The 115,343-nt window shown below is 72.6% G+C and carries 88 protein-coding genes and 1 pseudogene (1 of these 89 running past the window's edge); 38 read left to right on the forward strand and 51 right to left on the reverse strand.

Annotated elements, in window-relative coordinates:
• Positions 1-49: 49 nt before the first annotated feature.
• Positions 50-1,078: a LacI family DNA-binding transcriptional regulator gene (locus G3I78_RS01450; protein WP_164420859.1), complete on the reverse strand. Its 1,029-nt coding sequence runs from the start codon at positions 1,076-1,078 to the stop codon at positions 50-52.
• Positions 1,075-3,432 (reverse strand): glycoside hydrolase family 2 protein, encoded by a 2,358-nt coding sequence (locus G3I78_RS01455; RefSeq protein ID WP_164420860.1) that lies wholly within the window; start codon positions 3,430-3,432, stop codon positions 1,075-1,077. Before G3I78_RS01455 ends, G3I78_RS01450 begins: the two co-directional genes overlap by 4 nt.
• A 152-nt stretch (positions 3,433-3,584) precedes the next feature.
• Between G3I78_RS01455 and G3I78_RS01460 the strand changes: the two genes are divergently transcribed.
• From G3I78_RS01460 to G3I78_RS01470, 3 genes are read left to right on the forward strand one after another with little or no spacing between them, the layout of a single operon-like run.
• Positions 3,585-4,898 carry an ABC transporter substrate-binding protein gene (locus G3I78_RS01460; protein WP_164420861.1) on the forward strand — a complete coding sequence of 438 codons (1,314 nt, stop codon included), beginning with the start codon at positions 3,585-3,587 and terminating at the stop codon, positions 4,896-4,898.
• Positions 4,898-5,839: a sugar ABC transporter permease gene (locus G3I78_RS01465; protein ID WP_164420862.1), complete on the forward strand. Its 942-nt coding sequence runs from the start codon at positions 4,898-4,900 to the stop codon at positions 5,837-5,839. The genes G3I78_RS01460 and G3I78_RS01465 overlap by 1 nt, the downstream gene beginning before the upstream one ends.
• Complete coding sequence (locus G3I78_RS01470; protein ID WP_164420863.1) at positions 5,836-6,666, forward strand: carbohydrate ABC transporter permease; 831 nt, start codon at positions 5,836-5,838, stop codon at positions 6,664-6,666. Before G3I78_RS01465 ends, G3I78_RS01470 begins: the two co-directional genes overlap by 4 nt.
• A gap of 28 nt (positions 6,667-6,694) precedes the next feature.
• Here the strand turns inward: G3I78_RS01470 and G3I78_RS01475 are convergent, their stop codons facing one another.
• The 3 genes from G3I78_RS01475 to G3I78_RS01485 all read right to left on the reverse strand — a co-directional run bounded on the left by G3I78_RS01475 (position 6,695) and on the right by G3I78_RS01485 (position 9,693).
• On the reverse strand, positions 6,695-7,975 hold the full coding sequence (locus tag G3I78_RS01475) for a ribonuclease D (protein ID WP_164420864.1): 1,281 nt from the start codon (positions 7,973-7,975) through the stop codon (positions 6,695-6,697).
• A 134-nt stretch (positions 7,976-8,109) separates the two neighbouring features.
• On the reverse strand, positions 8,110-8,772 hold the full coding sequence (locus tag G3I78_RS01480) for a response regulator transcription factor (RefSeq protein WP_053751649.1): 663 nt from the start codon (positions 8,770-8,772) through the stop codon (positions 8,110-8,112).
• A gap of 252 nt (positions 8,773-9,024) precedes the next feature.
• On the reverse strand, positions 9,025-9,693 hold the full coding sequence (locus G3I78_RS01485; RefSeq protein ID WP_164420865.1) for a DUF3000 domain-containing protein: 669 nt from the start codon (positions 9,691-9,693) through the stop codon (positions 9,025-9,027).
• A gap of 119 nt (positions 9,694-9,812) precedes the next feature.
• Here G3I78_RS01485 and hemE point away from each other — a divergent pair, with 119 nt between their 5' ends.
• Positions 9,813-10,868, forward strand: coding sequence for a uroporphyrinogen decarboxylase (hemE, locus tag G3I78_RS01490; RefSeq protein ID WP_164420866.1), 1,056 nt, complete (start codon positions 9,813-9,815; stop codon positions 10,866-10,868).
• A gap of 320 nt (positions 10,869-11,188) precedes the next feature.
• Positions 11,189-11,836: a response regulator transcription factor gene (locus G3I78_RS01495; protein ID WP_164420867.1), complete on the forward strand. Its 648-nt coding sequence runs from the start codon at positions 11,189-11,191 to the stop codon at positions 11,834-11,836.
• Here G3I78_RS01495 and G3I78_RS01500 read toward each other — a convergent pair.
• The 14 genes from G3I78_RS01500 to G3I78_RS01570 form a co-directional block, all read right to left on the reverse strand.
• The gene (locus tag G3I78_RS01500; RefSeq protein ID WP_164420868.1) at positions 11,826-12,638 is read right to left on the reverse strand and encodes a crotonase/enoyl-CoA hydratase family protein; all 813 of its coding nucleotides are present in this window, start codon (positions 12,636-12,638) and stop codon (positions 11,826-11,828) included. The two genes, G3I78_RS01495 and G3I78_RS01500, sit on opposite strands and share 11 nt — an antisense overlap.
• A 217-nt stretch (positions 12,639-12,855) precedes the next feature.
• Entirely contained in the window at positions 12,856-13,647 is a 792-nt protein-coding gene (locus G3I78_RS01505) for a class I SAM-dependent methyltransferase (protein ID WP_164420869.1), read from the reverse strand.
• A 63-nt stretch (positions 13,648-13,710) separates the two neighbouring features.
• A complete protein-coding gene (locus tag G3I78_RS01510) occupies positions 13,711-15,057 on the reverse strand; it encodes an aminotransferase class III-fold pyridoxal phosphate-dependent enzyme (protein WP_164420870.1) in 1,347 nt (448 codons plus the stop codon).
• Positions 15,058-15,109: 52 nt separating this feature from the next.
• Complete coding sequence (locus G3I78_RS51665) at positions 15,110-16,093, reverse strand: amidohydrolase family protein (protein WP_164420871.1); 984 nt, start codon at positions 16,091-16,093, stop codon at positions 15,110-15,112.
• The gene (locus tag G3I78_RS01520) at positions 16,077-17,741 is read right to left on the reverse strand and encodes an AMP-binding protein (protein ID WP_343243623.1); all 1,665 of its coding nucleotides are present in this window, start codon (positions 17,739-17,741) and stop codon (positions 16,077-16,079) included. The genes G3I78_RS51665 and G3I78_RS01520 overlap by 17 nt, the downstream gene beginning before the upstream one ends.
• Positions 17,738-18,565, reverse strand: a complete 828-nt coding sequence (locus G3I78_RS01525) for an SDR family oxidoreductase (protein WP_164420872.1) — start codon at positions 18,563-18,565, stop codon at positions 17,738-17,740. Before G3I78_RS01525 ends, G3I78_RS01520 begins: the two co-directional genes overlap by 4 nt.
• On the reverse strand, positions 18,562-20,079 hold the full coding sequence (locus tag G3I78_RS01530) for an SDR family oxidoreductase (RefSeq protein ID WP_164420873.1): 1,518 nt from the start codon (positions 20,077-20,079) through the stop codon (positions 18,562-18,564). Before G3I78_RS01530 ends, G3I78_RS01525 begins: the two co-directional genes overlap by 4 nt.
• Positions 20,072-21,361, reverse strand: coding sequence for a beta-ketoacyl synthase N-terminal-like domain-containing protein (locus tag G3I78_RS01535; protein WP_164420874.1), 1,290 nt, complete (start codon positions 21,359-21,361; stop codon positions 20,072-20,074). The genes G3I78_RS01530 and G3I78_RS01535 overlap by 8 nt, the downstream gene beginning before the upstream one ends.
• Before the next feature lie 21 nt (positions 21,362-21,382).
• The gene (locus G3I78_RS01540; protein ID WP_164420875.1) at positions 21,383-22,345 is read right to left on the reverse strand and encodes a ketoacyl-ACP synthase III; all 963 of its coding nucleotides are present in this window, start codon (positions 22,343-22,345) and stop codon (positions 21,383-21,385) included.
• Between the two features lie 81 nt (positions 22,346-22,426).
• Complete coding sequence (locus tag G3I78_RS01545) at positions 22,427-23,218, reverse strand: SDR family NAD(P)-dependent oxidoreductase (RefSeq protein ID WP_164420876.1); 792 nt, start codon at positions 23,216-23,218, stop codon at positions 22,427-22,429.
• Positions 23,219-23,259: 41 nt separating this feature from the next.
• Positions 23,260-24,294 carry a ketoacyl-ACP synthase III gene (locus tag G3I78_RS01550; RefSeq protein ID WP_164420877.1) on the reverse strand — a complete coding sequence of 345 codons (1,035 nt, stop codon included), beginning with the start codon at positions 24,292-24,294 and terminating at the stop codon, positions 23,260-23,262.
• A gap of 32 nt (positions 24,295-24,326) precedes the next feature.
• Complete coding sequence (locus G3I78_RS51670) at positions 24,327-25,286, reverse strand: ketoacyl-ACP synthase III (RefSeq protein WP_164420878.1); 960 nt, start codon at positions 25,284-25,286, stop codon at positions 24,327-24,329.
• A gap of 11 nt (positions 25,287-25,297) precedes the next feature.
• Entirely contained in the window at positions 25,298-27,268 is a 1,971-nt protein-coding gene (locus G3I78_RS51675; RefSeq protein WP_239157574.1) for a CoA-transferase, read from the reverse strand.
• A 44-nt stretch (positions 27,269-27,312) separates the two neighbouring features.
• Positions 27,313-28,689: a beta-ketoacyl synthase N-terminal-like domain-containing protein gene (locus G3I78_RS01570; RefSeq protein ID WP_164420879.1), complete on the reverse strand. Its 1,377-nt coding sequence runs from the start codon at positions 28,687-28,689 to the stop codon at positions 27,313-27,315.
• 258 nt (positions 28,690-28,947) lie between these two features.
• On the opposite strand from G3I78_RS01570, the gene G3I78_RS01575 reads away from it, so the two are divergent.
• Genes G3I78_RS01575 through G3I78_RS01585 form a run of 3 tightly spaced genes read left to right on the forward strand, consistent with a single transcriptional unit; the run spans position 28,948 to position 31,595 of the window.
• On the forward strand, positions 28,948-30,216 hold the full coding sequence (locus tag G3I78_RS01575; protein WP_164420880.1) for a beta-ketoacyl synthase N-terminal-like domain-containing protein: 1,269 nt from the start codon (positions 28,948-28,950) through the stop codon (positions 30,214-30,216).
• Positions 30,217-30,227: 11 nt separating this feature from the next.
• Positions 30,228-31,319, forward strand: coding sequence for a beta-ketoacyl-ACP synthase III (locus G3I78_RS01580; protein ID WP_164420881.1), 1,092 nt, complete (start codon positions 30,228-30,230; stop codon positions 31,317-31,319).
• 45 nt (positions 31,320-31,364) lie between these two features.
• The gene (locus G3I78_RS01585; RefSeq protein ID WP_164420882.1) at positions 31,365-31,595 is read left to right on the forward strand and encodes an acyl carrier protein; all 231 of its coding nucleotides are present in this window, start codon (positions 31,365-31,367) and stop codon (positions 31,593-31,595) included.
• A 130-nt stretch (positions 31,596-31,725) separates the two neighbouring features.
• Here the strand turns inward: G3I78_RS01585 and G3I78_RS01590 are convergent, their stop codons facing one another.
• Positions 31,726-33,363 (reverse strand): MFS transporter, encoded by a 1,638-nt coding sequence (locus G3I78_RS01590; protein WP_164420883.1) that lies wholly within the window; start codon positions 33,361-33,363, stop codon positions 31,726-31,728.
• Positions 33,364-33,453: 90 nt separating this feature from the next.
• Here G3I78_RS01590 and G3I78_RS01595 point away from each other — a divergent pair, with 90 nt between their 5' ends.
• A complete protein-coding gene (locus tag G3I78_RS01595) occupies positions 33,454-34,191 on the forward strand; it encodes a TetR/AcrR family transcriptional regulator (RefSeq protein ID WP_164420884.1) in 738 nt (245 codons plus the stop codon).
• Between the two features lie 27 nt (positions 34,192-34,218).
• On the opposite strand, the gene G3I78_RS01600 is transcribed toward G3I78_RS01595, so the two are convergent.
• Positions 34,219-35,046 carry a rhomboid family intramembrane serine protease gene (locus tag G3I78_RS01600; protein ID WP_164421336.1) on the reverse strand — a complete coding sequence of 276 codons (828 nt, stop codon included), beginning with the start codon at positions 35,044-35,046 and terminating at the stop codon, positions 34,219-34,221.
• A 137-nt stretch (positions 35,047-35,183) separates the two neighbouring features.
• Here G3I78_RS01600 and G3I78_RS01605 point away from each other — a divergent pair, with 137 nt between their 5' ends.
• Positions 35,184-35,504, forward strand: a complete 321-nt coding sequence (locus tag G3I78_RS01605; protein WP_164420885.1) for a hypothetical protein — start codon at positions 35,184-35,186, stop codon at positions 35,502-35,504.
• Between the two features lie 3 nt (positions 35,505-35,507).
• On the opposite strand, the gene G3I78_RS01610 is transcribed toward G3I78_RS01605, so the two are convergent.
• Both G3I78_RS01610 and G3I78_RS01615 read right to left on the reverse strand, forming a co-directional pair.
• Positions 35,508-36,902: an FAD-dependent oxidoreductase gene (locus tag G3I78_RS01610; protein WP_164420886.1), complete on the reverse strand. Its 1,395-nt coding sequence runs from the start codon at positions 36,900-36,902 to the stop codon at positions 35,508-35,510.
• Positions 36,903-36,929: 27 nt separating this feature from the next.
• Positions 36,930-37,919 carry a DUF4349 domain-containing protein gene (locus G3I78_RS01615; RefSeq protein ID WP_164420887.1) on the reverse strand — a complete coding sequence of 330 codons (990 nt, stop codon included), beginning with the start codon at positions 37,917-37,919 and terminating at the stop codon, positions 36,930-36,932.
• A 157-nt stretch (positions 37,920-38,076) separates the two neighbouring features.
• On the opposite strand from G3I78_RS01615, the gene hemG reads away from it, so the two are divergent.
• Together hemG and hemQ are read left to right on the forward strand one after the other, a co-directional pair.
• Positions 38,077-39,516: a protoporphyrinogen oxidase gene (gene hemG / locus G3I78_RS01620; protein ID WP_164420888.1), complete on the forward strand. Its 1,440-nt coding sequence runs from the start codon at positions 38,077-38,079 to the stop codon at positions 39,514-39,516.
• A gap of 5 nt (positions 39,517-39,521) precedes the next feature.
• A complete protein-coding gene (hemQ, locus tag G3I78_RS01625; protein WP_164420889.1) occupies positions 39,522-40,253 on the forward strand; it encodes a hydrogen peroxide-dependent heme synthase in 732 nt (243 codons plus the stop codon).
• Here hemQ and G3I78_RS01630 read toward each other — a convergent pair whose 3' ends face one another.
• The 13 genes from G3I78_RS01630 to zapE form a co-directional block, all read right to left on the reverse strand.
• Complete coding sequence (locus G3I78_RS01630) at positions 40,254-41,858, reverse strand: alpha/beta hydrolase (RefSeq protein ID WP_164420890.1); 1,605 nt, start codon at positions 41,856-41,858, stop codon at positions 40,254-40,256.
• 116 nt (positions 41,859-41,974) lie between these two features.
• Positions 41,975-42,817, reverse strand: coding sequence for a TIGR04222 domain-containing membrane protein (locus G3I78_RS01635; protein ID WP_164420891.1), 843 nt, complete (start codon positions 42,815-42,817; stop codon positions 41,975-41,977).
• 100 nt (positions 42,818-42,917) lie between these two features.
• Positions 42,918-43,712 carry a DUF4142 domain-containing protein gene (locus G3I78_RS01640; RefSeq protein WP_164420892.1) on the reverse strand — a complete coding sequence of 265 codons (795 nt, stop codon included), beginning with the start codon at positions 43,710-43,712 and terminating at the stop codon, positions 42,918-42,920.
• Between the two features lie 128 nt (positions 43,713-43,840).
• The gene (locus tag G3I78_RS01645; RefSeq protein WP_164420893.1) at positions 43,841-45,178 is read right to left on the reverse strand and encodes a DUF692 domain-containing protein; all 1,338 of its coding nucleotides are present in this window, start codon (positions 45,176-45,178) and stop codon (positions 43,841-43,843) included.
• Between the two features lie 150 nt (positions 45,179-45,328).
• On the reverse strand, positions 45,329-46,057 hold the full coding sequence (locus tag G3I78_RS01650; protein ID WP_164420894.1) for an aminoacyl-tRNA hydrolase: 729 nt from the start codon (positions 46,055-46,057) through the stop codon (positions 45,329-45,331).
• Positions 46,058-46,115: 58 nt separating this feature from the next.
• Positions 46,116-46,937 (reverse strand): polysaccharide deacetylase family protein, encoded by an 822-nt coding sequence (locus G3I78_RS01655; RefSeq protein WP_164420895.1) that lies wholly within the window; start codon positions 46,935-46,937, stop codon positions 46,116-46,118.
• 120 nt (positions 46,938-47,057) lie between these two features.
• Positions 47,058-47,927: a polyphosphate kinase 2 family protein gene (locus G3I78_RS01660; RefSeq protein WP_164420896.1), complete on the reverse strand. Its 870-nt coding sequence runs from the start codon at positions 47,925-47,927 to the stop codon at positions 47,058-47,060.
• 81 nt (positions 47,928-48,008) lie between these two features.
• Entirely contained in the window at positions 48,009-49,376 is a 1,368-nt protein-coding gene (locus tag G3I78_RS01665) for a PhoX family protein (protein ID WP_164420897.1), read from the reverse strand.
• 100 nt (positions 49,377-49,476) lie between these two features.
• Positions 49,477-50,253, reverse strand: coding sequence for a slipin family protein (locus G3I78_RS01670; RefSeq protein WP_164420898.1), 777 nt, complete (start codon positions 50,251-50,253; stop codon positions 49,477-49,479).
• 98 nt (positions 50,254-50,351) lie between these two features.
• Complete coding sequence (locus G3I78_RS01675; RefSeq protein ID WP_164420899.1) at positions 50,352-51,833, reverse strand: SulP family inorganic anion transporter; 1,482 nt, start codon at positions 51,831-51,833, stop codon at positions 50,352-50,354.
• Between the two features lie 5 nt (positions 51,834-51,838).
• Positions 51,839-52,417 carry a carbonic anhydrase gene (locus G3I78_RS01680; RefSeq protein WP_164420900.1) on the reverse strand — a complete coding sequence of 193 codons (579 nt, stop codon included), beginning with the start codon at positions 52,415-52,417 and terminating at the stop codon, positions 51,839-51,841.
• A gap of 113 nt (positions 52,418-52,530) precedes the next feature.
• Positions 52,531-52,899: a hypothetical protein gene (locus tag G3I78_RS01685; RefSeq protein WP_343243624.1), complete on the reverse strand. Its 369-nt coding sequence runs from the start codon at positions 52,897-52,899 to the stop codon at positions 52,531-52,533.
• Between the two features lie 212 nt (positions 52,900-53,111).
• The gene (gene zapE / locus G3I78_RS01690) at positions 53,112-54,215 is read right to left on the reverse strand and encodes a cell division protein ZapE (RefSeq protein WP_164420902.1); all 1,104 of its coding nucleotides are present in this window, start codon (positions 54,213-54,215) and stop codon (positions 53,112-53,114) included.
• A gap of 37 nt (positions 54,216-54,252) precedes the next feature.
• Here zapE and G3I78_RS01695 point away from each other — a divergent pair, with 37 nt between their 5' ends.
• The 7 genes from G3I78_RS01695 (at position 54,253) to G3I78_RS01725 (ending at position 68,749) form a co-directional block, all read left to right on the forward strand.
• On the forward strand, positions 54,253-55,074 hold the full coding sequence (locus G3I78_RS01695; RefSeq protein ID WP_164420903.1) for a pyrimidine reductase family protein: 822 nt from the start codon (positions 54,253-54,255) through the stop codon (positions 55,072-55,074).
• A 153-nt stretch (positions 55,075-55,227) separates the two neighbouring features.
• Positions 55,228-55,701, forward strand: a complete 474-nt coding sequence (locus tag G3I78_RS01700; RefSeq protein WP_343243625.1) for an indole-3-glycerol phosphate synthase — start codon at positions 55,228-55,230, stop codon at positions 55,699-55,701.
• A 44-nt stretch (positions 55,702-55,745) separates the two neighbouring features.
• Positions 55,746-57,137, forward strand: a complete 1,392-nt coding sequence (gene murC / locus G3I78_RS01705; protein WP_164420904.1) for a UDP-N-acetylmuramate--L-alanine ligase — start codon at positions 55,746-55,748, stop codon at positions 57,135-57,137.
• Between the two features lie 13 nt (positions 57,138-57,150).
• Entirely contained in the window at positions 57,151-57,558 is a 408-nt protein-coding gene (gene msrB, locus G3I78_RS01710; protein WP_164420905.1) for a peptide-methionine (R)-S-oxide reductase MsrB, read from the forward strand.
• Between the two features lie 201 nt (positions 57,559-57,759).
• Positions 57,760-65,601, forward strand: a complete 7,842-nt coding sequence (locus tag G3I78_RS01715; RefSeq protein WP_164420906.1) for a type I polyketide synthase — start codon at positions 57,760-57,762, stop codon at positions 65,599-65,601.
• Positions 65,602-65,666: 65 nt separating this feature from the next.
• Complete coding sequence (locus tag G3I78_RS01720) at positions 65,667-67,142, forward strand: tryptophan 7-halogenase (RefSeq protein ID WP_164420907.1); 1,476 nt, start codon at positions 65,667-65,669, stop codon at positions 67,140-67,142.
• Positions 67,143-67,270: 128 nt separating this feature from the next.
• Positions 67,271-68,749 carry a glycoside hydrolase family 3 N-terminal domain-containing protein gene (locus G3I78_RS01725; RefSeq protein ID WP_164420908.1) on the forward strand — a complete coding sequence of 493 codons (1,479 nt, stop codon included), beginning with the start codon at positions 67,271-67,273 and terminating at the stop codon, positions 68,747-68,749.
• An 87-nt stretch (positions 68,750-68,836) separates the two neighbouring features.
• On the opposite strand, the gene G3I78_RS01730 is transcribed toward G3I78_RS01725, so the two are convergent.
• Positions 68,837-70,141, reverse strand: coding sequence for a cellulase family glycosylhydrolase (locus tag G3I78_RS01730; RefSeq protein ID WP_164420909.1), 1,305 nt, complete (start codon positions 70,139-70,141; stop codon positions 68,837-68,839).
• 8 nt (positions 70,142-70,149) lie between these two features.
• On the opposite strand from G3I78_RS01730, the gene G3I78_RS01735 reads away from it, so the two are divergent.
• Together G3I78_RS01735 and G3I78_RS01740 are read left to right on the forward strand one after the other, a co-directional pair.
• The gene (locus tag G3I78_RS01735; RefSeq protein WP_164420910.1) at positions 70,150-71,205 is read left to right on the forward strand and encodes a BadF/BadG/BcrA/BcrD ATPase family protein; all 1,056 of its coding nucleotides are present in this window, start codon (positions 70,150-70,152) and stop codon (positions 71,203-71,205) included.
• The gene (locus tag G3I78_RS01740) at positions 71,202-73,424 is read left to right on the forward strand and encodes a glycoside hydrolase family 3 N-terminal domain-containing protein (RefSeq protein ID WP_164420911.1); all 2,223 of its coding nucleotides are present in this window, start codon (positions 71,202-71,204) and stop codon (positions 73,422-73,424) included. The genes G3I78_RS01735 and G3I78_RS01740 overlap by 4 nt, the downstream gene beginning before the upstream one ends.
• On the opposite strand, the gene G3I78_RS01745 is transcribed toward G3I78_RS01740, so the two are convergent.
• The 6 genes from G3I78_RS01745 to G3I78_RS01770 all read right to left on the reverse strand — a co-directional run bounded on the left by G3I78_RS01745 (position 73,414) and on the right by G3I78_RS01770 (position 82,701).
• Positions 73,414-74,295 carry a carbohydrate ABC transporter permease gene (locus G3I78_RS01745; RefSeq protein ID WP_164420912.1) on the reverse strand — a complete coding sequence of 294 codons (882 nt, stop codon included), beginning with the start codon at positions 74,293-74,295 and terminating at the stop codon, positions 73,414-73,416. The two genes, G3I78_RS01740 and G3I78_RS01745, sit on opposite strands and share 11 nt — an antisense overlap.
• Complete coding sequence (locus tag G3I78_RS01750; RefSeq protein WP_164420913.1) at positions 74,292-75,305, reverse strand: sugar ABC transporter permease; 1,014 nt, start codon at positions 75,303-75,305, stop codon at positions 74,292-74,294. The genes G3I78_RS01745 and G3I78_RS01750 overlap by 4 nt, the downstream gene beginning before the upstream one ends.
• 2 nt (positions 75,306-75,307) lie before the next feature.
• Positions 75,308-76,684: an extracellular solute-binding protein gene (locus G3I78_RS01755; protein WP_164420914.1), complete on the reverse strand. Its 1,377-nt coding sequence runs from the start codon at positions 76,682-76,684 to the stop codon at positions 75,308-75,310.
• Between the two features lie 117 nt (positions 76,685-76,801).
• The gene (locus G3I78_RS01760; RefSeq protein ID WP_164420915.1) at positions 76,802-77,491 is read right to left on the reverse strand and encodes a peptidyl-prolyl cis-trans isomerase; all 690 of its coding nucleotides are present in this window, start codon (positions 77,489-77,491) and stop codon (positions 76,802-76,804) included.
• Complete coding sequence (locus tag G3I78_RS01765; RefSeq protein ID WP_164420916.1) at positions 77,488-81,702, reverse strand: NEW3 domain-containing protein; 4,215 nt, start codon at positions 81,700-81,702, stop codon at positions 77,488-77,490. The genes G3I78_RS01760 and G3I78_RS01765 overlap by 4 nt, the downstream gene beginning before the upstream one ends.
• Before the next feature lie 114 nt (positions 81,703-81,816).
• Positions 81,817-82,701 carry a MurR/RpiR family transcriptional regulator gene (locus G3I78_RS01770; protein WP_164420917.1) on the reverse strand — a complete coding sequence of 295 codons (885 nt, stop codon included), beginning with the start codon at positions 82,699-82,701 and terminating at the stop codon, positions 81,817-81,819.
• A gap of 119 nt (positions 82,702-82,820) precedes the next feature.
• Here G3I78_RS01770 and G3I78_RS01775 point away from each other — a divergent pair, with 119 nt between their 5' ends.
• Positions 82,821-83,585 (forward strand): SIS domain-containing protein, encoded by a 765-nt coding sequence (locus G3I78_RS01775; protein ID WP_164420918.1) that lies wholly within the window; start codon positions 82,821-82,823, stop codon positions 83,583-83,585.
• An 87-nt stretch (positions 83,586-83,672) separates the two neighbouring features.
• On the opposite strand, the gene G3I78_RS01780 is transcribed toward G3I78_RS01775, so the two are convergent.
• From G3I78_RS01780 to G3I78_RS01795, 4 genes are all read right to left on the reverse strand, one after another.
• Positions 83,673-86,735 carry a beta-N-acetylglucosaminidase domain-containing protein gene (locus tag G3I78_RS01780; protein WP_164420919.1) on the reverse strand — a complete coding sequence of 1,021 codons (3,063 nt, stop codon included), beginning with the start codon at positions 86,733-86,735 and terminating at the stop codon, positions 83,673-83,675.
• Between the two features lie 47 nt (positions 86,736-86,782).
• Positions 86,783-87,823: a lysylphosphatidylglycerol synthase transmembrane domain-containing protein gene (locus G3I78_RS01785; protein ID WP_164420920.1), complete on the reverse strand. Its 1,041-nt coding sequence runs from the start codon at positions 87,821-87,823 to the stop codon at positions 86,783-86,785.
• Positions 87,824-88,048: 225 nt separating this feature from the next.
• Positions 88,049-88,507, reverse strand: a complete 459-nt coding sequence (locus tag G3I78_RS01790; RefSeq protein WP_164420921.1) for a peptidase inhibitor family I36 protein — start codon at positions 88,505-88,507, stop codon at positions 88,049-88,051.
• Between the two features lie 117 nt (positions 88,508-88,624).
• Positions 88,625-89,518 carry a hypothetical protein gene (locus G3I78_RS01795; protein ID WP_164420922.1) on the reverse strand — a complete coding sequence of 298 codons (894 nt, stop codon included), beginning with the start codon at positions 89,516-89,518 and terminating at the stop codon, positions 88,625-88,627.
• A gap of 385 nt (positions 89,519-89,903) precedes the next feature.
• Between G3I78_RS01795 and G3I78_RS01800 the strand changes: the two genes are divergently transcribed.
• Positions 89,904-93,140, forward strand: coding sequence for a BTAD domain-containing putative transcriptional regulator (locus G3I78_RS01800; RefSeq protein WP_164420923.1), 3,237 nt, complete (start codon positions 89,904-89,906; stop codon positions 93,138-93,140).
• 114 nt (positions 93,141-93,254) lie between these two features.
• On the opposite strand, the gene G3I78_RS01805 is transcribed toward G3I78_RS01800, so the two are convergent.
• Entirely contained in the window at positions 93,255-95,222 is a 1,968-nt protein-coding gene (locus G3I78_RS01805; protein ID WP_343243626.1) for a lamin tail domain-containing protein, read from the reverse strand.
• 186 nt (positions 95,223-95,408) lie between these two features.
• On the opposite strand from G3I78_RS01805, the gene G3I78_RS01810 reads away from it, so the two are divergent.
• The 3 genes from G3I78_RS01810 to G3I78_RS01820 all read left to right on the forward strand — a co-directional run bounded on the left by G3I78_RS01810 (position 95,409) and on the right by G3I78_RS01820 (position 97,943).
• Positions 95,409-96,074: a M15 family metallopeptidase gene (locus G3I78_RS01810; RefSeq protein WP_164420924.1), complete on the forward strand. Its 666-nt coding sequence runs from the start codon at positions 95,409-95,411 to the stop codon at positions 96,072-96,074.
• Between the two features lie 88 nt (positions 96,075-96,162).
• A complete protein-coding gene (locus G3I78_RS01815) occupies positions 96,163-96,696 on the forward strand; it encodes an RNA polymerase sigma factor (protein WP_164420925.1) in 534 nt (177 codons plus the stop codon).
• A 101-nt stretch (positions 96,697-96,797) separates the two neighbouring features.
• Positions 96,798-97,943 carry an NlpC/P60 family protein gene (locus tag G3I78_RS01820; RefSeq protein WP_164420926.1) on the forward strand — a complete coding sequence of 382 codons (1,146 nt, stop codon included), beginning with the start codon at positions 96,798-96,800 and terminating at the stop codon, positions 97,941-97,943.
• A 55-nt stretch (positions 97,944-97,998) separates the two neighbouring features.
• On the opposite strand, the gene G3I78_RS01825 is transcribed toward G3I78_RS01820, so the two are convergent.
• Positions 97,999-99,507, reverse strand: a complete 1,509-nt coding sequence (locus G3I78_RS01825; RefSeq protein WP_164420927.1) for an alpha/beta hydrolase — start codon at positions 99,505-99,507, stop codon at positions 97,999-98,001.
• A gap of 146 nt (positions 99,508-99,653) precedes the next feature.
• On the opposite strand from G3I78_RS01825, the gene G3I78_RS01830 reads away from it, so the two are divergent.
• The 11 genes and pseudogenes from G3I78_RS01830 (at position 99,654) to G3I78_RS01875 (ending at position 111,899) form a co-directional block, all read left to right on the forward strand.
• A complete protein-coding gene (locus G3I78_RS01830) occupies positions 99,654-100,904 on the forward strand; it encodes an ATP-grasp domain-containing protein (protein WP_343243627.1) in 1,251 nt (416 codons plus the stop codon).
• Positions 100,901-101,728 (forward strand): DUF364 domain-containing protein, encoded by an 828-nt coding sequence (locus G3I78_RS01835; protein WP_164420928.1) that lies wholly within the window; start codon positions 100,901-100,903, stop codon positions 101,726-101,728. Before G3I78_RS01830 ends, G3I78_RS01835 begins: the two co-directional genes overlap by 4 nt.
• A complete protein-coding gene (locus G3I78_RS01840; protein WP_164420929.1) occupies positions 101,725-102,798 on the forward strand; it encodes a PLP-dependent cysteine synthase family protein in 1,074 nt (357 codons plus the stop codon). Before G3I78_RS01835 ends, G3I78_RS01840 begins: the two co-directional genes overlap by 4 nt.
• Positions 102,795-103,850 carry a dipeptide epimerase gene (locus G3I78_RS01845; RefSeq protein ID WP_164420930.1) on the forward strand — a complete coding sequence of 352 codons (1,056 nt, stop codon included), beginning with the start codon at positions 102,795-102,797 and terminating at the stop codon, positions 103,848-103,850. The genes G3I78_RS01840 and G3I78_RS01845 overlap by 4 nt, the downstream gene beginning before the upstream one ends.
• The gene (locus G3I78_RS01850; protein ID WP_164420931.1) at positions 103,834-105,072 is read left to right on the forward strand and encodes an MFS transporter; all 1,239 of its coding nucleotides are present in this window, start codon (positions 103,834-103,836) and stop codon (positions 105,070-105,072) included. The genes G3I78_RS01845 and G3I78_RS01850 overlap by 17 nt, the downstream gene beginning before the upstream one ends.
• A gap of 107 nt (positions 105,073-105,179) precedes the next feature.
• Positions 105,180-105,983 (forward strand): class I SAM-dependent methyltransferase, encoded by an 804-nt coding sequence (locus G3I78_RS01855; protein ID WP_164420932.1) that lies wholly within the window; start codon positions 105,180-105,182, stop codon positions 105,981-105,983.
• Positions 105,984-105,998: 15 nt separating this feature from the next.
• Positions 105,999-107,564, forward strand: a complete 1,566-nt coding sequence (locus tag G3I78_RS01860) for an ABC transporter substrate-binding protein (RefSeq protein WP_164420933.1) — start codon at positions 105,999-106,001, stop codon at positions 107,562-107,564.
• Positions 107,561-108,514 (forward strand): ABC transporter permease, encoded by a 954-nt coding sequence (locus G3I78_RS01865; protein ID WP_164420934.1) that lies wholly within the window; start codon positions 107,561-107,563, stop codon positions 108,512-108,514. The genes G3I78_RS01860 and G3I78_RS01865 overlap by 4 nt, the downstream gene beginning before the upstream one ends.
• Positions 108,511-109,287, forward strand: a pseudogene (locus G3I78_RS52755) (ABC transporter permease); the annotation flags it as partial. The gene G3I78_RS01865 and the pseudogene G3I78_RS52755, both read left to right, overlap by 4 nt.
• An 87-nt stretch (positions 109,288-109,374) precedes the next feature.
• Complete coding sequence (locus G3I78_RS01870) at positions 109,375-110,853, forward strand: ATP-binding cassette domain-containing protein (RefSeq protein ID WP_239157609.1); 1,479 nt, start codon at positions 109,375-109,377, stop codon at positions 110,851-110,853.
• A 14-nt stretch (positions 110,854-110,867) separates the two neighbouring features.
• Entirely contained in the window at positions 110,868-111,899 is a 1,032-nt protein-coding gene (locus tag G3I78_RS01875) for an ABC transporter substrate-binding protein (RefSeq protein WP_164420935.1), read from the forward strand.
• 160 nt (positions 111,900-112,059) lie between these two features.
• Here the strand turns inward: G3I78_RS01875 and G3I78_RS01880 are convergent, their stop codons facing one another.
• Positions 112,060-113,508: a HAMP domain-containing sensor histidine kinase gene (locus tag G3I78_RS01880; RefSeq protein ID WP_164420936.1), complete on the reverse strand. Its 1,449-nt coding sequence runs from the start codon at positions 113,506-113,508 to the stop codon at positions 112,060-112,062.
• Entirely contained in the window at positions 113,505-114,194 is a 690-nt protein-coding gene (locus G3I78_RS01885; RefSeq protein WP_343243628.1) for a response regulator transcription factor, read from the reverse strand. The genes G3I78_RS01880 and G3I78_RS01885 overlap by 4 nt, the downstream gene beginning before the upstream one ends.
• Before the next feature lie 148 nt (positions 114,195-114,342).
• Between G3I78_RS01885 and G3I78_RS01890 the strand changes: the two genes are divergently transcribed.
• Positions 114,343-115,343: the 5' portion of a ferredoxin reductase family protein gene (locus G3I78_RS01890; RefSeq protein ID WP_164420937.1), read on the forward strand. Its footprint extends 340 nt past the window's final position; the window shows 1,001 of its 1,341 coding nt (coding positions 1-1,001); the start codon lies at positions 114,343-114,345; the stop codon falls past the right edge of the window.

Below are 115,343 nucleotides of genomic sequence, written 5' to 3' on the forward strand. Positions count from 1 at the left end.
ACTTATGAGTAACGTGACTGCACACCCCTGGAGGCGGGAGCGGCGAAGGTCACATCGCGGGAGGCGCCGTGGAACCCCTCGGAGTCAGTACCGGAGTCGGCACGGGGTGTGATCCGGGGCCCTCTCCGGTGATCGCCCCGAACAGCGTACGAGCCGCCTCCGCGCCGAATCCGTGCACGTCATGGCTCATCGCGGAGAGCGTGGGATGGGTGAGCCGGCACAGCTGGGAGTCGTCCCAGGCCAGCAGCGAGACGTCGTGCGGAACGCTCAGCCCCATCTCGGCCGCGACCGACAGCCCGGCGACCGCCATGATGTCGTTGTCGTACACGATCGCGGTCGGCCGGTCCGGCGGCGCCGCCGTCAGCAGGGACCGGGTGGCCCGTGCCCCGGCCTCCCCGGAGTAGTCGGTGGTGACCTGCCAGGCCCCCGCCAGCTCCAGGGCCCGCGCCGCCTCGTCGAACGCGGCGGTCCGCATCGCCGTGTGCCCGAGCGCCGCCGCGCCGCCCACCCGGGCGATCCGCCGGTGCCCGAGCGCCGCGAGATACCGCACGGCCTCCGTCACCGCGGTCGCGTCGTCCGTCCACACCGAGGTCAGCGCCCCCGTGAACGACGGATGCCCCACGGCCACCACCGGCATCCCGATCCGCTCCACGGCCGCCACCCGCGGATCGTCGGCCCGGAAGTCGACGAGGATCGACCCGCCGATCTGCCGCCCCCGCCACCACGCCTCCTGGAGGCCGACCTCCTCCTCCACGTTCCGCACGAGCCGCAGCAGCAGCGAGCAGTTCCGCTCGATCAGCACGCTCTCCACGCCCGACACGAACTCCATGTAGAAGGGTTCGAGCCCGAGCAGCCGGGCCGGGCGGCAGATCGCGAGCCCCACCACGTCCACCCGCGACCCGGCCAGCGTCCGCGCCGTCAGGTTCGGCTCCCAGCCCAGCTCCCGCGCGGCCCGGAAGATCCGGTCCCGGGTCGCCTCCGACAGCCCCGGCTTGTGGTTGAAGGCCAGCGACACGGCCCCCTTGGACACCCCGGCGCGCGCGGCGACGTCCTTGATGGTGACGCGGGTGGTGGTCATGAAGCGGGCTCCACGCAGTACAGGGCGGACCGGGCGGCATCCGGATCGGGACTCTCCCAGCCGCTGACCCCGATGGTCACCTCTTCACCGGGCAGCAGCGTCACGAGCCCCCGATCCGCACGCGCGTCCGGGTGCAGCCGGTCGGCCTGCAACAGCAGATCCCGTACGAGGGTACGGGCTGTCACCGTGACCGACCCCGGCGCGACCGACACGTCGAACTCCGGCCGGGGATAGGGGACTTCACGGTCGGGCGCGGGGAAGTACAGGGCCCGCAGCCCATCGGCGTCCACGACGAGGAACTCCTTCGGGCCGACCGGTTCCAGCTCCTCGGGCACGTCCACGAGCGCCACCGCACGCCGCTGGGCGGTGAACTCCGCCTCGGTCGAGCCGACGACCGTCCCCTCCACCGACATCCGCCGCAGCCGCAGGGCACCCGTCCATGCCTCGGCCGCCTGGTTGACGACGGCGACCACGCGTCCGCGCACCGTCAGCAACCGGTCCGCGTACAGCCTCCGCAGCTCGTGGTACAGCGGCTTCTCCCGTCCGTCCCCGTCGATCGCCGCCCAACTCGTCACCGGCCAGCAGTCGTTGAGCTGCCACACCACCGTCCCCGCGCACATCGGCCAGTGCGACCGCCAGTGCTCGATCCCGGCGGCCACCGCCCGCGCCTGGTTGACCTGGGTGAGGTAGTGCCACCGGTCGAAGTCCCCCTCGGGGAAGGCGAAATGCCGCTCAAGCCCTCGCCGGAGCTTTCCGTTCCCGTCGTCGGCCTTCTGGTGGTGCAGCATCCCAGGGGAGTCGGCGGCGAGCTCCTCCCCGGGCAGCGCCCGCGCGAGCGTGGCGTACGCGGGCGGCGCCTGCCACCCGAACTCGGCCACGAACCGCGGCACTTCACTGCGGTACTCGGAGTGGTCGAGCCGGTTCCACACCTCCCACGAGTGATGCGTCCCGTGCGCCGGGTCGTTCGGATGGTGCTCCCACGACCCCGACCAGGGACTGCCCGCCGTGTACGGCCGCGTCGGGTCCAACTCGGCCACCACCCGCGGCAGTACGCCCAGGTAATACCCCTCGCCCCAGGAGTCCCCGGCGAGCAGCGCCTCCCAGCCCCAGTCCCGGAACCCCCACAGGTTCTCGTTGTTGCCGTTCCACAGCACCAGCGAGGGGTGCGGCATCAGCCGTACTACGTTCTCCCGGGCCTCCGCCTCCACCTCGCCCCGCAGCGGCTGCTCCTCCGGATAGGCCGCGCAGGCGAACGGGAAGTCCTGCCAGACCAGCAGCCCCAGTTCGTCGCAGGCGTCGTAGAAGTCCTCGCTCTCGTAGATCCCGCCGCCCCAGACCCGCACCAGGTCCACCCCGGCGTCGGCGGCCTGCCGCAACCGGGACCGGTACCGCTCACGCGTGACCCGGGACGGGAACACGTCGTCCGGGATCCAGTTCACGCCGCGCGCGAAGAGCCGCTCGCCGTTCAGGACGAACGTGAACCCCGTGCCGTGCCCGTCGGCCGACCGGTCCAGCCCGACGGTCCTGAACCCCACCCGGCGCCGCCACACGTCCAGCGGGCGGTCCTCGTGCAGCAGCGTCAACTCGACGTCGTACAGCGGCTGTTCGCCGTACCCGCGCGGCCACCACAGCCGTACGCCGGGCACTTCGAGGCGTACGACCCCCTGTGTGCCGTCGACCGACGCGCGCACCCGCTCGCCGCCCACGGTCGCCTCAAGGGTCAGCGGCGCCTCGACCCGGGCGCGCTCCACGTCGACCGCCAACTCCACGACACCCAGGCCCTGTTCGACACGGACCAGCGGCCGTACCCGGGCGATCCTCGCCGTCGACCAGCGCTCCAGCCGCACCGGCCGCCAGATCCCGGCCGTCACCAGGGTCGGCCCCCAGTCCCAGCCGAAGGAGCAGGCCATCTTGCGCAGGTACTGATACGGCTCGGCGTACGCGGCCGGCCGCTCACCGACCTTCCCGCGCACCGCCTCGGCCTCGGCGTAGGCGGAGACGAACCGCACGGCGAGCCGCCCCGCCAGGCCGGTCACGTCGAAGCGGTGGGACCGGTGCATGTTCCTCGTCCGGCCCAGGAGCCGGCCGTCCAGCAGGATCTCGGCCACGGTGTCCAGGCCGTCGAAGACGAGGTCGGTCTGCTCATGGCCGTTCGTGGCCGCCAGGTCCCTCTCGTAGGTCCACTCCCGCCGCCCCACCCACGCGACCTCGGTCTCGGCGCGGCCGAGAAAGGGGTCCGGGATCACTCCCGCCGCCAGCAGATCGGTGTGCACGCACCCGGGCACGACGGCCGGCAGCGCCGTTCCCTCGTGCCTCAGGACCCATCCCTCGGTGAGCGGTGTGGCCTCCAGCATCCGCACTCCCTAAACCGATTCATCCCCGTGCTGGGAAGACTCTTGCCATCGTTGGCGAGATAGGGACTTTACCGGTTAAGAAAACGTTGTCAGAGTACCGAACCAGCCAACCCCGCAAGTGCTCGTCCGTGTCATGAACGGAGCTGATGCACATGAACCGCCGTCACATCCTCGCCATGGTCGTGGGAGCCGCCCTGCTGGTGCCGGGCTGCACCGGCACGGGAGGCTCGGCGAAGGGCGCCGACGCCAAGGCACCTGACGACCCGTCGAAGGTCACCGGCACCATCAAGGTCCTCACCGTCCGCACCGACCTCGTGCAGGACGGCACGCTGAAGAGGTACGCCGCCGCGTTCAACGAGGTCTATCCGAAGGTCAAGGTCGAGTTCGAGGGCATCACGGACTACGAGTCCGAGGTCAAGATCCGGATGAACACCGAGAACTACGGCGATGTCCTGCTGATCCCGGCCGTCATCAAGAAGAGCGACTACCCGAGGTTCTTCGCCTCGCTGGGCACCCGTCAGGAGCGCGCGAAGAAGTACCGGTTCACCGACTTCACCACGGTCGACGGCAAGGTCTACGGGCAGAGCCCGGTCGCCGTGAGCCCCGGATTCGTCTACAACAAACGGATCTGGAAGGAGGCCGGGATCAGCCAATGGCCCACCACCCCGGCCGAGTTCGTCGCGGACCTCAAGGCCGTCAAGGCGAAGACCGACGCGATCCCGTACTACACGAACTTCTCGGCCGGCTGGCCGCTGTCCTCCTGGACCTCCGTGGACGGCGCGGTGACCTGTGACCCCGAGGCCACCGACAAGCTCGCCTCGGGCGACCCCTGGGCCAAGGGCGCCGACCTGCGCGTAGGCGACCAACTCCTGTACGACATCGTCAAGTCGGGCCTGATCGAGAAGGACCCCACCACCAGCAACTGGGAGGAGTCCAAGCCCCGCACCGCCAAGGGCGAGATCGCCACCCAGTGGCTCGGCACCTGGGCGATCGTGCAGTTCCAGGACGCGGCCGAGAAGGCCGGCGTGAACCCGGACGACATCGGCTTCATGCCCTTCCCCGCCCAGACGGACGGCAAGTTCTGCGCGACCATCGGCCCCGACTACAACCAGGCCGTCAACGTCCACTCCCGGTACAAGGAGGCGGCCCGCGCCTGGATCGACTGGTTCACCGACAAGTCCGGCTACGTCGAGGACAACCTCGCCCTCTCCCCGCTCAAGGACGCGCCGCTGCCCTCGATCATGAAGCCGTACGAGGAGCAGGGCGTGAAGTTCATCGAGCTGGACGACGCCCAGGGCGCGAAGGTCAAGCAGATCGACAACGAGTCCGAGGTCGGCATCTACGCCCCCGAGTACCGCCAGAAGCTGGTCGATCTCGCCCGCGGTGTCGGCAAGGGCAGTCTCGACGACTTCCTCGCGGGTCTCGGCGAGCGCTGGACGGACGCCCAGAAGAACCTGGGGTCCTGATGACGGACACCACGCGGAAGGCGGCCGTGGAGGTGATCCCGGCCGCCCCCGTCCCGGCGCCGCCCTCGCGCCGGGCCCGGGTGCGGCGGCGCCTCACGCCCTGGCTGTTCCTGATCGCCCCGCTCGCCCTGCTGGCCACCTTCACCTACGCGCCGATCCTCAACATGATCGCGTACAGCTTCACCGACTGGGACGGCGTCAGCCCCGTACTGCACTACACGGGAGCCGAGAACTACCGGGAGATCTTCACCCGCCCCGAGCTCTTCGAGGTCTTCTGGGTCAGCGGCTACTACCTCGCCGCCTCCGTCGTCCAGATCGGCCTCGCGCTCTACTTCGCGACGGTCCTGAGCTTCGACGTCCGCTTCCGGAACTTCTTCAAGGGCGTGCTCTTCTTCCCGTATCTGGTCAACGGGGTCGCGATCGGCTTCGTGTTCCTCTACTTCTTCCAGGACGGCGGCACCCTCGACTCGGTGCTGAGCCTGTTCGGCGTGACGACCGACCGCGCCTGGCTCGGCACCCCGGTCTCCGCGAACACCTCACTGGCCGGTGTCTCGGTCTGGCGCTACCTCGGGCTGAACTTCGTCCTCTTCCTGGGCGCGATCCAGTCGATCCCGGGGGAGCTGTACGAGGCGGCCGAACTGGACGGCGCGAACCGCTGGCACCAGTTCCGGTACATCATCGCGCCCGGTATCAGGCCGATCCTGAGCCTGACGGTGATCCTCTCGATCTCCGGCTCGCTGTCGGTCTTCGAGATCCCGTACATCATGACCGGCGGGGCGACCGGCACCGAGACGTTCGTGATCCAGACGATCAACCTCGCCTTCCGCTTCAACAAGACGGGCCTGGCCTCGGCGGCCGCGATCGTCCTCCTGCTGATCATCCTGCTGGTGACCTGGGTGCAGCGGCGCCTGGTCCCCGACGACAAGGTGGACCTCGTATGACCCGCCGCGCGATCGCCCGCACCCTGGTCCACCTGTCCCTGGTCGCCGCGACCGTCGTCGTCCTGCTCCCGCTGCTGGTCGTCCTGCTCACCTCCCTCAAGTCGGAGAAGGAGATGGCGAACACCGGCGGCGCCCTAGAACTCCCCGGCGACCTGCTGAACTTCCACAACTACGTGACGGCGTTCCAGGACGGCGAGATGCTGTCCGCCTTCACCAACACGGCGATCATCCTGCTGGTCTCGATCGGCGGCACCGTCCTCATCGGCTCGATGACGGCCTACGCCATCGACCGCTTCACCTTCCGCTTCAAGAAGGTTGTGGTGGCGCTGTTCCTGGTGGCCGCCCTGGTCCCCGGTGTCACGACCCAGGTGGCGACCTTCCAGATCGTCAACAGCTTCGGCATGTTCGACACCCTCTGGGCCCCGATCGCCCTCTACATGGGCACCGACATCGTCTCGATCTACATCTTCCTGCAGTTCGTCCGCTCGATCCCGATCTCCCTGGACGAATCGGCCCGGCTGGACGGCGCCAACGCCTTCACGATCTACCGGAAGATCATCTTCCCGCTCCTGAAGCCGGCGACGGCGACGGTGGTGATCGTGAAGGGCATCACCGTCTACAACGACTTCTACATCCCCTTCCTCTACATGCCCTCGGAAGATCTTGGCGTGATATCGACGTCGCTGTTCCGCTTCAGGGGGCCCTACGCGGCCCACTGGGAGGTGATCTCGGCGGGAGCGGTGCTGGTGATCCTGCCCACCCTGATCGTCTTCCTGTCCTTGCAGCGCTTCATCTACAACGGCTTCATGCGAGGAGCGACCAGATGACCAGTCGTCCGACGAAGCCGTACGGCGGCTAGGCGGACAGCGCGGCCACCAGCACAGGAGTCACCTGCTCGACCTGCCAGGCCCGAGCCCCGAACCCCGCCAACGCGGCCCCCACGGACCCGGCGTCGACAGACGAGGGCGGCTCCCAGCAGACCCGCCGCACGGTGTCCGGAGTGATCAGGTTCTCCTGAGGCATGTTCAGACTCTCGGCCAGCGCCGACACCGCGGCCCGCGCCGCCGACAGCCGAGCCGCGGCGGCGGGGTCCTTGTCGGCCCAGGCGCGCGGCGGCGGCGGCCCCGTCACCGGCTGCCCCGGCTGCGGCAGCTGCACCTCGGCGAGGGCCCTGGCCCGGTCCACGGCGGCCTGCCACTGCTCCAGCTGGCGCCGCCCCATCCGGTGCCCGAATCCGTTCAGCGCGGCCAGCGCGTGCACGTTGACGGGAAGCGCGAGCGCCGCCTCGACGATCGCCGCGTCGGACAGCACCTTGCCCGGCGACACATCGCGCCGCTGGGCGATCCGGTCCCGGGCCTCCCACAGCTCCCGCACGACGGCCAGCTGCCGTCGCCGGCGCACCTTGTGCATCCCGGAGGTCCGCCGCCAGGGGTCCTTGCGGGGCTCGGCCGGCGGCGCCGACGCGATCGCGTCGAACTCCTGGAGGGCCCACTCCAGCTTGCCCTGCCGGTCCAGCTCCTTCTCCAGCGCGTCCCGCAGGTCGACGAGAAGCTCCACGTCGAGGGCGGCGTAGCGCAGCCAGGGCTCGGGCAGCGGGCGGGTCGACCAGTCGACGGCTGAGTGCCCCTTCTCCAGGACGAAGCCCAGCACACCCTCGACCATCGCGCCGAGCCCGACCCGGGGGAACCCGGCGAGCCGGCCGGCCAGTTCGGTGTCGAAGAGACGGGAGGGCATCATGCCTATCTCGCGCAGGCAGGGCAGATCCTGGGTGGCGGCGTGCAGCACCCACTCCACACCGGAGAGGGCCTCGCCCAGGCCCGAGAGATCGGGACAGGCCACGGGGTCGATCAACGCGGTGCCCGCGCCCTCGCGGCGCAGCTGCACCAGATAGGCGCGCTGTCCGTAGCGGTAGCCGGACGCCCGCTCGGCGTCGACGGCGACGGGTCCGGAGCCCGCGGCGAACGCGGCGATCACCTCGGCCAGCGCGTGATCGTCGGCGATCACGGGCGGAATGCCCTCGCGCGGCTCCAGCAGAGGGATCGGCGCCTCCGCTGCAGAAGATCCGCCGTCGTCCGGAGGGCCGCCTCCGGTGGTTCGCAGTGAAACGTCTGCTGCGGTCTCTTGGGCGTCGGTCACATGTCAAGGGTATCTGTGTATGGACAGCGCCTGCCGACGGAACGTTCCGTCGGCAGGCGCCTGAGGGTCGTAAACCAGTCAGCCCGGTGAAAGCTCTGGTTCACGTCCGTGAACAGTGAGGCTCCGGAAGAGCCTCAGTGGATGATGCCGGTGCGCAGGGCCACCGCCACCATGCCGGCCCGGTCGCCGGTGCCCAGCTTGCGGGCGATCCGGGCGAGGTGGCTCTTGACGGTCAGCGCGGACAGGCCCATCGAGACACCGATGGCCTTGTTCGACTGGCCCTCGGCCACCAGCCGCAGCACCTCGACCTCACGGCCGGAGAGCTCGCGGTAGCCGCCCGGGTGGCTCGGGGCACCCGGGGGGCGGCGGTGCATACGGGCGGCTGCGGCGCCGATGGGGGCGGCGCCGGGCCGGGTGGGGAGCCCGACGTTGGTGCGGGTGCCGGTGACGACGTAGCCCTTGACGCCGCCCGCGAGGGCGTTGCGCACGGCGCCGATGTCGTCGGCGGCGGAGAGGGCGAGGCCGTTGGGCCAGCCCGCGGCGCGCGTCTCGGACAGCAGCGTCAGGCCGGAGCCGTCGGGAAGGTGGACGTCGGCGACGCAGATGTCACGGGGGTTGCCGATACGGGGACGGGCCTCTGCCACGGACGAGGCCTCGATGACATCGCGCACACCGAGCGCCCAGAGGTGACGGGTGACGGTGGAGCGGACGCGCGGGTCGGCCACGACCACCATCGCGGTGGGCTTGTTCGGGCGGTAGGCGACCAGGCTTGCGGGCTGCTCGAGGAGAACGGACACCGGGCCTCCTGGGGTGCGGGACGGCTTGGAAGGTCACAGACGTCTTCGGCACCGAACCCGGCGTCCTTTAGAGAATGATCACGATCTAGTGAGTAACAATTGGTGCAATTCGGACGTGCGATCGATCGTTCGGTGAACGGATCGGTTCGTTCGAGGGTTCACTCCTGACTGAAAGTGGCCGTATCGACAAATTGATGGTCAGTGTGGGGTACCTGTCCGTGATCCGGTCGACGGGGGGAGACGGGGGAGGGGTCAGCGCGCCTGCGGGTCCCGGCGCTGGGGCAGCGTCACGACCGACGCGTCCCCGGGGCTGGCCGGCGGCAGGCCCGCGATCTGGGCCAGCAGATCGCACCAGGAGGCCAGGTGCCCCACCGCGTCCGGCACTCCGCCCAGGCCCTCGCGGGGCGTCCAGGAGGCCCGGATCTCGATCTGCGAGGTCGCGGGGCGCTCGGACAGCCCGCCGAAGTAGTGCGAGCTCGCGCGCGTGACGGTGCCGCTCGGTTCGCCGTACGACAGCCCGCGCGCCGCGAGCGCGCCGGTCAGCCAGGACCAGCACACCTCGGGCAGCAGCGGGTCGGCCGCCATCTCCGGCTCCAGCTCCGCGCGCACCAGCGTCACCAGGCGGAAGGTGCCCCGCCAGGCGTCGTGCCCGTCCGGGTCGTGCAGCAGCACGAGGCGGCCGTCGGCGAGATCCTGGTCGCCGTCGACGACGGTGGCCTCCAGGGCGTACGCGTGCGGGGCGAGCCGCTGCGGAGCCCGGGTCGGCTCGATCTCGATCTGCGGCCGCAGCCGACTGCCGCGCAGGGCCTGAACCGCGGCCTGGAAAGCCGGCGGAGCCGTACCGCTCCCATCCCGGTCCCCTTCCTTCGCGTCGTCCATCCCACCAGCGCCGTCCGACAGTCGTCCCTGAGCCGCAGCCATGCCGGAAGGTTAAAGGGAACGGGGCCGTGGTGCCGCCCTAGACACCCGGACTTGGCCCCACCTGGTCGTCGGCGGTACCGGTCACGAGGCACCCCCCGCCCCGTGCGAGACTTTCCGGCGTGAGTGCAAACGACACGCTGCCGTCAGCCACGTACGACTCCGCCTTCCTGAAGGCCTGCCGGCGCGAGCCCGTGCCGCACACGCCCGTCTGGTTCATGCGTCAGGCCGGCCGCTCGCTCCCGGAGTACCGCAAGGTCCGCGAGGGCGTCCCGATGCTGGAATCCTGCGAACGCCCCGAGCTGATCACCGAGATCACCCTCCAGCCGGTCCGCCGGCACGGCGTCGACGCGGCGATCTTCTTCAGCGACATCGTCGTCCCGCTCCGGGCCATCGGCATCGACCTCGACATCAAGCCCGGCGTCGGCCCGGTCATCGCGAAGCCGATCCGCACCCGCGCCGACCTGGCCCAGCTGCGCGACCTCACCCCCGAGGACGTCTCCTACGTCACCGAGGCCATCGGCCTGCTGACCCGCGAGCTGGGCCCGACCCCCCTCATCGGTTTCGCCGGGGCGCCTTTCACCCTCGCGAGCTACCTCGTCGAGGGCGGTCCGTCGCGCACGTACGAGAACGCCAAGTCGATGATGTACGGCGACCCCCAGCTCTGGGCCGACCTGCTGGACCGTCTCGCCGAGATCACCGCCGCCTTCCTGAAGGTCCAGATCGAGGCCGGCGCCTCCGCCGTCCAGCTCTTCGACTCGTGGGCCGGCGCCCTCGCCCCCGTCGACTACCGCCGCTCCGTGCTGCCCGCCTCCGCGAAGGTCTTCAAGGCGGTCGAGGGGTACGGCGTCCCCCGCATCCACTTCGGCGTCGGCACCGGTGAACTGCTGAAGCTGATGAGCGAGGCCGGTGCGGACGTCGTCGGCGTCGACTGGCGTGTCCCGCTCGACGAGGCCGCCCGCCGGGTCGGTCCCGGCAAGGCGTTCCAGGGCAACCTCGACCCGACGGTCCTGTTCGCCTCCACCGAGGCCGTCGAGGCCAAGACCCGTGAGGTACTGGACTCGGCCGCGGGCCTGGAGGGCCACATCTTCAATCTCGGCCACGGAGTCATGCCGTCCACCGACCCGGACGCGCTGACCCGGCTCGTGGAGTACGTGCACGTCAACACCGCACGCTGAGGCCGGCCCCCACGTCTTCGTCGAACTCTCGAACGCGGGGGCTCGCGGGTGATTGTCTTTCGCTGCGGTATGCGCCGATTTCCCGAAAGTCATACCTTCTGGTACTTGAAGTACCGTACGATTTCTCGTACAAGGTACGACCGGTGGCTCCCGAGAGCCACCGGTCCGTGACAGTCTCTAAGCCAGCCGTCTGTCATATGACCTGGCAGGGGAGGAGCGGCTGATTCCGGCCTCGGAAATGTCCTACGAGGCTTTCTTGAACCTGTGCGCATGATCGACTCGACCAGCGGCCGCTGCACTCACTGTGTGAGGAGTTCTCCATGCAAGCGTTAGGTGTTCTCGTCGTCGACCGACATCCGGTCGTCAGGCACGGACTCTCGTCACTGCTCGAGACGCGAGTCGCCTGGACGGCCGAGGCGGCGACGAGCAGCGAGGCATGGAACACGATCAAGACCTCCCGCCCGGGTGTCGTCGTCCTGGAACTCGAACTGGAGGACGGCGCGCGCGGGATCGATCTGTGTCAGCGGCTGAAGGCGATGGAGAACGCTCCCCGGGCCGTGGTGTTCACCGGCGACGCCTCGCCCGGAGCCGTCGTCGCCGCCATCTCGGCAGGTGCCGACAGCTTTCTGCACAAGAGCGTCGGCAGCGCGGAACTCGTCGACGCGGTCGAGCGCACCTACGACGGCCAGCGCATGTGGATGCTCGGCAAGGACGAGCGGGACGACATCGACATACGGAGCGTCACCTCCGACGTGTCACCGGGCGTCACCCGCAGAGAGGCGCAGGTGCTGAGCCTGGTCCTGCGCCGCTACACCAACGAGGAGATCGCCGGGGAGCTCTCCCTGGCGCCCCAGACCATAAAGAACCAGGTCAGCAGCGCCCTGCGGAAACTGGGCGTCAGCGGCCGGCGCGAGCTGTTCCGCAAGTACTCGGGCCAGGGCCGGATGACCACCGCGCTCAGGGGCTGACCCTCCCCCGGTCCTGACCGCCCTGGAGGAAGTCCCGTGCCCCGGCGCTCGCGTCGGGGGAGTCGAGGATCTCCGCCAGCTCCTGACGGTGCGCGCGGTACTCGTCGGCGAGTTCGCCGTCGCGCACCCGGCCCAGGACCCGCTTGGTGGCCAGCACGACCTGGGGGGCGTGCGCCGCCACCCGCTCGCCGAGTTCGCAGGCCGCCGCCAGCGCGGTACCGGGGGCCACGACCCGGTTGACGAGCCCGAGGGCGTGCGCCCGGGCCGCGTCGATCGGCTCGCCGGTCAGAGCCATCTCCATCGCCACCGCGGGCGGGATGGCGCGCGGCAGCCGCAGCAGTCCGCCGGCCGCCGCCACCAGGTCCCGGCGCACCTCGGGCAGCGCGAACCGCGCGTCGGCCGCCGCCACCACCAGATCGCAGGCCAGCACCATCTCGAAGCCGCCCCCGACCGCCGCGCCCTCCACGGCCGCGATCAGCGGCTTGGCCGGCGGCCGTGCCGTCAGACCGCCGAAGCCCCGGTCCGGCAGGGACGCCCGCTCGCCGCGGGCGAAGGCCGCCAGGTCCATGCCGGAGCAGAACGCGGGCGGCGTACCGGTGAGCACCCCGACCCGCAGCCGCGCGGTGGCGTCCAGGTGGGCGAAGGCCGCGGCCAGCCGCTCGGCCATGGCACGGGTCAGGGCGTTGCGCACCCGCGGCCGGTTCAGCCGGACCACCAGCAGCGGGCCGCGCTCCTCCACGACCACGTGCGGCTCCTCGCCGCCGCTCCCCGAGCCCTGCTCCTGCCCCCACGCACCGGCCACACGTCTGCCCACCCTGAATCGGCGTTCCACGGGATCGGAAGGGCCAGCGTATCGAGCACCCGCCCGGCGACCTACGCCCCGGAAGTACCGGACCTGACGCCGGTTGAGTACCGCGGATGCCTGTACGCGAGGCGCCACGCGCGCGTGGCACGACGGCGGGGCCGGGAACGGTCGTCCACCGTTCCCGGCCCCGCTCAGTACGGGTGTGCGACGGCCGTCACGCCCTGCGGTAGACGGAGACCGCGTCCCTGCTGTCGTAGTGGAAGGGCTCCTTGCGCCAGCCGCCCCAGCGGTCCTCCAGTTCGAGGCCGCCCAGACGGGCCATCAGGTCCTGCTCCGAGGGCCAGATGAAGCGCATGGTCGCCGCGATGACACGGTTGCCCTTCTCGCTCAGGATGACGTCCGTGCGCTTGATCAGCTGGGTCGTCGGGTCGACGTGGTTCATCTCGAACCAGGCCAGCCGGGGATGCCCGGCCAGCCGCCCGGAGAGCCGGAAGGGCTCGGTCATGCCGTAGTCGTTGTGCCGGCCCCGCTGGTAGTTCGTCAGGTCCGGCACGATGTTCTGCACGACCAGCCGCCCGCCGGGCTTGAGCCGCTTCGCGCTGTTGGCCAGGCAGCGCGCCTGCTCGCCCTGGTCGGGCAGGACGAACAGGGTGGCCAGCGCGATGAAGACGACGTCGTACTCCTCCTCGACGTCGACGTCCGCGAAGTTGCCCTCGAAGACCTGGACGCGGTCCCCGCCCGGCTTCTCCTTCAGCCTGCTCAGCATCTTCGGGGAGGCGTCGATACCGCTCACCCGCACCCCCCGCTCGGCCAGCGGGAGCGCCACCCGGCCGGTTCCGACGCCCAGTTCCAGGGCCGAGCCGCCCTTGGCGAGGTCGGCCAGGAAGTCCGCGGCCTCCTCGGCGTCGTCACGGTTGTCCTCAGGCGTCCAGCTGTCCCAGATGTCGGCGTAGCGGTCCCACTCGGCCTTCGCCTCTTCCTGCCACTGCCTGCTGGTCTTGGTCATGGTGTCGCTCGCCTTCCGTACGGTGGTGGGGAACGGTGGGACCACTGCGCTGCCGGGGCCGTGTCACCCCATGGCCCGGGCGAAGCCGGACTCGGGGACACGGCCCGCCTTGACGTCGGTGAGCGCGGCGTCGAGCGCGCCGGCGATCTCCGTGACGTCGTCCTCCGTGATGACCAGGGGCGGCATCAGCATCAGGTTCGGGACGACCCGGAGGCTGGAGCTGAGCACGCCGTGGCTCTCCAGCGCCATGCGCAGCTTGTTCACCCGGCCCGGCGTCCAGGGCTCGCCGCCCGGCTCGCCGAACTCCAGCCCGCAGAACAGGCCGAGGCAGCGCACCCCGGTCAGCTCCGGGTGCTGGGCCTGGACCTTGCCGAGCGCGCCGACCAGGTCCGTGGAGCGCTGCCGTACGTTCTCCAGGACGCCGTCCTCCTCCAGCACCCGGATGACCGCGAGCGCCGCCGCGGCGGCCACGGCGTGACCGTCGTTGGTGGAGCCGACGCTGAGCGCGGTCTCGGCGGTGGTGCGGTCGTGCAGCTGCTCGAAGAGGCGGTCGTGGACGGCCACGGCCGACATCGGGATGTACCCGGAGGTGATGCCCTTGCCCAGGGTGATGATGTCGGGCGTGACGTCGGGCAGTTGGCCGGCCCGGGTGAAGTCGCCGACCCGGCCCATGCCGGTGACGACCTCGTCGAAGACCAGGTGGATGTCGTGCCGGCGGCAGAACCGGGCGAGCGAGGCGAGGTAGTCGGGGGAGAGGATGTGGCCGCCCTCGCCGACGATCGGCTCCACGATCACCGCGGTCACCCGCTCGGGCCCGAACTCCGTGATGAGCCGCTCCATGTCGCTGACGCCCTCGACCGCGCCGTGCGAGAAGGGGCCCGGGGCGTGGTGCACCTGCGGGAGCATCGGGCCGGTCTGGTGGTGCAGATAGGGGACGCCGGTCACCATGCCGGCGCCCGGACCCTGCCCGTGGAAGCCGTCCCACATGGCGAACACCGCCATCCGCTCGGGCTGTCCCGCCCGCAGCCGCAGGAACCGGGAGAGCAGCAGCGCCATCTCCACCGCCTGGGCGCCGTTGCTGGCGAAGCGGACGTGGTTGATGCCGTCCGGCAGATGGCGCACCAGGGCCTCGGCGCAGTCCACGGTGACCTGCGCCGGACGGCCGTAGCCGTGGCTGTTGGCGAAGGGCAGCCGGTCCAGCTGCTGCTTCATGGCCTCCTTCACACGGGTGTTGCCGTAGCCGAGCGTGACGTTCCACAGCCCGGAGCGCGCGTCGAGGTACCGGCGGCCAGCGGCGTCGCGGACACGGACGCCGTCCGCCTCCGCGAGCAGGTCATCGGGGGACAGGGCCTTGAGGTAGGGACGGGGGACGCCGCTGTTCCACAGGGCGAATTCGGCGGGGTCGATCACGACAGGTTGCCTCTCTGTTGGGACTCTGCTGGGGTGAGCCCGGAGCCGGGGGTCAGCGCCGCTCCAGTTCCAGAAGCCGGGCCGCGTTGCCGTACAGCCAGCGGTCGGTGACCTCGTCGCCGAGGCCCAGGGCCGCCACCTGATCGGCCAGGACGGCGACCGGGTCGGCGTTGACCCAGGTCGCCGAGCCGAACAGGACCCGGTCGCGCAGTGCGGTGGCGCCGTACAGGAGAAGGGGCTCCCAGCCCGAACCGGGGCGGGACATCCAGGGCGGCCGGTGGGAGGAGAGGTCGAGGTAGACCTCGCGGTGGCGCTGGGCGATGGAGACCATCTCCAGCACCCACGGCCAGGCCGCGTGCCCGGCGACGATCGGCAGCCCGGGGTGCCGGCGGGCGATCCAGTCGACGTTGCGGGGATGGCACAGGTCGTGGGCGTGCCGCGCGAAGTGGTGCCCGGTGTGCAGCCACAGCGGCATGCCCAGCTCCCGGGCCCGCCCGAAGACCGGGTCGTACGCCGGGTCGCGCGGGTCGACGCCCTGCCAGAACGGGGTCACCGCGAACCCCCGCATCCCCAGGGCGTGGCAGCGCTCCAGCTCCGTCACCGCCCGGCGGGGATCGGTGAGGTCGATGCCGGCCCACGCCTGCATCCGGTCGGGCGCCTCGGCGGCGACGGCGGCCACCCGGGCGTTCACGTCGTCGCCGTCGGCGGTGGCGCCCCCGCAGCTCATCAGGACCTGGTGGACCACGCCGTTGTCGTCCATGTCCTTCAGCAGCGCTTCGGCGTCGGTGCGTTCGGGCCGGCCCGCGACCAGCAGGTCGATCGCCGCGGCCTGGTCGCCGGTGTCGAGCCGGGCCCGGAAGGAGGCGTGGTCGGCGCCGAAGACCGAGGTGGCGTGGCGGCCGAACGCCCGCAGATACGCCGGGGCGACCGCGGCCAGACCCCGGAAGTAGGTCCGCCAGCACTCGCGGTCCAGGGCCAGCACGCACACGTCGACGACCCGGCGCCGCCCCGCGCCCGGATCAGCCGACACGGTCACGGGTGACCTCGATCCCGGCGGCCGCCCGGTCCCAGGTGTCGGGGGTGACCCCCTGGGCGCGCAGCACCTCCTTGCGGACCTTCCCCGTCTCGGTCACGGGGAGTTCGGGCAGGACCCGGACATAGCGCGGCACCATGAAGTGGGCCATGCGCGGCCGCAGATGCCCGATCAGCTCCGCCGGGTCGAGCCGGGCGCCGGGGCGCAGCACCAGGGCGGCGAGGATCTCGTCCTCGGAGTGCTCGCTGGGCACCGCCACGGCCGCGGCCAGCTCCACCGCCGGATGACCCAGCAGCTCGCTCTCCACCTCCGCCGAGGACACGTTCTCGCCCCGGCGCCGGATCGCGTCCTTGACCCGGTCGACGAAGAAGTAGTCGCCGTCCGGCTCGCGCAGCACGGCGTCCCCGGTCCGGAACCAGCCGTGCCGCCACGCCGCCGCGGTCGCCTCCGGCATGCCGTGATAGCCGTGGAACATCGACCAGGGCCGGTCCGCGCGCAGCACCAGCTCACCCACGGTCCCGTCCGGTACGTCCACGCCGTGCTCGTCGACCACCCGGCACTGCACCCCCGGCCGGGGCCGGCCGCAGCTGCCGGGACGTTCAGGGTCCAGCGCGGACACGATCGGCGCCGGCGTCTCCGACATGTTGAAGCCCGTGTACACGCCCACGCCGAAACGCCGGCCGAAGTCGAGGGCCTGACGGTTCAGCGGGATCACGCACGCGGTGCGCAGCGGATGGTCCCGGTCGCCGGGCGCCGGGGCGACACCGAGCAGGAAGTCGGTCATCGCGCCCAGCAGGGTGCACATGGTCACCCTGTGACGGCGGACCACGTCCCAGAACTCGGCGGTGCGGAAGCTGTCGACGACCACCGCCGAACCGCCGAACAGGAGCATGCAGTACGCCACTTCGGTGCCGCCCCCGTGGCACAGCGGGAGGTTCAGCAGATAGCGGTCGTGCTCGGTGATGTCCTCGTCGAGCAGGGCCGTCACGGTGGAGTAGTGGTGGACGTAGGAGACCAGCACGCCCTTGGAGGGGCCGGTGGTGCCCGACGTGTAGATCACCGCCATGGTGTCCCACGGGGCGACCGGCCGCGGCGGCGGCACGAACTCCTCGGGCGCGGCCCGCAGCGCCTCCGGGCCCACGACCCGGGGGGAGCCGGGAAGGGCCTTTCCGGGGGCGCCGCCGAGGACGACGACCGTGTCGAGACGGCCGCCACCGGTGTGCTCCAGGCGCTCGGTGAGCGCCGCGTGCGCGATCAGCACCCGTGCGCCGGAGCCGTCCAGGACGTGCTCCAGCAGACCGCCGCGGTAGGCGGTGTTCACCGGCACGTGGACCGCGCCCAGGAGGTTGACGCCGAACCAGATCCGCAGCGCGTCCCGGCCGTTGGGCAGCCAGCACAGCACGGTGTCGTCCTGGCGCACACCGAGGCGGTGCAGCGCGGCGGCGGTGGCGCGCGCGTCGTCGTGGACCTCGCCGTACGTCCACTCGGTGCCGTCCTCGAAGACCGCGTACACCCGCTCGGGGTGCGCGCGGGCCCGGGCGGCGATCAGCTCGCCCGTCACACAGTCCTCGGCCCCCGGCACCCGGGGGTCCTCCGGCGCCAGGATCTCGACCACGGGGGTCCCGGCCGGGGCGGGCCGCGGGCCGGTCACTCGGGCATCCCGGTCGCGTCGAGCATGTGGCCGCCCACGGTGTCGTAGTGGCGTACGGACCGCAGGTACTGCTCCCAGTTGACGGCCGTCTGCGCGTTCCGGCTCACCGGCCGCACCGGGATCAGCGGGCCCACCCCGACCCGCGGCGGCAGGGTGACGGCCCACAGCACGACGTCCGCCACGTCCGAGGGGTCGAGCAGCCGGTCGACGTCCACCCCGAACTCCTCGGGGTCCTGCGCCAGATCGGTGCGCACCCAGCCGGGCAGCACCGCGACCGCCCGCACGCCCAGGTGCCGGTTCTCGATGTCCACCTGGGCGGTCAGCGCGTTCAGGGCGCGCTTGGTGATGGAGTACGGCGCCGACCAGTCCGCCTGGAGCAGGCTGCCCTCCGAGCTGATGTTGACGATCCAGCCGTGCCCGCGCGCCCGCATCCCCGGCAGCACGGCGCGGATCAGCAGGAACGGCACGTCCAGGTTGAGCCGGAACGCCTGACGCCAGTGCCGGGGCCGGGTGTCGTGGATGGGTCCGGTGCGGGCCAGGGCGGCGTTGTTCACCAGGATGTCGACGGGGCCCAGCGCCCGCTCGGCGGCGGTCACCGCGTCCTGGGGAGCGTCCTCGGCGGCCAGATCGGCGGTGAGCGCGATGACCGGCACCTCGTGCGCGGCCACCTCCCGCTCCACGGCGGCCAGTTCGCGTTCACGGCGGGCCACCAGCGCGACCGACGCACCGGCCGCGGCGAGCGTACGGGCGATGCCCGCGCCGATGCCCGACGAGGCACCCGCGACGAGTGCCACCTTGCCCTTGAGGGGCCTGTCCTCGGTCACTTGGGACTCCCTGGAGGTGTGCGGGGGGACACGGGCCGGGTCAGCGGCGGCAGTCCGGCCAGACAGTGGCCGCCGCCGTCGATCCGCAGGGCCGCGCCGGTCAGGCCGGCCGCCGCGGGGCTGATCAGGTAGCACACCAGCGCGGCTACCTCGTCCGGCTCGCTCATCCGGCCGGTGGGCACCAACTGGTTGGTGGCGGCGAGGAACTGAGGGTTCGTCACATCCGTCATCGGGGTGCGGACGAAGCCCGGCAGCACGCTGTTGGCCCGCACGCCGTGCCGGGCGGCCGTGGTGGCGAGGTGCTGGGTGAACAGGGTCGCGCCGGCCTTGCTCACGCCGTAGCTGGCCAGGTTCGCCACCGGCGCGCTCACCGCGGCGAGCGAGGAGACCACGGCCACGGCACCCTCCCGGCCGGTCGCCGACCAGCGGGTGAGCAGGGCCTCGCAGACACTCGCGTACGACAGGGTGTTCAGGGCGAGCAGCCTGGCCCGGCCGCTCGTGTTGTCCCCGGCGCCGTCGAAGGCGACCGCGCCCGCCGCGTAGGCGAGCGCGTCGACACCGCCGGTGCGCTCCCACGCCTCGCTCACCAGACCGGCGGCGTGGGCCGGTTCGGCCAGGTCGACGGGGAGCACCCAGCAACGCCCGCCCGCCTCCCGCAACTCGGCGGCCAGCTTCTCCAACTCGGGCCGCCGCCGCGCCGCGAGCACCACCCCGGCCCCGCGCGCGGCACACTCCCGCGCGACGCTCGCCCCGATGCCGCCGCTGGCGCCGGTGACCAGCACGGTGCGGCCGTCCAGGCGGAACGGGTCGGGGCCGGGCCCGGGTTCGGCGGGAGCGGGGTCGGGGTGTGCGGCGCGGGCCGAGGGCATGGGGACGACCGCGGCGTCCAGGCCGCCGTCCAGGGGGAGGGTCTCGCCCGCCAGGTTGCCGAGGCTCCGGGACGCCAACAGGCGCAGGGCCGCCGCGAGTTCCTCCGGCTGAAGGGCCCGGCGGGTGACCAGGTGCCGCAGCAGCTCGGCCTCCGCGCCCGGGGACAGCCGGTGGCCGAGGAACGGCGCGTAGCCGACGCGTACGGTGTTCACCGGCACGCCCCGGGCGGTGCAGCGCTTGGCCAGGTGCTGCCACCAGGCGTGGTCGGCCGCGCGGCCGGCGGCGGCCTCGGCACCGGCGTCGTCGTGCACCTGTGGCCCGCCGTCGGTGACCAGCACGGCGCGACCTCGGCCCCGGCGGGCCATCGCGGTGAGCACCCTGGCCACCTGGCCCCGGCGCAGCGGGACGCCGGCGCGCCCGCCGAGCGCCTCGTTGCCGACGGCCACCACGCAGTACACGTCCGGCAATTGGGCCGGCGTCAGGTCGTGCGCGGCCTCCACCCGGAAGCCGTAGCGCTCCCAGGCCGCCCGTACGGCCCGTGTGTGGGGCGCGCCAGGCTCCGACTCCAGGAGGACGAGCGGGCCGACCGGCGCCAGCGACGGCGTCGTCAGCAGGGCGGTGTCAGGACCGGTCGGCTCAGTCATCGTCGGCTCCCAGCAGGACGGCGCTCGCGACGGAACCGATCGTGTAGTTGAGACTCAGGGCGAGGTCGATCCGCGCGGCCCGGCCCCGCGTGCCCGGCACCGGGTCGAAGGTGCACACGTCGGCCGGTTTCTCGCAGTTGGCGGTCGGCGCGACCTGGCCGTGACGCATCATCTGGAGCGTCGCCGCGGCACCGATGACACCGAGCGGCGCCCCGCTGTGGCCGAACACGGCCTCCTGCACGGTGACGGGCAGGGTGGCCGCCCGCTCGCCGAAGATCGCCGGCATGATGTTGCCCTCCATCGTGTTGAAAGCCCGGTCCCCGGTGGCGGCCCCGTTGACGTAGTCGATCTCGTCCGGTGCCGCGAACCCGTCCAGACACCGGCGCGCGGCACGGGCGGCGCCGGCGCCGGTCAGGTCCAGGGCGAGGTTCGGCTGGGCGTTGCGTGCGGTGACCTGGGACAGCACCCGGCCGTAGGGCCGCACGCCCCGGCGGTCCGCGTGCTCACGGCTCTCAAGGATCAAAGTGGCTGCGCCGTTGCCGTAGTTGAGGCCCGCGGCGCGCTCGTCGTAGGGGCGCATCGGCTGGTGGACGAGGGTCGCGGTCTGCGGCTCGGTGCCGGTCACCGACCGCTCCTCCAGCTCCGCGTACTGGCGCAGCCTGCTCTCCCGCCAGTAGTCGGCGCCGGTGACGACCGCCACGTCCGTCTCGCCGGACGCGATCATGCGGGCCGCGTTGCCGAGGAGCACGGACGACGAGGCGCAGCCGCAGGACAGCGTGTAACTGGGGCCGGTGGCGCCCACCAGGCCCGCCTGGGTCGTCTCCACGTCGGACATCACCGCGCCCAGGACGTTGCGGAACAGCACGGAGCGGGCCTCGCGCGGACTGATGTGCCGGGTGTCGGCCAGCAGCACCGGCAGATAGGTGTCGACGATGGTGTCGGCGGTGGCGTTGCGGGCCGCGAGCACCGCAGCCTCCTGAAGTGCGCCTGCCCGCCAGTCCAGCTCCGCGTCCGCGCACGCCTCCAACAGGGCCAGCAGACCGTACAGATGGATGTCGGAGTACTTCTCCACGAAGCGCGCCGGGATCTCCGGCAGCCGCTCGGCCGCCGCCCCCGGGTCGAGGGGGACGCTCCCGAAGTACGTCCCGTCCGCCTGCTCCAGGAACGACTCCCCGTGCGAGACGGCCGCCCAGAACTGCTCGGGCGTCGCCGTCGGAGCGGTCCGCCCCGGCAGACAGAAGCCCATTCCGGTGACGAGGGCGTCCCGGGGACTCTTGGTCATGGTCACTGCCGCGCCCCTCGCTCAGATCCGGTACAGCAGGCCGCCCCAGCACCAGACCCCGCCGCCGATCGACGGGGACAGCACCAGGTCTCCGGGCGCGACCACCCCGCGCTCCAGCAGCTCCGACACGGTGGTCGGGATGGAGGCGCTGGAGACGTTGCCGCGATGGGAGAGGTTGGTCAGGACACGGGCCGGGTCGGCGCCGAGGCGGTGCTGGATGCCCTTGGCCAGCGGCTCGGTGCCCGAGTGCGGGATGAGCCAGTCGATGTCGTCCACGGTCAGCCCGTTGCGCGCGAGGAGGTCCTCCACGGCGTCCCGGACATGGGTGAGGGCCACGTCGTTGAGGTCGGGATGGCTGCGCACCCAGCCCTGGTCGCCGCCCGCCGCGGACATGTGGGCGAGGCTGCCGTCGGTGTGGAACACCGAGTCGATGAGCCCGTCGGCCCGGCCGGGCGCCGCCTCCAGCACACAGGCGCCCGCCCCGTCGGAGACGAGCATCGCCCCCTTGGACCCCGGCCGCACCCGCCGGGTGACCCGCTCGGTGGTGGCCACCAGGGCCCGGCGATGGCCGGCCGGCGAGGTGAGGAACGCCGCCGCGGTGTGCACCGCCTGGATGAATCCGGCGCAGGAACCGGCGATCTCGAACGCCATCGGCCCCTTGATGCCGAGCTCCGCCGCGGTGAGCGCCCCGACCTCGTGCACGTAGTCGCGGTCCGTCCAGTGGCTGACCACGACCAGGTCGATGTCACCGGCGTCGACACCGGCCTGCTTCAGGGCCTGCCGGGACGCCTGGGCGGCCATGTGGACGGGGGTCTCGGCGTCGGTCGCCCGATAGCGGGTGCGTACGCCGACACCGCCGATGACCCGGTCCTCCACGGAACTCGTCGTGGCGTTCTCGGCGCTCTCGTTGTGTATTTCCTCGGAACCGAAATAGTGGCCGAATCCGGTGAAACGGATTCCGGCACCTGCCCAGTTCGGTGGCATCTGGCCTCCAGTACTCGATGGCTGACCGTGGAGTCGCGCGAAGTGCCGGTCAGGGAAAGGGAATTCACCGCGGGCAGGTCGTCAGGGCACCCAGCCGGGCGGCCCGCCGCCGTCGACCCGGATCACCGAGCCCGTGACGTAGGGGTTCCGCGCGGCGAAGCACACCGCGTCGGCCACCTCCTCCTCCGCGCCCCAACGGCCCAGCGGCACGAAGCGCTTGAGGCCGTCCATGTAGCGGGCGTGCCGGGGCAGGGCGGTGCTCTTCTCCCGCAGCGCCTCGCCGTCCATCACACCCGGGGCGACGGCCACCACCCGGATCCCGTGGCCGCCGAGCTCGTAGGACCAGGTACGGGTCAGCGCCTCCACGCCGGCCTTCGCGGCGGTGTACGCGGACTGCCCGTAGGCCCCGGCCGCCAGGCCCGAGGAGACGTTCACGATGGTGCCCCCGACCCCGTGCCTGACCATGGCCGCGGCGGCCTCCCGGCCCACCAGGAACACCCCCGTCAGACACAGCCGCAGCGTCCGCTCCCACTCGTCCAGCGGGTGGGTCAGCAGCTCCCCGCCGTCCGCGCGCGGCGCCCGCAGCAGCAGCCGGGACAGGTTGCGGCCCGCGTTGTTCACACACAGGTGCAGCGGCCGGGACCCGGTCAGCTCGGCGAACACCGCGCGCACCGACTCCTCGGACGTCACGTCCGCCCGCACCGCGTGCAGCGGCAGCTCCTCGGCCGCGGCCATCGCCCGCACCTTGTCCAGCCGCCCCGGGTCGAGGCCGAGCACCGTGGTGTGCCAGCCCTCGGCCGCGAGCCGCCGCGCCACGGCCAGGCCGAGACCCCGGGTACCCCCGGTCACCAGCGCGTTCCTGGACTCGGACATGTCCGTCCCCCGCCCCTTCCTCGTCCCGTCCGGCACCGCGGTCACCGGTACCGGAAGACCATGGCGCCCCAGCTCAGACCGCGCCCGATGCTCACGCCCAGAAGCAGTTCGCCGGGTTTCACCGTGCCGTCGTGCACGAATTCGGAGAGCGCGCCCGGCATTCCGACGCTGGAGGTGTTGCCGCGCCTCGGGAGATTCAGGAGCATGCGCTCACGCGGAATTCCGATGCGGTCCGCCATCGGGTACAGGAGATTGGTGTTCGCCTGATGCGGAACGCACCAGGAAATCTGCTCAGGAGAGAGGCCGTTGCGCTTCAGGACGGTCTGCCCGGCCTCGACGAGCATGTCCGGCGTCACCTCGGAGAGCACCCCGCCGCGCATCACCATCTTGTCGTTCTCGTCGATGTCGAAGGCGTCGTAGTAACCGCCGTCGGCCCGCAGCACGACGTCGATCAGGCCGCCGCGCGCGGACAGCCCGTCGGCGCCGGCCCCGGTGGACTCGCCGCGCCGCCACACCGCGGCGGCGGCACCGGCGCCGAACAGCGCGGAGTTGCGGAAACCGAAGTTGAGGATGGCCCGCGGGCTCTCCGCGCACACCACCAGCACATTGCGCGCCCCGGTGGTGGCCAGCAGCCCGCGCGCCACCACGCTCGCGTACAGGAAGCCGGCACAGGCGACCGCGGTGACGTCGAAGCAGAACGCCTCGTGCGCGCCGAGCTGCCGCTGCAACGGGAGGGAGATGTCCATGTAGTTGTTGCCGAGCGAGGACGGGTTGGCCCGGGGGCGGGCGGTCGCGCTGGTGCCGACGATCACGTCCACGTCGGCGACGGAGAGCCCCGCGTCGTCGAGCGCGGCGCGGGCGGCCTTGACGCCCATCTCGGCGAACCGCTCGTCGGGACCGGCCCAGTGCCGGGCGCCGACCCCGGTGTGCTCACGGATCCAGGCGTCGTCGATGCCGAGTCCCGGCAGGTCCTCGAAGTAGTCGTTGGTGACCGGCTCACCCGGGAAGTAGTGGCCGACACCGCCGAGGACGACGGGCGGGCCGGTACCGTCGAGCGGCTGCTGGGGGCTGGACATGGGGACGTCCTTTCCTGTCTACGGTGGTCGCGTCAGAGCTGGTAGAGCAGCGCCCCCGAGTACCAGCCGGCGCCCGCCGCGGGCGACAGGATCACGTCGCCCTTGCGCAGCTCGCCGGACCCGACGTACTCGGACAGGGCGGTCGGGATCGTCGCGCTCGTGGTCTGGCCGCGGGTGCGCAGGTTCGTCAGGACCCGGGCCGGGTCCGCGCCGATGCGCTCCAGCAGCCGCTCCGCGATCCGTACCGAGCCGGGGTGCGGGACGATCCGGTCGACGTCGGCGACGGTCATGCCGTTGCGCCGCAGCACCACGTCCACGGCCTGGCCCGCGGTCTCCGCGGCCACGTCGGCGATGCTGGGCATGCTGACCGTCCAGTCGCCGCTGCCCCAGGTCTTGGAGACGCCCGCGTGCTCGCCGTAGCTGAGCAGCACCGAGTCCCGCAGCCCGGAGGAGTCCGGCGGCCCCACCTCCAGGACCGCCGCTCCGGCCCCGTCCCCGCCGACGTACGAACCCCTGCGCCCCGGCTTCAGGCGCTGGGAGAACTGGTCGGAGCAGATCACCAGCGCACGCCGCCACCGCTGGCTGGTGAGCATGGCCGCGGCCGTCTGCACCCCGTGCACGAAGCCCACGCAGGCGGCGCACACGTCGAAGGCCAGCGCCCGCTCCGCGCCGAGCCGCAGCGCGATACGGGGGCCGTCCTCCGGTGCGTACCGGCGCTGCGACCAGGAGGAGAACACCACCAGATCCAGGTCGGCCGCCTCCAGGCCCGCCTGCTCCAGGGCCCGCCGCCCCGCCTCCACGGCCATGTACGGCACGGTCTCCGTGTCGTCGGCCAAGTGCCGCCGGGTCACGCCGAGTTCGGGGCCGAGCACCGCGGCCTCCAGCTCGGGTGCCTCGGGAAGGTCGGCCGGTATCTCCTCGCAGTGGCGCGGGAAGTAGTGGCCGAAGCCCCGGAAGGACAGCCCGCGGCCCGCCCAGATTCCACCGCTCACAGTCGTGCTCCTCACCTGTAGAAACCCTGCGGATCGAGACCGCGCAGCCAGGCGATCTCGGCTTCGGTGATCTCCGGTTCGGGGGTGCAGTCCGCGGTGCTCGCGGACCAGCGGGTCAGTCGTGCCACGGCCTCCTGCGGGGTGGCCGGGCCGTCGTCGCCGGGTGGCAGCCAGGTGGCGAGGTGGAAGGGGCCGTCCGCGGCGGGCTCGCGCCGGAAGCGGCCGAAGTGGCTCACGACCTCGCGGACCCGGGTGCCGGGGCTGGTGACGTAGGCGACCCGCTCGACGAACTTGCGCGGCGAGGCCGTGGACAGCACCAGGCAGTCGGTGCTGGTGGCGATGTCGTTGGCGCCGCCGGAACCGGTCAGCCACCGGCCGTCGGCGAGCAGGCTGGTGTTGACGTCACCGCGCGCGTCCACCTCACCGGCTGCCAGGACGCCCAGGCAGCGGCCGTTGGCGGCGACCATCCCGCCGAGGATCTCCGTGATGCCCGCGAGCTGCTGGGACCGGGTGGCGTGCAACTGGCTGAACAGGAAGACGTCACCGGGCTCGGGATCCATGCCGTAGAACCCGAGTTCGGCGCAGACCGGCACCCGCACGCCCCGCTCGCGCAGCCGCGCGGCGGCCAGCCAGGCGGCCAGGTGGGAGACCCCGATGCCCGCGAGCAACGTGTTGTACCCGTCCTCGACGACCCGCTCGACGATCGCCCGCGCCCCGAGGACGATGGTCCGCTCCTGCCGGGTCACGGCTGGACGGGGGTGGGGGGCGGAGAGGGGGAGTTCTTCGGCCGGGGGGCGGTGCTCGGGTCGTGGGGCCGTGTCGGTCCGGGGGAGTGGTGCGGAGGGCGGGGTGCTGTCGGTCTGGGGGAGTGGTGCGGAGGGCGGGGTGCTGTCGGTCTGAGGGAGTGGCGCGGAGGGTGAGGCGATGTCGGTCTGGGGGAGCCCTCCGTCCGGCACCGCCGGGCGACGTACCGGTGCGACCGGCTCGCGTGGGGTGATCGGCCCGGCCGGCAGGCGTAGTCGGGCGTGTCGTGCGGCTCCCAGCTTGCGGAGGTATCCGGCGTGGTCGCCCGGTTCCTCGACCCACTCCCGGTACCACTCCTTGGCGCCGTCCTCGGTCGCCAGCCGGTCCACCAGCTCGGTGAGGAAGGCGTAGTCGTCGCGGTATCCGGCCACCTCCCCGGTCCGGTCGCCGACGGACAGGCCGCGCAGCGACTGCGGGTGCGCGCCGAGCGGGGCCTCGCACAGGGCGACGACCCGCTGGCCGGGGACGACGACCCGCTCCGGGTGCGCGTCGACGAACGCGTCCGGGACGATCCGCTCCACGGAGGCCAGCACCCCGCGCCGGGCGGCGTACGCGGCCCAGGCGCCCTCGCCCGCGGGCGGCACCAGGACGACGTTGCCCCGGCGGTCCGCGCACGCGCCGTGCACCAGCGTCAGATCCGGACGCAGCGGCTCCACCAGCCCGAACCGCCGGTCCCCGCCCGCCGGGTCGGCCACCCGCACGAACTTCGGGCACCGCCCGGGGACCGCGTCCGAGCCCGCGGCAAGCGCCCGCTCCAGGTCGCTGCCGACCAGGGAGGCCGTCACGCCGTACGGCAGGCCGGTCGCGCCCGCGATCAGCCGCTGCGTGAAACTCAGCAGCGACCACAGCTCGCAGCTGAACGGGACGCCCCGGGCCAGGTCCCGGTAGAGCGGGTTCGGGCGGGGCGTGGGATAGGTGTCGCCGAGGAAGCAGGTGACCAGATGCTCGACCGTGCCCGACATGGCGAGCGCGTGCATCGCGGTGTGCGTCGCCGACGTGCTCACGGTGAACCGGCCCCGGCCCGCGAACCGCCGGGCGAGCGCGTAGACCATGGCGTTGGGCCGGGCCATCGTCATGGCCAGATGCAGATGGTCGCCGGGGGAGACGTACTCGGACACCAGGGTGTCGACGTCGGGGACGACGACGGGGCGTCCGCCGGCGCGGCTGTGCGTGCTCATGGTCTCCTTCGCAGGCTCGGTCCGCGGGGATGCCGGTTCACCGGTCATACGGCGCCCAGCGCGAGCACCGAGGTCTGGCTGCCGATGGCGAAGGCGAGGGACACCGCGAGGTCGACGCGGCCGGGCCTGGCCCCCTCGCCGACGTGGTCGTGGTCGCACTCCGGATCGGGCTCGGCGTCCGCGTAGTTGGCGGTCGCGCACAGGCACTGGTGGTGCAGGGCCAGCGCGGTCGCCGCCGCGTTGACCAGCCCGGTGGCGCCCAGCAGATGGCCGTGGACGGGCTTGACGGAGCTGAGCGGCGGCCAGGCCGACCGGGGCAGGCCGGGGTAGAGCGCGCCGAGCATCCGGCTCTCGGCCACGTCGTTCTTGGGGGTGGCCGTGCCGTGGCCGCAGAACCAGTCGACGTCCGCCGGGGCGCGGCCCGCGTCGTCGAGGGCCTCGCGGACCGCCGACGCGGTGACCTCGCCGCTCATGTCCATCCCGAAGGGGTGGGTGGCTTCGTTGAGCGCCCGGTGGGCCAGCACGCGGGCGTAGCCGGTGGCGCCGCGGGCCCGCGCGTGGTCCTCGCGTTCCAGACACAGCGCGACCGCGCCCTCGCCGAAGGCGAAGCCCTCCCGGTCCCGGGTGTACGGGCGGATCGCGCGGCGGGGATCGGCGGACTCGGCCGACAGCACCCCGCTGCCCATGGCCGTGAAGGACTCGAACACCAGGGGCGTCAGCGGGAACTCGTACCCGAGCACCACCACCGCGTCCGCACTGCCCGCCCGGATCAGGTCGGCGCCGATGCCGATGGCGTGGTGCCCGCCGACACAGGCGCTGCTCAGCGTGGTGACGAGGCCGCGGATGTCGCCGTAGATGGCCGACAGGGTCGCGGGCGCGCCCGGCATGCCCCGCAGCATCGCGCCGCTGTCGCCGAAGTACCGTTCCTGCGCCCCGGCCGGGTCCGCGGCGAGCTCGTCCCGTACGGAGCGGTCCGCCGGTCCGACCCGTCCTGGTCCTACCCGTACGGAGCCGTCCGCCGCCCCGTCCCGCACGGAGTCGTCCGCAGGCCCTTCCCCGGCCGACAGGACCTCGCCGATCCAGGCCAGCGGGCCGCGCGAGGAGGAGGCGAGGAGGGAGAGCCGGCGCGGGTCGATCTCACCGGTGCCGAGCCCCGCGTCCCGGCGGGCCTCCTCGACGGCCGACATGGCGGCCAGCGCGTCACGGGTGTACCGGCTCGCGAACTTCTCGCTCAGCTCCGGCAGGAACTTGCGGTGGTCGAAGTCCCGCAGTTCGCCGGCCACCCGCACACCGGTCCGGCCGGGCGTACAGCGGGTCAGAAAGCCGAGCCGGGAATTGCCGTCGCGCACGTCCTGCCAGAATTCATTGACATGGGTCGCGCCGGGGAGCACGACTCCTATACCGGTGACAACTACAGCCATGCCCGAAAAATTATCCGTCGCTCAACATTCTGACATCGCTCTCCAGGTACCCGGGAGAGCACGCGGACGGTACCCGAAGTACCCCTTCCTCCTTTCGGTACCGGTGATACCGGAGAGCCGGGCAATCCGGTACCGGTGGCCGGTTACATCTGCCTCGTCGCGGACCTAGAGTCGTCAGCCGTCATCGGCACCACGCAGGCAGGGAGTCTTATGGCCGACCCGCAGAAAGACCCCGGGCGCGACACACTGATCACCGGAATGGGATTCGCTCTGCCAGGTCCTGATGGACTCTGCGCGACCACCTCGGAATTCTGGGAGACCGTATCCACAGGGGCCTGTCACGTGGAGCGCGACGGCCTGTTCTTCGGGCAGGTCCGAGCCGATGTGGAGGACGTCAAGGACCGAATTCCGGAGATGCCGAGAAAAGCCCTCGGACTGTATTCCGCGGTCCAGCTGCACGGCCTCGTTTCGCTCGCGGAGGCCTGCGCGGACGCGGACCTCGACTGGCGCTCCGGCGCTCTCGCGGAAGCGGCCGTGCTCGCGGCCCGCGACGGCGGCGACTGCTGGTCGGCGCAGTACGCCGACATCCTGCGGGTCGACCGCGCCACCGTCACCAGGGACGAGATCAACACCCTGGGCACCCGGCTCGCCCTCACCGGCATCCCGATGGACGTGGCCAACATCCAGATGTCGGTGCTGGCCGCCACCGGCCCCTGCTTCACCGTCTCCAACGGCTGCACCTCCTCCGCCATCCAGCTGGGCCTGGCCCACCGCATGATCGCCGCCGGTGAGCTGGAGGTCGCCGTGGTCACCGGGGCCGACGTGTTCGGCCTGGACTTCCTGCGCCACTACGCCGACCTGCTGGACCGCTACGCGGAGCTCGGCGAGGACGAGGGCACCGTCGACGCGATGGAGGACGCGGCCCTGTCGATGCACGCCCTGATGCGCCCCTACGACAAGAACTCACCCGGTTCCAACATGGGCAACGGCTCCATCACCCTGGTCCTGGAGAGCCGGGCCCACGCCGAGCGGCGCGGCGCGCGGCCCTACGCCCGGCTGCTGTCGCAGGCCACCCGGCGCTCGCCCCAGTACAGCGCCTTCGCCGTGGACCGCGCCGGCGCCGGCATGGTCCAGGCCTCCCGGGACGCCATGGCCGGCTTCGTCGAACCGGACCAGATCGACTACGTCAACGGCGGCGCCGAGGGCGACCGGGTCTTCCACGAGACGGAGTCGAACATCGTGCACGCCCTGTTCGGCGACCGCGCCTCGCGGCTGCCGGTCACCGTGCAGGAGGCCTGCTTCGGCCACAACGGCGGACCGCTCGGCAACCTCGGCGTGGCCGCCACGTCCCTGATGATCCGCGACGACGCGGTCTACCCGACAGCCGGCTGCGTCGACCCGGCGGACGAGTGCGACTTCGACCCCGTCCCCGGTACGACCGCCCGCCCCCGGCGCGTCGACCACGCGCTGTCCTTCAACTACACCGTCGGCATGATCAGCAGCGCGATCCTGCTGGGAAAGGCATGAGGGGAACGCCCATGGACGCCAGCGAACGCGCCCTCGACCGGGCCGCCCACAACGCCGGGCCCCGTCCGGCACCCGCCCCCGGCCGCCGGGCCGCCGTCCTGTCGGGCGTGGCCGGCTGGGTGCCGCCCGGCACCGTCGCCAACGCCGATCTCGCGGACCGGCTGGACACCACCGACGAGTGGATCCGCACCCGCACCGGCATCGCCCAGCGCCACACCGTGCCGCCCGGCACCGCCACCCGTGAAATGGCCGCGGAGGCCGGGCGGCTGGCCCTGAAGTCGGCCGGCCGGGACACCGTGGACGCGGTGGTGCTCGCCACGGTCACCCCGGACCGGCACTGTCCGGCCACCGCCCCCGAGGTCGCGACGGCACTCGGGCTCGGCCCGGTCGCCGCGCACGACGTGTCCGCGGTCTGCGCGGGCTTTCTCTACGCCCTGGCGTCGGCGGCCGGTTCCATCGCCGCGGGCTTCGCCGACCACGTCCTCGTCATCGGCGCCGAGACCTTCTCCGCGATCGTGGACCCGGACGACCGCAACACCGCCATCATCTTCGGGGACGCCGCCGGGGCCGTCGTACTGCGGGCCGGGGACCCGGACGAGCCCGGGGCCCTGGGACCGGTACGGCTCGGCAGCGACGGTGCCCACAGCGATCTGATCCAGATCCCGGCGGGCGGCGCACGGCAGCGCCTGGCGGGGACGGACCCGGCGCCGGGCGAGTACTGCCTGCGGATGCAGGGGCGCAAGGTCTACCGGCACGCCAAGGAGCGGATGAGCCAGGCGGCCCATGACGTCCTGGAGCGCTCCGGCTGGTCGATCGGCGACGTCGACCGGCTCGCCACCCACCAGGCCAACGCGCGGATCACCGAGGCCGTCGCCGACGAACTCGGTGTGCCGCGCGACCGGGTGCTGTCGAACATCGAGCACGTCGGCAACACCTCGGCCGCGTCCCTGCCCCTGCTGCTGGCCGACGCCGCCTCCTCGGGCCTGCTCCTGCCGCACCACCGGGTGCTGCTCGCCGCCTTCGGGGCCGGGCTCGTCTGGGGCGCGGCATCGCTGACCTGGCCGGACGTCACGGCCCTTTCCGTGCACACCTATCGCGGCTGACCGGCCCGCGCCCTCGCCCCACCGACACGCTCAACGGGAGGAACCGTGTACGAGAAGGTCAAGTCCCTGCTGACGGACGTCTTCAAGGTGCCGGAGGACCAGATCACCCCGGAGTCCACACTGGAGATGCTGGGCCTCGACTCGCTGGCCGCGGTCGAGTTCGCGCTCGCCCTGGAGAAGGACTTCGGCGTGGAGGTCTCCGACGACGAGGTCGTCGAACTGGAACGCCTGGACAAGATCGTGGACCTCGTCGAAAGCCGCGTACGAGCGGCCTGATCCGACGCCGGACACCGCGCACCGCGCACCACGCGCCGGAAAGCCGGGATCTCCAGGAGATCCCGGCTTTCCGGCGCGGGCCGACGGGGAGAGGGGTGGGTGCGGGCGCCCCCGTTCCCACCCTCCTCCCTCAGCTCCCCTCGCCCGCCCGGGACTCCTTGCTCACGCCGACGCCTTCCGCGCCGGCCGACCCCTTCCCGTCGCCCCCTTCCCCCGAGGGCACCTGGCGCCCCGCCGTACGCGGGATCAGCGCGGCCACCGCCACGGCGACCAGGAGCAGCAGGATGCCGGTGCACAGTGCCGTGACCCCGAAGGCGTCCGCGAAGGCCTCGTCGGCCCGGCGTTTGAGGTCCTCGCCCGCGGCGCCCGGCAGGGCGCGAGCCGTCACGATGGCCTCGGGGAGGCCCTCCCGGGCGGCGTCCATGGACCGCTCGTCCACGCCGGGCACGGGAGCGTCCATCTCGCCGCGGAACAGCGCGGCCGCGATGCTGCCCATGACGGCCACGCTCAGCCCGTTGCCCAGTTCGTAGCTTGTCTCCTCGATGCCTGCCGCGCCGCCCGCCGAGTCGGCCTCGGCGGTGGACATGATGGCGTCCGACGCGGCCGTCATCGCGCACCCGGCGCCGGCGCCGATCCCTGCGAGGGCGATGGCGAAGACCCAGTACTCGGTGTCCGGCCGCACGTTCACCAGCACGAAGAACGCGGCGCCGATCAGCCCGAGGCCGATCATCATGGCGTACCGCGTGCCGTACCTCGGCACGATGACCGACATCGCCGGTGCGCCGATCATGGTGGCCACGAGCAGCGGCAGCAGCCGCAGACCTGACTCCATCGGGGAGGCGCCCCCGATGAACTGCCAGTGCTGGGTGAGCAGCAGCATCAGCCCGCCCATGCCGAACATGGCCAGCACCACGGAACCGACGGCCACCGAGAAGGCGCGGTCACGGAAGAGCCGGGGGTCGAACAGCGGATCGGGCACCCGCAGCACCCGCACCACCAGGGCGCCGAGCATGACCAGCCCCAGTACGCCGGTGACCACCGTCTGGGTCTCCAGGCCCTCCGCGCCGCCGTGCTGGATGGCGTACACCAGGGCGATCAGACCGGCGACGGACAGCACCGCCCCGACGGTGTCCCAGCGCGGCGGATTCGGATGCCGGGACTCCGGCACCAGCAGCAGCGCGGCGACCAGGGCGACGACCATGATCGGGACGTTGATGAGGAACACCGAGCCCCACCAGAAGTGCTCGATCATCACGCCGCCGATGACGGGCCCCACGGCCGCTCCGGCCGCCGACATGGTGGCCCACACGGCGAGCGCGACCGTGCGCTCCCTGCGGTCCGTGAAGACGTTCCGGATGATCGACAGCGTGGACGGCATGATGATCGCCGCCCCGATGCCGAGCAGTGCGCGGGCCGCGATCAGCATCTCCGGACCGGACGCCCACGCGGCGACCGCCGACGCGGCGCCGAAGACGACGAACCCCAGGCAGAGGAAGCGTTTGCGGCCCAGCCGGTCACCTAATGTGCCGGCGCTGATCAGCAGTCCTGCGACGACCAGCGAATAAACGTCGACGATCCACAGCAACTGCACCGAGGACGGCTGGATCTCGGTGCTCAGCGTGGGCAGCGCGACGTTCAGCACCGTGAGATCCAGCGCCACGACCAGCAGGCTCAGCGACAGGACCGCCAGCACCAGCCATCGGTTGCGTGCCCCGGGAGGCGTGCCGTCCTCGCCTCCGCCGTGCGTGTCGCGAACCACGGATTCCATGGGTGGCCTCCTCAGGAGTTGCGGTGACTGCGTTCTCGTACGTCATACCGTCTATCGTACGATGTACGAGGCCGCGCTAGCATGGGTTCCGTGACTGACACTTCTGGACGAGACGCCGCACCGAACCGCCGACCGGGATCGATCTGGCTGCGCGAGACGAAAGGGCGCCCGGCGAAGCAGCCGCTGAGCCGTCAGCAGATCGTGCGTGCCGCGGTGCGCCTCCTGGACGAGGGCGGGGTGAGCAACCTGCGCATGCGCCAGCTCGCCGACTCCCTGGACTCCGCCCCCATGTCGCTCTACTGGCACGTGCCGACCAAGGGCGACCTGCTGGAGCTGGCCATCGACGAGGTGTTCCCGGACCCGCCGGCCCGCTCCGCCGGACGGGACTGGCGCGAGGACGTCACGGCGGGCGCCACCGGCCTGTTCGAGGTGCTGCTGCGGCACGCCTGGATGATCGAGCTGATGGGCAGTCACCCCCCGGTCGGACCCCGGGCCCTGGCACACACCGGCGCGGTGATCGGGATCCTGGAGGACGCGGGCTTCGCCGAACGCCGGCTCGACTCCGCGCTCTCGGCGATCTACTACTACACGGTGGGTGCCGCCCTGACGGAGGTCTCCTGGCAGAACATGGCCCAGCACACCGCCGAGAACGAGGAGGAGTGGGCGGAGCGCCTGGGCCCCTACGTGGAGGGGTCCGCCCAGGACCACGCCCCGTCGCTCTCCGCCTACGTCAAGCGCAGCGCCACCAGCAACCGGGACCAGCGCTTCCAGGACGGCCTGGAGTGCATGGTGCACGGCATGGAGCACATGCGCTCATCGCACGCCTGAGCGCCGCGTCCTACCGGGGCCCCGGACTCACCACGTGTGCCGGGGCCGCGCCCTCCTGCCGAACAGCAGACCGCGCGGTTCCGGCGGCGGGGGCGTGCCCGCCTTGAGCGGCCAGGCGAGCACCATGCCGACGAGGAAGCCGACCACGTGCGCCGCGTACGCCACCGTGCCCGCCGCCGAGACGCCCTCGCCGGAGGAGTACACCGCCTGGAGCACGAACCAGAACCCCAGCACCAGCCAGGCCGGCAGCCGCAGCGGCAGGAAGACCAGGAAGGGCACCAGCACCCACACCCTGGCCTTCGGGTACAGCACCAGATAGGCGCCCAGGACACCGGCGATGGCCCCCGAGGCGCCGATCAGAGGGTCGCCCGAGTCGTCGTTGAGGAGCGCGAAGCCGTACGACGCCGCGTAGCCGCAGACGACGTAGAACAGCGTGAAGCGCACATGCCCCATGCGGTCCTCGACGTTGTTGCCGAAGATCAGCAGGAACAGCATGTTGCCCAGCAGGTGCAGCCAGCCGCCGTGCAGGAACATCGCCGTCAGGACCGACAGCGCGGGCGACTTGTCGTAGTCCGGCGGGGCCACCACACAGCCCTGGGCGCCGTTCGCCCCGGTGCCGACCGCGCCCGTGGGGACCAGCTGCGGCATCTGGTGGTGGATCAACTCCTGCGGGACCGCGGCCCAGTGGTCCAGGAACGCCTGGAGATGGCACAGCTGCGACACACCGCTGTCGCCCGCCACGGAGCCGGCCAGGCCGGGCGTGTACAGGAAGACGAGGACGTTCGCGGCGATGAGCGCGTACGTCACCCAGGGGGTGCGGCGCACCGGGTTCACGTCATGGACGGGGATGACCACAAGGAAGTAGTGCCCGCGATGGGGCGCGCGAATCGGTGCCGCATCGGTGAACACCCGCACGCACGCGTGCGTATGACTCGTCAACCGCCCGCGGCACGGGGAAGGCGGGCCGCGGGGACTTACGTGAGGAACAGGCGATGAACGACCGTATTACTCCTCCGATGCACGCTCTTCCCGACGGCGAGGCCGAGATCTCCCTGGTGCTGCGGCTGCCGTGGGAGGACGTGGCCAGGCTCGGTCAGGAGGCCGGGCGGCTGGCCTCCCAGATGCAGCGGCCGGTGACCCTCGACGAGGCGGTGAGCAACCGGCTCAGGTCCACCCGGCCCGCCGCGCACGCGAAGCCGGCCGGCGAACAGCCCGCCGCGATGCCCACCAGCGCCTCCGTCTCGTCCCTGCCGCCCCGCCCACCGGCCGACCAGGCCCGCCAGGCCATCGAACGCATCAACGGAACCGCGTAGCCGTCAGGAGGCCCGCACCTTCGCGACCGCCTTCCTGGCGGCCACCAGCACCGGGTCCCAGACCGGGCTGAACGGCGGCGCGTAGCCCAGGTCCAGGGACGTCATGCACTCGACCGTCATCCCCGCCGTCAGGGCCACCGCCGCGATGTCCACCCGCTTGCCCGCGCCCTCTCTCCCGACGATCTGCACGCCGAGCAGCCGCCCCGTGCGGCGCTCGGCGAGCATCTTCACCGTCATGGGGGAGGCGCCCGGGTAGTACCCGGCCCGGCTGGTCGACTCGATCGTGACCGACACGAACTGCAGGCCCACGCGCCGGGCGTCCTTCTCGCGCAGCCCGGTGCGCGCGATCTCCAGGTCGCAGACCTTGCTGACCGCGGTGCCGACGACACCCGGGAAGGTCGCGTAGCCGCCACCGACGTTGGTGCCGATGATCTGCCCGTGCTTGTTGGCGTGCGTGCCCAGCGCGATGTGCCGCTCCTGCCCCGAGACCAGGTCCAGGACCTCCACGCAGTCACCGCCCGCCCAGATGTCCTCGTGGCCGCGCACCCGCATCGCGAGGTCGGTCAGCAGACCGCCGTACCGGCCCAGGGGCAGCCCCGCCGCCTTCGCGAGCGTCGTCTCCGGGCGTACGCCGATCCCCAGCACCACCACGTCCGCCGGGTACTCGGCGTCCTTCGTCGCCACCGCCCGCACCCGGCCGTCCTCACCGGTGAGCACCTCGGTGACCTCGGCGTCGTCGACCATGGTGATGCCGAGCCCCGCCATGGCCTCGTGCACCAGCCGCCCCATGTCCGGGTCGAGCGTGGACATGGGCTCGCTGCCCCGGTTGACGACCGTCACCTCGTAGCCGCGGTTGATGAGCGCCTCGGCCATCTCCACCCCGATGTAACCGGCCCCCACGACCACCGCGCGCCGGCCACGCGTGTGTGCCAGCGTGTCGATGAGCGCCTGACCGTCGTCGAGGGTCTGCACCCCGTGCACCCCGGGCGCGTCGACCCCCGGCATGTCCGGGCGGATCGGCCGGGCCCCGGTCGCGATCACGAGTTTGTCGTACGGCGTCCAGGACTCGGCCCCGGATTCGAGGTCACGCGCGCGTACCCGCTGTCCTGCCACGTCGATCTCCAGGACCTCGGTCCGCATGCGCAGATCGATGTCGCGGGCCCGGTGCTCCTCGGGCGTGCGGGCGATCAGCTGCTCCCGCCCGGTGACGTCGCCGCCCACCCAGTACGGGATGCCGCACGCCGAGTACGAGGTGAAGTGGCCCCTCTCGAACGCCACGATCTCCAGCTCGTCGGGGCCCCTCGACCGCCGGGCCTGCGACGCCGCGGACATCCCCGCGGCGTCGCCGCCGATCACGACCAGACGTTCCCTCGTGCCCCGCGTACGGCTCATGTTCATGCGAACACGCTACGAGGGCCGGGCATTTCAGTCCTGTTCGCCCCGCTCCCGCGCGCGTCCCGGGTCCGGGACCGGCCGCGCGGTGGGCAGCGGGCCCAGGGTGGTCGAGACGGGCACGGGCTCGGGCCGCCGCGGCAGCCGGGGCCGGACCAGCCGCAGCCACACCAGCACGAGCAGCGCGATCCCCGCGAGGAACGGCAGCACCGCCGCCAGCGCCACCACGATCCAGCGCAGCACGGTGACGAACGCGTCCCAGCCGCCCGCCAGCGCGTCCAGGACCCCCGGGTCGTCGTCCTCGTCCTTGGTGACCGGCGACTCGGACAGGTTCAGGGTGATGGTCGCCAGCGTCGTGCGGTCCTTCAGGGACGCCTGACGGGCCAGCAGCGACTCCAGATCGGCCTGGCGGCTGCTCAGTTCGCCCTCCAGCGTCACCACGTCGCTCAGCATGGTCGCCTTGTCCATCAGCTCCCTGATCCGCGCCACGCTCGCCCGCTGGGTCGTGATCCGGCTCTCCACGTCGACGACCTGGTCGGTGACGTCCTGCGCGTTCGCGGTGCGCTCCAGGAGCTTGCCCGCGCCCTCCAGACCGGCGAGGACCTCGTCGTACTTCCCGACGGGCACCCGCAGCACGAGCTCCGTCTGCTCCGCGCCCTCCTCGTCGCGGGAGGTGGTCTCCTTGCCGACGAACCCGCCCGCGTCCTCGGTGCTCGTCCGGGCCGCGGCCAGCGCCTTCGGTACGTCCTTGACCCGCACGGTCAGCGAGGCCGTACGGATGATGTGGCCGGCCGTGGGCTGCGGCGCGGCGGAGGCCTGCCTGCCGCCCCCGCCGTCCTCGGTACCGGCCGCGCCCTTCCCGTCGGCCTCGGCGGCGGCCCGGTCGTCCCTGGCGAGGCTGCTCTTGTCGCCGCCCGAGTCGTCCGCCCCGCTGCACCCGGCCAGGGCGAGGCCCGCGGCGAGCAGGAGTCCGGCGAGCGCGTGGACGGGCCGTACGGAGCTTCGTGAACGTGGTGTGCGCATGGGCGTCCCCCCGAGGGTCGTGAACGACTGACGCTCCTTCGACGCCGGGGCGGGCGCGGACGTTGGACTCCGGCGGTCCCGATGCGGTCACGGTCAGGACTCGTGAAGGACACCGGGTCGCCGGTGGACTGTCAGTGGGGTCTGAGAGGCTGGGGCCATGAGCGGATCACAGGTGGTCGTCGTCGGCGCCGGCATCGCGGGACTGGCCGCGGCCCACCGGCTGGCCCGGCGCGGCGCGCGCGTCACCGTGCTGGAGGCGTCGGAGCGGGTGGGCGGCAAGCTGCTGCCCGGCGAGATCGCGGGCGCGCGGGTGGACCTCGGCGCCGAGTCGATGCTCGCCCGCAGACCGGAGGCGGTGGCCCTCGCCCGCGAGGTGGGCCTCGACGAGCGTCTTCAACCCCCGGCCACCGCGACCGCCTCGATCTGGACCCGCGGCGCCCTGCGCCCCATGCCCAAGGGCCATGTCATGGGCGTCCCCGGCACCGCCGACGCCCTGGCCGGAGTCCTGTCCGACGAAGGACTCGCCCGCATCGGCCAGGACGCCGAACTGCCCCGCACCGAGGTCGGCGACGACGTGGCGGTCGGGGAGTACGTGGCGGCGCGCCTCGGCCGCGAGGTCGTCGACCGCCTCATCGAACCCCTCCTGGGAGGCGTGTACGCGGGCGACGCCTACCGCATCTCGATGCGCTCGGCGGTCCCGCAGCTCTTCCAGGTCGCGAAGACCCACACCTCGCTCACCGAGGGCGTCCGCGAGATCCAGGCGAGGATGGCCGCCAACCAGCAGACCGGGCCCGTCTTCATGGGCATCGAGGGCGGCGTGGGCACCCTCCCGCTCGCCGTCGCCGACGCGGTCCGCGCGGCGGGCGGCGAGATCGTCACCGGGTCCCCGGTGACCGAGCTGCGCCGCGAGGCGTCCGGCGGCTGGAAGGTCGTGGCCGGAGACCGGGTCCTGCACGCCGACGCGGTGATCGTCGCCGTCCCCGCCCCGGCCGCCGCCGGGCTCCTGCGCGCCGAGAGCCCGGAGGCCGCCGCCGAGCTCGACACCGTCGAGTACGCCTCGATGGCCCTGGTCACCCTCGCCTACCGCCGCTCCGACACCGCCCTGCCGGCGGGCAGCGGCTTCCTCGTCCCGCCGGTCGACGGCCGCACCATCAAGGCGTCCACCTTCGCCTCCCAGAAGTGGGGCTGGATCGCCGACGAGAACCCGGACACCGTGGTCCTGCGCACCTCCGTCGGCCGTCATGGCGAGACGGAGATCCTGGAGCGCGACGACACCGCCCTGGTCGACGTCTCCCGCCATGACCTGCGCGAGGCCACCGGCCTGGACGCCACCCCGATCGAGACCCGCGTCACCCGCTGGACCGACGGCCTGCCCCAGTACCCGGTCGGCCACCACGCGCGCGTGGCCCGTATCCGGGAGCACCTCGCCAAGGTCCCCGGCCTCGCGGTGTGCGGCGCGCAGTACGACGGCGTCGGCATCCCGGCCTGCATCGCGAGCGCCCACGCCGCGGTGGACCTGATCGAGGGCGACCTGACCGTCGTACCCGAGCTGACCGCCAACCCGGTGCAGAGCACGCGCGGCGGAGCGGGAGAATAGGACCCATGAGCAACGACGCCCCCACCCCCGAGTCCGGCAGGGTCCCGAACAAGGGCAAGCTGGCCAAGGACCTCAACGAGGTCATCCGCTACACGCTCTGGTCCGTCTTCAAGCTGAAGGACGTGCTCCCCGAGGACCGTTCCGGCTACGCCGACGAGGTCCAGGAGCTGTTCGACCAGCTCGCCGCCAAGGACGTCACGATCCGCGGCACCTACGACGTGTCCGGGCTGCGCGCCGACGCCGACCTCATGATCTGGTGGCACGCGGAGACCAGCGACCAGCTCCAGGAGGCGTACAACCTCTTCCGCCGCACCCGGCTGGGCCGCGCGCTGGAGCCGGTCTGGTCGAACATGGCGCTGCACCGCCCCGCCGAGTTCAACCGCTCGCACATCCCGGCGTTCCTGGCGGACGAGCACGCCCGTGACTACGTGAGCGTGTACCCCTTCGTCCGCTCCTACGACTGGTACCTCCTGGCCGACGAGGACCGCCGCCGCATGCTCGCCGACCACGGCAAGATGGCCCGCGGCTACCCGGACGTCCGCGCCAACACGGTCGCGTCCTTCTCGCTGGGCGACTACGAGTGGATCCTCGCCTTCGAGGCCGACGAGCTGTACCGGATCGTCGACCTCATGCGCCACCTGCGCGCGTCGGAGGCGCGGATGCACGTCCGCGAGGAGGTCCCGTTCTACACCGGCCGCCGCAAGGATATCGGCGAGCTCGTGTCGGGCCTCGCCTGATCAGCCGCCGCGCCTGGCGGTCGCCTTCCCGGAGGTGGCCTTCGGCTCCGGATGCGGTGCGCACGCGGCGCGCCGCACCGGAAGCCGCCCCTCCAGCAGGTAGGCGTCGAGGTACCCGTTGACGCAGCGGTTCGGGCCGCCGGCGATCCCGTGCGTCCCCGCGTCCCGCTCGGTCACCAGCACCGACCCGGACAGCCGCCGGTGCAGCTTCAGAGCCCCGTCGTACGGCGTCGCCGCGTCCCGCTCGGCCGCCAGGATCAGCGTCGCCGGCAACTCCCCGGGCCCGGTCCGCACATCGAGCGCCCGCTGCCGCGGCGCGGGCCAGTACGCGCAGGGCAGGTTCATCCACACGTTGTCCCAGGTCTCGAACGGCGCGACCCGGGCCAGCCGGGTGTTGTCCCGGTCCCACACCTTCCAGTCCGTGGGCCAGGAAGCGTCGTTGCACTCGACGGCCGTGTAGACCGCGTGGGAGTTCTCGGCCTCCTTCGCCGCCTCCTGGTGCGGCCCCGCCTGCTGGATCAGCGGCTTCGGGTCGCCCTTCAGATACGCCGACAGCGCCTGGGCGCGGTGCGGCCAGAAGTCGTCGTAGTACCCGGCCGACAGGAACGCCCCCTGGAGCTGCCCGGGCCCGACCTTCCCCCCGGCCGGCTCGGCGGCCAGCCGCGCCGCCGCCTTCTCGTAGCTGCGCTGCACCTGCTCGGCCGTGTCCCCGAGCCCGTACACGTCGTCGTGCCGGGCGACCCACTCCCGGAAGTCCGCCCAGCGCCCCTCGAACGCGGCCGACTGGTCGAGGTTGTTGCGGTACCAGATCTGGTCGGGGTCCGGGTTCACCGCCGAGTCGAACACCATCCGCCGCACGTGCGAGGGGAACAGCGTCGCGTACAGCGCCCCGAAGTAGGTGCCGTACGACGCGCCCATGAACGTCAGCCTCTGCTCGCCCAGCGCGGCCCGCAGGACGTCCAGGTCACGGGCGTTGTTCAGGGAGTTGTAGTGGGGCAGCGCGGCCCCCGCCCGCCTGGCGCACCCGCGCGCGTACGCCTTCGCCTCCGCGACGCGCTCCTTCTTGTACGACTCCGAGGGGTGCGTCGGCGCCTGGGTGGGCGCCTTGAAGAACTGCTTGGGGTCCTTGCAGGACAGCGGCGCGGAACGGCCCACTCCGCGCGGCGCGTACCCGACGAGGTCGTAGGCCGCCGCGAGCCGCTTCCACTCGGGCAGCACGCCGATCAGCGGGAAGTACATGCCGGAGGCGCCGGGACCGCCCGGGTTGTAGACCAGGGCGCCCTGCCGGGGCACCCGGCGCTTGCTGTTGTGCGGGTCCTTCTGGGTGGCCCGGACCCGGCTGACGGTCAGTCTGATCTGCTTGCCGTCGGGGTGCGCGTAGTCCAGCGGGACGGAGACCGTGCCGCACCGGACGTTGCCGGGCAGGTCCTCCGCCTCGGGGCAGGCGCCGAAGCGGATGCCGGCCGTCTCGGCGCGCGCGGCGGCCAGCGCGGTGCCGTGCACCTCCGCGACGCCGGGGGCGGCCGGAGCGCCCCCGGCCGGAGCGGCGGCGAGCGTGGTCAGGAGCAAGGACCCGGCGGCCGTGTAGAGGGCGGGAGCTCTCATCGCGTATCCCTTCGGTGCGCGGCAGCGACAAAAGGGATGTTTCGTTCGAGTGTCGGCGAAGGCAAGCACCGCCCCGCGGGTGTCGGCCCCAATGCCTCCGTACGCCCCCGGCGTGCTCAGTCCCGCCGGTGCGGCCCGCGGTGCTCCTCGCCGTGTCCGTCACGCCGCTCGTCGTGCCGCGCCTCGCGCCACACCTCGTACTGCTGCCCGCGGTGCGCGAAGGCGGCGCGCAGGTCGGGCTCGCCGACCGCGCTGATGCCGCGCACCGCGACGGAGGTGAGATACGTCCGCTCGTCGGTGCCGCCGGTGTGCCGGGTCAGGGCGCCGAGCAGCCGCTGACCAGCCGGTGAGGCCCAGCGCGAGTAGGGGTGGATCTCGACGCGCGCGATGGCGAGGCAGCTCAGGCTGAGGGCGAGCGGCAGCGCGAACCAGAGGGCGACCAGCTGGCGCGGCATCTCCGAAGGGGCGGGCACCAGCAGCGCGGTCGCGCCGAGCGCCAGGACGGCCAGCGCGGCCAGTTGCACCCGGCGCACCGCGGCCGCGATGCCGGTCCGGGCGCCGTCGGGCACGGCGAGACCGGCGTCCACGAGCCGGTCGGCGAGACTGCGCACCGCGTCCGCCGAGGCCGCGTCGGCACGCACCGGCGCGATCCGGGACTGCCCCTCGGGCCCGATGGCCCCGATGACCGTGCGCTCCATCTCGTCCCGCCCCCGCGGATCGACGACGGTGGCCCAGCCGGTGTGGGCCAGCAGCAGTCGTCTCTGCCGGGCCATCGAGACCAGCGTCAGATCGGCGACCCGCCTCGGCCCGCCGGACAGGAACGCGGCCTCGTACAGCGTCAGATCGTGTCCCCGGGCATCCGCGTCCGCGGCCGCCGCGTGTACGGCGGCCAGGCACAGCCGCGTACACGCGGTGCCGGCGGCGGCCCAGGCCAGCAGCAGAAGAAGAACCCAGAACATGCCGCGTTTCTATGCCAAAGGCTCCCGAAGGCGCCATGGGCTGTTCACGATCCGGACGGAGTGTTGTCGGTGTGTGACGTTCCGCTTGTCCGGAAGTGGCCTACGACGCGGCGGGGACCGGGGTCGACGGCGGGCCGGTCGCGGCCGGCGGCAGCGAGAAGGCGGTCGAGTACGGCGACGGAGTGAGCGGCACGACCTGACCCGGGTCGGTCGTCGGACCGGGCGGGGCGGGGGAGTTGACGAGCGGCGGGGCGCTGTCGCCGGCCAGCTCCTGGGCCAGGGCGCCGAAGTCGACGTACCCCGTGGCCTCCAGGATCTTGATGTGGTCCAGCACGGTCGTGTTGGCGTCGTCGGCCAGGGCGCGCACCAGGGAGTTCTGGGTGCTCGCGCGGACCTGGGCGACCACCGAGAACACCCGGCCGTGCGCGAGGCGCAGGATGTTGGCGAACTGGCGGTCGTAGTCGACGCCCTGGGCCTGGTTCAGGGTGGCGAGCCACTGCTTCTGCTGGTCGTTCGGCTCGTTGGGCAGGGCGAGCCCCAGCTTCGCCGCGACGTCGCGCACCCGTGCGTCCAGGAAGGTGTGCCCCTCCACGAGGTGCTGCCCCGCGGTCCGCACCGCCTGGGTCGTGCCCTTCAGCTCCGCCTGTTGGCCCGCGGGCAGTTCCCACAGCCCGGCCAGCCGCACCTTGGTGACGAAGTCCCGGTCCAGCGCGGAGAGCGGGCCGTACGGCGTCGTCACGGTCCCCGCCTTGAGCACGCTGAAGCCGGTGCCGGAACGGTCGGCGTACGACCACATCGGGATGAGCAACGCCACGAGGGTTGCCGCCAGTCCGGCGATGATGATGCCGGTGCCGGTGAAGACGCCTCGTCCCTTGACGGGCGGTCGCGATCGCATGGTGCCTCCTGTTGCGGCACCGCACGCTAGGGGGTCTCAGGTGCGGGACTGACATATTACTGCCGGGTCCGCGCGACCGTCCCCGGCGCCCGCCGGGCGGGGACCGGCCGCGCCCGCACCCCAACTGCTCAGCCCCGCAACGACATCCTCCGCGCGACCCGGGCCAGCCGGACCCCCGGCTTCCGCGACCGCGGCGCCGGACCCGACCGCTCCAGCCACCACTCCCGCAGCTCCCGCAGCGTCGCCGGGTCCGCCGACTGGTCGCTCAGCAGCAGGCGTTCGGCGAAGTCCAGCGCGTCCCGCCGGTACCCGCCCGTCATCGGACACCCGTGGGCGTACGCCAGGAAGGCCGGCCGGTAGCCCGCCCCGAGGATCACCGGCAGCTCCGGCGCGACCTTGGCCACGACGTCCGCCCGCTTGCCCGCGAGCGCCCGCGCCTGCACGCCCATCCGCGCCCGGTCGAACCCCTCCGGCACGGGTGTCCCGGCGACCAGCGCGGACAGCAGGGCGGTCTCGGCGAGGGCGAGGCGCTGCCGGGCGGGGCCGGTCGCCCCGGAGTCGCCCGGGTCGGAGCCCGCGTTCGGGCCAGGCGAGCCGATGTTCGGCCTTGTGCCGCTCTCCGGCTTCCCGCCGACCCCCGCGCCCCCCTTCGCCACCGCCTCCCGGACGGCCCCCAACTCCCGCTCCAGCTCGGCCGGTTCCGGAAAGTTCTCGTCGCGCTCCAGCAGCACCCCAGGAGGCGTGACCCGAGACGCGAGGTCGGTGAGGATGTCGAGGACCGGGCGCGGGACCGGGTGGGCGTGGCTGTCGTGCCACACACCGTCCCGCTCGAACCCGCCCGCGACATGGACGTACGCGAGGGCCTCCAGCGGAAGCTCGGCGAGCGCGGCGGCCGGGTCCTCACCCCGGTTGACGTGGTTGGTGTGCAGGTTGGCCACGTCGATCAGCAGCCGTACGCCGGTCCGGTCGGCGAGGTCGTACAGGAACTGCCCCTCGGTCATCTCCTCGCCGGGCCAGGAGATCAGCGCGGCGATGTTCTCCACGGCGAGCGGCACCGGCAGCGCGTCCTGCGCGATACGGACGTTCTCGCACAGCACGGCGAGGGCGTCCCGGGTGCGCGGGACGGGCAGCAGATGTCCGGCCTCCAGGCCCGGGGAGGCGGTGAGCGGGCCGCCCGCCCTCACGAACGCGATGTGCTCGGTGACCAGCGGCGCCCCCAGCACCCGCGCCCGCTCGGCCAGCGCCGTCAGCCGCCCGGCGTCGGGCCGGTCCGCGCCGCCCAGGCCCAGTGAGACACCGTGCGGCACCACGGTCACTCCGCGCTCGCGCAGCCGCCGCAGCGACTCGGGGAGATGCCCCGGGCAGACGTTCTCGGCCACGGCCTCGACCCAGTCGATGCCCGGCATGTTCTCCACGGCGTCCGCGATCTCCGGCCGCCATCCGATGCCCGTTCCCAGTCGCTCCATGCCCCGTCCCCTCCTCGGCCTCTCCCGCGTCGACGCCGGTCACCACCTGCTCGGTGTGACGGAGGTATGGCCCCCGGGACCGGTCCCGAACCGTGCCGGGGAGACGTTCAGAGCAACATTTGAGGTTCGGGTCCGGGGCGCCGGCTCAGCTCAGGCGCGGGGCCGGCGCAGTGCCGGATGGTCCGCCACGACCGTGCTGGAACCGGGTGCGATCTCCGTGAAACCGGCGTCGCGGACCAACGGCAGCCCGCTGGTGGTGAGTTCGCTCCAGCGGCCGGGCTCCGCGGTCCGCACCGCGAGCGGGAACCCGGCGTCACGCCAGGCGCCGCGCTCCTCGTCCGACAGCTCCCACCAGGCCAGCTGGGCGCCGTGACCGGCCTGGGCCATCGCCTTGCCCGCCGACATGCCGAGGTCCGGGTTGAGCCACAGCACCGGTGCCGCCGGGTCCGCCCCGACCGGCGGCTCGGGGTCGTCGAGATCCGTGCCGGACACCTGGAGCTTGGCCAGTTCCTTGGGCCACCCGTCGAGCGGCACCGGCGGGAACACCCGCACCTCCGCCGACTTCCCCGTCACGGTGATCCCGTCCAGCGCCTCGGCCCGCCGCCACTCGGCTCCCCGGGCCCGCCGCACCACCTTGCGGATCCGGGCGTCCTGCCAGTCCCGCACGGCCTCGGCCCACTCCCCGTCCCCGGTCGACCGCGCGTCGGCGAGCATCACGAGCACGGCCCGGGCGGCGGTCTCCAGGGCATCGGTACGAGCGGGCGGCGCGGCCTTCTCGATCCGCACGACCAGCGGCAGCACGAACTGCGGTGCCTCGTCGCGGGGAGTGGGCTCGGTACGAAAGGGACTGTCACCGGAGGACGAAGAATCATGGCTCACGTCGACCCAGCCTAGAGGCGCGGTGAAACCACGACGGACCGGAGCCGCCCTTACGGTCTCAAGCCCCGATCAGCTCGGACACCTTCACGAACCGGAACCCCTCCCGCCGCAGCACCGGCACCACCTCCCGCACCACCCGCTCCGTCGTCGGCGCGGCACTGCGCGTGCAGTGCATGACCACCACCGACCCCGGCCGCACCCCCTCCAGTACCTGCCGGGCCACCGCCTCCGCGTCCGTCGCGAACGCGTCCCCGCTCACCACGTCCCACTGGACCGCCGTCACCCCGGCCGGCGTCAGCTCCTTCAGCGCCCGCCGGTCGTAGCACCCGCCGGGAAACCGGAAGTACGGCATCGCGTCCCGCACCCCCGCCGCCCGGAACGCCGCGTACGCCCGCTCCACATCCGCCCGCATCCGGTCGCGGGACACCGTCGGCAGGCCGTAGCAGTCGTCGGTGAAGGCGTAGTGGCTGTACGAGTGGTTGGCGACCTCGAACAGCGGATCCCGTCCGATGGACCGCGCCTGCCCCGGATACTCCTCGGCCCACCGCCCGGTCATGAACACCGTGGCCGGCACCTTCAGCTCCCGCAGCGCCGAGATCAGCTCGGGATTGTCGAAGTGCTCCCCGCCCGCCGCCCGCGCCCCCTGATCCGCGGTCATGTCGGCGTCGAAGGTGAACGCCACCGTCTTGCCGTGAGCGCGGGAGCCGTTCTTGAAGACGGGGGTCACGCCACCGGGGCCGGGGGCCAGCGTGGGCGGCGCGACACTCGCGGAGGGGGCCGGGCGGGCCACCCGGGGCGGGGTCTCGGGGGTGGCGGCGCAGGCCGTGAGGGCGGCACCGAGGACACAGGCGGCGGCGACTCGTCGTACCAGAGTGATCACCGTACGAAAGTAGGATGAACCGCCTCATTCACCCGTCATCCCGGCCGTGGCGTCACCCGCTCAGATGTCCCGCCGCTCCAACGGCCGTGTCGCGTGTCGAAGCGGGAGCCGTGGCAGGGCTCACTGTTCCAGCAGCCGCCTGCGGGCCTCCGCCACGTCGAAGTCCGCCTCCGGATACCGCGGGTCCAGCTCCGCCAGGTGCTCCAGGAGCAGCCGGCTGACCGCCCAGTTGCGGTACCACTTGTGGTCGGCGGGGACCAGGTACCAGGGGGCGTGCGGGGTCGAGCAGCGCTCCAGGGCGATCTCGTACGCCTGCTGGTAGGCGGGCCACAGGGCACGCTCGTCGATGTCCGAGACGTTGAACTTCCAGTGCTTGTCCGGGCGGTCCAGGCGCTTGAGCAGCCGGTCGCGCTGGGCGTCGTACGAGAGGTGCAGGAAGCACTTGACCACGGTGACGCCGTCGTCGGCGAGGGACTTCTCGAAGGCGTTGATCTCGTCGTAGCGGCGCTCGATCTCGGCGGGCGGGGCAAGCGCGCGGACGCGGGCGATGAGGACGTCCTCGTAGTGCGACCGGTCGAAGATGCCCAGCTCACCGGCTTCCGGCAGGACCTTCCTGACACGCCAGAGGAAGGGGTGCTCCAGTTCCTCGGGGGTGGGGGCCTTGAAGGCGTGGATACGGCAGCCGGACGGGTTGAACAGGCCGATGACGTGCTTGACCGTGCCGCCCTTGCCGCTGGTGTCCATGCCCTGGAGCACCAGCAGGACCCGGCGCCGGTCACCCGCGGTGCTCGCCGCCCACAGACGTTCCTGGAGGTCGGCGAGCGGGGTGCCCAGAGCGGCCGTCGCGGTTTCACCGGCCCGTTTGCCGCCCGGACCGGCCGGGGTCTCCCGGGCGTCGTACGCGGCCAGGTCCACCGGCTTGCCGCCCGGCACGCGCAGCAGCTCGCGCAGGTCGGTCCCGGCGCGGGACTTCGAGCCCTTCTCGGCCATGGGGCACCCCTTCAGGTCCGGGTCCGGTCCCTCGATCCTGCGCCGGGGGACCGGAGCACGCCAGCCGTGCCGGAGGCGCGACTACCCGCGCCAGGGGCCCGTCACTGCGAACGTCGTCCCGGGCGTGTAGCAGTTGACGTACATCGTCCGTCCGTCGGGGGAGAAGGTGACGCCGGCGAACTCGCCCCACTCCGGTGCCTCGGGCGTCCCGATGTTCTGCCGGCCGCGGGCCATCGCGTAGACCTCGCCGTGCCGGGTGACGCCGAAGACGTGCTGGGCGCCGTTGCCGTCCTCGCACACCATCAGGCCGCCGCTCGGGGCGAGGCAGATGTTGTCCGGGGACTCGCCGGGCAGCTGGACGTCGGTGTCCGGGCCGAACACGATCACCAGGGTGAGCCGGCGCGCCGAGGGGTCGTAGCGCCAGATCTGCCCGAAGTGGTCGGCGGCCGAACCCTCGGCGCTGTGCGCGAAGGACGACACGAAGTAGACGGACTTCCCGCCCCAGTAGCAGCCCTCCAGCTTCTGGGCGTGCGTGATGCCCTTCGGGCCGAAGTCCTGGAGCCGGATGGGGGTTTCGGTGGCCAGCGGGTCCGGTACGTCGACCCACTCGACGCCCTCGAAGCAGGCCCCGGTCTCCTGGACCACCGACAGGTCGGGTACGCCGGGCACCCGCATCGCCTGGAGCCGGCCACCCGCGCGCAGCGAACCGAGGCCGCCCTCCGGCTTGTTGGGCAGGAAGCGGTAGAAGAGGCCGAAGGGCTTGAGGAAGGCGTCCTCGGTCTCGTAGACGATCCCGCGCCTCGGGTCGATCGCGATGGCCTCGTGCTGGAAGCGGCCCATCGCGGTCAGCGGTACGGCCCCGGAGCGGTGCGGGTCGGCCGGGTCGACCTCGAAGATGAAGCCGTGGTCCTTGGTGTAGCCGTTGGTGCCGGCCCTGTCCTCGGTCTCCTCGCAGGTCAGCCAGGTGCCCCAAGGCGTGGGCCCACCCGCGCAGTTGACGGCCGTACCGGCGATGGCGACCCGCTCCGACAGCACGTTGTTGCGGGAGTCGAGCGTGAGGGCCGTACAGCCGCCCTTGCCCGCCGGGTCGTAGGTGAGGCCCGCGACTGTCGGGACGGGGATCTTCGCGTCGACGCGGTTCTCGTGGTTGCGGACGAGGTGGACGCGGCCGTGTCTGCCGGGCAGGGCCGTCATGCCGTCGTGGTGGGAGGGGACCTTGCCCTCGCCGGAGCGGAGCTGGTCGCCCTCGCGGGAGAGGACCTTGTGGCGGAAGCCCTTGGGGAGGTCCAGCAGACCCTTGGGGTCGGGGACGAGGGGGCCGTAGCCGGTGTGGCCGAGGGGCTGGGCCGCGGCGGTGCCGGCGAAGAGTTCGGAGAGGGCACCGGTGAAGGCGATGCCCATGCCCAGGGCCCCGGAGCGGGCCAGGACCTGACGTCGTGTTGCGGACATGGCGAAGCAACCTTCCTGCTGGCGGACAGGACTGTGACGTCGCTGTGTCTATCACCTGGGTCGGGCTGCGGGAACCACGCGCGTAGCGTGTCCCCTTCCGTCACTGCCCGGTCGGATGCTCCTGCGCCCGCTCCAGGAACCGCAGCAGCTCCACCGGGAACGGCAGGACGAGTGTGGAGTTCTTCTCGGCGGCCACCGCGACGACCGTCTGGAGCAGTCTGAGCTGGAGCGCGGCGGGCTGCTCGGACATCTCCTTGGCGGCCTCGGCGAGCTTCTTGGACGCCTGGAGCTCGGCGTCCGCGTTGATGATCCGGGCCCGCCGCTCACGGTCGGCCTCGGCCTGGCGGGCCATCGAGCGCTTCATGGCGTCCGGCAGCGAGACGTCCTTGATCTCGACCCGGTCGACCTGCACGCCCCAGCCGACGGCCGGGCTGTCGATCATCAGCTCCAGGCCTTCGTTGAGCTTCTCGCGGCTGGACAGCAGGTCGTCCAGCTCGCTCTTGCCGATGATCGACCGGAGCGAGGTCTGGGCCATCTGCGAGACGGCGAACTTGTAGTCCTCGACCTTGACGAGGGCGTTCGCCGCGTCGACGACCCGGAAGTAGACGACCGCGTCCACCCGCACCGTCACGTTGTCCCGGGTGATGCCCTCCTGGGCCGGCACCGGCATCGTGACGATCTGGAGGTTCACCTTGTGCAGCCGGTCCACGAACGGCACGACCAGTGTGAATCCCGGCTCGCGCACCTGGCCCACGAGACGCCCGAGACGGAAGACGACCCCGCGCTCGTACTGCTTGACGACCCGGGCCGCCGCCGCGAGATACACGATCCCCGCGGAACCGGTCACCGCGGCCGCCGTCAACAGCTCTGGGAGCATGACGACCTCCTCGTAGAGGCCCCTTATGTCTGCTCCTGCAACGATATGCCCGGTGCCCGGTCCGGGGCCACGATCGGCCCCGGACCGGGCGGTGCGGGCTACGGGGCGGTAGCCCGCACCGGGTCCGGCTCGGTGACCCGGACCGGCTCGGTGCCGACCGAGCTGTGCCGCTCGGCCCAGTTCTCCAGCGCCGTACGGCAGGCGTGGTCCAGGTGGTGCAGACCGGAGAGGTCCAGCTCCACGGGACGGTCCTGGGGCAGCGCCTCCAGGCTGTCGAGGATCTTCGGCAGCCGCAGGAAGGTCGCGTTGCCCGACAGGTACGCCTGGACGGGGCCCGCGCCCTTGTCTATGACCTCAAGCTTGAGGTGCGAGGCCTCCCAGGCGGTCTTGGCGACGGACAGCGCCAGACCGATCAGCACGCCCTCGAACATGTTCACCGCGACGATCGAGACGGCCGTGACCACCAGGATCAGCGCCTCGCCGCGGTGGCCGCGCCACAGCGACACGATCCCGCGGAAGGGGATCAGCTTGAAGCCCGCGTGGACCAGGATGCCGGCGAGCGCGGGCAGCGGGATCAGCGCCAGCGTCGAGGGCAGCAGGGCGGCGAACAGCAGCAGCCACACGCCGTGCAGGACCCGGGACGCCTTGGTCTTCGCGCCCGCCTGGACGTTGGCGGAGCTGCGCACGATGACCGCGGTCATCGGCAGGGCGCCGAGCGCGCCGCACACCGCGTTGCCCGCGCCCTGGGCCATCAGTTCCTTGTCGTACTCGGTGCGCGGACCGTCGTGCAGCCGGTCCACCGCGGCGGCGCTGAACAGGCTCTCGGCGGAGGCGATCAGGGTGAACGCGAGGATGGTGCCGAAGATCGCCGGGTTGGCCAGCTCGCCGAACGCCTCGGTGCCGGGCGGCTGGATCGAGTCCAGCAGGCCGTTCACCTCGACGGTGGCGATCGACAGGCCGAAGACCTGGGTGACCAGGGTGGCGAGCAGGACCGCGGCGAGCGCGCCGGGCACGGTCTGCGCCTTCTTGGGCAGCTTCTTCCACAGCACGAGGACCGCGACGGTGCCCGCGCCGACGGCGAGCGAGGTGAGCGCGGTGGTGTTGCCGAGCGCGTCCACGGCGGCGCCGGGCAGCCCCAGGATCTTGTCGATGCCCGTGGTGGGCGCCTTCAGGCCGGCCGCGGAGTACAGCTGGCCGGCGATGAGCACGAGGCCGATGCCGGCCAGCATGCCCTCGACGACGGAGACGGATATCGCCCGGAACCAGCGCCCCAGCTTCAGGGCGCCCATGGCGAGCTGGATCAGCCCGGCGGACAGCACGATCACGCCGAGCGCGGGCAGCCCGAACTCATGGACCGCCTCGAAGACGAGGACGGTCAGACCGGCGGCCGGCCCGGAGACCTGGAGGCTGCTGCCCCGCAGGAATCCGGTGACCAGTCCGCCGACGATGCCGGTGACCAGGCCGAGTTCGGCCGGGACACCGGAGGCCACGGCCACGCCCACGCAGAGCGGGAGCGCGACCAGGAACACGACCAGGGAGGCGGCGAAGTCCTGCCGCAGGTGAGGGTATTTGGTCAGCATCCCGATCACAGGCCCTCGAACGCGTCGGTCTCGGTGCGGTGGACGCGCACCGCGCCCGTGTGCACCTCGTAGTACCAGGCGTGCAGGGTCAGTTGGTCCTCCGCGATCTTCTTGTCGATGAAGGGGTACGACCGCAGGCGCAGGACCTGGGCCAGGACGTGGCTCTGCACGCCCTCGGCGACCTCGGGGTCCTCGGTCGCGCCGGCCGGGCGCGGGGTGGCGTGGTTGAGCCAGTCCCGGACGGCCGGTACGGCGTCCAGGTCGTCGCCGCGCACGAGGGCGCCGACGGCTCCGCAGTGCGAGTGTCCGCAGACCACGATGTCGCGGACGCCCAGCACCTCCACGGCGTACTCGATGGTGGCCGCCTCGCTGGTGGGGTGCTCGGAGGCGTAGGGGGGAACGATGTTGCCCGCGGTGCGCAGCTCGAAGAGCTCGCCGGGACGGGCGCCCGTGATCAGGGCCGGGACGACCCTGGAGTCCGAGCAGGTGATGAACAGAACCTGGGGGGACTGGCCTTGGGCCAGCTTGGCGAACTCCTCAGGGCGCTGTCCGAACGTACGGGCGTTGTCGATGAGGGGCTGCATGTGGTGACTCCTCCTGGCGCGCCGTGGGGGCGCGTCGGGCTTACCAGGCGCGCCGAAGGGCGCGTCGGCTTACATGACAGTGGTTCAGATGAGGTGGGGGGACTGCTCCGCCGTCAGCAGCGGAAGACCTGAAGTGCCGCCGGAGCGTGGGCTGTCGAGGGTCTCGACAGCGGGAAACCGCCGGGTACGGGCTGGTTCCCGGGTGCGGTCGCCGACTCCTGGACCAGCTGGGGGCGTTCGGGCCCCTCGGGGGCGAAGTCGACGGCGCGGTGCCGGTCCCGGGCGCGCAGCGGACCGGTCGGGTCTCCGGCCGGGTTGCAGTGACGCTTCGAGGTGGCTTCGGCACGCAGCGCCTTGCCGGAGAGCGCGAATCCGGCAAGGGCTTTGGCCTCAACTTGACGGCCTGTATGCGCGGATGCGAAGCACTCGGTCGGCGCGAAGAACTGGAGGGAGAGCAGGAGGGCGGCGACGACCGCGATCACGGTTCGTACCGTCGCACCTCGGAACACAGCTCCCCCCTTCGGTAGTTCGCACTTCTAGTCCAGACCAACGCTTGGTCAATGGCTGGTCAAGAAACACCTTAGCCCGGCAAAGTTGTTTGCTGGGTTAACTTAACGTTTCCAGCTGAAGAGAGGCTGAAGCGTGCAGGGTAGTTGACGCGAACTGGCCCTTGACGTGCGATGTTTCGACGTGATTAGGCGACGAGACCCTTGGCGTCGCGGGCGAGCGCGGTGAGCCGGGATATCGCCCGGAAGTACTTCTTGCGGTAACCGCCGTTCAGCATCTCCTCGCTGAACAGCCGGTCGAAGGGCAGCCCGGAGGCCAGCACCGGCACCTCGCGGTCGTAGAGCCGGTCCGCGAGCACCACGAGCCTGAGCGCCGTCGACTGGTCGGGCACCGGCTGGACGTCGGTGAGGCACACCGCCTTGAGGCCGTCCGTCAGCGCGCCGTACCGGCTCGGGTGGACCCTGGCGAGGTGATCGAGGAGGCTCGGGAAGTCGTCCAGCGAGGCCCCCTCGGTCGCGTACGCCGCCTTGGTGACCTCCTCGTCCGCGAACGGCGCCGGTGCCTCGGGCAGCCCGCGGTGGCGGTAGTCCTCGCCGTCGATGCGCAGCGGGCGGAAGTGCGCCGCGAGGCCCTGGATCTCGCGCAGGAAGTCGACGGCCGCGAACCGGCCCTCGCCGAGCTTGCCCGGCAGGGTGTTGGAGGTGGCGGCGAGCGCCACGCCCGCGTCGACCAGCTTGCCCAGCAGGGTGGAGACCAGGACGGTGTCGCCCGGGTCGTCCAGCTCGAACTCGTCGATGCACAGCAGCCGGTGCCCGGAGAGCGTCTGGACCGTCTTCTGGAAGCCGAGCGCGCCGACCAGGTTGGTCAGCTCGACGAAGGTGCCGAAGGCCTTGAGCGAGGGCTCGGCCGGGGTGGCGTGCCAGAGGGAGGCCAGCAGATGGGTCTTGCCGACGCCGTAGCCGCCGTCGAGGTAGACACCGCGGGGGCCGGCCGGGGCCTTGGCCCTCCCGCGGGCCTTGCCGAAGCCGAGGAAGCCGCGCTTGCCGCCGCCCACCGCGTGGGCGCCGGACAGGCCCGCCGCGAAGCCCGCGAGGACCTGGACGGCCTCGGTCTGGCTGGGCTGGTTCGGGTCCGGGAGGTAGGTGTCGAAGCGCACCGAGTCGAACCGCGGCGGCGGCACCATCTCGGCGACCAGCCGGTCCGCGGGGACGTGCGGCTCACGGTCGCACAGGGACAGCGGGGCGGTGTCGGCTATCGGGCCGAACCCGGACGCGGCGGGGGAAGTAGACACGGTTCACCATGCTAAGGGCCGTGCCACACTGCACGACATGCGACGCCTGTTCCCTGTGACCGACCAGACAGCGATCCGGAGCCCGGGAGAGCCGGGGGAGCCAGGAGAGGGTGCCGGCCGTGAATGGAGCCTCGCCGAGCTGGCCGCGGCCTACGCCTACCCGGAACTGGGGCCCGGGACCGCCCCCGGTGCCCCCGAGGTCTGGCTGCGGGCCAACATGGTGTCCACCATGGACGGCGCCGCCCAGCACGACGGCCGTTCGCAGCCCATCTCCACCGCCACCGACATGCGGATCTTCGGGACGCTGAGGGCGCTGGCGGACGTGGTCGTCGTCGGTGCGGAAACGGTACGCCAGGAGGGGTACCGGCCCGCACGCGCGCGTGCGGAGTTCGCGGAGGCGCGGGAGGCGGCCGGGCAGGGCCCGGCGCCGGCGGTCGCGGTGATCAGCGCCAGTCTGGACCTGGACTTCTCGCTGCCGCTGTACACCTCGCCGCAGGTGCCCACGCTGATCCTCACCGGTGCCGCGGCGGCCCCGGACCGGATCTCCGCCGCCGAGAAGGCGGGCGCGCGGGTGGTGATCGCCGGGGACGGCGTCGGCGTGGACCCCGCGCGGGCCGTGCGTGCGCTCGCCGGGATCGGGTACACGCGGTTGCTGACCGAGGGCGGTCCCCGGCTGCTCGGGCAGTTCGTGGCCGCCGGGGTGCTCGACGAACTGTGTCTGACCCTGTCGCCGATGCTCACGGCGGGGGACGCGCAGCGGATCGCCGGGGGGCCGTCGGTCCCGGTCCCGGTGCGGTTCGTACTGGACTCCCTGCTGGAGGAGGACGGATTCCTCTTCGGCAGGTACCGCAGGCCGTGACCGCCCGGATACGGGTTCGATCGGTACCGCTGACGCCGACATCGCCGGAATCTGTCGTTCCGTTTGGCTTCCGGCGGGCACACTGAATCCGGCAGTACCCGTGCGATCACGGGGCAGGATGGTTTCCGCAGAGCGCAGAGAAGGGGACGCCTGGTGTTCACAAGCGTTTTGATGATCGAGAAGGCCCTGACGTCCGCCGACGTGGAGTTCGTCACCACCTTGCACGGGGACGAGCCGGTCGCGTTCCATGTGCTGCTCCAGCCGCGGGGGGATCAGGCGGACCGCCTGCTGCGGGCCATCGACGACGTGGCCCTCGGCGAGCTGGACGAGGCCGTACGGGAGCGGGAGACGCCCGAGGGCGAGGCCGCGAAGGGGGTCGGGGAGCAGGCCCTGGAGGTCTCCCTGCGGGCTCTGAGAGCGGCCGGCAGCGAGGCCGGGGGGCGGTTGATCGAGGACCATCCGCTGGACTCCCTGAAGTCCCTCGTCGAGGAGATCGGCGCGGACGAGGTGATCGTCCTGACGGATCCCCACTACGTGGAGGAGTTCTTCCACCGCGACTGGGCGTCCCGGGCCCGGCACAAGGTGGGCGTCCCGGTGCTGAAGCTGTTCTCGCACAGCAAGGCATAGGCTGGCCCCGCATCCGTACCGCACCACTTTGGGGAGACACACGCATGGCACCCGGCCTTCCTACCGCCATGGACCGACCGCACTTCATCGGGATCGGCGGGGCCGGGATGTCCGGGATCGCGAAGATCCTCGCGCAGCGCGGGGCCAAGGTGGCGGGCAGCGACGCCAAGGAGTCCGCGACCGCCGAGGCGCTGCGCGGGCTCGGGGCGACCGTGCACATCGGGCACGCGGCGGAGCACCTGGCGTCCGACGCCACCTGCGTGGTCGTCTCCTCGGCGATCCGGGCCGACAACCCCGAGCTGGCCCGCGCGGCCGAGCTGGGCATCCCGGTCGTGCACCGCTCGGACGCCCTCGCCTCCCTGATGGACGGCCTGCGCCCGATCGCGGTCGCGGGAACGCACGGCAAGACCACCACCACCTCGATGCTGGCGGTCTCCCTGTCCGAGCTGGGCCTGAACCCGTCGTACGCGATCGGCGGCGACCTCGACGCCCCCGGCTCGAACGCCCTGCACGGCGACGGCGAGATCTTCGTCGCCGAGGCCGACGAATCGGACCGCAGCTTCCACAAGTACGCCCCCGAGGTCGCGATCGTCCTCAACGTCGAGCTCGACCACCACGCCAACTACGCGTCGATGGAGGAGATCTACGAGTCCTTCGAGACCTTCGTCGGCCGGGTCGCCGAGGGCGGCACGCTGGTGATCAACGCGGACCACGAGGGCGCCCGGGAGCTGACCCGGCGGGTCGCCGCGAGCGGGGTGCGCGTGGTGACGTACGGCGACGCCGAGGACGCCGACGTGCGGGTGCTGTCGGTCGTGCCGCAGGGCCTGAGGAGCGAGGTCACCGTGGTCCTCGACGGCGCGCGGCTCACCTTCGCCGTCTCCGTCCCCGGCCGCCACTACGCGCACAATGCGGTCGCCGCGCTGGCCGCGGGCGCGGCCCTCGGCATCCCCGCCACCGAGCTGGCCCCGGCGCTGGCCGCCTACACCGGCGTCAAGCGGCGCCTCCAGCTCAAGGGCGAGGCCGCCGGGGTGCAGGTCATCGACTCCTACGCCCACCACCCCACCGAGATGACGGCGGACCTGGAGGCCATGCGCGCCGCCGCCGGTGACGCCCGCATCCTGGTCGTCTTCCAGCCCCATCTGTTCTCGCGGACGCAGGAGCTCGGCAAGGAGATGGGCGACGCGCTCGCGCTGGCCGACGCCTCGGTGGTCCTGGACATCTACCCGGCCCGCGAGGACCCGATCCCCGGGGTGACGAGCGAGCTGATCATCGAGGCGGCGCGGGCCGCGGGCGCGGACGTGACGCCGGTCCACGACATGGCGGACGTGCCGTCGGCGGTCGCGGGAATGGCGAAGCCCGGTGATCTCGTTCTCACCATGGGCGCGGGCGATGTCACCGACCTCGGCCCGCGCATTCTGGACCGTCTCGAGAAGTGAGGGGCTGAGCTGCATGGCGTACGACGTCGAGAAGCCGGACGAGGAGTGGCGCGCGGAGCTGAACCCGGCCGAGTACGCCGTCCTGCGGCAGGCCGGGACCGAACCCGCGTTCACCGGTGAGTACACCGACACCAAGACCAAGGGCGTCTACTCCTGTCGCGCCTGCGGTGCCGAACTCTTCACCTCTACCACGAAGTTCGAGTCGCACTGCGGCTGGCCCTCCTTCTACGACCCGAAGGACACCGACGCGGTCGAACTGATCGCGGACCGCAGCCACGGCATGGTGCGGACCGAGGTGCGGTGCGCCCGCTGCGGATCGCACCTCGGACACGTGTTCGAGGGTGAGGGGTATGCGACCCCAACCGATCAGCGGTACTGCATCAACAGCATCTCGCTGCGGCTGACGCCGGACGAGGGCTGACGCCGGGCGAGGGCTGAGGGCCGGCACAAGGGCCGGACCGTCGGACGGCCGCGCCGCGCCGGACGCGGTGCCGGTCGTCCGGGGCCCTGTGGATCTCCGGGACCGACCGATCAACTTCGGCCACGCGCGCCGCATTTGTGATGCGGCATCCCCCGCGTGGGCGGGATACGGTGCGGACTCGGTGATCCAGAGGGAGGCCCGATGTCCGTCGGGGGAGTGGCCGAGGTCCGGTCCGTGGTGGCGTCGCTGGTGGGGAACGCCGAGCGGTACGGGCACAAGCTCGCGTTCGCCGACGACCGGCGTGAGGTGAGCTGGGCCGAACTGGAGCTGCGGACCCGGCGGTTGGCGGTCGGGCTCGGGGTCGATCGGGGCGCCCGGGTGGCGTTCTGCCTCGACAACTGCGTGGAACTGGTCGAGGGACTCCTCGCCACCGTCCGGGCCGCCGCGATCGGGGTACCGCTCAGTCCGCGGGGCACCCACGCCGAACTGGCGGCGCTGCTCGCCGACTGCGATCCGGACGTACTGGTCGTCGACCGGCGGCAGTTGGCGCGGATCGCCAGCGTGGTGGGGGACCGGTCGCCGCGCCTCGTGGTGACCGGGGACGGGCCGGTGCCGGAGGGCGTCACGCACTTCGACGATCTGGTCGCCGACGAAGGCCCCCGTTCCCGCCCCGCGCCCCCTGACGACCTCGGCCTCGACGAGCCCGCCTGGCTGCTCCACACCTCCGGCACCTCGGGAACCTCCCGGGCCGCCGTGGCCAGCCAGCGCTCCGCGCTCTGGTCGCCGGTCGCCTGCTATGTGCCCCGGCTGGGGTTCTCCGCGGACGACCGGCTGCTGTGGCCGCTGCCGCTCGCGCACACCTACGCCCACTCGCTCTGCGTGCTCGGCACCGTCGTCGCGGGCGCGAGCGCCCGGATCACCGCCTCACGCGAACCGGCCGCGCTGGTACGGCTGATCGGCGGTTTCCGGCCGACCGTACTGGGCGGAGTGCCGCTCACCTACCAGCAGTTGCTCGACACCGGGCTCGGCGAGGTGCCCTCGCTGCGGCTGTGCGTCACCGCCGGGGCGCCGAGCGCGCCGGAGCTGCGGGAGCGGGTCGAGGAGCGGCTCGGGGCACCGCTGCTCGACGGGTACGGCAGCACCGAGACCTGCGGCAAGATCGCGATGGAGTCGCCCACCGGGCCACGGGTGCGGGGAAGCAGCGGGGCGGTGCTCCCCGGTATGGAGGTGCGGCTGGTCGACCCCGGCACCGGGGAGGAGACCGGTGGCACCGAGGGCGAGATCTGGGTGCGCGGGCCCGGTGTCATGCTCGGCTACCACGACGGGGGCGAGGCAGGCACCGACGGCTGGTACCGCACCGGTGACCTGGGACGGTTCGGCGCGCACGGGACGCTCACCGTCACCGGGCGCGCCAACGACCGTATCGTCCGCGGCGGCGAGAACGTCGACCCCGTCGAGGTCGAACAGGTGCTGCGCGCCCTCCCCGGGATCCTCGACGCGGCCGTCGTCGCGCGGCCGCATCCGCTGCTCGGCGAGGTCCCGGTCGCGTTCGTCGTGCCTCAGGAGCGGGGCCTCGACACCGGCGCCCTGCTGCGGGCCTGCGCCGAGGTGCTCTCCGCGCACAAGGTGCCCGACGACGTCCTGTTCACCCCGGCCATCCCCCGCACCGCCGCAGGCAAGCCACGCCGAGCCGTCCTGCGCGAGGTGCTCGCGGCCCGCCCGGCCGAGGAGGCGCTCGCGGGACTCGCGGACCGGACGCCGGGCGAACGGCTCGCGGTGCTCACGGAGTTGGTGTGCGCGGAGACGGGGGCGATTGGTGGGGGTGCGGGGGTTGGTGGGGCTTCGGATGTTGGCTGGGTGGCAGGTGTCCGTGGGGACGCCGTAGTCGCCCGGCCGTCGGTCGTCGACCCCCACACCGCCTTCGCCGACCTCGGGCTGACCTCGATGGGGGCCATGACCCTGTGGCACCGGCTCAGCCTCCGTACCGGGCTGCGGCTCCCGGCCACCCTGGTGTGGGACCACCCGACACCGGCCGCGGTCGCCGCCCACCTGGACGCGCGGCTGCACGGCGGTGCGCCCGCGCCCGCTGTCACGGCGGTTGCGCGGAGAGGGGCCGACGCCGAGCCGATCGCGATCGTGGCCGTCGGCTGCCGCTACCCGGGCGGGGTGCGCTCGCCGGAGGACCTGTGGCGGGTGGTGGCCGAAGGCGTGGACGCCACCGGGGAGTTCCCGGCCGACCGAGGGTGGGACGTCGACGCCCTGTACGACCCGGACCCCGAGCGGCTCGGGACGACGTACACCCGACGCGGCGGCTTCCTCACCGACGCCGCCGACTTCGACCCGCTGTTCTTCGGCATCTCGCCGCGCGAGGCCACGGCCACCGACCCGCAGCACCGGCTGCTCCTGGAGGTCGCCTGGGAGACGCTGGAGCGGGCCGGCATCCCCGCGCCCTCGCTGCGGGGCAGCGCGACCGGGGTCTACGTCGGTCTGATGCACGGCGGTTACGGCGCCGGGGCGTCCGCGCACGCGCTGGAGTCGCACATCGGCGTCGGCTCGGCGGGCAGCGTGGCCTCCGGGCGGATCTCCTATGTGCTGGGGCTGCGCGGCCCCGCCCTCACCGTCGACACGGCCTGTTCGTCCTCGCTGGTCGCGATGGACCTCGCGGCCACGGCGCTGCGGTCCGGCGAGTGCACGCTCGCGCTGGCCGGCGGGGTGACCGTGCTGGCCAGTCCGAAGCCGTTCGTGGTGTTCAGCCGACAGCGCGGGCTGTCCCCCGACGGCCGCTGCCGGTCCTTCTCGGACGGCGCGGACGGCACCGCGTGGGCCGAGGGCGTCGGCCTGGTGCTGCTGGAGAAGCTGTCCGACGCCCGGCGCAACGGCCACCCGGTACTGGCCGTGCTGCGTGGCTCCGCCGTCAACCAGGACGGCGCCTCCAACGGGCTGACCGCCCCCAACGGCGAGGCCCAACGGGAGCTGATCCGGCTGGCGTTGGCCGACGCCGGGCTCGGGACGGGGGACATCGACGTCGTCGAGGGCCACGGCACGGGGACCACGCTCGGCGACCCGATCGAGGCGGGCGCCCTGCTGGCCACCTACGGCCAGGACCGCGACCCCGGCGACCCGGTGTGGCTCGGCTCGGTGAAGTCGAACTTCGGGCACACGCAGGCCGCGGCCGGGGTGGCCGGGGTCATCAAGATGATCGAGGCCATGCGCCACCGCGAACTGCCCAGGTCCCTGTACGCCGAGCAGCCGTCCTCGCACGTCGACTGGTCCGACGGGGCGGTACGGCTGCTGGACCGGGCCCGGCCCTGGCCGGAGCGCGAGCGCCCGCGCCGGGCGGCGGTCTCCTCGTTCGGGATCGGCGGCACCAACGCACACGTGATCATCGAGGAGCCGGAGCGGGCCGGGGAGCCGGAGCGGGCCGAGGAGCGGCCCGAGGACGTCCGCTCCGGCCCGGTGCGGCCCGCCGGGAGCACCGCCTGGCTCGTCAGCGGCAGCGACGAGGCCGGACTCCGCGCCCACGCAAGGGAGTTGGCGGCGGCCCTGACCGACGTGCACGACGACACGGCCGCACTCGACGTCGCTTGCTCGCTCGCCACCACCAGGGCGGCACTGCCCCGCAGGGCCGCCGTCCTCGCCCCCGACGCCGACGGACTCCTCGCCGGACTGCGGGAGTTGGCTGAGGGCGCCGACAGCCCCGCACTGCGCAGGGGCGCGGCACGCGGCCTCCCCAAGGTGGCGCTGCTCTGCGCGGGCCAGGGCGCCCAGCGCACCGGAATGGGACGTGAACTGTCCGCCGCCCACCCAGTGTTCGACACGGTTCTCACCGAACTGTGCGACGCCTTCACCCCGTTGCTCGACCGACCGCTGCGCGAGGTGATCGACGACCCCGACAGCGACCTCCTCGACCGCACCGACTACGCCCAACCCGCCCTGTTCGCCCACGAGGTCGCCCTGCACGCCCTCCTCGCCGACTGCGGTGTGCGCCCCGACTTCCTGGTCGGCCACTCGATCGGCGAACTGGCCGCCGCCCACCTCGCTGGCGTGTTCTCCCGCGCCGACGCGGTCCGGCTGGTCGCCGCGCGCGGCCGGCTCATGGCCCGACTGCCCGCGGGCGGCGCGATGATCGCCGTACGGGCACCCCTGGCCGAGGTGCAGAAACACCTCGACGACACACCCGGTGCGCGGGTCGCCGTCGCGGCGGTCAACGGGCCCGAGTCCGTGGTGCTCTCCGGCGACGAGGAACCGGTGACCGCGCTGGCCGCCCGACTCGGCCGCAGGGCCACCCGGTTGCGGGTCAGCCACGCCTTCCACTCGCCGCGCCTCGACCCGATGCTGGAGGAGTTCCGGGCCGTCGCCGAGTCGGTGACCTACCACCGGCCCGCCGTACCGGTGGTGTCGACGCTCACCGGCCGCCCGGAGCCGGACGCCGTCCGGACCGCCGAGTACTGGGTGCGGCAGGCCCGCGAGACCGTCCGATTCGCCGACGCGGTGGGCTGGTTGGCGCGGGCGGGGGTGACGGCGTACGTCGAGGCCGGGCCCTCGGTGGCGCTCAGCACGGCGGCCGAGGAGTGCGTCGAGCCGGACTCCGGCGCGGTGTTCGTGTCCTGCGCCGACCCGGCCGCGGCGCTCGCCGAACTGCATGTGCACGGGGTGCCGGTGGACTGGCGGGCCGTGTACGCCGGTAGCGGCGCCCGGCGGCGGCCGTTGCCGACGTATCCCTTCCAGCGGCAGCGCTACTGGCTGGAGCCTCCGCGCCAGGTCGACGGCCGTCCCCTGGTGGGTGACGCGCAGCCCGACGCCGACGGCCCCGGCACCCGGTACAGCGGTGTGCTGTCCACCCCGCGTCAGCCGTGGCTCGCGGACCATGTGATCGGCGACCGGGTGCTGGTGCCGGCGACGGTCTTCGCGGAGCTTGCCCTCCGTACGGGGGAGGGCGGCCCGGTGCGGCTGGCCGAACTGGCCTTCCACGAGCCGCTGGTGCTGCCCGCGGCGGAGGCGGTGCCGATCCAGGTGGTCGCGGACGCGCCGGACCAGGAGGGAAACCGCCAGGTCTCCGTCTGGGGGCGGGCGTCTGGAACGTGGACTCGCCACGCGGGAGCGGTGGTTGGCCCAGCCGTACCCCTTGCCCGCGTCACCGCGTCCGACGAGCCCTGGCCGCCCGCCGGTGCCGAGGAGACCGGCGTCGACTACGACCGGCTCGCCGAGTACGGCCACCACTACGGCAGCGCGTTCCGCGCGGTCACCCGGCTCTGGCGGCGGGACACCGAGATCTACGCCGAGTTGGCGCTGCGGCCCGCCGAGGCCGCGGACGCCGGTTCGTACGCCCTGCACCCCGCCCTCCTCGACGCGGCCCTGCACTCCGCGCTGCTGGCCGAGGGGCCGGGCGAGGCACGTGTCCCGCTGGCCTGCACCGGGCTGACCGTGCACACGACCGGCGCCACCGCCGCGCGGGCGCGTCTCGAACGGCTCGGTCCCGACGAGGTCCGGGTGACGCTGAGCGGCACGGACGGGCAACCGCTCGCCACGGTGGAGTCCCTGGTCACCCGGGTCATGAAGGTCCGGCGCACCGAGCTGTACAAGGTGGCCTGGCGCCCGGTGCCGGAGTCAGGACAGGCCGGAACCGAGCACGAACTGCTCGACGTGGCACGGCTGTCGGACGACTCGGCCGCCGACATGCCGGGCCGCACCCGGAGTCTCGTCACGGCCGCACTCGCCCGGGTGCGCGACTGGGTCGCCGACAGCCGCCCGGGCCGGCTGCTGGTGCTCACCCACAACGCCACCGGGGACGACCCGGACCCGGCCGAGGCCGCGGTGGCCGGACTCGTGCGCAGCGCCCAGTCCGAGCACCCCGGCCGGATCGTGCAGCTCGACCTGCGCGGCGCCACCGTCGCCCCGGCGGCTCTCGACGCGGCCCGGCAAGCGGCCCTGCGCACCGGTGAGCCCCAACTCGCCCTGCACGAAGGTGAGATGCTGATGCCCAGGCTGGCCCCCGCACCGCCGCCGAACACCGAGCCGCCCGCCCTGGACCCCGACGGCACGGTGCTGATCACCGGCGGTACCGGCGCCCTCGGCGCGAGCCTCGCCCGGTATCTGGTCGCCGAACACGGGGCCCGTAACCTGCTGTTGGCCGGCCGCAGCGGTCGTACCCCCGACTGGGTGGCCGAACTGCCCGCCAAGGTCAGGGTGTCGGCCTGCGATGTGAGCGACCGTGCGGCCGTCGACGCGCTGGTCGCGTCCTGCGAGCCGCCGTTGACCGCCGTGTTCCACCTGGCCGGAGTGGTGGCCGACGGTGTCGTGGACGGGATGACACCCGAGCGCGTGGCGGAGGTACTGGCGCCCAAGGCGGACGCCGCCTGGCATCTGCACCGGGCGACCGAGGGTCTGGAGCTGTCCGCGTTCGTGCTGTACTCCTCCGCCTCCGGGGTGCTGGGCCGGCCGGGACAGTCCAACTACGCGGCCGCCAACGGCTTCCTGGACGCGCTGGCCCGGCACCGGGTCGCCCGGGGGCTGCCCGCGCGGTCCCTGGCCTGGGGCCCCTGGACCACCGCGGACGACGGCGGCATGGCGAGCCGGGTCACCCCGCGCCTCCTGGCGGACGACGGGGTGCCCGTGGTCGACGAACGCGAGGGCATCGAGCTGCTGGACTCCGCGCTGAGCACGGCGGAGGCGGTGCTGGTGCCCGTGCCGTTCGGACGGGCGGGGGCGCTGAGCGGGCCGGGGGTGGCGCGGGTGCCGCGGGTGCTGGCACCTGTTACCCAACCGGCCCTTGTCACCCAACCGGCCCTTGTCACCCCACCGGCCCCCGACACCCCACCGACCCCCCAGGCCCCCGGCGCCTGGCGGAAGCGACTCGCCGCCACGCCCGCCGCCGAACGAGAGCCCCTCCTCGCCCAGTTGCTGCGGGCCGAACTCGCCGCGGTGCTCGGCTTCCCGGACGCCGACGCGTTCCCGGACGACCGGGAGTTCGGGCAGCTCGGCTTCGACTCGCTGACGGCTCTTCAGTTCCGCAACCGGCTCAGCGCGTTCACACGGGTGCGGCTCGCGCCCACGGTCGTGCTCGAACACCCGACGGTGGCGGAGCTGACGGCGCATCTGTACGGCGCCCTGCGGGAGGCGGGGGCGCTTCCGGAGGAGACAGCGTCCACCCCGGACGCCGACCGTACGGATCAACTCCCTTCCTCCGCCTACCGGTTCACCACCCTCTACCACCGCGTCCTGCGCGAGCAGGGCCCGCTGGCGGCCATGTCCCTGCGCTACCTGTCCTCGTACGCGCTGCCCACCTTCACCGCGGCCGACAGCGCGGCGCACACCGTCGCGCCGGTCCGGCTGGCCCGGGGTGGCGGCACAGGCGGTGCCACGGCGCTGGTGTACATCCCCGACTACCTCGCCCCCTTCCACCGCGTCCCCACCGGACTGGCCCGGCAGTTCGACGGCGAACGGGACCTGTACCTGCTGGAACATCCCGGGTTCGGCGCCCGCAGGGCCGTACCGGACACGATGGAGACCCTGGCGCGGGCGCACGCCGACGCGGTGCGGGAGATCGCCCGGGACGGTCGTCCCGTCGTGCTCGTCGGGTACTGCGCCGGCGGCGTGATCGCGCACGAGGTGGCCCGCCTGCTGGCCGAGGACGGGGCGCCCCCGGCCGGTGTCGTCATGGTCGACTCCCACGCGGGGCTGCTCCGGCGCGGCGACGCGCGGGCGCTCGCGCTGATGGCCGCCGGGGCGGGGCTCCCGGACGAGGTGGTGGCGGAGTTCGACGACTCGCTGCTGCTCGTCGGGGGCGGGTACGCGCGCGTGCTGGAGGGCTGGGAGCCGAAGGAGGCCCCCGAGCCGTCACCCACCCCCGACCCGGCGACGCCCACCCTCCTGGTCCGAGGCCGCCCCACCGCCGAGATGCGCAGCGCCGACCCCGAGGCGGACTGGCTGCCGTACTGGCCGCTGCCTCACGACACGGCCGACGTCCCCGGCGACCACTACTCCGTCGTCCACCAGGACGCCGGGCCCACGGCCGCGGCGATCCGCGCCTGGCTGACCGAGTAGTCCGCCGCCACACGGTCCCCGCGCCCCCTGTCGGCCGAAACGCCCGATCGAGAACTGGAGTCCCGATGACCCCCGAGTACGACCTGATCGTCGTCGGCGGCGGCCCCGCAGGATCGACCGCCGCGGCCGCCGTCGCGCTGCGCGGGCACCGGGTGCTGCTGCTGGAGCGGGAGACCTTCCCGCGGTACCAGATCGGCGAGTCGCTGCTGCCCGCCACCGTGCACGGACTGTGCGGCATCCTCGGTGTCGCCGACGAGGTCGCGGAGGCCGGGTTCACCGTCAAGCGCGGCGGCACCATGCGCTGGGGCCGGGATCCCGAGCCCTGGCAGTTCTCCTTCGCCATGACGCCCCGGCTGCCCGAGCCCACGGCCACCGCGTTCCAGGTGGAGCGCTCCCGGTTCGACGAGATCCTGCTGCGCCACGCGGCCCGGGTGGGCGCCGAGGTGCGCGAGGGCAGCCAGGTGCGCCGGGTGGTCGCCGACGAGGAGCGGGTGCGCGGGGTTGAGTACACCGACGCGGACGGTAACGCCCGTACCGTGTACGGCCGTTACGTCATCGACGCCTCCGGCAACACCAGCCGGCTGCACTCCGGAGTGGGCGGGACGCGCGTCTACTCCGACTTCTTCCGCAACCTCGCCGTCTTCGGCTACTTCGCGGGCGGACGCCGGCTCCCCGAGCCCAACAGCGGCAACATCTTCTGCGCGGCCTTCGACGCCGGCTGGCTCTGGTACATCCCGCTCAGGGACGACCTGACCAGCGTCGGAGCCGTGATCTCGCCCGAGCACAACCCCGCCGTGCAGAGCGACCCCCGCGCCGCCTGGCGGGACCTGATCCGGGCCTGCCCCGAGGTCGCCGAGCTGCTCGACGGAGTGCCGGTCGCGACCGAGCCGCCGTACGACCAGGTGCGGGTGCGCAAGGACTGGTCGTACTGGAAGAAGTTCTTCTGGACGCCCGGTATGGCGCTGGTCGGCGACGCGGCCTGCTTCGTGGACCCGGTGCTGTCCTCCGGTGTCCATCTGGCCACGTACGGCGCCCTGTTGGCGGCCCGCGCGGTCAACTCGGCGCTCGACGGCAGCGTGCCGGAGGAGCGCGGGTTCGCCGAGTTCGAGGCGCGCTACCGGCGTGAGTACGGGGTGTTCTACGAGTTCCTCATCGCCTTCTACGACATGGAGCGCAACGAGGAGTCGTACTTCTGGTCGGCGAAGAAGGTCACGAAGGTGCAGAGCGCCGAGGCCGTCGCGTTCGCCGAGCTGGCCGGCGGGCTGGTCTCCGGTGACACGGCCGTGCTGCGTCCGGAGGGCCTCGGGGAACACTGGGGCGCCGCGGCCGCCGAGCTGGACGGCGCGGTGGAGCGGCTGGCGACCACCGACGACCGCGTGAACCCGCTGCTGTCCACGCGGGTCGTCGGCGACACCTTCCGCACCGGCAACGACCTCCAGGAGCAGGCACTCTACGGCGGTCCGCTGGACGCCGGCGCCCCGGCCGCCCCCGGTCAACTGGTCGCCTCCGCCGACGGGTTGGGGTGGGACCCGGCCCGCTAGAGCATCGGCGGCGGGTGGGGCAGCCTCGTCATGACCATGGTGAACGGGGGCTGACAGCGACGGGATCGGTGAATGACCGAACCACTGGTATGTTGACTTTCGGCTGATCGAGCCAGAGGATTCCGGGGGTGACCCACACCGAGCGCCCGCCTGCCCGCACCGTCCTCCCCGTCGACCTCGACGAGGCCGCCCACCGCTGTCTCGTCGCGGGGTTCGAAGGCACCACGGCCGTCCCCGACACGCTGAAGCGGCTCATCGACCGCGGACTCGGCGGGGTCATCCTGTTCACCCGCAACGTGCGCGACGCCGAGCAGGTCCGCCGGCTCACCGACACCCTGCGGGCCCTGCGCCCCGACCTGCTGGTCGCCATCGACAACGAGGGCGGCGGCATCGGTCACCTGGTCGCCGCGGACGCCCCGGAGGTCCCCGGCTCCTACGCCCTCGGCGTCGTCGACGACCCGGCCCTCACCGCCCGCTGCGCCGACGCGCTCGCCGGGCACCTGGCCACGCTGGGCATCACCGCGTCGTACGCCCCCGTCGCCGACGTCCAGCGGCAGGCCGACAACCCGATCGTGCGCACGCGTGCCTTCGGTGACCGGGCCGAGCTGGTCTCCCGGCATCTGGGCGCCTGGATCGCGGCCACCGAGGCACGCGGCATCGCCTCCTGCGCCAAGCACTTCCCCGGGCACGGCGGCACGCTCACCGACAGCCACCACGAACTCGCCGTCGACCCGCGGCCGTACGAGGAACTCGACCTCGAACCCTTCCGGGCCGCGATCGCCGCGGGGGTGCCGATGCTGATGAGCGCCCACGTCGTCTTCCCGGCACTGGACGCGAACCGGCCCGCCACGCTCAGCCGGCGCATCCTGCGTGACCTGCTGCGGCACGAGCTGGACTTCGAGGGGGTGCTGGTCAGCGACGCGCTGGAGATGAAGGCCATCGCGGACCGGTACGGGGAGGCGGCGGGCGCACGGATCGCGCTCGCGGCGGGGGCGGACCAGGTCATCGTCGCGGTGGCGGATCTGGCGGTCACGCTTGAGTGCCGGGACGCGGTGCTCGCCGCGCTCAGGGACGGGGTGCTGGGCGAGGAGCGGGTGCGGGAGGCCGCGGGGCGGGTGCAGCGGCTGGTCGAGCGGTACGCGACGCCGGCCGGCGAGGTCGCGCCCTGGGACGCGGAGGCCGGTCTTGAGGCGGCTCGGCGGGCTCTCGGGGGGCAGGTTCCCCTGGCCCCCGTCTCCGGGGCGCATGTCGTGGACTTGTTCCCGGCGCCGCATCCCGCGTTGAACTGGGGCGGGGAGGATCTGCTGACCCAGGTGCTGGCCGTTGATCCGACCGCCACGGGGACGGCGGTGGCCGGGGAGCCGGTTGATCTGGAGGGCGTGGCCGGGGAGGTCCTGGCCAAGGCCGGGGATGCGCCGCTGGTCGTGGCCACGTGTGACGCGGGGCTGTATCCCTGGCAGAAGCGGCTGAGGGATCTGCTGGTCGCCCGGCGCCCCGGGGCGGTTCAGGTCGCCACGGGGCTGCCGGACGGGAGTGCGGTCTGTTCCTACGGCCGCGGGAGGGTCAATCTGCGGGCGGTGGCTGAAGTTCTGGTGGGGACCCGGTGATCTCGCCTGCGGGCCGGTGGGGTTGGCCGCGCCCACGCGGCGGAGCCGCACAAGGATGCAGCCCCGCGCCCCCGAAGCAGCTCACCTTCACGGAACGCGTATGAGCTCCTTGATTCCCCGCGCCGCCAAGTAGTCCTCGTCCGCCGCTCGTTCCGCCAGTACCACCGCCGGCCGCACCCCCTGCTGACGCAGCCGCATCCACTCCTCGAAGTACGCCCCGCCCGGGCCCGACACCGATCGCGTGGACGGGGTGCAGTCCAGGACCAGGGCCGTGTCGCGGGGGAGGGCGGCCAGGGGGGCCGCGCGGAGTTCCGCAACCGTCGCCGCGACCGACTCGGCGATCGGCTTGGGCTTTCCGGACGCGTCGAACAGGCCCAGCGTGTACTCCAGTTCGGGGAAGTCCGCCAGCGCGCGGTCCACGTCGTGGGAGCACCACCAGGTCACGCCCCACAGGCCCGCGCAGCCGGACGCGTTGAGAATGGTCTCGCGGGCGAAGTGCGGGGCGTCGGCGGCCGGGATGTGGGGTTCGGGAGCGCCCGTCTCCTGGACCCAGACCGGGCGGGCGGGGTCCTCGGCGTAGGCCTTGGCGAGTTCGGTGCCGTACTCGGCGAGATGCAGGACCTGCGGCGAACGGGGGCCGTAGAGACGGGCGCAGCCGCCGGAGAAGACCCAGGGGTGGACCGTGGTGACGTCGCCCTTGCGGGCCGAGGCCTGAGGGGTGAAGGGGTGGTCGTCGCCGTACCAGGCCGCGTCGTACGCGGAGTGGGTGACCAGGCCCCCGTCCGCACCGAGGCCCTCGCGGGCGGCGGCCAGCAGGGAGTCGAGGTAGTGATCGACCTCGGTCACCGTCGCCGGGTTGTGCTCGATCAGGTTGTTGAGCTCGTTGCCCAGCTGGAGACCGATGAGGTTGGGGCGACCGGCGAGGGCCCGCCCCAGCGTGCGCAGCAGCTCCGCCTGAGCGTCGATGGCCTCCGGGTCGGTGAAGACGTTGCGGTGGTGCCAGCTGCGGGTCCACTCCGGGTAGAAGTCGAAGCTCGACAGATGGCCCTGCACGCCGTCCACCAGCACATCGAGGCCCGCGTCGGCGGCCAGGTCGACGAGGTGCGCCAGCTGGTCCACGGCGGTGGAGCGGATCATCGTGCGGTTGGGCTGGAGCAGCGGCCAGAGGTGGAAGACCCGCACATGGTCGAGGCCGAGCCCGGCGATCTGGGCGAGATCGTCGCGGGCGCGGGCCGGATCGAAGTCGTGCCAGGCGTGGAACCAGCCGTGGCGAGGCGTGTAGTTGACGCCGAAGCGGAGCGTGGGAATGGGATCCTCCTCGGGTTCGGCCCGGTCCGACTCCGGCCCGGCTCTTGTTCCGCTCTTGTCCTGGGCGAATGTATCAATCACCATAGTCGTCGATGGGTAATGATTTGAACCAAGAACTGGTCGTCGGCCTCGACGCCGGGGGCACCCGCACCCGTGCGGTCCTCGCCGCCGCCGACGGTCGTGTGCTGGGCGAGGGCGCGGGCGGCCCCGGCAACGCGATCACCGTGCCGCTCCCGCAGCTCACCGACCACCTCGCCGACGCGCTCGCCCGGGTGGTGCCGGAAGCCGCGCGCGCCCGGGTCGTGGCCGTGACCGGCGGTTTCGCGGGCGCCACAGCCGCCTCCGAGGACGACCCCGGCACGGCACGGGCCCGCACCGCCCTCACCGACGCCCTGCGCCGCCTCGGCATCCCGGCCGACCGGCTCGGCGTGTGCAGCGACATCGAGGCCGCCTTCGCCGCCGCCCCCGGCACCCCGTCCGACGGCCTCGCGCTGGTCGCGGGCACCGGCGCGGTCGCCATGCGCATCACCGGCCGTCACGCCACGACCACGGTCGACGGCGACGGCTGGCTCCTCGGCGACGAGGGCAGCGGCTTCTGGATCGGCCGCAGCGCGGTCCGCGCCGCCCTGCGCATGGCCGACGGCCGCGGCCGCCCGACGGTCCTCGCCGGCTGGGTCGGCCGCACCCTCGGCCTGCCCGTCGCCGTCCTCCCCACGGCAGGCATTCCGTCGTACGACAGAGGCGGCACCCCCCGCCCCACCGGCACGGGAGCCCACGACCCCGGAGTCCCCGGCTGGCAGCGCGCCCGGCGTGAGGACTACCGCAGGCTCCTGCTCCCCGCCGTCATGGCCGATCCGCCGATCCGGCTGGCCCGCTTCGCCCCGCTGGTCGCCGAGGCCGCCGCCGAGAAGGACGCCGTGGCCCAGGAGATCCTCGGCGAGGCGGCCGACCACCTCCTGGACACCGTACGAGCCCTGGAACCCGTGCCAGGCGAGCGGATCGTCGCCACCGGCGGCCTCCTCGGACCCGAGGGCCCGCTCACGACCCCGCTGACCGAACGCCTCCACGCCCACGGCCTGACCCTCGACTGGGTGGCCGACGGCTGCCCCGGCGCGGTCGCCCTCGCGAGACTGGCCCACCTGTCATGAGCGACGCCGTGTACCGCGACCCCACCGCCCCCCTCGACGCCCGCGTCGACGACCTCCTCGCCCGGATGACCCTGCGGGAGAAGGCCGGCCAGCTCAACCAGCGGATGTACGGCTGGGACGCCTACCGGCGCACCCCCGACGGCGGCTTCGCACTCACCGAGGCCCTGTACGCCGAGACCGACCGCTTCGAAGGGCTCGGCGCCCTCTACGGCCTCCAGCGCGCCGACGCCTGGTCCGGCGTCGACCACGCGAACGGGCCCGGCGCCGAGGACGGGGCCGCCCTCGCCGAGCTGGTGCAGCGGCACGTCGTGGCGCGGAGCAGGCTCGGCATCCCCGCGCTGTTCGTCGAGGAGGTCCCGCACGGCCTCATGGCCCTCGACGGCACGGTCCTCCCCGTCAACCTGGCGATCGGCGCCGGCTGGGACCCGGACCTGTACGAGCGCGCCGCCGCCCACGCCGCCGCCGAACTCCGCGCCCGGGGCGGCCACATCGCCCTCGTCTCGGCCCTGGACATCGCCCGCGACCCGCGCTGGGGCCGCACCGAGGAGTGCTTCGGGGAGGACCCGTACCTGGCCGCCCGGCTGACGGAGGCACTGGTGCGGGGCATGCAGGGTTCCCCAGGTGAGGGCGAGGACGTCTTCGCGCCCGACAAGGCCCCCGTCGTCCTCAAGCACTTCGCCGGTCAGGGCGCCACCGTCGGCGGCCGCAACTCCGCCGAGTCCGAGCTGGGTTGGCGCGAGCTGCACGAGATCCACCTCCCCGCCGCCCGGGCCGGGGTCCGCGCGGGCGCCGCTGCCGTGATGGCCGCGTACAACGAGGTCGACGGCATGCCCTGCTCCGGCAACCGGGCCCTGCTCACCGGGCTGTTGCGCGAGGAGTGGGGCTTCGACGGGCTCGTCATGGCGGACGGCCTCGCCGTCGACCGGCTGGCCCGGATCACCGGGGACAAGCTCTCCGCGGGCGCGCTCGCCCTCAACTCCGGTGTGGACCTGAGCCTTTGGGACGAGGGCTTCACCCATCTGGAGGAGGCGGTCGAGCGCGGTCTGGTGCGCGAGGAGACGCTCGACACCGCCGTCGCCCGCGTCCTGCGCCTGAAGTTCCGGCTGGGGCTGTTCGAGCGGCAGGACGCGACGGCCTCCGCTCCGGCCGGTGGCGCGGAACTCAGCAAGGAGGTCGCCCGGGCCGCCGTCACCCTCCTGCGCAACGACGGCGTGCTGCCCGTCGGCGCGGACGTCTCCCGGATCGCCGTGCTCGGCCCCCAAGCGGCCACCACCGCCCACCAGTCGGGCGACTACACCGCCCCGCAGCGCCCCGGCACCGGCAGCAGCGTCCTCGACGCCCTGCGCCGGCTCGCCCCGCCCCGCCTCGACATCCGCCACGCCCCCGGCTGCACCCTCACCGGCACGGACCTCTCCGGCATCCCGGCGGCGATCGCCGAGGCCGCCGCGTCCGACCTCGCCGTACTGGTGCTCGGCGGCAGCAGTGCCCGGACGCCCGACACCGAGTTCGACGCCAACGGGGCCGCGCTCAAGGCCGTGTCCGAGATGACCTGCGGGGAGGGCGTCGACCTCGCCGAACTGCGGCTGGGGGCGGCCCAGTACGCCCTGCTGGACGCCGTCGTGGCCACCGGCACCCCGACCGCGGTCGTCCTGGTCCAGGGGCGCCCGCACGTCGTGCCGGACACCGCGTCCGCCCTGCTCACCGCCTGGTACCCCGGGCCCTGGGGCGGCGAGGCGATCGCCGAGGTACTGCTCGGGCTCGCGGAACCGGCGGGCCGGCTGTCCGTCTCCGTCCCCCGCTCGGCGGCCCAACTCCCCGTCCACTACAACCACAAGGACACCGAGTACGGCGGATACGTGGACCGGAGCGCGGAGCCGCGGTACTCCTTCGGGCACGGGCTGTCGTACACGGGCTTCGCGTACGGCGAGCCCCGGACCGCCGACGGGACGGTGAGCGTGGAGGTCACCAACACCGGGTCGCGGTACGGGCGTTCGGTCGTCCAGGTCTATCTGCGCCGGCTGATCACCACCACCTGGCCGCGCACCCTCGAACTGTGCGGATTCGCGGGGGTCGGCCTGGCGCCGGGCGAGTGCCGTACGGTCGCGATACGACTCGGCGCCGACCAGCTGGCCGGCGCCGGAGTCGTCGAGGTCCGGGTCGCCGAGTCGGCACGGGCGGCCCTCACCGCCGTACCGCTGACCCTGGACCTCAGATCTTGACCGCTCCTGAGGACACACCCTTGTAGAACCAGCGCTGGGTGATCACGAACAGGATCAGTACCGGGACCACCGAGATCACCGAACCGGCCATGACCATCCGCTGGTCGTAGCCGAACGACGAGCTCTGGAGACGCGAGAGTCCCAGCGTGAGCGTCATGTTGCTCTCGGAGCGCAGCACGATCAGCGGCCACAGGAAGTCGTCCCAGGCGCTGATGAACGTGTTGATGACGACCACCATGATCGCGCCCCAGGCGGACGGCAGATACAGGTACTTGAAGCGCTGCCACTCGTTCGCGCCGTCCAGCATCGCCGAGTCCTCGATCTCGCGCGGGACCGCGAGGAACGCGCCGCGCATGAGGAGGACGTTGATCGCGCCGACGAACCCGGGCAGCCAGACGCCGGCCAGGCTGTCGACCAGGCCCAGGTCGCGGATGCTGATGAACAGCGAGACCATGATCGACTCGAAGGGGAACATCATCGAGGCGACCAGCACCACCCAGACCGCCTTGCGGCCCTTCCAGGCGGGCTTGGAGAGCATGTATCCGGCCGTGGTGGAGAAGACCAGCTGGCTGGTGACCGACAGGGCGACAACGATCAGGCTGTTCTTGATGTACGACCACACCGGCACCTGGTCGAAGACCGTGCGGTAGGCGCGCAGTGTCGGGTGGTGCGGCAGCAGGGTGGCGCCCGCGCCGAAGACGTCCTCGCTCGTGCCCTTCAGGGAGGCGAGCAGCTGCCACAGCAGCGGGCCCACGGTCAGGCCCAGCACCAGGAGCAACAGCAGGTAGCGGACGAGGAGTTCGCGCGGGCGGCCGTAGTCGCGCCAGCGGGGCATCAGACGACGGCGCTTGTCGACAGCGGCCGTGCTCATGACTCGTCCTCCTTGGTCAGACGCTGCGCCAGCAGGGTCAGCCCCAGCGTCAGCGCGAACAGGGCGACGCTGACGGCCGAGCCGTATCCCGCGTTGCCGGTGATCGGGTCCAGGCCGACGTCCCGGATGTAGAACGGCAGGGTGCGGTCGGCGCCGCCGGGCCCGCCGGTGGAGCTGCCGAGCATGTAGATCTCGGTGAAGACCCTGAGCGAGCCGATGCCGGTGAGGGTGCCGACGAGCATCATGGCCGTCCGGACGCCGGGGACCGTGATGTGCCAGAAGCGGCGGACGGCACCCGCGCCGTCCATCTGCGCGGCCTCGTGCAGTTCCTTGGGCACGTTCCCGAGGGCGGCCAGGTAGAAGACCATGTACCAGCCGAGGCCCTTCCACAGGGTCAGGCCCATCGCGGAGAGCAGGATCAGCCACGAGTCTGACAGGAACGGGATCGCCGACTGGATCAAGTGGGCTTTCTGGAGCCAGGTGTTGACCAGGCCGTCGTCCGCGAGCAGCCACTGCCAGCTCAGGCCCACGACCACGCTGGAGGCCAACACCGGTGTGTAGAACGCCGATCGGAAGAAGCCGATGCCCGGCAGGTTCTTCTCCACCAGGACGGCCAGCATCAGCGGCAGCAGCACCATCAGCGGGACGACGATCACCGCGTACAGGATGCTGTTGCGGGTGGCGAGCCAGAAGTCGTCGTCCTGGAGCATCCGCGTGTAGTTGTCGAGTCCGACGAAACCCGCGGCGCCGCCGAGCGGCTTGGCGTTGGTGAACGACAGCAGGACCGTGTTGAGGAACGGGAACACCCCGAACACCACCGCGCACACGATCGCGGGCGCGGTCCACAGCCACGGCAGCCACCAACGGCGGTACATGGCCGCTCCGTTGGCCCCGGGGGCGGGACCGGGCAGCGCGGCCTTGGCGATACGGCGGAGGCGGGACGGGGCCGGGACCGGCGCGGAGGTCAGGGGCTCCACGCCGGACACCGGGTTCGTGATCTGTGCCGTCACCGTCAGCTGCCCTGCTTCAGCAGCTCGTTCGCCTTTTCCTGGGCGTCCTTGACGGCGTCGGCGGCGCTCTTCTTGCCCTGCATGGCCAGCTGCACCTGGGCCACGATGGCGTTCTGCACGGCCGGAGAGAGGTTGGTCTGGTTGGTGGAGGCCGTCTTGAGCTGGTCGGCGACGAGCTTGCGGGCCTGGGAGAACGGGTCGGTGCCGGTGACGTTCTGGAAGAACGGGTCGCTCAGCGACTCGGTGGTGGTCGGGAAGATCACCACGGCCGGGTCCTTGCACCAGGCCGTCTGGTTCTCGGCGTTGGTGAGGAACTCCGCGAACGACAGCGCCACCGGGGCGTGCTTGCTGGTCGCGGCGACCGAGATGTACTGCGGGGCACCGGCGGAGGCGACGCCGAGCGCGTCGTAGGGCTGCTGGCCGACGGCCGTCTTGGCGTAGATCGACGGGCTGTTCTGCTTCACGAACCGCACGAAGCTCGGGTTCGTCGAACCGTAGGCGACCTTGCCCTGGCTGTAGAGCGTGGACGGGTCGTTGCTGGAGGACAGCGAGTCCTTCGGCATTGCGCCCGCCTTGTACAGCTTCGCCATCCACTCCACCCACTGGGTGGTGCGCGGGTCGTCGGCGAACACGGCGGACTTGCCGTCGGAGGAGAGGACCTTGATGTTCATCTGGTCGAAGTCGGCGGGGATGCGCCAGACCGGGTTGGCCATCGTCGCGAAGAACTTGCCGTCGGCGGCCTTGGCGACCTTCTCGTAGTCGGCGAAGAGCCCGAAGATGCTCGTCGGCGGCTTCGCCGGGTCGACGCCCGCCTTCGCCAGCAGATCCTTGTTGTACGTCAGCAGGACACCGCCCGTGTACCAGGGCAGCGTGGTGTGGATCGCCTTGCCGGAGGCGTTCGCGAAGGTGGCGGTCTTCCAGAACGACGGCACGAAGGGCTTGGACGCGTCCGGGTCCTTGGTGCCGATGTCGAGCAGGTAGCCGGCCTTGGTGAGGGCGGTCGCCGTCGGCGCGTTGACGTTGATGACGTCGGCCATCGTGCAGGCCTGGGCGTCGGCGACGGTCCGGCTGGTGAAGGTGTTGTCGCCCGGGTCGTCGATCCACTTGACCTTGGTGCCGGGGTGGGCCTTCTCGAAGTCCTTGATCACTCCGTTGAAGAAGTCCCCGAAGTCTTTCTTCAGGTTCGTCGTCTGGAAGGTGATGTCGCCCTTGACCTCGCCGGTGAGCTTCCCCGACCCGACGTTGCCCTTGTCGACCTTGCAGCCGCCGGCGGTGGAGTCACCGCTGTCCGAACCACCGCCGGAGAGGCCGCAGCCGGCGGCCGTGAGCGACAGAACGGCGATACAGGTCAGGGTGCGGGTCAGTCTCTTTGCGCGCATGTGATGCCCTCCACGGCTGGTTCAATGAACCAACTCCGACTCCGATTGATGAAAAGGTGGACCAGAATTCATCGGAGGTCAATGGTTTGCTGTGTTGCGTTTAGGTTCCGTAGGAGATCAGTGCCGGTGTTCATGGTCCGGATGGGACGGGTCACCAGGGTGTTCGTGCCCGTGGGAGTAGGTCACACCGGCGCGAGCCTGGTCCAGCCAGCCGAAGAACGCCTGGTGCCCCGCGGCCCTGCGCAGCTCGCGCGCGATGCCCTCGCGGGCCTCCTCGTACGGGCGTACGTCCTCCGGGGCCACCCCGTCGAAGGGGGTCACGCCTCGCCGTAGCGCCTCCGGGGTGAGGAAGCGGTCCTGGTTGCGGTCGTAGTAGTCGCGCACGGCGGCTTCCGGGACCGTCTGCTCGGACTCCAGGGCGGCGAGGAGGGTGCGGGCGGCGGGGGAGTGGGCCAGGGCCGCGGCGACGATGCTGCCGAGGTCTGCGACGTCGGATTCGGCCAGGGTGAGGGGCTTGGCCGGGGAGACTTCGGGTGGGGGTTCGAGGCCCCGGTCCGCGCAGGCCCTTCGGGCCAGTTCGTCAGTGACCACGACTTGAGTTGCCCAGCGGCGGCGTTGTCTCGCGACAGAGGGGGGTTCCGTCTGTCGTCTGGCGGGTGCGGGTTCGTGGGGGCTGGTCGCGCCCCGCGGCGGAGCCGCATGTCGATACAGCCCCGCGCCCCTGACGGGGCGCGTTTCCAGGAACGCGTTCACCCGTGCTGTCGGGAGCGGTTCGCCTTCTATCAGTGCCGCGTGTTCCGGCTTCACTCGGTCACCTCCAAGGGGATCGTCCTCGTGTACGCCACCTGGCCGTTCCACGCCGTCTTCGCCATCAGCCAGTACGAACCCGGCGGGATCGACGAGCCGTCCACCTCGATCACGGACTCGGCCCGTTCTCCTCCCGGCACGGTGAAGCCCTGGAGGCCCGGTGTCACGCCCTGCCAGGTGCCCCAGGACGAGACCGCCCAGAGTTGGCCGCCGACCGGGCCCCGTGTGGTGTTGTGCAGGCTCACCGGAACCTGAGCCCGCTCGCCCCTGCGCAGGGTGACGCGGTCGGCGGCCAGGTCGCAGCGCAGGCCCTGGCCCGCGGGGGGTGCGCCCGGGATGTCGAGGCCCACGACGTCCTCGTAGGTCTGGCCGCCGTACGAGAGCCGGGCCGTGAGCCAGTGGCGGCCGGGCTCGGCGTCCGGGGGCGGGGTCACGGTCACCTCGGACAGGGAGAAGCCGCCGGGGCCGAGGGCGTAGGGGAGTTCGGCGGGCTCGGCCGACCAGCCCGGCGGTACCTCGAAGAGCACCGTGCCCTTCGTCGAGGTGTCCGTGAGTTCCGAGCCGACCCGGACCGTCGCGGTGACCGGGCCGGTCGCGGTGAGCGTGGTGGGGGAGAGGTACACCGACACCGGCATGTTGCCGCGCGGGGCGGGGCCGGAGTTGTGCAGCCAGTAGCGGGTGTGGACCGGCTGGGCCGGTTCGTGGGCGGCCACGCCCGGCTCGGTCGCCGGCTCGGGGGCCTGGGGCGGTGTGGCCAGGACCGTGGCCACCTCGAAGCCGGTCAGGCTCGTCTCCAGGGTGCCCTCGCCGTCCGGTGTCAGCGGGTCGCCGGGCCTTTCCAGTACGTCCGCCCGGGCGCCCTCGGTCCACGCGACCGGCCCGCGCACCCGTGCCCGCGCCGGCCGTCCGTTCACCTCGTGCACCCGGACCACGACCCCGCGCCCCGGGTCGGCGGGGTCCGCGCTGCCCCGGGCCAGCGGGGAGCCGAGCGGCTTGAGGGCGTCCAGGAGCACCTCGCGCGCCGGTTCCACCTCCAGCAGGGAGGTCCTGCGGGGCAGGAGTGGGGTCTCGCCCTCGCCGCGCACCCTGGCCGTGAGCGGATGGTTGAACTCGTGTCCCCTGGCCGGGAGTTGAAGGTCCCGCCAGTCGCCCTCGCCCGCGACGACCGCGTACTCGAAGGTGTGCGACCAGCGCTGGAGCTGGAAGCCGGAGCCGTCGGGGGTGGTGCGGCGGGGCGGGTCGACCCAGATGCCGGACGGCCAGCCGGTGCAGGAGCGCATGAGTGACATGCAGAGGTCGCCGGAGCTGGTGATCACACAGCCGGGCGTGCCCCGGTTCAGGACCGCGAAGCCGCGCCCGTCCCAGGCGTCACCGGGCGGGAGCGCCTCGCCGCCGCCCGCCGCCGTGGCCGTGATCGTGAAGTCCTCCAGGTCCGCGATCAGGGCGTCGACCGCCTTCGCGTCGCCCTCCTCGGCGGGGCCCGCGATCACCAGCAGCGGCAGCCGCTCCAGGTCGCGCAGGTCGGCCCCGGGCACCCACTCCTCGCGCAGGGAGGCGCGCGGTGCGACCCAGACGGCGGCCACGCCCTGTTCGGCGACCTGGCGGCGCAGCTCGCGGTCGGCGGCCGGGTCCATCGCGAGGGCCTCGGCGACCAGGGAGTTGCGGTCGGGTCCGCCGACGGCGATCCGGATGTCCGGGAGGTTGGAGTCGACCTCCAGATCGCCGTAGCGGGGGCCGCCGGCGACGGTCGAGGTGGCGGTGACGCCGGCGCGGACCAGGGCCGCCGCGAGCGGGGCGCCCAGCTCACCGGCCTCGTCCCAGTCGGCGTACACCAACTCGGCCACCCCGATGGCCCGTTGGCCGAGTGCGGCACCGGAGCCGTCCAGGAGCGCGACCCGGGCCGTGGATCCCAGGGCGAACCAGGTGTTGGCCGGGTTGTCCAGCGTCCAGGGGAACTCCTCGCTGTTCACCTCCACGAACCCGAACCCGCGTCCGATCACCGCGTCGGCGACCTCGTGCACGGGCAGCCCGCCCCGCACGTCCGAGGGCCAGCGGACCCGGATCAGGCGGTCCTCGCCGTCGTAGCCGTCGATCGTCGTGGTGACGTCGAGACGGTCCACGCCGGTCCAGAGGGTCAGCTTCTGCGTGTACTCGAAGAGTCCGAGGTCGGCGCGGACGGTGATGCGGGACCCGGCCGGGGAGTGATCGACATCGATGTCGGCGGTGACGTCACCGCTGCGGGCGGCCGTCGTGCCGGTCGGGGTGAGATGCCAGGGGCCCTCGCCGAAGCGGGGGTGCCGGGAGAACTCCTCCTGGACGACCAGCTCGTTGCCGACGTCCCCGGAGGGCAGCAGCTCACGGCCGCCCTCCGTCAGCGAGCGCAGACTGCTGACGGCACCGCCGCGCGCGGGGTCGACCGTCAGCTCGTAGAACTCGTTGCGGATGGTCGTGCCCTCGCCGGAGGTCCACTCGGGGAGCGAACCGGCCGTCAGGGGAAGGGACTTGAGACCCATGCCGGGCACCTCGGGGACGACGACCCGCAGCGTGCCGTCCCCCTCGCGTACGGCGGGCAGCGGCTGGAAGTCGTCGCCGACGGGGACGAGTCCCGGGTCGTCGACGGTGAGGACGTCCTGGCGTTCCCAGGTCGTGGAGTTGAAGACCACCAGGTCGGGACCCGTGCCGGGCTCGACCCGGTCGGCCAGCGCCTGGGTCGCGTCGGCGTGCACGGTCTCCGCGAGGTCGGCCAACTCCCGCCAGCCGGTGAGGAGATCGATGTACACCTGGTCCGACTCGGAGCCGGTGATGGCGTCGTGGTGGGCGCCGTAGACGAGCTGTCGCCAAGCCTTGTCGAGGGCCGCGTCCGGGTAGGGGTGCCCGGTGACGAGGGAGGCGAGGGTCGCCCAGGCCTCTGCGTCGGCGAGCAGCGTCTCGCCGTACCGCTGGGCCTGCTTGGTGTCGATGTAGGAGACGTCCTTGCCGGTGTAGACCGGGTTCATGTCCCGGGTCTGCGGCGAGGCCTTGCGGCCCTCGGTCTCCAACTCGGCGCGTACGGCGGCGAAGAAGTCCCGGGGGATGCCGCTGACGAAGCGCGGCCAGACGTAACGCTCGTTCCAGTCGCGGTGGATGCCCATCACCCAGCGGCACGGCGGCGCGTAGTCACCGCCGACCGGGAGGAGGACGTTGCGGGTGAGCGCGACCTTCTTGAGCCCCTGGAACAGCTTGAGCGCCTCGGCCTCCGCCTCCGGCAGCGTGGGCGCGTTGTCGATCCGCCAGCCGGCGCCGTAGTGGTTGACCATGTACGCGGTGAGGATCCCGCGCCCCGAGGGGGCGATCCAGTCGAACTCGGCCGGGAACTGCATCCGCTTCGGGTCACGCGGTTCCTCACCGAACACGGAGAGCGTGGGACCCCACTGGTGGAAGGGCCCGCGCGCCCAGGAGCTGGACGTGACCCCCGCGTCCGCCATGATCCCCGGGAACTGCGGGTCGTGCCCGAACGCGTCCAGCTGCCAGGCCGTCTCCGGGGACGCCCCGAGGATGGCCCGTTGGTATCCGTCGCCGTACAGGGCGTTGCGTACGGTCGCCTCGGCGCCGGTGAGATTGGTGTTCGGCTCGTTGTAGGTGCCGCCCATGATCTCGACGCGGCCGGTGCGGATCAGCTCCCGCAGGAAGCCGCGCTCCTCGGGGAAGGCGTTCCAGTACGGCTTGAGGTAGTCGACCTCCGCGAGCACGAAGGTGTACGCCGGGTCGCGCCTGGCCAGGTCGGAGTGGGCCCGGACCAGGCTCATCCCGGACTGGCCGCGCGAGTCGAAGGTGCGGGCCGGGAGGCCGGTGGTGGCCGGGTCGTCGGCGACGTCCCAGGTCTCGGTGTAGGCGCCCTGGGTGTTCCACCAGACCGGGTCGTAGTGGAAGTGGCTGACCATGAACATGGTCCAGCCGGGCTCGGCGACCGTGAACTCACCGGTGCCGGTCGCGGTCTCGTCGCCGTCGGCCGCGGTGACCCGGATCGGTCCGCCGGTGCCGGTCACGGGTATCTCGGCGCGTACGGTGCCGCTCTCGCCGACGGTGACGACGGTCTCCCCGGTGCCGTGTCCCTCGACGGTGACGCGGACCTCCCGGCCCGGGACGTGCTCTATCCCGGCCGCCACCACCTGAAGCGGTTGCTCGGGGCTGCCGACGAACAGCTCGGTCGACTCGACAGAGGTGACACGCATGGGGCTCCTACGAGTACTCGTGCTCGGGGGAGCCCCATCCTGGCATCGGATGGATGATTCAAACAACCACCTTCGGGTATCTCAGGTGGTTCATCCATACATTCCGAGCCGTGATCACCTGGCCCGGCGGTTCTTCACCGCGTGCTGCGGGGTGATGTGGTCGGTGAGCGCCAGCGAGGCGCTGGCCCGCTGGTAGGCGACCTGGCCGACCCGGACGTAGAGGCAGTCGACGATCATCAGGACGGAGTGCCGGCCGCCGATGCTGCCGGTGCGGAAACTGGTCTCCGAGGTCGCCGAGATGAGCCGGATGTCGGCGGCCTTGGCCAGCGGGGAGCGCGGGTCGGTGGTGATGGCGACGGTCGTCGCGCCCCGCTCCTTGGCCATCTCGAAGGGTTCGAGGGTCTCGCGGGTGGCACCCGAGTGGGAGATGCCGATCGCCACGTCGGCCGGGGTGAGCAGGGCCGCGGAGGTGGCCGCGCCGTGCACCTCGGTCCAGCCGCGGACCTGGCAGCCGATGCGGAACAGCCGGGTCTCGGTCTCCTGCGCGACCGCGCCGCTGCCGCCGACGCCGTACACGTCGATGCGGCGGGCCTTGGCCAGCGCCTGGGACGCGCGCTCCAGGGCGTCGAGGTCGATGCGCTCGATGGTCTGCTGGATCGCCCGCAGATCCGCGCTGCCGACCACCTGGACGACCCGCTCCAGGCTGTCGTCGGGCGAGATGTCGGGGCCGATCTCGGCCGAGCCCCAGTCGGAGACCTCGCCGCGGCCGCGCTCCTGGGCCAGTTCGATCAGCAGATGCTGGTAGGAGTCGAGCCCGATGGCCCGGCAGAACCGGGTCACCGTGGCCTGCGAGGTTCCGGTGCGGCGGCCCAGCTCGGCCGCCGAGCAGTGGGTGACGGCGGCCGGATCCTCCAGGATCAGCTCGCCGACCTTCCGCAGGGAACCGGCCAGCCGGGGCAGCTCGGTGCGGATCAAGGTGGTGACGTCGGTCGGAGGCATGGAAAGAAGGTATCAGCCACCCTTTGGGCCGCTGATTGAATACCAGGACCGTCCTGTGATTTATTGATTCACCGATGGGTGATTGAATGGTGGTTCAATCCATCAGTGGGGAGTGTCGCGTGTCCGTCGAGTCAGTGAGCGCCCAGGGCTTCGCCGAACAGAGCCTGGACGTCCTCCGTCACATCACCGAGTCCGCCCGCGAGGACGTGCGCCGCGCCGCCGGGCTGATCGCGGACTGCATCCGCGCCGACGGCGTCGTCCAGGCCTTCGGCACCGGGCACTCCCAGGCGATGGTCCTGGAGGTCGCGGGCCGCGCGGGCGGGCTCGTGCCCACGAACCGGCTCCAGATGTCCGACCTCGTCGTCTACGGCGGTGACGCGCCGGGCGTCCTCGACGATCCGCTGCTGGAGCGCGAGCCGGGAGTGGCGGTGCGGCTGTACGAACTCGCCGCTCCCCAGGTCCAGGATCTCTTCGTCATCATCTCCAACTCCGGTGTCAACAACGTCATCGTGGAGATGGCCCTGCACGCGAAGGCCCAGGGCCACAAGCTCCTCGCCATCACGTCCCTGACACACACGGGGGCGGTCCCCGCGGGGCACTCCAGCGGGAAGAAGCTGGTGGATCTCGCGGATGTGGTGCTGGACAACGCGGCGCCGGTCGGGGACGCGATGTTGTCCTTGCCGGGGGGTGGGGCGGTGGGGGCGCTGTCCACGCTGACCGGGGTGATGCTGGTGCAGATGGCTGTGGCCGAGGCGTCCGGCTTGTTGCTCGCGGCGGGGGAGCGTCCGCCGGTCTACGTGTCGGCCAACGTGCCTGGTGGGTTCGAGGGGAATCTGGAGTTGGAGAAGCGGTATGCGGGGCGGGTTCGGCGTACGGCTACCTGAGGTTCGGGGTTTCTGGGGTATCGCGGGGAACTTGCGGCCGGTGGGGGCTGGTCGCGCAGTTCCCCGCGCCCCTATGTCGACTGACCCTTACTTCACGGGTACGGGAGTCAGAGCAACCGCCAGTGGATAGGCGCCGGTTGTGTAGGGCTTGCCGGTGCTGCCTGTGCTTGTGTTCACCGGTACCAGGGAGTTGCCGTCCGCCGTGGTGACGTAGGCCGTGGTGCCGTTCCAGTCGAGGGACACGTCGAAGGCCGACTTGCCGACCTTGACCGTGGTGCCGGGGGCGCCGGTGACCGTGTTCACCGGGGTGATCGTGTCGCCGTTGCTCGGGCTGACCCAGAGGGTGCGGCCGTCCGGGGAGAGACCGAGGCCGTAGGCCTGGCCGGTGACCAGGAGGGTCGGTTCCGTGTCGTTCGTGGCCGTGTCGATCGGGGTCACCGTCGAGCCGCCCGAGTTGGAGACGTAGACCGTCTTTCCGTCCGGCGCCGCCACCACGTTGAAGGGGCTCGGGCCCACCGGGATCGGCTTGCCCGCCTCGGCGGTGGTGAGGTCCACGGGCGTGACCGTGTTGTCGTGGATGTTGGCCACGTACAGGGTGCCGCCGTCGGGGGTGATCGCCATGTTCTCGGGCCCTGAGCCGACTTGGACCGGCGTACCCGCGGTCAGCGTGCCGGTGTCGATCGGCTGGACCGTGCCGTCCGTGTAGTTGGCGACCCAGAGCGTGCCGCCGTCCGGGGTGAGCGCGAGGCCGGCCGGGACCTTGCCGACGGCCACCGTGGCGGTGACCTTGCCGGTCGGTACGTCGATCACGCTGACCGTGTCGGAGCCCTGGTTCGCCGCGTACGCCGTACGGCCGTCCGCGCTCACCACGACCTCGCCTGGGTTGGCGCCGACGGCGATGTTCGTCGTCGTCCCGGAAGTGAGGTCGATCGAACTCACCGACGCGCCGCTGAAGTTCGCCGTCAGGGCTCGGGGCGTGCCGGTGCCGTCCGTGACCTGGACCGGGAGTGCGCGGTCGAGGATGCCGGTGCCTTCGACGACGATCGCGTGCACGCCCTCCGTCCTGCCCGTGATGGTGATGGTGGCCTTGGTGTCCGTGCCTGCCGAGGGCGTGGCGGTGACGCCGTCGGGTACGTCGAGCTTCCAACTGACCGGCTTGTCCTGGGCGTCGGAGAGGTCGAGCGTGACCGTCGCGGAGGCTCCCGGCTTCAGGGAGAGGGACGCGGGGGAGAAAGAGGCGTCCACACCGGGGTCGGGGGCGTTCTCCAGCATCGTGGTGTAGAGGAACTGGTCCATGACGCCCGGCGAGACCTGCTGCGGGACCGTGTCCAACTCCTTGCGGTCCTGCTGGAGTTGGGCCCAGTACGTCGAGACCGCGTCCGTGTCACCGGCCTTGTGGGCCAGCAGCAGGTCCACGGCCGTCCCGCCCGCGCCGCCGTAGCCGCCGAGTTTGTCGAGCCAGGCGGAGATCTCGTCGAGGAACCCGGGGTTGTCGAGCCGGGCGCGCAACTGGGCCGGGGTGGCGGCCATGTCGGCGAAGTAGGACTTCAGCCGGGCCGCCGCCCGGTCGAGGCCGCTGTTCTGCTCGTACGCCTTGCGGAAGGCGGCGATCAGCTTCGTCAAGGTGGGGGACTCGGCGGGGTCGAGCTGGGAGGAGCGGTTGTTCTCGGCGAAGATCCGGAGCCACTTGGCGGCCTTGGGCCCGGCGAGATCCTTCACCGAGGCGAGGAACGCCCTGTCCGGGTCGTAGGAGTTCGGGTTCCAGAGGTAGGCGGCCGAGGTGAACAGGGCGATCCGGCTCGCCTCGCCCTGGACCATCGGGTTGGCGGTCACACCGGTCGCCGCCGAGGCGACTCCGGGTTCGCGGCCGGTGTAGGGGCCGAGGAGGAGACGGCTGGTGACGTAGTCGTTGACCGGGTAGTTGTCCCAGACCAGGATCGGGTGGCCGTAGACCTCGCGGGCCTGCCCCACCTGCTCGGCCGTGATGGTGGGCGCGATGACGCCGACACCGGTCCACTCGACGACCACGGACGGGTCCAGCTGCTCCCGCAGGGCCTTCTTGTACGGGGAGTCGGCGAGGTCGGAGTACTCGGTGGGGACCATCTCCAGCGGTTCGAGACCGGTGTGGTCCGCGGTGAACCGCTTCCAGACCGTGTTCAGCAGATGCGCCTGCGCGGCACCGGCCGCACCGCCGCCCGTCCCGAACTCCCGCTCGTCCTCGGGGCAGTTCCACTTGGTGTAGCTGATGTCGTCCAGCGGGATCGCGAAGGAACGGACACCGATGGCGTACAGCGAGTCGAACTTCGCGGTCAGCGCCTTGACGTCCGCGTCGGAGGAGTAGCAGACCGACAGGCCGGGGGAGAGGGCGTAGGTGAAGCGGACGTGGTTCGCGGCGGCGCGGTCCACCAGCTCCTTGAGCTGGGCGAGTTCGGCGGGCGGGTACTCGTCGCGCCAGCGGGCCCGCAGATAGTCGTCGTCCTTGGGGGAGTAGACGTAGACGTTCTGCTTCGTCCGGCCGTAGAAGTCGAGCTGGCTCAGCCGCTCGGCATGTGTCCACGGGGTGCCGTAGAAGCCCTCGATCACCCCGCGCAGGGCCGCGGTGGGCCAGTCGCGGATCGTGGCCTCGGGCAACTCATGCTTGCCGGCGAGGAGTTGGCGCAGGGTCTGGGCCGCGTAGAAGGTGCCGGTGGTGTCGGTGCCGGACAGGGCGAGCAGCGCCCGGCCCTGGCTGCGGCCGGCGGCCAGGACATAGCCGCCGGAGGGGAGGCCGGCCGGGGAACCGGCCTTCAGCCGCTTCAGTGCCTGGGCGGTGGCGCTGTTCTCGCCGGGGCCGCCGAGGTAGACGGTGAGGGCGGACGGGGGCGGCCGGTCGCCGGCGTGGACCGTGGTGATGCGGTCGGCCCCGGCGGCCTTGAGTCCCGCCTCGACCACCCGGCGGGCCGAGGGGTCGGTGCCGGGGCCGACGACCTCCACCACCCGTTCGGGGACGGGCAGTTGGCCGCGTGCCACGCTCATGCTCTGCGGAGTCGGCCAGACCTGGGGCGCGGACTGCCGGGGCTCGGCGGCGGCGGGTGCCGCCGGGGCCGCGAGGCCGAGGGCCAGGAGCAGAGCGGCGGCGGCCGTACGTCTGAAGTTGATGAATGAATCCACCCTGGAAGGCTAGAGATGTTGAATGAAGCATTCAATGGGGCGAACGTTCAAAGAACCTTCCGGTGGACGAGGGCCGACATGCAGAGCACACCCGGCAGCAGCGGGAGCCAGACCGTCAGGACCCGGTAGCCGATGAGGGCCGCGGTGCCGACGCTCACCGGGACGCCGTAGACGGCGAGGGTGAACACCATGGCCGCGTCGATCGGGCCGATACCGCCCGGCGCGGGCACGGAGCCGACCGCGGTGCTCGCGGCGAGGTACGCGAAGGCGACCTGGGCCCAGGACAGGGTCATGCCGAGCGACGCGCCGACCGCGTGGATCACGCTCGCCTGGAGAAGGGGCGCGGCGGCCGCGCCGCCCCAGAGGGCGAGGACGCGGCTCGGCATGGTGTGCAGACGGCGGGCGTCGGTCAGGGCGGTGCGCACGAAGGTGACCGCCGGGCGGCGCAGCGGGCAGACCAGGATCAGCAGCAGGAGCGTGCCGCCGAGTCCGAGGCCCGCGGCCACCAGGGGCAGGAACAGCATGCGCCGGTCCGGGACCAGGTCACCGATGCGCAGCAGACCGGGCAGCGTGATCAGGAAGCCCAGCAGCACCAGCGTCTTCGCGATCGGCCTGACCAGCGCGTACAGGGCGAGCGAGGCGGTGGCCCGGGCCAGCGCGATGCCCTGCCCCTGGAGGAAGCGCAGGGTGACCGCGTGGGCGCCGAGGCTCGCCGGCAGGACGTGGTTGGCGGCACCGGCGGCGAACTGCGAGGCCACCAGCAGGCCGGGCGGCAGCCGCTCGGGCAGCGCGCCCTGGCGGACGACGGAGTTGGAGATCCAGCCCAGGCAGGTGTAGAAGAGCCCGATCAGCAGCCAGCCCGGGTCGGCCGAGGCGAGCCGCGCGGTGCCCTCGTACAGGGCACGCCAGTCCAGCACCGCCCATACGCCGATGAGCAGCAGGGGGAGCAGGGTGAGCGCGCGGCGGGCGAGGCGCGGCAGGGAGCGGCGGGAACCGGTCGCGGCGGGGGCGCCGACCGGGAGCGGGGCCGGGGCCGGAGCGGGGGCGGGGAGCGGACCCGGGGGACCTTCGAGCGGAAGCAGGGACACGGCGCACGTCGTCCTTTCGCGTCATGCCCCGTGCGAGGCACGGGGCATGACGGAGGCAAGGCGATGCAGAGGGGACGAGGGAAACGTTCCCGCTCGGTGTGACGTTCAAATGTCCGGCAGCCGAAGGAGCGCGGGCGGGTGGGCGACACGGGGTGGGGCGGCGGTGACGGAAAGGGGTCCGCCCCGGCACCCGTGACCGGGTGCCGGGGCGGGGCCGCGGGTGGGTCAGCCCTGGCTGCAGTAGTCGACCCAGCGGTGCGAGGAGATGTTGTTGTTGACGCTCTTGCCGAACTGCTCCAGGCCGGCGCCGTAGGTGAAGCGGTAGTTGCCGGTCGTCGTGTCGTTCCAGCGGTCGCCCTGGCTGATGCAGGCGTGCGCGCCACCGCCGTTGAGGGCCGTGTACAGGTCGACGGCGTCGTTGCCGCCCGCGTAGCCGTTGTTCCAGATGTCGGAGGTCAGGTTGCGGCAGGAACCCCAGTCGTTGGAGTTGCCGGCCCACTTGCACTCACGGCCGCCGCCGTTGGGCTGGGTGTACACGTGGAGGTAGCCGTCCGCGGAGGCCAGCTGGACGGACTTCGTTCCCTGCGAGCCCGACTCGGCGGCGCTGGCGCCGGTGACCGGGGCGAAGAGGACGGCGACGGCCGCGGCGGAGGCGGCGACGGTGAGGACACGCTTGATGGACATGGTGATTCCTTCGCTTGGTGACGCCTGATCAGCAGTGAGTGATCGGTGGTGGGTGTGGGGAAGGGGTGGTGCGACCACGGCCGTGCCGTGGTGGTCGGTGGGGCGGTCCGCCGGGGCTCAGCCGCCGGTGATGACGGACCTCGCCCGGGGCAGCGCCTCGCGCTTGAGGCGGTCGAGATCGGCCGTCGGGCCGGGATAGCGGGAACGCAGTTCGGCCCGGTACTCGGTGTCCAGGGACCTGGCCACGGACGCGAGCCCCGTGGACCCGGCGCAGTCGGCCTCGGCCGAGGCCAGCCGCACCTCCTTCGCGTGCGGCCACGGCCGGTCCGGCCTGGTGGCCGCGGCACGGGCCTCGGCCGGGCCCGGATAGGAGTAGCCCTCGGCCTTCATGCAGCGCGCCCAGGACTTCGCGGCCGCCCGGTACCGCTTGTCGCCGAGGACCATGCCGACCCGCATGCCGCCCAGGCTGTCGGTGATCCGGGTGGCCCGGAACCAGGCGGGCAGGTCCTCGTACAGCGTCCGCTGCGCCTCGGAGGCACAACCCTGGTCGCTGTGGGTGACCTTCATGCCGCCCGGCAGCCGGGCGGAGAGTCCGGTCGGCCGGGCCCCGTTGAGCGCGCTCACCAGGGCGGGCGCCCGGTCGGCCGGCATGGACCGGAAGTACCGCTGGTTGGGGTCGCGCCGGACCTCCTGCTGCCGCGCCCGGTACAGGTCGGTGCCGTAGCCGTGCCGGGCGGCCCAGGCCGGGTCGTCGACGACGTACGGGAACCTGCTCACCCCGTCCTTCGACGGCTGCTCCTCGACCCAGTACTTGTATCCCTGCTTCTCCATGCACTTCTTGATCAGGAGCTGCTCGGCGAGGTGCAGGGCCTGCTCCGGGTCGGCCGGGACACGCCGGTCGGCGGCGGCGGTGCCCCGGGCGGTGGCCGGTGACGACGTACCGTCCGCGCACCCTGCGAGCGTCGCCGTCAGGAGGGCGGCGGTCAGGAGGAGCAAGGTCCGGCGTGGCATCGGGCGACTCCCTGGGCGCGATGGAAACGGCTTGTGCTTTCAGGCCGTTGACGCCTCTCGCGGCCCGTCCGTATGACATCCGCGCACAAGAAATATCGGTCCCGGGAGACTTCGCCGGCGACTCATACGAACGCCCGTGTACAGCTGTCCCTCAGCTGAGGGACAGCTGTACACGGACATCGAATTCCAGCCAACTGCCCCCGAGGGGAAATCCGCACGCTTTCCCCGCCGACACCCGGCACCAAGCCCCATCAGCGCCCTGACCTCGGGTGACGGACCGGCCGGAACCGGCCACGACGGATCGCCGCTCACCCTTCTCCGGCACCTCCCGTCGATATCGTCGAACACGCATCCGTGGGGCGGGCGGTACGGCGATCGGGGAACGATGCTCCATATACGTCTGCTCGGTCCTGTGGAGGTGTGGGAGGGCAGCCGAAGGGCCCCGCTCGGCGGGGTCAGACCCCTGGCGGTGCTGTCCGCACTCGTCGTCCACCTGGGCGAGGTGCTCTCCACCGAGCGGCTCGTGGACTGCGTCTGGGACGAACAGGCCCCCGCGACCGCCAGCGCCCTCGTCGCCACCCATGTCTCCGCCGTACGCCGTGCGCTGGCCCGCGTCGGCGAGGCCGAGGTGATCAGGACCAGACCGCCGGGCTACGTCGCCGATCTCGACCCCGGCCAGGTCGACGCCCGCCGCTTCGAGGAACTCCTCACCTCCGGCCGGGCCGCGGTCGCCGGGGGCCGGCCGGGCGAGGCCGCCGAACTGCTGGCCGAGGCGCTCGGACTGTGGCGGGGCCAGGAGGCCCTGGAAGGGCTCGGCCAGTCCTTCGCCCGGATCGAGGCGGCCCGGCTGGCCGAACTGCGGCTGGTCGCCCAGGAGGAGTCCTTCGGCCTGCACCTGGAGCTCGGCCGCGCGGACCGGACCATCGCCCCCCTGCTCGCCCACGTCGCCGCCCACCCGCTCCGCGAACGCCCGCGCGGCCAGCTGATGACCGCCCTGTTCCGCACCGGACGCGTCTCCGACGCCCTGCGCACCTACCAGGAGGGCCGGGAGGCGCTGCGCGAGGAACTGGGCATCGACGCCGGTCCTGAACTGCGGGCCCTGCACAAGGCGGTGCTCACCAACGACCCCGCGCTGCTCGGCACCGACCATCGGCCGGGCGGCCCCGCACCGCTCGGCACCGGCACCGGCCCGCCGGTCCCCGAGAGGGACCCGCACCCGGACCACCGGCAGCGGGCCACGAGCCGTACGACGACCATGGCGGTCGGGGCGGCCGGAGGCACCGCGCTCTCCGGCACCCCGCTCTCCGGTGCCGGGCCCGGCGGTGTGCCGGGTGATGCCGGCACGCGGCCCGGGAGGCCCGCCCCCTCCCATCTCCCCCCGGACATAGCCGACTTCGTCGGCCGGGCGGAGCAGGTCGACTGGGCCGTCTCGCTGTTGGGCGGGGTCGACGACCCGGGCCGTACCGCCCCGCCGATCGGGGTGATCTCCGGCCGCTCCGGCACGGGCAAGACCGCGCTCGCCGTGCACGTCGGCCACCGCGCCGCCGAACTCTTCCCGGACGGCCGCCTGTTCGTCGACCTGCGGGCCGCCGACACCGCCCCGCTGCAACCCGCCGCCGCCCTCGCCCGGCTGCTGCGCGCCATGGGCGCCGAACCGGAGAGCCTGCCCAGCTCGGTCGAGGAGCTGACCGGCCTCTACCGCACCCACACCGGGCACCGGCGCATCCTGCTGATCCTCGACAACGCCGCCGGTGAGGCGCATGTACGGCCCCTGCTGCCGCCCGGCCCCGGCTCCGCGGTCCTCGTCACCAGCAGGCGCCGGCTGGTCGCGCTGGAGGGCGCCGCGCACCTCGACCTGACCGTCCCGGACCAGGAGGAGGCCCTCGAACTCCTGCGCAGGGTGGCCGGCGAGGACCGCACCCGCGCCGAGCCCGAGCAGACCGCCGAGATCGTCTCCCTGTGCGGGCGGCTGCCGCTCGCCGTCCGTATCGCCGGGGCACGGCTCGCCGCCCGCCCGCACTGGGTGCCCGGCCGGCTCGCCGCCCGGCTGCGGGACGAGCGGCTGCGGCTCAACGAACTGCGCGCCGGGGACCTGGAGTTGCGCACCAGCCTCCAGCTCGGCTACGCCGACCTCGACCCGCAGGAGCAGCGCGCCCTGCGCCGCCTGGCCCTGCTCGACCTGCCCGACTTCGCCGCCTGGATCGCCGCGCCCCTGCTGGACATCGGCACGGAGGAGGCCGAGGAGGCCGTCGAGCGGCTGGTGGACTGCCACTTCATCGACGTGATCGGCGTGGACGACACCGGGCGCGGCCGCTACCGCATCCACGACCTGGCCCGCGAACACGCCCGTGAGCGCTGTCTGTCGGAGGAGAGCACCGAGGACCGGACGGCGGCCGTGCTGCGGCTCGTGGAGTGCTGGCTGGGGCTCGCCCAGAAGGCCGCCGCGCAGGGCCCCGGCGGCGCGACGCGCTACTTCCCCGAACCGGCCGCCGTACGGCCCGTCGACCCGCTCGACCCGTGCGCCGAGGAGGACCTGCTCACCCGGCCCGCCGCCTGGTTCGACGCCGAACAGGCCGGGCTGCTGGCCGCCGTGGAGTACTGCGCCGACCACGGCATGGACCGCGCCGCCCGCGACCTCGCCGGGGCGCTCATCGCCAGCTCGGTCGCGCTGTACAACCAGTTCGACGCCTGGTCCCGCTCGCACACCGCGGCGATGGCGGCGGTCCGGCGCAGCGGGGACCGGGAGGGCGAGGCGTGGCTGCTCGCCGGGCTCGGCCAACTCCGCTACGAACAGGACCAGTTCGAGGAGTCGTACGCCTACTTCCGGGACGCCCTGCGGCTGTTCGAGACGCGGGACGGCGGGGCGCAGGGCGCGACCCAGGCCCTCGTCGGCATGGCCACGGCCCGGCGTGAACAGGCCTGCTTCCCCGAGGCGTTGGAACTCCTGGAGGACGCCCTCGCGCGGTACGGCGAGGTCGACGACCCCGGCGCCCGGGCCCAGGTGCTGTACGGCATCGGCTGTGTGCACCGGGAACAGGGCAACGGCCCCGCGGCCCGTGAGGCGCTGTCCCGGGCCATGGAGTTCTACCACGGCGACGGCGACCGGCACGGTGAGGCGCTGAGCCTGCGGTCGCTGGCCCTGTGCCATCGGGCGGAGGGCGCTCTGGCCGACGCAGAGCGGCTGCTGCGGGACGCGCTGCGGGCCTTCACCGACCTCGACGACACCTTCGGCGTGATGTACACCGAGCAGTCGCTCGCCAAGGTGGAGCTGCGGCAGGGCCGGCTGTCCGAGGCGCGGGAACGGCTCGGGCGGTGCCTGGAGGTGGCCCGCGACCGGCAGGACCGGTTCGGGGAGGCGCTGGTGCTGCGGACCCTGGGCGAGTGGCACCTGGCGAGCGGGGACACCGAGGGCGCGCGGGAGCCGTTGGAGCGGGCGGTCGCCGCGTGGGCGGCGCTGCGGCTGCCGCTGTGGCGGGCACGGACGCTCTGGGACCTGGCGGAGGTGCGGGAGGCCGACGGCGAGGCGGAGGTGGCCTCCGCCGCGCGGGCCGAAGCGATGGGTGTGTTCCGGGAGTTGGGGGCGAGGGAGGCACGGGAGCGCGGGGATTTCTCGGAGGGCTGAGGCAGCTCTGGCCGAGAGGACGCGCACGCCCCTGTCCGCTCTCGCCGTCCGCCGTGCGGGGCGCCTCACCTGGGAGTCGCCCTGCACGGCTGCCGTCTTCCGCGCCGCGCGGAATCAGCAGGGGAAGGTGCCGCTGTAGAGGGCGTGGCCGTAGGAGGAGCTGCCGGAGCCGAAGCCGTAGACGCCGTCGTCGGACCAGACCGCCTCGCGGAAGCCGTTGACGCAGGTCGACGCCGGCGCGAGGGCGAAGCCCTCCAGGTTGTCGGCCGGCATGACGGCCGGGTTGGTGTACGTCACGTCCGGAACGATCGCGCCGGCCGTGCCGACCTTCAGGAAGGTGTGCGTCTCACCGCAGGTGTTGTCGCAGGTCGCGACGAGACGCTGAGTCCCGGCGTCGAACGTCACGTCCATCACCGAGGCCTTGCCGGTGGCGACGGTGCCGAACGTGGTGAACGTACCGTCGGAGTTGAGGCCGTACACGTGCAGCGAGCCGTCCCACTCCAGGCCGGCGAAGAACAGACCCGAGCCGTGCAGCGGGTAGTTCGCCGGGTTGTAGGCGGCGCCGGTGCGCGGGTCGACCCAGCCGTTCGCGGTCAGCCAGCTGTCCGGGACGTAACCGACGCCCTCGAAGCCCAGGTTGGCGTCGTCCTTGTCGCCGGTGTCGAGCTGCGGGAACTGCGCGGTCATGTCCCACTGGTGGACCGGCGTGAGGGTCGAGCCGGTCGCGGCCGGGTCGAACTCCATGACCGTGTCCTTGGGGACCGTGTTGTCGGCGTTGTCCCGCTCGGAGGTCACGTAGACATGGCCGTTCGCGCCGACCGTCAGGCCCTCGGAGTCCGGCTCGCCGGAGCCGCCCGCGAAGCGGATCTGCTTGCCGGTCGCGCTCCAGGACGCGTCCGGGACCCACTTGCCGTTGCTCTTGACCAGCTTGAACAGCCAGTTCTTGTTCTTCGCGGCCCACAGCACCGACGGGTTCGCCGGGTCGAACGCCAGACCGCTGAGGTCGCGGCCCTCGGGCCCGGTGGTTGTGGTGAACGCGCACACGTTGTCGGCGATCGTCACGTCCAGGCCGCCCGGCCACGCCAGGGTGCCCGCAGGCGTGGCGCCCGTGCCGGAAGGTGCCTCGGGGGCGCAGCCGCTGGTGAGCGAGCCGCCACCGCCCAGCAGTTGGCCGGTCTGACCGCCGCCACCGCCGCTGCCCGAGCAGGAGTTCGCGCTGCCGAGGGTCGCGGTCGTGGCGGTGCGGAACCAGCCGGTGCCGTTGGCGCAGCGCTCGTCCGACGGCTTGGCGCCGTCGGCCGCCCAGGTCACCGAGTCGACGGTGTCGCCGCTGCCGTCGAGGAGGAAGAGTGAGTCGTTGTCGCCCAGTCCCAGCGAGGAGTCGAAGGTGACGTAGCCGCCCGCGGGAATGCTGGTCGCGCTCGGCGAGGACGACGACACCGAGACCGGCGAGTGGCCGGTGTCGCCGTCGGTGTACTTCCACGAGCCGACGCTCACCGCGCTCGTGCCGCCGTTGTACAGCTCCACGGTGTCCGAGCCGTTCGAGGTGACCTCGTTGATCCGCACCCGGCTCGCGGCCGGGACCGACGCCGGGCAGCCGCCGGAGTTCGCGGCGCCGAACGTGGCCGTCGTCGTGGTCACCCACGCCCCGGTGCCGTCGCCGCCGCAGCGCGCCATCGCCGGCTTCGCCTTGTCGCCGGCCCAGTCGACGCGGTCGACCACCGTGCCGCCGGACGTGTAGACCACCAGCTTGTCCGAGTCGCCCAGACCCTTGGGCGAGTCGAAGGTGACGAAGCCGCCCGCCGGGATGCTGGAGGCCGACGGGCTGAACGACTGCGCCGAGAAGCTGTCGTCCGACATCTTCCAGCCGCTGACGCTCACCGCGGCCGAGCCGGAGTTGTACAGCTCCACCGTGTCACTGTTCGACGAGGTGACCTCGTTGATCCGAACGTTCTGGTAGCCGGACGGGTCCGCGGCGGCCGCGGGCTGCGCGACGACCACCCCCGTGACGAGCAGTCCTGAAAGCGTCATGGCCGCGGCGCCCAGGGAGGCGACGCCGGTACGCGAGAGTGAGGTAGGCACGAGGCGGAACTCTGGCCAAACGGTGTTGAAACAGCGTGTACTCCAGCCGAACTCCACCTGCTGGCCACCGGAACGCCAAGCGCGCCACACCGTGGACGGCGTGCTGCAACAGCCCTGCAGGACCCTGGTCCGGCGCTTGCAGGCGATCTGCAGAGCAATTGCATCCGGGTCCGAGACGCTCTTCCCGTGACAGACATCATCACGCTCGCCGATCCCCGGGTCGCCGCGGTCGCGCAGGACGAGTGCGGGGAGCCGCTCGTCGACCTGCGGGAGGACGGGCAGCTGCTGCTCGACTCCCGGCAGGCCGACGACGAGGGCAGCTACGCGTATCTGCGGGCCGGCGCGCTGCAACGGCTCGTCAGGGCGCAGCGGCTGCTGCCCACGGGGATCCGGCTGCTGGTGGTGGAGGGGTGGCGGCCGCCGGCGCTGCAACGCCGCTACTTCGAGGAGTACGCGGCCACCCTGCGGCGGGCCCACCCGGACGCGGGTCCGGAGCGGATCCGGGAGCTGGCGAGCGCGTACATCTCCCCGCCGGAGGTCGCTCCGCACGTCAGCGGCGGGGCGGTCGACCTGACCCTGTGCGACCACACGGGCCGGGAACTGCCGCTCGGCACCGAGGTCAACGCCACCCCGGAGGAGAGCGAGGGCGCCTGCCGCACCCACGCGCCCGGTATCGGCGCCGAGGCGCGCGAGTACCGGGCCCTGCTGGGCCGGGCGCTCACCGCGACCGGATTCGTCAACTACCCGACCGAGTGGTGGCACTGGTCGTACGGCGACCGGTACTGGGCCCTGCTGCGCCGCGTACCCGCCGCCCGCTACGGCCCCGCGGACCCACCCCGCCCGCCGGACTGACCACCGGCGCGGGACGCCGTACCCACAGGCTGCCGTGCGAGGCACCGCGGGGCTCACCACGACACCGCATCACCGCAAGGGGGAACGAATGGACCAGAGTCACACCACCTGTCCACCACCGCGCCAGACCGACCACCGGATGAGCCCGGGAGACTTCGACGAGTCGTTCACGGCCGACATGCCCCGGCTGCGAAGACGGCTCCTGGCCATGACGGGGAACCCGCACGACGCCGACGACCTGCTCCAGGAGACCTATCTGCGGCTCTCCCGGCGGGCCCGCTCCCAGAGTCTGACGCGGCAGCAGCATCCGTACGCCTACACCTGTGCCGTCGCCCTCAACCTGCTCCGCGACTCCTGGCAGCATCCCTCCCGGCGCGAACGCACCACGGACCAGCTGCCGGAAGCCGGCTGGGACGGCGGACTCGCCTCCTACGAGGCCTCCGCCACGGCGCTCGCCCTGCTGAGCATGCTCTCCGAGAAGGAGGCGGCCGCGGTGATCCTCGTGGACCTGGAGGGACTCACCCACGACACGGCCGGGGAACGCCTCGGCGCCCACCGCGGCACGGTCCAGCGCAACCGCCTGCGCGGCCTGGCCAAGATGCGGGCAGCGCTTCCCCATTAGCCGGGTGGCACACCCTCACGGGGGTGGGGTGTGCCACCGCCGTACGTCTCCCTCGTACGTCTCCCTGTGTCTTTTCACCACGTCGACGAAGGAAGAGTCCCTTGCAGACCAACAGCACGCGCCGCCGGACCAGCGGCGCGATCCTGGGCGCCTCGGCCCTGGCCCTCACCGCCTTCTTCTCCGCCCCGGCACAGGCCGCCCCGGCCGCCGCCGACGCCACCTGCGGTGTCCTCGCGTCCGGTGCCTCGGCCACCGCGCAGGCCGCCGTGGACGCGGCCTGTTCGCAGATCGGCGTCTGGTACAGCTGGGGCGGCGGCCACGCGGCCACGCCCGGCGCCAGCTACGGCTACTACGACGGCTCCGACCCGGACAGCCTCCACGACAACGAGCGCAAGGGCTTCGACTGCTCGGGCCTGATGCGGTACGCCTACTACCGGGCGACCGGCAAGGACCTGCTCAACGGCACGGCCGACGACCAGTACCACACCTCGCAGGCCTCGGCCCGGTTCTCCGCCGGCCAGGGCACCGCCCCGCTGCTGCCGGGCGACCTGATGTTCTGGGGCAGCGGGCACATCCACCACGTGGCCATGTACCTGGGCAACGGCCAGATGGTCGAGGCCTACGAGTCGGGCACCCACATCAGGGTCGCGCCCGTGCGCACCGGCGGCGACTACGCGGGCGCCGTGCGCATCAACGGCTCCGGCACCCCGATCCCGCCGCCCGCCAACGGCGGCACGGTCTTCGAGACCTGGGGCACCGCAGTGCGCACCCACCGCTCCCCGAGCGTGGGCTCCGCGACCGTGGACACCTTCCCCGGACCGACCCAGGTGTCGGTGCAGTGCCAGCAGCACGCGGAGACCGTGACCGCCGAGGGCTACACCAACGACGCCTGGGCCAAGCTCGCCGACGGTTCGTGGATGACCGTCATCTACATCAAGGGCCCGGCCTGGCTGCCCGGCATCCCGGACTGCGGCGGCAGCAGCACCCCGCCCCCGTCCGGCGGCAGCAAGGCGTTCCAGACCTGGGGCACCGGGGTGCGCACCCACAGCGAGCCCAACGTCAACGCCGGTGTGGTCGACTACTTCGCGCAGCCGACCACGGTCAACGTCGTCTGCCAGGCGCACGCCCAGACGGTGACGGCCGAGGGCTACACCAACGACGCCTGGGCGAAGCTGACCGACGGTTCGTGGATGACCGTCATCTACATCAAGGGCCCGGAGTGGCTGCCCGGCGTGGCCACCTGCTGACCCGGCTCCCCGGCCTCCCCCGGCGCACCGCGCGCCGGGGGAGGCCGTCGTGCGCTCAGGACACCGCGGGCAGCCCCGGCCCCGCACACCGCACGTCCGCCGCCGGGACGGTCCCGTCGAGGAGGTACGCGGCCACCGTCCCGTCCACGCATCCGTTGCCGCGACTGGCGAACACCCCGTGCGAGTAGTCGTCGTCGAGGGTCACCAGCCTTGAACCGGGCAGCAGTTCACGCAGTGCGCGGGCCCCCTCGACCGGGGTGACGGGATCGTGCGCGGAGGCGACCAGCAGCACGGGCGGGGTGTCCGGGCCGCCGGGCCGGGTGCGCCGGGCCGGGCGGTGGTGCCAGTAGGCGCAGGCGGCGGCCTCCATGCCGGTCAGGACGGGCTGCGCGTCGACACGGCGGGTGCGGCGCAGGTCGGCCACGATCTCCCCGGCGCCCGGCCCGGGCCCGTCCGCGCACTTCACGATGCGGTTGGCCGCCTCGTAGTTGCGGGAGTCGGCGCTGTCGAAGGCGGAACCGGGCCGCAGTCCGGCCACGGAGCCGTCGGCCAGATAGCCGCGCAGCCCGTCGGCCAGCCCGGCCCAGCGCTCGGTACGGCCCAGGGCCCGGTACACGGCACGGTCGAACTCCGCGGGCCCGAATCCGCCGGGTCCGGCCACCGGCTGCGCGGCCAGCCCCTCGCGCACCTGCAGATACGACTCCCGTACGGCGCCCGCGCTCCCGCCGAGCCCGAAGCGCTCCGGGTGCCCGGCCGCCCAGCCGAAGAAGGTGTCCCGGGCCCGCAGCAGCGCCCGGCTCTGGAGCACGTCGAAGTCGTACCAGCTCCAGGGTCCGACCACGCTGTCGAGCACCAAGTGCCCGGTGCGCCCCGGGAATCGCGCCGCGTAGGCCGCGCCGAGATAACTGCCGTACGACACCCCGAGGAAGTTCGTGCGCCGCTCGCCCAGCGCGGCCCGGAGCGCGTCCATGTCGTACGCCGTCTGCTCGGTCGAGAGATACGGCAGCACCCTGGCCGAGGCCGCCGCGCAGTCGTCGGCCAGGTCCCGGAGAGAGGCGAGGTAGGCGTGCTCGGCCGTCGCGCCCACCGGGACCGGATCGGCGCCGGGGCTGTCGAACAGGCCGCCCATCGCCCCGCAGTCGGCCGGTGTGCTCCGCCCGACGCCCCGGGGGTCGAAGCCGATGACGTCGTAGGCCCGTCTGACGGACTCCGGCAGCTTGGCGCGCTTGGTCACCGCGTACGGCAGCCCGGAGCCGCCCGGGCCGCCCGGGTTCACCAGCAGGATCCCGCGCCGCTCGGCGGGTGTGCCGGAGGCGGGGACGCGGGAGACGGCCATGTCGATACGGGGTCCCGCGGGGCGGTGCCAGTCGAGCGGGACCGACATCCGCCCGCACTCGACGCGGTCGGGGGCGGCCGGCGACGGGACGGAGGCGGGGCAGGCGCCGAAGCGGAGGGGAGCCGGGGTCGAGGACGGGACCGGGGCCGGGAGCGGGGGTGCTTCGGGCAGGGGCAGCAGGGCGGTCGCGGTCACGAGGGCCCCCAGCAGGGCGGTGGGGCGGAACAAGTGTCTCTCCGATCCGTGTTCGGTAAGGGGGTGGTAAATGAAAATGATTATCGATAACGTTCTGGTGCGCAATGCCCGGCCCCTCCCGCCCGAGGGTCTGTCCGGGCTGCCCTGACGCCTGAACCAACCGCACGAAAAGGGGAGTTGTGGCTCATCTGCTGATGGTCGAGAGCTGGGTCGGATCGATGAGCAGGCTGCTGCCACGGGCGGTCCGGGAGGGCGGACACGAGTTCACCTTCCTCACCCGCGACCTGCACCACTACCTCCGCTCGGCGCCCGAGGGAGCGGCCCACCCGCTGCTCGGCGCCCGCAACGTGATCACCGCCGACACCAACGACACCGAGTCCCTGCTGCCGCGGGTGGAGCGGCTGCACTCGGTGCTGCGCTTCGACGGCGTGCTCACCTCCTGCGACTACTACCTGCCGACGGTGGCCCGGATCGCCGGACACCTCGGCCTGCCGGGACCGGGCCCCGAGGCCGTCGAGAACGCCTGCCGCAAGGACGCCACCCGCCGCGTCCTCGCCGACGCCGGACTGCCCGGACCGCGATTCGCCCTGCACCGGGAGTGGCCCGAACTCGCCCGCGCGGCACGGGAGATCGGCTACCCGCTCGTCGTCAAGCCCGTCGACCTGTGCGCCGGGATGTATGTGCGGCGCGTCGACGACGAGGGCCAACTCGCGGACGCGGTCCAGGCCCTGGCCGCCTTCCCGGTCAACGCCCGCGGCCAGCGCCGCGAACCCGTCGTCCTGCTCGAAGAGCTCCTGGACGGCCCCGAGGTGAGCGTGGAGACCGTGTCGCACGCCGGGGCGGTGCACGTGGTCGGCGTGACCGACAAGAGCATCGGCGGGGCGCCCGCCTTCATCGAGACCGGCCACATGTTCCCGGCCGCCCTCACCACTGCCGACACCGAGGCCGCCGAACAGACCGCCCTGGGCGCGCTCAAGGCCCTCGGCCTGACCGAAGGGGTGGTCGCGCACACCGAGATCAAGCTGACCTCCGCGGGCCCCCGCGTGGTCGAGGTCAACCCCCGCCCCGCCGGAAACCGCATCACCGAACTCGTCCGCCACGTCACCGGCGTCGACCTCGCCGCCGCCTTCGTCGACGTCACCCTCGGCCACGCCCCCGACCTGCGCCGCACCGACACCGGCCTGCGCAGCGCCGCCATCGGCTTCCTGGTGCCGGAGTACCCGGGCACCCTCGAAGCGCAGGGGCAACTCCAGGACGGCGAGGGCGTGTTGGAACTCCAGCTCACCGAACCCGGCAAGACGGTCAAGGCCGCCGGCAGCAACAACGAGTACCTGGGCCACGTCATGGCGGGCGACCCCGAAGGGCTCGGCGCCCGCGACCGCGTGGAGGCCCTGCTGGGCGAACTGCGGTCGGGGCTGGTCGTCCGATGACCACATCCGTCTTCCCGGCCTACGACGACCCCCTCGACCGGGCCCGCACGGGCGCCCTCGGCCCCGACCCGGCGGCGCTCCGGATCTCCGTCGCCTTCACCACCCGCCAGGCCGTGCGCCACGAAGGACGCGGGACCGGCTACCGCAACGAGGTGCTCAGTCTGCGGCTCGGCGCGGCCGTCGGCTCGTGCGCGGTCGAGCCCGGAGAGCTGCCGGACAGCGCGGTCGAGGACTGCGCGGGCGCCGACCTGGCCCGGCTCCTGGAGCATCCGTCGGCGCCGGTGCGGGTGGCCGCGCTCGACGCGTACCTGGCCCACGTCACCCCGCACACCCCGGACCACGGCGCGGAGCCGGTCCCGCTGGCCGCCGGTTCCTCCCTGGAGAAGTCACGGGCCCGCGCGAAGGCCGTCGTCGAACTGCTCGACCTGCCCGCCGGGGCCACGGTCCTCGTGGTCGGAGTCGTCAACTCCCTTCTGGAAGAGCTGCGTTCACGCGGGCTCGGCTATGTCCCCTGCGATCTCAAGGGCGGCACGACCGAGTGGGGTGAGCCCGTCGCCGCCGACGCGCTCACCGCCGCCGAACACTGCGACGCACTGCTCGTCTCCGGCATGACCCTCGGCAACGGCACCTTCGAACCGCTGCGCCTGCACGCACAACGCCACGGCAAGCAGCTCGTGATGTTCGCCCAGACCGGCAGCGCCGTCCTGCCCCGCTTCCTCGGACACGGAGTGAGCGCGGTGTGCGCGGAGCCGTACCCCTTCTTCTGGCTCGACGGCGGCCCCGGGACCCTCCACCGCTACCGCCACCGAGGAGACGGCCGATGACCACGACCGCCGTACGTCCCCCGGCCGCCCGCCCGGAACTCCTCGCCCTGCTCGGCGGCACCCCGCTCGTCCGGGTCACCGCCGACCTGCCCGGCGCCCACCCCGGCTTCTGGGCCAAGCTCGAAGGGCTCGCGGCCGGCGGCATGAAGGCCCGGGCGGCCGTGTCCATGCTGCTCGGCGCCCGCGAGCGCGGCCAACTGCTGCCCGGCGCCCCCGTGGTGGAGTCCACCTCGGGCACCCTCGGCATCGGCCTCGCCTTCGCCGGCCAGGCGCTCGGTCATCCGATCGTGCTGGTCGGCGACAGCGAACTGGAGCCGTCTGTACGGCAGTTGCTGCGCGCCCACGGAGCCCGCCTGGAACTCGTCGACCGCCCCGCCCTCCAGGGCGGCTGGCAGGCGGCCCGCCTCGCCCGGCTCACGGACCTGCTCGCCGAACTGCCCGGCGCCTACTGGCCCGACCAGTACAACAACCCCGACAACACCGCCGGATACGCCTCCCTCGCCGCCGAACTCACCACCCAGCTCGACCACTTGGACATCCTGGTGTGCAGCGTCGGCACCGGCGGCCACAGCGCGGGCGTCATCGGCCCGCTGCGCCGCCACTGGCCCGCCCTGCGGCTCATCGGCGTCGACGCCACCGGCTCCACCATCTTCGGCCAGCCCGCCCGACCCCGGGTGATGCGCGGCCTCGGCAGCAGCATCCATCCGCGCAACGTGGCCTACGACGCCTTCGACGAGGTCCACTGGGTCGGCCCCGCCGAGGCCGTCGACAGCTGCCGGGGCCTGGCCCGCGGCTCCTTCGTCAGCGGCGGCTGGAGCACCGGGGCCGCCGCCCGGGTCGCCGCCTGGGCCGCCCGGGTCCACCCCGGCGCGGTCGTCGCCACCGTCTTCCCCGACGGCCCCCACCGCTACCTCGGCACCGTCTACGACGACGACTTCACCACCGCCCACGGCCTCGACCCGCACACCGCGGCGACCCGGCCCGTCGAGATACCGCACCCCTACGCGGCCGAGGCCACCGGCTGGGTGCGCTGCACGAGGGTCACCGATCCCCTGAGAGGCGCCCAGTGAAGACCCGTCTGCGCACCGTACGGCTCGACCTCGCCGAGCCGCTGCGCATCTCCCGCTCCACCATGACCGCCCGCGAGGCCGTCTGGCTGACCGTCGAACACCAGGGCCTGTCCGGCCACGGCGAGGCCGTCAGCAGCGTGTACTACGGCCTCGACGCGGACACCCTCGTACGGCTCCTGTCAGCCGTGGACCTCGGCCGGTACGGCGACCCGGAGAGCGCTCTGGAAGCCCTGGGAGAAGGGCGGTTGGCGCCCGCGAAGTCCGTACCGCCCGCCGTCACCGCCGCCGTGGAGTCCGCGCTCCTCGACCTCGCCGGCAAGCGCGCCGGCCTCCCCGTCCACCGCCTCCTCGGCATCCCCGAACCGCCGGTCGCCGAGACCGCCCGCACCATCGGCATCACCTCGCCGTCGCACGCAGCAGCCGAGGCCCGGCGTCTCGTCGCAAGCGGCTTCCGGGTCATCAAGGTCAAGGCGGGCACCCCCGACCCCGAGGACGACGTGGAGCGGGTGCGTGTCGTCCGCGACGCCGCCCCCGGCGCCCGGCTGCTCCTCGACCCCAACGGGGCCTGGACCGTACGGCAGGCCGAGGCGCTGCTGCCCCGGTTCGCCGACCTAGGTGTCGAGGCCGTCGAACAGCCCCTCGCCCCCGGCGACCTGGAAGCCCTCGGCGCCCTCGCCGAGCGCTCGCCCCTGCCCGTCATCGCCGACGAGGACGCGGTGAGCCCCGACGACGTCCGCCGCCTGGCCGGACGGGTGCACGGCGTCAACGTCAAGCTCGCCAAGTGCGGCGGGGTCCGGGCCGCCCTGCGCATCGCCGAGTCGATCGACGGCAGCGGCACCGAGCTGATGCTCGGCTGCCTCACCGCCAGCACCCTCGGGCTCGCCCCCGCCGTCCACCTCGCCGGCCGCGCCCGCTGGACCGACCTCGACGGACATCTGCTGCTCGCCCGCGACCCGTGGTCCGGCATCGGCGGCGCCGACGGTGTCGTACGCCCAAGTGGCCTGCCCGGACTCGGTGTCGAGGAGGTGGTGGCGCGTGCGGACGTGGCGTGAGATGCGGCGCTTCCCGGTCGCCGTGCGGCTGCTGCTGGTCAACCAGCTCGGTGTGAACACCGGTTTCTATCTCCTCGTCCCCTATCTCGCCGTCCATCTCACCGACAACCTGGGCATGTCGGCGGCCGTCGTCGGGATCGTCCTCGGGGTGCGCAACCTCAGCCAGCAGGGGCTGTTCATCATCGGCGGGTCCGCCTCCGACCGGCTCGGGGCGCGGGGCGTCATCATCGCCGGATGCGCCCTGCGGACCGTCGGCTTCGGGCTGTTCGCGCTCGGCGACGGGCTGGCCGTGCTGCTCGCCGCGTCGGTGCTCAGCGGGCTCGCGGGGGCCCTGTTCAACCCGGCCGTGCGGGCCTATCTCGCGCAGGAGGCGGGGGAGCGCAGGGCGGAGGCGTTCGCGCTGTTCAACGTCTTCGCGACCACCGGCGCGCTGATCGGGCCGCTGCTGGGCAGCGCCCTGCTCCTCGTCGACTTCCGCACGTCCGCGCTCACCGCCGCCGGTATCTTCGCGGTCCTCACCGTGGCGCAGGCCCTGGTGCTGCCGGCGCGGAAGGTCGAGCCGAGCAAGGGGTCCGTCCTCGCGGACTGGCGGGAGGTCGTCGGCAACCGGGCCTTCGTGGCGTTCGCCCTCGCCATGGTCGGCATGTTCACCCTGGAGAACCAGCTCTACCTGCTCCTGCCCGACGGGGCCCGGCGGGCCACCGGGTGGGAGGGGGCGGCCGGACTGGTCTTCGTCGTCGGCACGCTCACCAACCTGGCCTTCCAGCTGCGGATCACGCGGGCACTCAAGTCCGTGGGCAGCAGGGCGCGTTGGATCGCGGCCGGGCTCGCCCTGATGGGCCTCGCCTTTCTGCCGCCGATGCTCGTCGCCGGGACCGGCGGACCGCTCGCCGTCGTCGCCGTACTGCTCGGCACGCTCCTGCTCTACCTCGGGGTCATGGTCGCCTCGCCCTTCGTCATGGAGCTGATCCCCGGGTTCGGCCGCCCCGAGCTGACCGGCACGTACTTCGGGATCTTCTACGTCGTCTCCGGCATCGCGGCCGCGGCGGGCAACACCGTCGTCGGCTGGGCCATGGACACGGGGGACCGACTGCCCTGGCTGTGCTGCGCCCTGTTCGGACTGGCCTCAGCGGGCGGCGTGACCTGGCTGCACCGGCGCGGGGTGCTGCCGGGGAGCACGGAGTCCGGCGCGGTTCCGGCCCGGGAGAGGAGCACGGCGTGAGGTTCCCTGCGATCGACGGTGAGCTTGGGGCGGGGGGTTCGGGTGGTGCGGGGCTCGGTGTGGGCGTGTCCGCGGGCGATGCCGGTCCGCGCGGAGAGGCGCATGGCATGAGCGTCCCCGCCGTCCCCGCCCGTAACCTCCTCACCGACAACCCCGCCCTCTACGAAGCCCGCTTCCCCGACCCCGGGCGGCTCGCCGGGCGCTGGGTCGAGGACTGTCTGTGTCGGCACGGTGCCGGGGTGCGGGTGCTCGACATGGGGTGTGGTACCGGGCGCGACGCCGCTCACCTGCACCGGGCCGGCCGTACCGTCACCGGGGCCGATCTGTCCGAGGCGATGCTCGCGCACGCCCGGTCGCACCACCCCGGGCCCCTGTACGTCCACGCCGACCTGCACGGCTTCGACTTCGGCCGTGCCGCGTTCGACGCGGTCGTCTGCCTGGACAGCGCCCTGCTGTACTGCCACACCAACGCCCAGCTCGACGCCTTCCTGGCCTCCTGCCGCCGCGCCCTCGTCCCGGGCGGGCTGCTGGTCGCGGAGATGCGCAACGGCGCGTACTTCCTGGGCCGCACCGACCTCCTCGACACCGAGACCGTCAACAGGTTCGTGTGGCAGGGCGTCGAGCACCGCTCCACGACCCTGCTGTACGTCGACCGCGCGGCCCAACTCCTGCGCCGTACCCGCGTATGGACCTCCGACGACGGATCGCCGCCCGTCGAACAGCGGTCCGCCTGGCGGCTGTTGTTCCCGCAGGAGCTGCGGCACCTGCTCGCCGCCCACGGCTTCGAGGTGCTCGAACTCCACGACGGGCCCGGCCCGCGCACCGAACCGGCCTGGAGCGAGGGCGACTTGCCCGCCGCGACGGCCGACGGTGACCGCCTCCACCTCGTCGCCCGCCCGCTCACCCACTGACTCGAAGGACCAGCCATGCACGACGAACGCTTCTCCGGCCTGCGCCGGCGCGGATTCCTCGCCGCCACCTCGGGCGCCGCCGCGCTCGCCCTCGTGGGCTGCGGCGGCACCGACGACGACCGGGCGTCCGCCGGGGACGGCACCCCGAAGCGGGGCGGACGACTGCGTGCCGCGTTCGCCGGAGGCGGGGCCAGTGAGACCCTGGACCCGCACCTCGCGAACCTGTTCGCCGACGTCGCCCGCGCCAAGGCCCTCTACGACAAGCTCGCCGACTACGGCGCCGACCTGTCCGCCCGGCCCCGGCTCGCCGCCGAGTGGGAGCCCAACAGGACCCTCGACCGCTGGCAGGTCACCCTGCGCGAGGCCGTCTTCCACGACGGCAGCCCGGTCACCGCCGCCGACGTCCTGCACAGCTACCGCCGGATCACCGACCCGGACCAGGCGTTCCGCGCCAAGGCGTCCCTGGACCCCATCGACCTCGACGCCAGCCGGGCCACCGGACAGCGGACCGTAGAGTTCGTCCTCAAGCGGCCCACCGCCGAATTCCCCAACGTCCTGGCCGCGTTCGGGGCGTACATCGTCCCCGAGGGCGCCAAGGACTTCGACCGGAACCCGATCGGCTCCGGGCCCTTCCGGCTCGTCTCCTTCGCCCCCGGCCGCTCCGCCGTCTTCCGCCGCTTCGACGACCACTGGGACGGCGCCCCGCACCTCGACGAGCTCGAACTCCTCGTCGCCAACGAGGAGTCGGCCCGCGTCAACGCCCTGCTCGGCGGCCAGATCGAGTACGCCCACGAGCTGGGCCCCACCACCGCCCGCGCCCACGAGGGCAAGGGCCAGATCGAGATCGTCCGGCTGCGCGGCAGCGCCATGCAGGCGTTCTGCATGAAGACCGACCGCGCCCCCTTCGACGACAAGCGGGTGCGCGAGGCGTTCTTCCTCATCGCCGACCGGCAGGAACTCGTCGACGGCGCCCTGTCCGGCGCGGGCGTGGTCGGCAACGACCTCTTCGGCAAGGGCTACGAGTACTACGCCGACAGCCTCCCGCAGCGCACCCAGGACCTCGACAGGGCCCGCGCCCTGCTCAAGCAGGCAGGTGCCGAGAACCTCAGGGTCACCCTGGACACCTCGGCCGTCGCCGCCGGATTCACCGAGGCCGCCGGCATCTTCCGCGACCAGGCGGCCGAGGCGGGCGTCACGATCGACGTCAAGATGGGCAGCAAGGACTCCTACTGGAGCGACATCCTCGACAACGGCACCCTGTGCTGCTACCGCTCCGGCGCCATGCCCATCGAGGCGCACTTCTCCCAGCGCCTGCTCACGGACTCCACCACCAACGCCACCAAATGGCGGCACAAGGACTTCGACGCCCTGTACCAGCAGGCCCAGTCCACCCGCGACAAGACCGAACGGGCCGCCGTCTACGAGCGGATGCAGCGCCGTCTGTACGCCGAGGGCGGCTTCGTCGTCTGGGGGTTCGCCGACTGGATCATCGGAACGTCCCGCGATGTGAGGGGAGTTGAGACCGAGGCGCCCGCCAACACCCTCGACTGGGCCCGCTTCGACAAGGTCTGGCTCGCGTGAGCGGACTCCGTGGCTTCGTCGTCCGGCGGCTGGTCCTCGGTGCCGTGCAGACCGCGGCCGTGGTGCTGCTGGTCTTCGCGCTCACCGAGGCGCTGCCGGGCGACGCGGCGGTGGCCCTCGCGGGCGACCAGCCCGACCCGGCGCGCATCGCCGCGATCCGGGCGGCCATGCACCTGGACCGGCCGGCGTACGAGCGGCTCGCCGACTGGGCCTTCGGCCTGGCGCACGGCGACTTCGGCACCTCCCTGACCTCCGGGCGGCCCGTCGGCGACTACATCACCGACGGCTTCGGCCCGACCCTGCTGCTGGCCGCGCTCACTCTGACCCTGCTGATCCCGCTCGGCCTCGGCCTCGGCGTCCTCGCCGCCCGCCACGAGGGACGGCTCGTCGACCGGCTGGTCAGCTCGGTGACGCTCGCCGTGTACGCGGTACCCGAATTCGCCCTCGGCGTCCTGCTGGTGACGGTGTTCGCGCTGAGGCTGGCCTGGCTGCCACCGACCGCCGTGGGCTACGGCACCGACCTGCTCGGCCACCCGGCCGCACTCGTCCTCCCCGTGCTCGTCCTCCTCTGCCGTCCGGTGTGCTCCCTGTCCCGCCTGGTCCGCGCGGGCATGGGCGACGCCCTCGCCGCCCCCTGCACGGCCCACGCCCGCCGCTACGGCGTCCCCGGCGCCCGGGTCCGCTACGCCCACGCCCTGCCCAACGCGCTCGCCCCTGCGGTGCAGCAACTCGCCCGTACCGTCGACTGGTTGCTGTGCGGGGTCATCGTCGTGGAGGCGCTCTTCGTGATCCCGGGCCTCGGCACGGTCCTGCTCGACGCGGTCGCCGAACGGGACGTCCCGGTGGTGCAGGGGCTGGCCGTGGTGTTCGGCGCGCTGACCGTCGTACTGAATCTGGGGGCCGACGTGGTGGCGTACCGGCTGACGCCTCGGGCGGGGGTGGCGGCATGACCGGGTCCGTACGGTCCCTTCGGCCAGGTCGCCGGTTCGGCTGGGGCCTCGTGATCATCGTCGTCCCGCTGCTCCTCGCCCTCCTCGGCCCCTTCTTCGCCGGTGAACCCGGGCCCCGTGGCGTCTCGTTCACGCTCGGCGGCGGGCATCCGCTCGGTACCGACTTCGTGGGCCGGGACGTGTGGCGGCAGGTGCTGCTCGGCGGCCGTACCGTCGTCGTGACCGCGCTCGCCGCGACCGCCCTCGCCTATCTGGTCGCGGTGCCGGTCGGGCTCGTCGCCGCGCTGACGTCGGTGCGGCGGCTGGAGGACGTGCTGATGCGGCCGCTGGACGTGCTGCTCGCCGTGCCGTCGCTGCTGCTGATCCTGCTCGTGGCGTCCGTGTTCTCGCCGGGGGCGGTGGGGGTCGCACTGCTGGTGGCGCTGGTGAACGTGCCGGACGCGGCGCGGATCGTGCGGGCGGCCGCGGGGGAGGTGGCGGCGCGGCCCGCCGTGGAGGCGCTGCGGATGCAGGGGGAGTCGTGGTGGTGGATCGGGGGCGGGTATGTGCTGCGGTCGACTGTGCGGACGGTGGGGGCGGACGCGGGGGTGCGGTTGACGGGGGTGCTGTATCTGGTGTCCACGGCCGCGTTCCTGGGGGTGGGGGTTTCGCCCGACGCGGCGGACTGGGCCGTGATGGTGGACCGGAACCGGACGGGGTTGGCGGTGCAGCCCTGGGCTGTGGTGGTGCCCGCGGTGCTGATCGTGGGGTTGACCACGGGGGTGAATCTGCTCTTCGACTCCTTGAGTGCGCCCAAGGAGGCGCCGGGGAGGGGCGTGGGGCGGGTGCGTCGTGGCTTGTCGCGCCCCGCGGCGGAGCCGCTGACGGATGCGGTCCCGCGCCCCCGAGAGGGCGCTGTTGCCGAACTTCTCGGGCTGCGGGTCGAGATCGGTGGCCGTGCCGTCGTCGACGGGGTGGATCTGCGGGTGCGGCCCGGGAAGGTGACCGCGCTCATCGGGGCCTCCGGCAGCGGGAAGACCACCACCGGGCTCGCGCTGCTCGGGGAGTTCCCGGCCGGCGCAGACGTCAGCGGCGACCTGCGGCTGCCTGCCGGCGGGCTCGTCGGGTACGTCCCGCAGCACCCCGGCGCCGTGCTCAACCCCGCCCGCAGGATCAGCGCCCTTCTCCACGACATCGCCCGGCCCCAGGTCCGTCACCTGTCCCGCGCCCAGCGGCGTACGGCCGCTCGCGCCCGTGTTCTCGACGCGCTCGCGCAGGCCCAACTCCCCGATGCCGAAGCCCTCTTGCGGCGCTATCCGCATCAGCTCTCCGGCGGTCAGCAGCAGCGGGTCGTGCTCGCTCAGGCACTGCTCCTCGGGGCCCGTGTCGTCGTCGCCGACGAACCGACCACCGGGCAGGACCCGGAGACGAAGGAGCGGATCGTCGAGCAGTTGGCGGCGGTCGCGGCGCGCGGGATCGCCGTCGTACTGCTCAGCCATGATCTCGACGTGGTGCGGGCGCTCGCCGACGACGTTCTGGTCATGCGGGCGGGGCGGGTGGTGGAGTCCGGGCCGCCGGAGCGGCTGTGGCGGGCGCCCCGGCACGAGTGGACCCGGCGCCTGCTGGACGAACAGGGGGCGGTCGCACCGGGCGAAGGACGGGGTCGACCTCTGCTGGAGGCAAGGGAGTTGAACGCCGTGCACGGCCGGGTCACCGTGCTGCGGGCGGCCCGTCTCACCCTCAACTCCGGTGAGTGCCTGGCCGTGGTGGGACGGTCCGGCAGCGGCAAGACCACCCTCGCCCGCTGTCTCGCCGGGCTCCACCGGCATCACGACGGTGCCGTCCTTCTCGACGGCACGCCGCTGCCCCGCAGTGTGCGGGACCGCGACCGGGCCCAACTCGCCGCCGTGCAGTACGTGTTCCAGGACGCCCGGGCCGCCTTCGACGAGCACCGGGCCGTACTGGACCAGGTGGCCCGTACCGCCGTACGGCTGCGTGGGATCGGTGCGCCGGCCGCCAGGGAGGAGGCGTCGGACGTGCTCGCCCGGCTCGGGCTGCCGGACGATCTGGCGCGCCGGGTGCCCGGGGCGCTCTCCGGCGGTGAGCTCCAACGGGCCGCGCTCGCCCGTGCCCTGCTCGCCCACCCGCGCGTCCTGATCTGCGACGAGATCACCTCGGGCCTCGACACCGTCACCCGGCGCGACCTCCTCGACCTGCTGGCCGGACTGCTCGGCGAGCGCGGCGGGCTGTCGCTCGTGCTGGTCACGCACGATCCCGGCACCGCGCGGCTCGCGCACCGCACCGTGGTCGTGGCGGACGGGGAACTTGTCGGAGAAGGAGTTGACGTTCGGGTTACTTAGGTTAGGCTACCCTTATGTCTGTGTCGGTTCCCGTCAGTCCGTCCGGACTCTCCCGTCGGCGTCTGTTCGCCGCGGGCGGCGCCCTCGCCTTCGGCGGTCTGCTGTCGGCGTGTTCCGAAGGCGAGGGCGGTTCGGGAAAGAGCGGTGGCGGCGCCTGGTCCTTCCAGGACGACCGCGGGCGCACGGTCACCGCCGACCGCAGGCCCGAGCGGCTCGTCGCGTTCGTCAGCACCGCCGCCGCGCTGCACGACTACGGCGTGGAATGCGTCGGAGTCTTCGGCCCCAGCGAGCCGATCGAGGGCAGGCGCAACCCGCAGGCCGGCGATCTGGACGTCACGAAGCTGACCAGTCTGGGCACCGACTGGGGCCAGTTCAACATCGAGAAGTACGCGGCCCTCAAGCCCGACCTGCTGATCAGCAACATGTTCCCGGCCCCCGACCTCTGGTACGTCCCCGAGCGGAGCGTCGAGAAGATCGAGGCCCTCGCGCCCACCGCCGGCATCAGCGTCGCCCACGCCTCCCTCCTCGCACCGCTCCGGCGCACCGCCGCACTCGCCCGGTCCCTCGGCGCCGATCTCGGGACCGCGAAGGTCACCGAGGCCAAGGCCCGCTTCGACAGGGCGGTCGCCACCCTGCGTACGGCCGCCCGCGCCCACCAGGGCCTCAAGGTGATGGCGATGTCCGGGGACGCCGACAACATGTACGTCGGCGTCCCCGGCTCCTACTGCGACCTCGCCTTCTTCAAGGACCTAGGCATCGACTTCGTCGAGGGGCGCAAGAGCGACGAGTGGGGGTTCTGGGAGACCCTCGGCTGGGAGAACGCCGACAAGTACCACGCCGATCTCATCCTGGTCGACAACCGCTCCAACGCGATGACCGCGGACCAGCTCGCCGAGAAGTCCACCTGGAACCGGCTGCCCGCCGTCGAGGCCGGACAGACCGCACCCTGGTCGATGGAGGAGCGCTACAGCTACGCCGGGTACGCGCCCGTCCTGGAGCGACTCGCCGCCGCCGTACGGAAGTCGAGGCGGCTCGGCGGGGCGTAGGGCCTGGTGCGAATGCCGCGTCCGCCGGCGTCACGAGGTGGTGCCGCCCGCAGCCGCTTCCTGAGGCGGACAGCACCACCGATCCGGTGCCCCACGCCCCCAGACGGTACTCCCCGGTGACCATGGCCCACGGGCGATCGCCCGCATCGGACCGCTCACCTCACGGCCGCGTCAGACTCAGCGGCAGCGACACCGTGAACTCCGTCGAGCCGGGCTCGCTGGTCAGCTCGATCGTGCCGCCGTGCGCCCGGACCAGCGACACCGCCACCGCGAGGCCGAGACCACTGCCGCCCCGGTCCCGGCTGCGGGCCTTGTCGACGCGGTAGAAGCGGTCGAAGACCCGCTCCTGGTCGGCGGCCGGGATACCGGGCCCCGCGTCCGCGATCCGCACCTGCGCCCGGCCGTCCCGGATCCGGACCGCGGCCGAGACCTCGGTGCCGGGCGGGGTGTGCATGGCCGCGTTGGTGAGGAGGTTGTCCAGGACCTGGCGGACGCGCTGCGGGTCGAGGCGCAGCTTCAGGGCCTGCGGACCGGGTGCCACCGTCAGCGGATGGTCCGGGTGGCTCGCCCGGAACGCGTCGGCCGCGTGCTCCACCAGCTCGACCAGGTCCACCTCGACGGGGCGCAGCGGTGCCTCCACCTCCGCCGCGTCCAGGCGGGCGAGCAGCAGCAGGTCGTCCAGCAGGAAGCCCATCCGGGCGGCCTCGGCGCGCAGCCGGGCCAGGTGCTTGTCGCGCTCCTCGGGGGCGTTGGCGGCGGCGTACTGGAAGAGGTCCGCGTAGCCCCGTACCGACATCAGGGGCGTGCGCAGCTCGTGCGAGGCGTCCGCGACGAACCGGCGCAACCGCTGCTCGGCCTCCGCGCGGACCGCGAGCGAGTGGTCGATGTGCTCCAGCATGGTGTTGAACGCCGTCCGCAGCTCCTCGACCTCGGGCCCGCCGCCCCGCTTGTCGGCGCGCAGCGGCAGCCGGGCCGCCGACTCGGTCAGGTCGTGCGAGGCGATGCCGTGCGCGGTGTGCGCCATGTCGCTCAGCGGCTGGAGCCCGCGCCGCAGGAGCTTCCGGCCGACCAGCACGAGCGCCAGCAGGGCCAGCCCGAACGCGATCACCTGGACCGTGATCAGCCGCCGTACGGTGTCGTCCATGTCGTCCATCGGGGCGGCGCTGACCAGGACCACCCCCGGCTCGACCTCGCAGGCCCGCAGCCGGTAGTCGCCGACGCCCTTCAGATGCTCGGTGCGCAGCAGTTCCGTGTGCGCGGCGGTCTGTGCCCCGGCCAGCGTGGTGAAGTCGTCGACGTCCGCCGGGAGGTCGGCCGGGTCCTCGGGCTTGCGCAGCTGCGGGGTGCCGTCCGAGACGTCGTACACGGCGTAGAACCAGCTGTAGTACTTCTTGCCCGAGAGCGTGCCGTAGTCCGCGATGCTCTTGGACTGGGCGATCTGGGCCTGCGCCAGCTGGGTGTCGAGCTGGGCCGACAGATAGTCGCGCATGTACGTGGTCAGCGCGGTGCCCACCACCGCGAACACCACCAGGGCGAGCGCCCCGAGCCCCAGCGCCATCCGGGTCCCGAGCCGCATCCGCTTGTACGCCGACCGCACGCGCCGGATCATTCGGCCGCCTGCCGGATGACGTACCCGAAGCCCCGCACGGTGTGGATCAGCGGCTCGCCCGTGTCGTCCAGCTTGCGGCGCAGCCGGCTGACGACCAGCTCGACTACGTTGGAGCGGCCGCCGAAGCCGTACTCCCACACGTGGTCGAGGATCTGCGCCTTGGTGAGCACGGTCGGCGACCTGCGCATCAGATAGCGCAGCACCTCGTACTCGGTCGGGGTGAGGGTGAGCAGCTTCTCGCCGCGGCGCACCTCGCGGGTGTCCTCGTCCATGGTGAGGTCCGCGACCCTGAGCACCGAGCGCTGGAAGCCGGGCCCGGCGCTGCGCCGCAGCACGGTCCGCAGCCGGGCCATCAGCTCCTCCACCGCGAACGGCTTGACCAGGTAGTCGTCGCCGCCCCGGGTCAGCCCGGCCACCCGGTCGGCGACCGCGTCCCGGGCGGTGAGGAACACCACCGGCACCATCGTGCCCGAGCGGCGCAGCCGGTCCAGGACGCCGAAGCCGTCGATGTCGGGCAGCATCAGGTCGAGCACCACGATGTCCGGGTGGAACTCGGCGGCGCGGCTCAGCGCCTCCTCGCCGGAGTTCGCGGTGACCGCCTCCCAGCCCTCGTAGCGGGCGACCGTCGCCACGAGATCGGCGATCGGCGGGTCGTCGTCCACGACGAGGAGTCGAACTTTTTCCACCTGCTCATAGTGCTTCACGGCAGGCCGAAAGCGGTCGCGGGGTGAGCCCTCAGGACACATCGATAAGCTCTTGAAAGTTGTACGACAGTAAAACGACAGCTCCCGCCGGAGAAGCTCGTAGCCCAGGCCCCGATCAAGGAGCTAGTCCGTGACGACCGTCCAATCGCCCCCTGCGCCCCCCACGGCGATAAAACGCCCCAGGGTGGTGGCCCGCACCGGGCTGTACGCCGTGCTGGCCGCCAACGCGGCCGTGGTCGCCTTCTTCTTCGCCCAGGCGGGATTCGCCTCCAACGCGCTCATCGTGCTCGGCCGCCTCACCGGCCTGTACGCCGCGCTCGTGATGGCCTTCCAGCTGGTCCTGGTGGCCCGCCTGCCCTGGCTCGACCGCCGGATCGGCATGGACCGGCTGACGTCCTGGCACCGCTGGACCGGCTTCGCCCTGCTGTGGACGCTGCTCGGGCACGCCGTCTTCATCGCCTTCGGCTACGCCGAGGGCACCGACGTCGGCCCGGTCGGCGAGATCGTCGACCTCGCCGAGACCACCGAGGGCGTGCTCCGCGCGGTCGTCGCGTTCTTCCTGATCCTCCTGGTCGGCGCGGTCTCCGCGCGCTACGCCCGGCGCCGCCTCGCGTACGAGACCTGGCACTTCATCCACCTGTACACGTACGTCGCCGTGGTGCTGGCCTTCACCCACCAGGTCGCCGTCGGCACCACCTTCGCCTCCTCGTCCGTCGCCACCGCCTACTGGTACTGCCTCTGGGGCGTCGCGCTCGGCTCGGTCGTCCTGGGCCGCGCGGTGCTCCCGCTGTGGCGCAACTGGCGCCACCAGTTCCGGGTCACCGCCGTCGTCCCCGAGAGCGACAACGTGGTGTCGATCTACATCAGCGGCAAGGACCTCGACCAACTCCCTGCCCGCGCGGGCCAGTTCTTCCTGTGGCGGTTCCTGACCGCCGACCGCTGGTGGCAGGCCAACCCCTTCTCCCTCTCCGCCGCCCCCGACGGCAGGACGCTGCGGCTGACCGCCAAGGCGGCAGGCGAGGGCAGCGCGGCCCTGCGGCACGTCAAGGTCGGCACCCGCGTCTTCGCCGAGGGCCCCTACGGCGCCTTCACCGCCCTGCACCGCACCCGCGCCGAGTCCGTCCTCATCGC

The sequence above is a fragment of the Streptomyces sp. SID13726 genome (assembly GCF_010548375.1).
In the GTDB taxonomy this organism is placed as follows: Bacteria; Actinomycetota; Actinomycetes; order Streptomycetales; family Streptomycetaceae; genus Streptomyces.

Bases quoted from the DNA above. Each gene is read 5' to 3' on its own strand.
- G3I78_RS01450 (WP_164420859.1), bottom strand. From the start codon at position 1,078: ATGACCACCACCCGCGTCACCATCAAGGACGTCGCCGCGCGCGCCGGG.
- G3I78_RS01455 (WP_164420860.1), bottom strand. From the start codon at position 3,432: ATGCTGGAGGCCACACCGCTCACCGAGGGATGGGTCCTGAGGCACGAG.
- G3I78_RS01460 (WP_164420861.1), top strand. From the start codon at position 3,585: ATGAACCGCCGTCACATCCTCGCCATGGTCGTGGGAGCCGCCCTGCTG.
- G3I78_RS01465 (WP_164420862.1), top strand. From the start codon at position 4,898: ATGACGGACACCACGCGGAAGGCGGCCGTGGAGGTGATCCCGGCCGCC.
- G3I78_RS01470 (WP_164420863.1), top strand. From the start codon at position 5,836: ATGACCCGCCGCGCGATCGCCCGCACCCTGGTCCACCTGTCCCTGGTC.
- G3I78_RS01485 (WP_164420865.1), bottom strand. From the start codon at position 9,693: ATGGCTGCGGCTCAGGGACGACTGTCGGACGGCGCTGGTGGGATGGAC.
- G3I78_RS01495 (WP_164420867.1), top strand. From the start codon at position 11,189: ATGCAAGCGTTAGGTGTTCTCGTCGTCGACCGACATCCGGTCGTCAGG.
- G3I78_RS01505 (WP_164420869.1), bottom strand. From the start codon at position 13,647: ATGACCAAGACCAGCAGGCAGTGGCAGGAAGAGGCGAAGGCCGAGTGG.
- G3I78_RS01530 (WP_164420873.1), bottom strand. From the start codon at position 20,079: ATGACTGAGCCGACCGGTCCTGACACCGCCCTGCTGACGACGCCGTCG.
- G3I78_RS01535 (WP_164420874.1), bottom strand. From the start codon at position 21,361: ATGACCAAGAGTCCCCGGGACGCCCTCGTCACCGGAATGGGCTTCTGT.
- G3I78_RS01540 (WP_164420875.1), bottom strand. From the start codon at position 22,345: ATGCCACCGAACTGGGCAGGTGCCGGAATCCGTTTCACCGGATTCGGC.
- G3I78_RS01545 (WP_164420876.1), bottom strand. From the start codon at position 23,218: ATGTCCGAGTCCAGGAACGCGCTGGTGACCGGGGGTACCCGGGGTCTC.
- G3I78_RS01550 (WP_164420877.1), bottom strand. From the start codon at position 24,294: ATGTCCAGCCCCCAGCAGCCGCTCGACGGTACCGGCCCGCCCGTCGTC.
- G3I78_RS51675 (WP_239157574.1), bottom strand. From the start codon at position 27,268: ATGAGCACGCACAGCCGCGCCGGCGGACGCCCCGTCGTCGTCCCCGAC.
- G3I78_RS01570 (WP_164420879.1), bottom strand. From the start codon at position 28,689: ATGGCTGTAGTTGTCACCGGTATAGGAGTCGTGCTCCCCGGCGCGACC.
- G3I78_RS01575 (WP_164420880.1), top strand. From the start codon at position 28,948: ATGGGATTCGCTCTGCCAGGTCCTGATGGACTCTGCGCGACCACCTCG.
- G3I78_RS01580 (WP_164420881.1), top strand. From the start codon at position 30,228: ATGGACGCCAGCGAACGCGCCCTCGACCGGGCCGCCCACAACGCCGGG.
- G3I78_RS01590 (WP_164420883.1), bottom strand. From the start codon at position 33,363: ATGGAATCCGTGGTTCGCGACACGCACGGCGGAGGCGAGGACGGCACG.
- G3I78_RS01605 (WP_164420885.1), top strand. From the start codon at position 35,184: ATGAACGACCGTATTACTCCTCCGATGCACGCTCTTCCCGACGGCGAG.
- G3I78_RS01610 (WP_164420886.1), bottom strand. From the start codon at position 36,902: ATGAACATGAGCCGTACGCGGGGCACGAGGGAACGTCTGGTCGTGATC.
- G3I78_RS01615 (WP_164420887.1), bottom strand. From the start codon at position 37,919: ATGCGCACACCACGTTCACGAAGCTCCGTACGGCCCGTCCACGCGCTC.
- hemG (WP_164420888.1), top strand. From the start codon at position 38,077: ATGAGCGGATCACAGGTGGTCGTCGTCGGCGCCGGCATCGCGGGACTG.
- hemQ (WP_164420889.1), top strand. From the start codon at position 39,522: ATGAGCAACGACGCCCCCACCCCCGAGTCCGGCAGGGTCCCGAACAAG.
- G3I78_RS01630 (WP_164420890.1), bottom strand. From the start codon at position 41,858: ATGAGAGCTCCCGCCCTCTACACGGCCGCCGGGTCCTTGCTCCTGACC.
- G3I78_RS01635 (WP_164420891.1), bottom strand. From the start codon at position 42,817: ATGTTCTGGGTTCTTCTTCTGCTGCTGGCCTGGGCCGCCGCCGGCACC.
- G3I78_RS01640 (WP_164420892.1), bottom strand. From the start codon at position 43,712: ATGCGATCGCGACCGCCCGTCAAGGGACGAGGCGTCTTCACCGGCACC.
- G3I78_RS01645 (WP_164420893.1), bottom strand. From the start codon at position 45,178: ATGGAGCGACTGGGAACGGGCATCGGATGGCGGCCGGAGATCGCGGAC.
- G3I78_RS01660 (WP_164420896.1), bottom strand. From the start codon at position 47,927: ATGGCCGAGAAGGGCTCGAAGTCCCGCGCCGGGACCGACCTGCGCGAG.
- G3I78_RS01665 (WP_164420897.1), bottom strand. From the start codon at position 49,376: ATGTCCGCAACACGACGTCAGGTCCTGGCCCGCTCCGGGGCCCTGGGC.
- G3I78_RS01670 (WP_164420898.1), bottom strand. From the start codon at position 50,253: ATGCTCCCAGAGCTGTTGACGGCGGCCGCGGTGACCGGTTCCGCGGGG.
- G3I78_RS01675 (WP_164420899.1), bottom strand. From the start codon at position 51,833: ATGCTGACCAAATACCCTCACCTGCGGCAGGACTTCGCCGCCTCCCTG.
- G3I78_RS01680 (WP_164420900.1), bottom strand. From the start codon at position 52,417: ATGCAGCCCCTCATCGACAACGCCCGTACGTTCGGACAGCGCCCTGAG.
- G3I78_RS01695 (WP_164420903.1), top strand. From the start codon at position 54,253: ATGCGACGCCTGTTCCCTGTGACCGACCAGACAGCGATCCGGAGCCCG.
- murC (WP_164420904.1), top strand. From the start codon at position 55,746: ATGGCACCCGGCCTTCCTACCGCCATGGACCGACCGCACTTCATCGGG.
- msrB (WP_164420905.1), top strand. From the start codon at position 57,151: ATGGCGTACGACGTCGAGAAGCCGGACGAGGAGTGGCGCGCGGAGCTG.
- G3I78_RS01715 (WP_164420906.1), top strand. From the start codon at position 57,760: ATGTCCGTCGGGGGAGTGGCCGAGGTCCGGTCCGTGGTGGCGTCGCTG.
- G3I78_RS01720 (WP_164420907.1), top strand. From the start codon at position 65,667: ATGACCCCCGAGTACGACCTGATCGTCGTCGGCGGCGGCCCCGCAGGA.
- G3I78_RS01730 (WP_164420909.1), bottom strand. From the start codon at position 70,141: ATGGTGATTGATACATTCGCCCAGGACAAGAGCGGAACAAGAGCCGGG.
- G3I78_RS01735 (WP_164420910.1), top strand. From the start codon at position 70,150: ATGGGTAATGATTTGAACCAAGAACTGGTCGTCGGCCTCGACGCCGGG.
- G3I78_RS01740 (WP_164420911.1), top strand. From the start codon at position 71,202: ATGAGCGACGCCGTGTACCGCGACCCCACCGCCCCCCTCGACGCCCGC.
- G3I78_RS01745 (WP_164420912.1), bottom strand. From the start codon at position 74,295: ATGAGCACGGCCGCTGTCGACAAGCGCCGTCGTCTGATGCCCCGCTGG.
- G3I78_RS01755 (WP_164420914.1), bottom strand. From the start codon at position 76,684: ATGCGCGCAAAGAGACTGACCCGCACCCTGACCTGTATCGCCGTTCTG.
- G3I78_RS01765 (WP_164420916.1), bottom strand. From the start codon at position 81,702: ATGCGTGTCACCTCTGTCGAGTCGACCGAGCTGTTCGTCGGCAGCCCC.
- G3I78_RS01770 (WP_164420917.1), bottom strand. From the start codon at position 82,701: ATGCCTCCGACCGACGTCACCACCTTGATCCGCACCGAGCTGCCCCGG.
- G3I78_RS01790 (WP_164420921.1), bottom strand. From the start codon at position 88,507: ATGTCCATCAAGCGTGTCCTCACCGTCGCCGCCTCCGCCGCGGCCGTC.
- G3I78_RS01795 (WP_164420922.1), bottom strand. From the start codon at position 89,518: ATGCCACGCCGGACCTTGCTCCTCCTGACCGCCGCCCTCCTGACGGCG.
- G3I78_RS01800 (WP_164420923.1), top strand. From the start codon at position 89,904: ATGCTCCATATACGTCTGCTCGGTCCTGTGGAGGTGTGGGAGGGCAGC.
- G3I78_RS01815 (WP_164420925.1), top strand. From the start codon at position 96,163: ATGGACCAGAGTCACACCACCTGTCCACCACCGCGCCAGACCGACCAC.
- G3I78_RS01835 (WP_164420928.1), top strand. From the start codon at position 100,901: ATGACCACATCCGTCTTCCCGGCCTACGACGACCCCCTCGACCGGGCC.
- G3I78_RS01840 (WP_164420929.1), top strand. From the start codon at position 101,725: ATGACCACGACCGCCGTACGTCCCCCGGCCGCCCGCCCGGAACTCCTC.
- G3I78_RS01855 (WP_164420932.1), top strand. From the start codon at position 105,180: ATGAGCGTCCCCGCCGTCCCCGCCCGTAACCTCCTCACCGACAACCCC.
- G3I78_RS01860 (WP_164420933.1), top strand. From the start codon at position 105,999: ATGCACGACGAACGCTTCTCCGGCCTGCGCCGGCGCGGATTCCTCGCC.
- G3I78_RS01875 (WP_164420935.1), top strand. From the start codon at position 110,868: ATGTCTGTGTCGGTTCCCGTCAGTCCGTCCGGACTCTCCCGTCGGCGT.
- G3I78_RS01880 (WP_164420936.1), bottom strand. From the start codon at position 113,508: ATGATCCGGCGCGTGCGGTCGGCGTACAAGCGGATGCGGCTCGGGACC.